Annotated in this window: 93 protein-coding genes and 1 riboswitch (2 of these 94 cut by a window edge); of the genes, 40 read left to right on the top strand and 53 right to left on the bottom strand. The window is 70.8% G+C overall.

Annotation, left to right across the window (positions count from 1 at the left end; genetic code table 11):
- The 4 genes from PPSIR1_RS00660 to PPSIR1_RS00650 form a co-directional block, all read right to left on the bottom strand.
- Window positions 1-1,138: the 5' end (the start) of an Hsp70 family protein gene (locus PPSIR1_RS00660; protein ID WP_006969029.1), read on the bottom strand. Its footprint begins 2,033 nt before the window's first position; 1,138 of the gene's 3,171 nt are visible here — the first part of the coding sequence; it begins with the start codon at window positions 1,136-1,138; its stop codon lies beyond the left edge, outside the window.
- A gap of 267 nt (window positions 1,139-1,405) precedes the next feature.
- Complete coding sequence (locus tag PPSIR1_RS50675; RefSeq protein WP_269744675.1) at window positions 1,406-1,537, bottom strand: hypothetical protein; 132 nt, start codon at window positions 1,535-1,537, stop codon at window positions 1,406-1,408.
- A gap of 340 nt (window positions 1,538-1,877) precedes the next feature.
- Window positions 1,878-3,359, bottom strand: coding sequence for a ComEA family DNA-binding protein (locus tag PPSIR1_RS49015; RefSeq protein WP_198154425.1), 1,482 nt, complete (start codon window positions 3,357-3,359; stop codon window positions 1,878-1,880).
- Window positions 3,360-3,803: 444 nt separating this feature from the next.
- Window positions 3,804-4,772: a hypothetical protein gene (locus PPSIR1_RS00650; protein ID WP_045115121.1), complete on the bottom strand. Its 969-nt coding sequence runs from the start codon at window positions 4,770-4,772 to the stop codon at window positions 3,804-3,806.
- Window positions 4,773-4,889: 117 nt separating this feature from the next.
- Between PPSIR1_RS00650 and PPSIR1_RS00645 the strand changes: the two genes are divergently transcribed.
- Window positions 4,890-5,852, top strand: coding sequence for a hypothetical protein (locus PPSIR1_RS00645; RefSeq protein ID WP_006969025.1), 963 nt, complete (start codon window positions 4,890-4,892; stop codon window positions 5,850-5,852).
- Window positions 5,853-6,134: 282 nt separating this feature from the next.
- Here the strand turns inward: PPSIR1_RS00645 and PPSIR1_RS00640 are convergent, their stop codons facing one another.
- Window positions 6,135-7,121, bottom strand: coding sequence for an ABC transporter permease subunit (locus PPSIR1_RS00640; protein WP_006969024.1), 987 nt, complete (start codon window positions 7,119-7,121; stop codon window positions 6,135-6,137).
- On the bottom strand, window positions 7,121-8,044 hold the full coding sequence (locus PPSIR1_RS00635) for an ABC transporter ATP-binding protein (protein WP_157595072.1): 924 nt from the start codon (window positions 8,042-8,044) through the stop codon (window positions 7,121-7,123). Before PPSIR1_RS00635 ends, PPSIR1_RS00640 begins: the two co-directional genes overlap by 1 nt.
- A gap of 211 nt (window positions 8,045-8,255) precedes the next feature.
- Here PPSIR1_RS00635 and PPSIR1_RS00630 point away from each other — a divergent pair, with 211 nt between their 5' ends.
- On the top strand, window positions 8,256-8,609 hold the full coding sequence (locus PPSIR1_RS00630) for a DUF971 domain-containing protein (protein WP_006969022.1): 354 nt from the start codon (window positions 8,256-8,258) through the stop codon (window positions 8,607-8,609).
- 70 nt (window positions 8,610-8,679) lie between these two features.
- Window positions 8,680-9,324, top strand: coding sequence for a DsbA family oxidoreductase (locus PPSIR1_RS00625; protein ID WP_157595071.1), 645 nt, complete (start codon window positions 8,680-8,682; stop codon window positions 9,322-9,324).
- A 142-nt stretch (window positions 9,325-9,466) separates the two neighbouring features.
- Here PPSIR1_RS00625 and PPSIR1_RS00620 read toward each other — a convergent pair whose 3' ends face one another.
- The 7 genes from PPSIR1_RS00620 to PPSIR1_RS49010 form a co-directional block, all read right to left on the bottom strand.
- Entirely contained in the window at window positions 9,467-10,234 is a 768-nt protein-coding gene (locus tag PPSIR1_RS00620; protein WP_006969020.1) for a hypothetical protein, read from the bottom strand.
- Complete coding sequence (locus PPSIR1_RS00615; protein WP_006969019.1) at window positions 10,231-10,932, bottom strand: STAS domain-containing protein; 702 nt, start codon at window positions 10,930-10,932, stop codon at window positions 10,231-10,233. The genes PPSIR1_RS00620 and PPSIR1_RS00615 overlap by 4 nt, the downstream gene beginning before the upstream one ends.
- An 80-nt stretch (window positions 10,933-11,012) precedes the next feature.
- Window positions 11,013-12,212 (bottom strand): NAD(P)/FAD-dependent oxidoreductase, encoded by a 1,200-nt coding sequence (locus PPSIR1_RS00610; protein ID WP_006969018.1) that lies wholly within the window; start codon window positions 12,210-12,212, stop codon window positions 11,013-11,015.
- Between the two features lie 20 nt (window positions 12,213-12,232).
- A complete protein-coding gene (locus PPSIR1_RS00605; RefSeq protein WP_157595070.1) occupies window positions 12,233-12,952 on the bottom strand; it encodes a helical membrane plugin domain-containing protein in 720 nt (239 codons plus the stop codon).
- 175 nt (window positions 12,953-13,127) lie between these two features.
- On the bottom strand, window positions 13,128-13,853 hold the full coding sequence (locus tag PPSIR1_RS41470; protein ID WP_006969015.1) for a 2OG-Fe(II) oxygenase: 726 nt from the start codon (window positions 13,851-13,853) through the stop codon (window positions 13,128-13,130).
- A gap of 37 nt (window positions 13,854-13,890) precedes the next feature.
- The gene (locus PPSIR1_RS47225; RefSeq protein WP_157595069.1) at window positions 13,891-14,037 is read right to left on the bottom strand and encodes a hypothetical protein; all 147 of its coding nucleotides are present in this window, start codon (window positions 14,035-14,037) and stop codon (window positions 13,891-13,893) included.
- A gap of 97 nt (window positions 14,038-14,134) precedes the next feature.
- Window positions 14,135-15,916: a PhzF family phenazine biosynthesis isomerase gene (locus tag PPSIR1_RS49010; protein WP_006969013.1), complete on the bottom strand. Its 1,782-nt coding sequence runs from the start codon at window positions 15,914-15,916 to the stop codon at window positions 14,135-14,137.
- Between the two features lie 91 nt (window positions 15,917-16,007).
- Here PPSIR1_RS49010 and PPSIR1_RS00590 point away from each other — a divergent pair, with 91 nt between their 5' ends.
- On the top strand, window positions 16,008-17,129 hold the full coding sequence (locus tag PPSIR1_RS00590; protein WP_086000887.1) for a carbon-nitrogen hydrolase family protein: 1,122 nt from the start codon (window positions 16,008-16,010) through the stop codon (window positions 17,127-17,129).
- Window position 17,130: 1 nt separating this feature from the next.
- Complete coding sequence (locus PPSIR1_RS00585; protein ID WP_006969011.1) at window positions 17,131-18,738, top strand: class I adenylate-forming enzyme family protein; 1,608 nt, start codon at window positions 17,131-17,133, stop codon at window positions 18,736-18,738.
- Window positions 18,739-18,761: 23 nt separating this feature from the next.
- Here PPSIR1_RS00585 and PPSIR1_RS00580 read toward each other — a convergent pair whose 3' ends face one another.
- Together PPSIR1_RS00580 and PPSIR1_RS41465 are read right to left on the bottom strand one after the other, a co-directional pair.
- Window positions 18,762-19,445 carry a rhomboid family intramembrane serine protease gene (locus PPSIR1_RS00580; RefSeq protein ID WP_006969010.1) on the bottom strand — a complete coding sequence of 228 codons (684 nt, stop codon included), beginning with the start codon at window positions 19,443-19,445 and terminating at the stop codon, window positions 18,762-18,764.
- A 24-nt stretch (window positions 19,446-19,469) separates the two neighbouring features.
- Window positions 19,470-20,030 carry a TetR/AcrR family transcriptional regulator gene (locus PPSIR1_RS41465; RefSeq protein ID WP_006969009.1) on the bottom strand — a complete coding sequence of 187 codons (561 nt, stop codon included), beginning with the start codon at window positions 20,028-20,030 and terminating at the stop codon, window positions 19,470-19,472.
- Window positions 20,031-20,187: 157 nt separating this feature from the next.
- Between PPSIR1_RS41465 and PPSIR1_RS00570 the strand changes: the two genes are divergently transcribed.
- Window positions 20,188-20,928 (top strand): hypothetical protein, encoded by a 741-nt coding sequence (locus PPSIR1_RS00570; protein WP_006969008.1) that lies wholly within the window; start codon window positions 20,188-20,190, stop codon window positions 20,926-20,928.
- A 1-nt stretch (window position 20,929) separates the two neighbouring features.
- Here the strand turns inward: PPSIR1_RS00570 and PPSIR1_RS00565 are convergent, their stop codons facing one another.
- A complete protein-coding gene (locus PPSIR1_RS00565) occupies window positions 20,930-21,640 on the bottom strand; it encodes a TetR/AcrR family transcriptional regulator (RefSeq protein ID WP_006969007.1) in 711 nt (236 codons plus the stop codon).
- Window positions 21,640-22,278, bottom strand: a complete 639-nt coding sequence (locus PPSIR1_RS00560) for an RNA polymerase sigma factor (protein ID WP_006969006.1) — start codon at window positions 22,276-22,278, stop codon at window positions 21,640-21,642. The genes PPSIR1_RS00565 and PPSIR1_RS00560 overlap by 1 nt, the downstream gene beginning before the upstream one ends.
- 34 nt (window positions 22,279-22,312) lie before the next feature.
- Between PPSIR1_RS00560 and PPSIR1_RS00555 the strand changes: the two genes are divergently transcribed.
- The gene (locus PPSIR1_RS00555; RefSeq protein WP_006969005.1) at window positions 22,313-25,282 is read left to right on the top strand and encodes a protein kinase domain-containing protein; all 2,970 of its coding nucleotides are present in this window, start codon (window positions 22,313-22,315) and stop codon (window positions 25,280-25,282) included.
- A gap of 9 nt (window positions 25,283-25,291) precedes the next feature.
- On the opposite strand, the gene PPSIR1_RS41460 is transcribed toward PPSIR1_RS00555, so the two are convergent.
- Window positions 25,292-26,296 carry a hypothetical protein gene (locus PPSIR1_RS41460; protein ID WP_157595068.1) on the bottom strand — a complete coding sequence of 335 codons (1,005 nt, stop codon included), beginning with the start codon at window positions 26,294-26,296 and terminating at the stop codon, window positions 25,292-25,294.
- A 139-nt stretch (window positions 26,297-26,435) separates the two neighbouring features.
- On the opposite strand from PPSIR1_RS41460, the gene PPSIR1_RS45440 reads away from it, so the two are divergent.
- Together PPSIR1_RS45440 and PPSIR1_RS00545 are read left to right on the top strand one after the other, a co-directional pair.
- Window positions 26,436-26,612: a zinc ribbon domain-containing protein gene (locus PPSIR1_RS45440; RefSeq protein WP_006969003.1), complete on the top strand. Its 177-nt coding sequence runs from the start codon at window positions 26,436-26,438 to the stop codon at window positions 26,610-26,612.
- Window positions 26,613-26,719: 107 nt separating this feature from the next.
- On the top strand, window positions 26,720-27,613 hold the full coding sequence (locus PPSIR1_RS00545) for a hypothetical protein (protein ID WP_006969002.1): 894 nt from the start codon (window positions 26,720-26,722) through the stop codon (window positions 27,611-27,613).
- Between the two features lie 178 nt (window positions 27,614-27,791).
- Here PPSIR1_RS00545 and PPSIR1_RS00540 read toward each other — a convergent pair whose 3' ends face one another.
- The 4 genes from PPSIR1_RS00540 to PPSIR1_RS00525 form a co-directional block, all read right to left on the bottom strand.
- On the bottom strand, window positions 27,792-28,271 hold the full coding sequence (locus PPSIR1_RS00540) for a hypothetical protein (RefSeq protein ID WP_157595067.1): 480 nt from the start codon (window positions 28,269-28,271) through the stop codon (window positions 27,792-27,794).
- A gap of 109 nt (window positions 28,272-28,380) precedes the next feature.
- On the bottom strand, window positions 28,381-29,643 hold the full coding sequence (locus tag PPSIR1_RS00535) for an aminotransferase class III-fold pyridoxal phosphate-dependent enzyme (protein WP_006969000.1): 1,263 nt from the start codon (window positions 29,641-29,643) through the stop codon (window positions 28,381-28,383).
- Between the two features lie 5 nt (window positions 29,644-29,648).
- A complete protein-coding gene (locus tag PPSIR1_RS00530) occupies window positions 29,649-30,365 on the bottom strand; it encodes a hypothetical protein (RefSeq protein ID WP_006968999.1) in 717 nt (238 codons plus the stop codon).
- Window positions 30,362-33,403 (bottom strand): aminotransferase class III-fold pyridoxal phosphate-dependent enzyme, encoded by a 3,042-nt coding sequence (locus PPSIR1_RS00525; protein ID WP_006968998.1) that lies wholly within the window; start codon window positions 33,401-33,403, stop codon window positions 30,362-30,364. Before PPSIR1_RS00525 ends, PPSIR1_RS00530 begins: the two co-directional genes overlap by 4 nt.
- A gap of 157 nt (window positions 33,404-33,560) precedes the next feature.
- Here PPSIR1_RS00525 and PPSIR1_RS00520 point away from each other — a divergent pair, with 157 nt between their 5' ends.
- The 9 genes from PPSIR1_RS00520 to PPSIR1_RS00480 all read left to right on the top strand — a co-directional run bounded on the left by PPSIR1_RS00520 (window position 33,561) and on the right by PPSIR1_RS00480 (window position 44,460).
- Window positions 33,561-34,517, top strand: a complete 957-nt coding sequence (locus PPSIR1_RS00520; protein ID WP_006968997.1) for an AraC family transcriptional regulator — start codon at window positions 33,561-33,563, stop codon at window positions 34,515-34,517.
- A 28-nt stretch (window positions 34,518-34,545) separates the two neighbouring features.
- Window positions 34,546-37,035 carry a 5'-methylthioadenosine/S-adenosylhomocysteine nucleosidase family protein gene (locus tag PPSIR1_RS45435; protein WP_157595066.1) on the top strand — a complete coding sequence of 830 codons (2,490 nt, stop codon included), beginning with the start codon at window positions 34,546-34,548 and terminating at the stop codon, window positions 37,033-37,035.
- A 90-nt stretch (window positions 37,036-37,125) separates the two neighbouring features.
- Complete coding sequence (locus PPSIR1_RS00510; RefSeq protein ID WP_006968994.1) at window positions 37,126-38,355, top strand: FHA domain-containing serine/threonine-protein kinase; 1,230 nt, start codon at window positions 37,126-37,128, stop codon at window positions 38,353-38,355.
- Window positions 38,356-38,534: 179 nt separating this feature from the next.
- Complete coding sequence (locus PPSIR1_RS00505) at window positions 38,535-39,794, top strand: FHA domain-containing serine/threonine-protein kinase (RefSeq protein WP_006968993.1); 1,260 nt, start codon at window positions 38,535-38,537, stop codon at window positions 39,792-39,794.
- Window positions 39,795-39,842: 48 nt separating this feature from the next.
- Window positions 39,843-40,097 (top strand): hypothetical protein, encoded by a 255-nt coding sequence (locus PPSIR1_RS00500; RefSeq protein WP_006968992.1) that lies wholly within the window; start codon window positions 39,843-39,845, stop codon window positions 40,095-40,097.
- Window positions 40,094-41,011, top strand: a complete 918-nt coding sequence (locus tag PPSIR1_RS00495) for a sulfotransferase family protein (RefSeq protein ID WP_006968991.1) — start codon at window positions 40,094-40,096, stop codon at window positions 41,009-41,011. Before PPSIR1_RS00500 ends, PPSIR1_RS00495 begins: the two co-directional genes overlap by 4 nt.
- Before the next feature lie 227 nt (window positions 41,012-41,238).
- Complete coding sequence (locus tag PPSIR1_RS00490; protein WP_157595065.1) at window positions 41,239-42,297, top strand: hypothetical protein; 1,059 nt, start codon at window positions 41,239-41,241, stop codon at window positions 42,295-42,297.
- Window positions 42,298-42,351: 54 nt separating this feature from the next.
- Window positions 42,352-43,266 (top strand): LysR family transcriptional regulator, encoded by a 915-nt coding sequence (locus PPSIR1_RS00485; protein WP_006968989.1) that lies wholly within the window; start codon window positions 42,352-42,354, stop codon window positions 43,264-43,266.
- A 384-nt stretch (window positions 43,267-43,650) separates the two neighbouring features.
- Complete coding sequence (locus PPSIR1_RS00480; RefSeq protein WP_157595064.1) at window positions 43,651-44,460, top strand: DedA family protein; 810 nt, start codon at window positions 43,651-43,653, stop codon at window positions 44,458-44,460.
- A gap of 241 nt (window positions 44,461-44,701) precedes the next feature.
- Here PPSIR1_RS00480 and PPSIR1_RS00475 read toward each other — a convergent pair whose 3' ends face one another.
- The gene (locus PPSIR1_RS00475; protein ID WP_006968986.1) at window positions 44,702-45,748 is read right to left on the bottom strand and encodes a cyanophycin synthetase; all 1,047 of its coding nucleotides are present in this window, start codon (window positions 45,746-45,748) and stop codon (window positions 44,702-44,704) included.
- A 50-nt stretch (window positions 45,749-45,798) separates the two neighbouring features.
- On the opposite strand from PPSIR1_RS00475, the gene PPSIR1_RS00470 reads away from it, so the two are divergent.
- Window positions 45,799-47,025 carry an HD domain-containing protein gene (locus tag PPSIR1_RS00470; protein WP_006968985.1) on the top strand — a complete coding sequence of 409 codons (1,227 nt, stop codon included), beginning with the start codon at window positions 45,799-45,801 and terminating at the stop codon, window positions 47,023-47,025.
- Entirely contained in the window at window positions 47,025-48,074 is a 1,050-nt protein-coding gene (locus tag PPSIR1_RS00465; RefSeq protein WP_006968984.1) for a DUF294 nucleotidyltransferase-like domain-containing protein, read from the top strand. The genes PPSIR1_RS00470 and PPSIR1_RS00465 overlap by 1 nt, the downstream gene beginning before the upstream one ends.
- 3 nt (window positions 48,075-48,077) lie before the next feature.
- Here the strand turns inward: PPSIR1_RS00465 and PPSIR1_RS00460 are convergent, their stop codons facing one another.
- From PPSIR1_RS00460 to PPSIR1_RS00445, 4 genes are all read right to left on the bottom strand, one after another.
- Window positions 48,078-49,013: a hypothetical protein gene (locus PPSIR1_RS00460; RefSeq protein ID WP_006968983.1), complete on the bottom strand. Its 936-nt coding sequence runs from the start codon at window positions 49,011-49,013 to the stop codon at window positions 48,078-48,080.
- Between the two features lie 198 nt (window positions 49,014-49,211).
- Window positions 49,212-50,003, bottom strand: a complete 792-nt coding sequence (locus PPSIR1_RS00455) for a DUF1295 domain-containing protein (protein ID WP_157595063.1) — start codon at window positions 50,001-50,003, stop codon at window positions 49,212-49,214.
- 42 nt (window positions 50,004-50,045) lie between these two features.
- Window positions 50,046-51,785 carry an IgGFc-binding protein gene (locus tag PPSIR1_RS00450; RefSeq protein WP_157595062.1) on the bottom strand — a complete coding sequence of 580 codons (1,740 nt, stop codon included), beginning with the start codon at window positions 51,783-51,785 and terminating at the stop codon, window positions 50,046-50,048.
- Between the two features lie 5 nt (window positions 51,786-51,790).
- Complete coding sequence (locus tag PPSIR1_RS00445) at window positions 51,791-53,065, bottom strand: hypothetical protein (RefSeq protein WP_006968980.1); 1,275 nt, start codon at window positions 53,063-53,065, stop codon at window positions 51,791-51,793.
- Between the two features lie 345 nt (window positions 53,066-53,410).
- Here PPSIR1_RS00445 and PPSIR1_RS00440 point away from each other — a divergent pair, with 345 nt between their 5' ends.
- From PPSIR1_RS00440 to PPSIR1_RS00400, 9 genes are all read left to right on the top strand, one after another.
- Window positions 53,411-53,920, top strand: a complete 510-nt coding sequence (locus PPSIR1_RS00440) for a hypothetical protein (RefSeq protein ID WP_006968979.1) — start codon at window positions 53,411-53,413, stop codon at window positions 53,918-53,920.
- A 47-nt stretch (window positions 53,921-53,967) separates the two neighbouring features.
- On the top strand, window positions 53,968-55,479 hold the full coding sequence (locus PPSIR1_RS41455) for an OmpA family protein (protein WP_157595061.1): 1,512 nt from the start codon (window positions 53,968-53,970) through the stop codon (window positions 55,477-55,479).
- Window positions 55,480-55,617: 138 nt separating this feature from the next.
- A complete protein-coding gene (locus PPSIR1_RS00430; RefSeq protein ID WP_157595060.1) occupies window positions 55,618-56,511 on the top strand; it encodes a peptidase associated/transthyretin-like domain-containing protein in 894 nt (297 codons plus the stop codon).
- Window positions 56,512-56,686: 175 nt separating this feature from the next.
- Window positions 56,687-59,044: a PhoX family protein gene (locus tag PPSIR1_RS00425; RefSeq protein ID WP_006968976.1), complete on the top strand. Its 2,358-nt coding sequence runs from the start codon at window positions 56,687-56,689 to the stop codon at window positions 59,042-59,044.
- A gap of 18 nt (window positions 59,045-59,062) precedes the next feature.
- Window positions 59,063-60,829 carry a hypothetical protein gene (locus tag PPSIR1_RS00420; protein WP_006968975.1) on the top strand — a complete coding sequence of 589 codons (1,767 nt, stop codon included), beginning with the start codon at window positions 59,063-59,065 and terminating at the stop codon, window positions 60,827-60,829.
- Window positions 60,830-60,866: 37 nt separating this feature from the next.
- Window positions 60,867-62,474 carry a patatin-like phospholipase family protein gene (locus PPSIR1_RS00415; RefSeq protein WP_006968974.1) on the top strand — a complete coding sequence of 536 codons (1,608 nt, stop codon included), beginning with the start codon at window positions 60,867-60,869 and terminating at the stop codon, window positions 62,472-62,474.
- Window positions 62,475-62,624: 150 nt separating this feature from the next.
- Window positions 62,625-62,835, top strand: a riboswitch (cobalamin riboswitch).
- A gap of 148 nt (window positions 62,836-62,983) precedes the next feature.
- The gene (locus PPSIR1_RS00410) at window positions 62,984-65,362 is read left to right on the top strand and encodes a ribonucleoside-diphosphate reductase subunit alpha (RefSeq protein ID WP_006968973.1); all 2,379 of its coding nucleotides are present in this window, start codon (window positions 62,984-62,986) and stop codon (window positions 65,360-65,362) included.
- Entirely contained in the window at window positions 65,359-66,429 is a 1,071-nt protein-coding gene (locus PPSIR1_RS00405; RefSeq protein WP_006968972.1) for a ribonucleotide-diphosphate reductase subunit beta, read from the top strand. Before PPSIR1_RS00410 ends, PPSIR1_RS00405 begins: the two co-directional genes overlap by 4 nt.
- A gap of 80 nt (window positions 66,430-66,509) precedes the next feature.
- Window positions 66,510-66,866, top strand: coding sequence for an acyl-CoA thioesterase (locus tag PPSIR1_RS00400; protein WP_045115145.1), 357 nt, complete (start codon window positions 66,510-66,512; stop codon window positions 66,864-66,866).
- A gap of 75 nt (window positions 66,867-66,941) precedes the next feature.
- On the opposite strand, the gene PPSIR1_RS00395 is transcribed toward PPSIR1_RS00400, so the two are convergent.
- The 5 genes from PPSIR1_RS00395 to PPSIR1_RS00375 all read right to left on the bottom strand — a co-directional run bounded on the left by PPSIR1_RS00395 (window position 66,942) and on the right by PPSIR1_RS00375 (window position 72,814).
- Complete coding sequence (locus tag PPSIR1_RS00395; RefSeq protein WP_006968970.1) at window positions 66,942-68,513, bottom strand: hypothetical protein; 1,572 nt, start codon at window positions 68,511-68,513, stop codon at window positions 66,942-66,944.
- 84 nt (window positions 68,514-68,597) lie between these two features.
- On the bottom strand, window positions 68,598-69,152 hold the full coding sequence (locus PPSIR1_RS00390) for an Mpo1-like protein (protein ID WP_006968969.1): 555 nt from the start codon (window positions 69,150-69,152) through the stop codon (window positions 68,598-68,600).
- A gap of 7 nt (window positions 69,153-69,159) precedes the next feature.
- Window positions 69,160-69,825, bottom strand: coding sequence for an HAD family hydrolase (locus PPSIR1_RS00385; protein WP_006968968.1), 666 nt, complete (start codon window positions 69,823-69,825; stop codon window positions 69,160-69,162).
- On the bottom strand, window positions 69,825-71,153 hold the full coding sequence (locus PPSIR1_RS00380; RefSeq protein ID WP_006968967.1) for a metallopeptidase TldD-related protein: 1,329 nt from the start codon (window positions 71,151-71,153) through the stop codon (window positions 69,825-69,827). Before PPSIR1_RS00380 ends, PPSIR1_RS00385 begins: the two co-directional genes overlap by 1 nt.
- On the bottom strand, window positions 71,153-72,814 hold the full coding sequence (locus tag PPSIR1_RS00375; protein ID WP_006968966.1) for a TldD/PmbA family protein: 1,662 nt from the start codon (window positions 72,812-72,814) through the stop codon (window positions 71,153-71,155). Before PPSIR1_RS00375 ends, PPSIR1_RS00380 begins: the two co-directional genes overlap by 1 nt.
- 148 nt (window positions 72,815-72,962) lie before the next feature.
- On the opposite strand from PPSIR1_RS00375, the gene PPSIR1_RS00370 reads away from it, so the two are divergent.
- Window positions 72,963-73,706, top strand: a complete 744-nt coding sequence (locus PPSIR1_RS00370; protein ID WP_006968965.1) for a hypothetical protein — start codon at window positions 72,963-72,965, stop codon at window positions 73,704-73,706.
- On the opposite strand, the gene PPSIR1_RS00365 is transcribed toward PPSIR1_RS00370, so the two are convergent.
- The 4 genes from PPSIR1_RS00365 to PPSIR1_RS00350 form a co-directional block, all read right to left on the bottom strand.
- A complete protein-coding gene (locus PPSIR1_RS00365) occupies window positions 73,703-74,512 on the bottom strand; it encodes a class I SAM-dependent methyltransferase (RefSeq protein WP_006968964.1) in 810 nt (269 codons plus the stop codon). The genes PPSIR1_RS00370 and PPSIR1_RS00365 overlap by 4 nt on opposite strands.
- Window positions 74,496-74,798 (bottom strand): hypothetical protein, encoded by a 303-nt coding sequence (locus PPSIR1_RS00360; RefSeq protein WP_157595059.1) that lies wholly within the window; start codon window positions 74,796-74,798, stop codon window positions 74,496-74,498. Before PPSIR1_RS00360 ends, PPSIR1_RS00365 begins: the two co-directional genes overlap by 17 nt.
- A gap of 159 nt (window positions 74,799-74,957) precedes the next feature.
- A complete protein-coding gene (locus PPSIR1_RS00355; protein WP_045115116.1) occupies window positions 74,958-75,383 on the bottom strand; it encodes a hypothetical protein in 426 nt (141 codons plus the stop codon).
- A gap of 173 nt (window positions 75,384-75,556) precedes the next feature.
- The gene (locus PPSIR1_RS00350; RefSeq protein WP_006968961.1) at window positions 75,557-75,979 is read right to left on the bottom strand and encodes a hypothetical protein; all 423 of its coding nucleotides are present in this window, start codon (window positions 75,977-75,979) and stop codon (window positions 75,557-75,559) included.
- Window positions 75,980-76,389: 410 nt separating this feature from the next.
- On the opposite strand from PPSIR1_RS00350, the gene PPSIR1_RS00345 reads away from it, so the two are divergent.
- Window positions 76,390-77,178: a hypothetical protein gene (locus tag PPSIR1_RS00345; protein ID WP_006968960.1), complete on the top strand. Its 789-nt coding sequence runs from the start codon at window positions 76,390-76,392 to the stop codon at window positions 77,176-77,178.
- Between the two features lie 11 nt (window positions 77,179-77,189).
- On the opposite strand, the gene PPSIR1_RS00340 is transcribed toward PPSIR1_RS00345, so the two are convergent.
- From PPSIR1_RS00340 to PPSIR1_RS00330, 3 genes are all read right to left on the bottom strand, one after another.
- A complete protein-coding gene (locus PPSIR1_RS00340; protein WP_006968959.1) occupies window positions 77,190-77,588 on the bottom strand; it encodes a hypothetical protein in 399 nt (132 codons plus the stop codon).
- Between the two features lie 78 nt (window positions 77,589-77,666).
- Entirely contained in the window at window positions 77,667-79,112 is a 1,446-nt protein-coding gene (locus tag PPSIR1_RS00335; RefSeq protein ID WP_006968958.1) for an MATE family efflux transporter, read from the bottom strand.
- A 106-nt stretch (window positions 79,113-79,218) separates the two neighbouring features.
- On the bottom strand, window positions 79,219-81,093 hold the full coding sequence (locus tag PPSIR1_RS00330) for a MutS-related protein (protein WP_006968957.1): 1,875 nt from the start codon (window positions 81,091-81,093) through the stop codon (window positions 79,219-79,221).
- A 237-nt stretch (window positions 81,094-81,330) separates the two neighbouring features.
- Here PPSIR1_RS00330 and PPSIR1_RS41450 point away from each other — a divergent pair, with 237 nt between their 5' ends.
- Both PPSIR1_RS41450 and PPSIR1_RS00320 read left to right on the top strand, forming a co-directional pair.
- Window positions 81,331-81,684 carry a hypothetical protein gene (locus tag PPSIR1_RS41450; protein ID WP_157595058.1) on the top strand — a complete coding sequence of 118 codons (354 nt, stop codon included), beginning with the start codon at window positions 81,331-81,333 and terminating at the stop codon, window positions 81,682-81,684.
- Entirely contained in the window at window positions 81,681-82,661 is a 981-nt protein-coding gene (locus PPSIR1_RS00320; RefSeq protein WP_006968955.1) for a cupin-like domain-containing protein, read from the top strand. The genes PPSIR1_RS41450 and PPSIR1_RS00320 overlap by 4 nt, the downstream gene beginning before the upstream one ends.
- Before the next feature lie 101 nt (window positions 82,662-82,762).
- Here the strand turns inward: PPSIR1_RS00320 and PPSIR1_RS00315 are convergent, their stop codons facing one another.
- The 5 genes from PPSIR1_RS00315 to PPSIR1_RS00290 form a co-directional block, all read right to left on the bottom strand.
- Window positions 82,763-83,611, bottom strand: coding sequence for an HvfC/BufC N-terminal domain-containing protein (locus PPSIR1_RS00315; RefSeq protein WP_157595057.1), 849 nt, complete (start codon window positions 83,609-83,611; stop codon window positions 82,763-82,765).
- The gene (gene bufB, locus PPSIR1_RS00310; RefSeq protein ID WP_006968953.1) at window positions 83,608-84,567 is read right to left on the bottom strand and encodes an MNIO family bufferin maturase; all 960 of its coding nucleotides are present in this window, start codon (window positions 84,565-84,567) and stop codon (window positions 83,608-83,610) included. The genes PPSIR1_RS00315 and bufB overlap by 4 nt, the downstream gene beginning before the upstream one ends.
- A gap of 17 nt (window positions 84,568-84,584) precedes the next feature.
- Window positions 84,585-86,660: a ferritin-like domain-containing protein gene (locus tag PPSIR1_RS00300; RefSeq protein WP_006968952.1), complete on the bottom strand. Its 2,076-nt coding sequence runs from the start codon at window positions 86,658-86,660 to the stop codon at window positions 84,585-84,587.
- 140 nt (window positions 86,661-86,800) lie between these two features.
- Window positions 86,801-87,304: an acyl-CoA thioesterase gene (locus PPSIR1_RS00295; RefSeq protein ID WP_053335290.1), complete on the bottom strand. Its 504-nt coding sequence runs from the start codon at window positions 87,302-87,304 to the stop codon at window positions 86,801-86,803.
- Between the two features lie 5 nt (window positions 87,305-87,309).
- Window positions 87,310-88,191: a hypothetical protein gene (locus PPSIR1_RS00290; protein WP_006968950.1), complete on the bottom strand. Its 882-nt coding sequence runs from the start codon at window positions 88,189-88,191 to the stop codon at window positions 87,310-87,312.
- A gap of 198 nt (window positions 88,192-88,389) precedes the next feature.
- Between PPSIR1_RS00290 and PPSIR1_RS00285 the strand changes: the two genes are divergently transcribed.
- From PPSIR1_RS00285 to PPSIR1_RS00275, 3 genes are all read left to right on the top strand, one after another.
- On the top strand, window positions 88,390-89,175 hold the full coding sequence (locus tag PPSIR1_RS00285; RefSeq protein WP_006968949.1) for a class I SAM-dependent methyltransferase: 786 nt from the start codon (window positions 88,390-88,392) through the stop codon (window positions 89,173-89,175).
- Window positions 89,172-91,487: a prenyltransferase/squalene oxidase repeat-containing protein gene (locus PPSIR1_RS00280; protein ID WP_006968948.1), complete on the top strand. Its 2,316-nt coding sequence runs from the start codon at window positions 89,172-89,174 to the stop codon at window positions 91,485-91,487. The genes PPSIR1_RS00285 and PPSIR1_RS00280 overlap by 4 nt, the downstream gene beginning before the upstream one ends.
- 280 nt (window positions 91,488-91,767) lie before the next feature.
- Window positions 91,768-92,184, top strand: coding sequence for a hypothetical protein (locus PPSIR1_RS00275; protein ID WP_157595056.1), 417 nt, complete (start codon window positions 91,768-91,770; stop codon window positions 92,182-92,184).
- A 35-nt stretch (window positions 92,185-92,219) separates the two neighbouring features.
- Here the strand turns inward: PPSIR1_RS00275 and PPSIR1_RS00270 are convergent, their stop codons facing one another.
- Window positions 92,220-92,531 carry a hypothetical protein gene (locus PPSIR1_RS00270; protein ID WP_006968946.1) on the bottom strand — a complete coding sequence of 104 codons (312 nt, stop codon included), beginning with the start codon at window positions 92,529-92,531 and terminating at the stop codon, window positions 92,220-92,222.
- A gap of 356 nt (window positions 92,532-92,887) precedes the next feature.
- Between PPSIR1_RS00270 and PPSIR1_RS00265 the strand changes: the two genes are divergently transcribed.
- A complete protein-coding gene (locus tag PPSIR1_RS00265; RefSeq protein ID WP_006968945.1) occupies window positions 92,888-93,295 on the top strand; it encodes a hypothetical protein in 408 nt (135 codons plus the stop codon).
- A gap of 7 nt (window positions 93,296-93,302) precedes the next feature.
- On the opposite strand, the gene PPSIR1_RS00260 is transcribed toward PPSIR1_RS00265, so the two are convergent.
- The 3 genes from PPSIR1_RS00260 to PPSIR1_RS00250 form a co-directional block, all read right to left on the bottom strand.
- Window positions 93,303-94,658, bottom strand: coding sequence for an AI-2E family transporter (locus PPSIR1_RS00260; protein WP_006968944.1), 1,356 nt, complete (start codon window positions 94,656-94,658; stop codon window positions 93,303-93,305).
- Between the two features lie 40 nt (window positions 94,659-94,698).
- A complete protein-coding gene (locus PPSIR1_RS00255) occupies window positions 94,699-97,905 on the bottom strand; it encodes a hypothetical protein (RefSeq protein WP_006968943.1) in 3,207 nt (1,068 codons plus the stop codon).
- Window positions 97,906-98,159: 254 nt separating this feature from the next.
- Window positions 98,160-100,178 carry an ATP-binding protein gene (locus tag PPSIR1_RS00250; protein WP_198154424.1) on the bottom strand — a complete coding sequence of 673 codons (2,019 nt, stop codon included), beginning with the start codon at window positions 100,176-100,178 and terminating at the stop codon, window positions 98,160-98,162.
- Window positions 100,179-100,290: 112 nt separating this feature from the next.
- Here PPSIR1_RS00250 and PPSIR1_RS00245 point away from each other — a divergent pair, with 112 nt between their 5' ends.
- The 3 genes from PPSIR1_RS00245 to PPSIR1_RS00235 are packed head-to-tail and all read left to right on the top strand — an operon-like array spanning window position 100,291 to window position 104,718.
- A complete protein-coding gene (locus PPSIR1_RS00245) occupies window positions 100,291-102,756 on the top strand; it encodes a molybdopterin-dependent oxidoreductase (RefSeq protein ID WP_006968941.1) in 2,466 nt (821 codons plus the stop codon).
- A 19-nt stretch (window positions 102,757-102,775) separates the two neighbouring features.
- A complete protein-coding gene (locus PPSIR1_RS00240) occupies window positions 102,776-103,855 on the top strand; it encodes a hypothetical protein (RefSeq protein ID WP_157595053.1) in 1,080 nt (359 codons plus the stop codon).
- Window positions 103,852-104,718, top strand: coding sequence for a formylglycine-generating enzyme family protein (locus tag PPSIR1_RS00235; protein WP_006968939.1), 867 nt, complete (start codon window positions 103,852-103,854; stop codon window positions 104,716-104,718). The genes PPSIR1_RS00240 and PPSIR1_RS00235 overlap by 4 nt, the downstream gene beginning before the upstream one ends.
- Window positions 104,719-104,757: 39 nt before the next feature.
- Here the strand turns inward: PPSIR1_RS00235 and metH are convergent, their stop codons facing one another.
- The 5 genes from metH to PPSIR1_RS00210 all read right to left on the bottom strand — a co-directional run.
- Complete coding sequence (gene metH / locus PPSIR1_RS00230) at window positions 104,758-108,513, bottom strand: methionine synthase (protein ID WP_006968938.1); 3,756 nt, start codon at window positions 108,511-108,513, stop codon at window positions 104,758-104,760.
- The gene (locus PPSIR1_RS00225; protein WP_198154423.1) at window positions 108,510-109,454 is read right to left on the bottom strand and encodes an ArsR/SmtB family transcription factor; all 945 of its coding nucleotides are present in this window, start codon (window positions 109,452-109,454) and stop codon (window positions 108,510-108,512) included. The genes metH and PPSIR1_RS00225 overlap by 4 nt, the downstream gene beginning before the upstream one ends.
- 463 nt (window positions 109,455-109,917) lie before the next feature.
- Window positions 109,918-111,270 (bottom strand): ATP-binding cassette domain-containing protein, encoded by a 1,353-nt coding sequence (locus PPSIR1_RS00220; RefSeq protein ID WP_006968935.1) that lies wholly within the window; start codon window positions 111,268-111,270, stop codon window positions 109,918-109,920.
- The gene (gene hflX / locus PPSIR1_RS00215) at window positions 111,267-112,664 is read right to left on the bottom strand and encodes a GTPase HflX (RefSeq protein ID WP_006968934.1); all 1,398 of its coding nucleotides are present in this window, start codon (window positions 112,662-112,664) and stop codon (window positions 111,267-111,269) included. The genes PPSIR1_RS00220 and hflX overlap by 4 nt, the downstream gene beginning before the upstream one ends.
- Before the next feature lie 243 nt (window positions 112,665-112,907).
- Window positions 112,908-115,343 carry the 3' portion of a hypothetical protein gene (locus PPSIR1_RS00210; protein ID WP_006968933.1) on the bottom strand. Its footprint extends 1,314 nt past the window's final position, so only the last 2,436 of its 3,750 coding nucleotides appear in the window; the start codon falls outside the window, past its right edge; its stop codon occupies window positions 112,908-112,910.

Below are 115,343 nucleotides of genomic sequence, written 5' to 3'. Positions count from 1 at the left end.
AGGTGTCCCGCTCGAGGGTCACGGCGAGGTGCTTGGGGCCGCTCGCGTCGGCGAACAGGTAGGGCAGGTTGATGTCGTAGGCGTCCTCGTCGGTCAGGGCGATCTTGGCCTTCTCGGCCACGTCGCGCATGCGCGCCCGGACCGTCGGGTCCCCGGACAGGTCAATCTCGTTGGCGTCCTCGAACACGCCCAGGAGCCACTCGACGACGCGCTCGTCGAGCTCCTCTCCGCCGACCTCGAGCTCGCTGCGCGACGCGAGGATCTCGACGCCTTCGGGGCTCAGGCGGGCGAGGGCGGCGTCGAAGCTGCCCGCGCCGAGGTCGAGGATGGCCACGAGCTGCTCCGTCGGCGCGGGCTCGTCCTCCTCGGGGGCCTCGGCCTCGGCGTCCTCCCCCCCGGACTCGACCTCGCCATCCTCCGAAGCCTCCTCGGACTCGGACTCTCCAGATTCTTCGCCTTCCGACTCCTTCGCGTCCGCCTCGTCCGGAGCTTCCGCCTCCGGGAGCATGCTCGCCAGGGTCTCGGCCAGGTCCGCCATACCCAGCGCGCCCTGCCCCTCGCGCTCGAGGGTCCACCACCCAAGGGCCGCCGCGCTGGTCCCGTGGACGAGCTCGACCCCGGGCAACCCGGCGATCTCCAGGGCGTGGGTGATGGCCCGGCGCCGCGCGTCGCTGGACCCAGGCGGCACCGAGACCAAAGTGCGCTCGACGCTCAGCCCGCGCTCGTGGCTGACCTTGGCGAGCATGGTCGCGAGCAAGACCGCGAGCAGGCGCGGGATCGGCCAACGCTCCCCGGACAATACGTAATGCAGATCGCCGCCCGGTCCGCGGACCACCGGAACACCCCGGTGCAAGTCGTCGCTGACCTCGGCGAGCTCGCAGCGCGTCCCGGCCATGCGCGGCGCGGCGAACACCTGCGCGCGCGGCTCGGTGATCGCCAGGCGGCGCGCCGCGTCGCCGAACACCAGGCGCTCGCCGTCGAGGCCGATCACCGTCGGGAGCGTGCCGCCGAAGTCCGCCCAGTCGAGCACCTCGGGCCGGCCGTCGATGACCAGGGCGGCCCGACAGCGCGAGCTCCCCAGATCGACGACGAGGACGGGTTCGGGGACGGAGGGCTTGGGTGTCTTGCGCGCGGCCATGACGAGAGGCCCCGCAGACTACGAAGGGGGCGATCCCTGTCAAGGACTCGGGCCCGACGTACCCGCCAAAATCGCCGCGTTGGCGGCTGTTTTGTGGTTCTGTACCCCGGACCGCCCTCCCTGGCGACCCGGGATCTCGCGAGGCTTCGGCCTCCCTCAAAGACCCCGCAGGGCGTCCGAGCCCGGGCCGTCCGTGACCCGGCGAAGCGTGGGCGACCGGCACGGGTGCCGGGGGGCTGGCTTCGGACAACCCCGAGTTCGAACGGCTCAGCCAAAGCGCTGGGTCGGCTGACGGTTGCCGCGCCAGACGAAGCTCAAGGCTTGGGGCACGCGGACCGAGTAGCCCTCTTCGTTGATCACGACGCAGGCACCAAGGAACATGAACATGGAGCTGGACACGGCTGCGATGGTCGAGATGACATCCATGCCCGTCTAGGAAGCGAAGCTCGAGCCAGCTCGGCGCACCAGAGGGAATCGTCAATGATTTCAATGGCTGCGAGAATCACCGGGGCAGGCTGGGACGGATCTGCAAAAACCGCCGAAAGCGGCCTCAGAGGCCCCCTAGACGCCGTTATCTCCCCCTCGAAGCGCTCGCCCGATCCGCGCCCTTGGGGACCTCGAAAGACGCCCTGATTTTGCCTGTCGCACTTGGCAACACATGCGTGCATCTGGCGACGGTGTGGGAGTCGATGGGCAAACACGAGTAGCCGGCCCACGTCGCTGCCAGCGACGCGGGCGGCTACTCGTGTCGTCCGCAGACGAGCTCCCAGTCGAACATTGGCGCCAGCAAGCCGTAGCGAACCGGCCCCACCCCAGGGACCTCGAGCAGGTCCTTGGGCACCCAAAAGGGCGCCGCGGCGGCGACGGCCTCGGCGACGGCTCGAGGCACGGGCAGCACCCGCGGATCGACGGTCCGCGGATCGAGCAGCGACTTGGGGCGCTGCACCTGGCAGTGCCGACGCAGGGCCTCGACGGTCTGCGCCGAGATGCCCTCGACCTCCGCGAGGCCGTCGACGGACAGAAACGGCGACTCCTGCCGACGGCTGAGGATGCGGTTGGCGATCACCCAGCCCACGCCGGGCAGGGCGGACAGCTCCGAGTGGCAAGCCGCGTTGAGGTCGAGGACCTTCTGGTCGTAGCCGCCGGCCTGGGCCGCCTCGATCAACACCTCGATCACCGGCCCCCACTCCGTCCGTCCGGCGAGGGCGAGGGGCAAGGGCAGGCTCGTCCGCAACCACTGCGGGCGGCCGTAGCTGCCCACGCCGTGCACGAGCACCGAGCTGTCCACGTAGCCGCGCAGGGCCTCGGCGATGGCTGGCACGCTGCCGTCGTAGACGGCCGAGGCCAGGAAGTCCGCCGCCGCCCGCCGAGCCTCCGGGCCCGGGGTGAGCGCGGCCGCCCGGGGCAGGGCGACGAGCGGCAACAAGCCCGCGGCCTGGGGACCGACCTGCGCCGCGAGCCGAGCCGAGCGCCGGTGGATCCGCCACGAGGGGTCGAACAGGCCACGCGCGAGCGCGGTCAACACGGCCGGGCTCACCTGGCCGCCCGAGCGCGCGCGGAGCATGGCCGCCCGGGCCTGCTGCTCGAGGAAGGCCTGACGCTCCTTGCGGGTGCCCGAGTGGTAGGGCAGCGCCAGGGCTTCGTGGCCCCAAAAGCACGCCCACAGCCCGTCCTCGGGCTCCGGCCAGGGGCAGCGATCGACGCCGTGGGCGGTGCGGTGGTGGACCGCGTTGTCGCAGGGCGCCGGGCCGAGGATCAGCACCTTGGGCCGCGCGACGACGTCGGCCTCGCGCAGCGCCGCGCCGATCTGGCGCAGCCGACTGGCCCCCGCGCCCAGGGGCGGCTGGATGTGAAGCAAGCGCATGTGCGCCGCGCAGCGGCTCGTCAGCGCCCGGCGGATCAAGTCCTCGATCTTCACGTAGCGGCTCTCCGCGTCGTAGCGCAGCGCGACCAGCAAGGGGCCGCACCACACCGCGCTCAGGCTCGGGCGCCCGCCCCGACGACTCGCCGCGCCCTCGATCCACGCCGCGAGCGGGCCGGCCTCCGTGCCCGCCCGCGCCTGGGCCTCGGCCTCGGTCAACGCTGGCGCCCGCGGGTCCCCGGCGAGCCGAGCTCGCAGCGCCGTCAGCCCCAGCGCCAGGGCCTCGCCAAAGCCATCACCCTGGGCCTGCAGCTGGTCCGCCCACACCGTGAGCGCATCGAACCGTGCCGGACTCCACATGTCTCCACCTCCAAACCAGGCAATCGAGACACCAAGAGAGCACACCTCGATCGAGGATGCACGCCCGCCCCTCGAACAACCCCGATCACGTCGCAACGACGCGAGCGGGTTTGAAATCGAAATCGAGCTCGCCCCCCCTGCCGGGGCCCCCTCCCTGCCCCACGTCCGCGACTCAGGGACTGTGAACTTTTCACAGTCCCTGTCTATTTTAGCCGTCGTGGACGACGCCACGCCCTCCCTGCCCCACGTCCGCGACTCAGACGTCGTCGATGAGCTGCGCGCGCTGGGCCGGGATCAGAGACTGCCAACGAATCTACGCCCCCGCTTGCGGGGGCGACCACATGCCCTCTCAATGGCACGAACTCGATTGCCCACCAACCCCAGCGGAGGAGCGGAGCGACCAAGCGCCCCCGGTCCCAAGCGCCTGTGGGGGCAAAACAGCGCTCAAATTCGCCCGACCCAGTAGTCCTTGCCCTTGTCGATCTCTTCCTCGTGCACCTTGACCCGGCGCAGCGTCACCGGCCAGGGCCCGTTGAACACGATCGCCTCCCGATTGGCCGCGTCCCAGCGCAGCATGATCATCGCGTGCTCGGCATCTCCGTCGGCGCCGCGGCGCTCGAGGAAGTCGCCGGCCTTGGGGATGTACTCGGCCTCCGTGCGCTTGTGGATCCACGCCTTGCGCCCGTTGTGCCAGCGATAGGCGCGGTCGGCCGCCACGAAGGCGTCGTGCATCTTCTGGGTCCCGACGATGTCGCGGAAGTCCTCGCCGCCGATCTCGATGTCCTCCTGGTAGTAGTACCAGGACGCGAATTCACTGCACAGCAGCTTGACCGCGCCGCCGTACTTGCAGTTCTTGCCGAAGGCGTCACCGGGCCCGTCGCTGCCGCACTTGCCCAGATCCCGGGCGACCCGCCGGACCAGCGAGCTGTGCGAGCTGTCGACCCCCGCCCAGGCGTAGCGCGAGCGCCGGGCGAGGCCGTTGAGCGCGACCTTGTGGTTGCCGGCGCGCAGGGTGCTGGTGATGGCCCCGTCGAGGATCGGGATCTTCGAGTGGTCCATGTCCCGCGGAGAATTCCCGGCCGGGTCTTCGTAGTGCAGCTCGACGAGCAGGTGCGCCAGGGGTAGCTCCGTCCGGCCGCCGCGGTTCTCGAGGTACATCGAGTCCCAATAGCTGCGCCCCCCGGGCTCGATCATGCTATTGAGGACCTCGAAGCCGTCGGGAAATTCAGCGCTGTAGAGCCGGTCCGACTTGCGCGAGAAGTCCAGCTTCCAGCGCTTGTACTCGCCGTCGTGGTTCTTGAAGCTCAGGTGGCGCGTCCAGTTGTTGTGCTCGGGCTGCGTCCGCGTGCGCAGCTCGACCCGCGCCCCGACCACAAACTTGCGCTCCCCACGTTTCTTTTCCTTGTCTGACACGGACCGATCGTGCGAACCGCGCAGGCCTGCGTCAACCTGATGCTTCTTCCCCTCCTCCTCGCCAGGCCCAGCCCTGCGCGACCTGGAGAACAACGAGCGCCCTCGGTATCCTTTGCCGTGTTTCGCTGGACCACCCTGTCGCTGCAGCTGGCCCTCCCCCTCGCCTGCACGCTGAGCCTGGGCTGCAAACCGGACTGCGGCGGGCTCGAGAAGCGCTCGAGCCCGCCGGCGGGCTTCGAGGCCGTCGAGCCCCTGTCCGGCGGGGTCATCTGCACCCGGGGCTACGAGGACCCTGACCTGTTCTTCATCCACAACGAGGGCGACGGCGTGCCGGCCCTCGTCGCCCGCTACGAACAAGAGTCCGGGCTCGAGGTCGTCGACATCGAGGACACGATGGTCAGCGGCTTGATGCCGCCGACCGAGGACGTGCTGCTCTTGCTCGGCTCGAAAGAGCAGCTGTTCTCCCTCCACTTCTCGCAGGACCCGGGGCTGGGCGACATCCGGATCGCGGTCGATGATCGCAGCCAGGAGCGCTTGAGCGAGGAGCTGCGGGCCGTGAAGGACTCCGCCCAGGCGATGGCCCAGTCGCTGCTCGATGGGTCCAAGGACGCCATGGTGCCCTCGACCTGCGCCTTCGGAGGCCCCGCCGAGGTCCTGCTGATCAGCGACCAGCAGCTCGGCGTCCTGACCGCGGGCCTCGGCCGGTCTTCGCTGTCGATCTACATGCCCGTGATGCAGGCCATGGTCGACAGCCCGGTCATCGGGGTCGACCACACCGCCAGCGCTGCGGGCCCCAGCCTCAGCGGCGCGGACTTCGTGGGCGGCGCGGCCCGGGGCCACGTGACCTTCTTCGACGCCGACCGCAAGCCGCTGTGTCGACGCTCCTGGACCGCGAGCAGCTCCGACAGCGTCGCGGTCCAGGGCTACGCGGGCAACACCCCGGGCGAGATGCAGGGCCACGCCCAGGCCGCCATCGCCGGCGACTTCAGCATGGCCCAGCGGCAGCAAAAGCTGGCCCTGTTTCGGCCCGGCGAGCTCGCCAAGCTGACCTTCGCCCAGGACCTCGAGCGCCACGACTGAGCGGGCTCAAGGCCGCGAGGCTCGTTGTCGCCGAAGCTCGAGCTATGCCCGATACATCTTCGCTTCGGCTCCTCGATCTCGCCGCCAGGCCCGGCGCGAGGCGACGCGCCTTGTTCTGGCCGACCCGCTCACAGACCGTGAACCCATCCACGCCCCCGCGAGCGGGGGCGACCCCGTGCCCTCTCCAAGGCACGAGCCCCATTGCCCACCAAGCCAAAGCGGAGGAGCGGACAGCGACGAAGCGCCCCCGGTCTCCAGGCGGCTGTGGGGGCAAAGCAGCGCTCAATAGTCCGTCGAGCGGAACCGCCAGTAGCCCACCGCCGTGCTCAGCACGATCCACACCGCCGCCACGCCGACCTGCTCCCAGGGCACGGCCGGGGCGTTGATCGGCGAGATCTGTGCCGCGGTCTTGAGCATGCCGAAGTTCGGGATGCCGTAGCGGATGATCTTCTGCACGGTCTCCAGCCACTCCACCTCGAAGGGGATGATGGCCAGGATCTGGAGCACGGAGTCGACGACCAGGTAGTAGACGAAGCCGAGGATCATGCACAGGTTGGTGCTGCGCGTGATCACGCCGATGAGCGCCAGCAGGGCGAACAAGGTCGCGGCCGCGAGCAGCTGCAGGGGCATGACCAGGAACACGTCCATGGCCCACACCCCCGTGCGGATGCCCAGGCCGAGGAACATCAGCGTGTAGCAGGCGAACAGGGCCGAGGCGAACAGGGCCAGGCCGCCGAGGTACTTGCCCAGGTAGACCTTCCAGCGCTCGACGGGCTTGGCCAGCACGATGTCGATGGCGCCCGCGTCGAGCATCGAGGGGAAGTAGCCCGACGCGGCGGCGATGAACAGCAGCATGCTGATCGTGAACACCATGCCCGAGACGGCCGAGATCAACGCCTCGACGGCGCGCTGCTTGTGCGGCGTGTCCTCGACCAGCTCCTCGATCCGCTCCATCTCCTCTTGCAGGGCCTGGCCCTCGGGGCTGAAGGGGTCGAGGGGCTCGCCCTCGTCGTCCTCGTCGCGGTTGAGCATGATGCTCTGGGCGTAGGTCATGGCCCACATGCCCTCGAGCAGGACCTCGCTCTCTTCGAAGTTGAGCAGGCGGACGTGCTCGACCTGCTCGCCGTTCTCGTCCGGCAAGGTCACCGGGTTGGCGATGACCGTCGGGACGATCGAGAGCACGAGCAGGATGACCAGCAGCAGCATGAACACGACCTGATGCCGCGACTGCCGCCAGGTGTCGGCGACGATGGCGATCAAGGGACCCATCAGGCCACCTCCCGCTTCTCGACCTGGAGTCCCCGGTCGGCGCCGATGAGGTCGATGAAGGCGTCCTCGAGGTTCATGCGCTGGGGCTCCACGGCGTAGATCATCACCGCGGCCGCGCGCAGCTCGTCGATGAGCCCAGAGATCTCGGCGTCCTCTTGGATCTCGATGACGAAGCGCGAGTCGGGCTTGCGCTCGGCCCCGCGCTCTTCGAGCGTCGACCACAGCTCCTCGGGCAGCTCGTCGGTGTGGAACTTGACCAGGTTCTTGGAGCCCTGGACCCCGGCGACGATCTCCGAGACCGTGCCCTGACGCAGGATCTCGCCCTTGTCGACGATCGCCACCTGGTCGCACAGCAGCTCGATCTCGCTGAGCAGGTGGGAGTTGATGAACACCACCGCGCCCTTTTCCGTGACCTTGCGGATCACGAAGCGCAGGCCCTGGCGCGCGACCGGGTCGACGCCGTCGGTCGGCTCGTCGAGGAAGATGATGCCCGGATCGCCGACCAGCGCCTGGGCCACGCCGACGCGCTGGGCCATGCCCTTGGACAGCCCCTTGAGCTTGGTGTCCTTCCAGTCGCCGAGGCCGACGAGCTCGAGCTTCTCGTGCACCTGGCGGTCGAGCTCCTTGCCGGTGATGCCCGCGAGCGCGCCGAAGTAGCGGCACACGCCCTCGGCGGTCAGGTAGGGCGGGAACTTGTGACCCTCGGGCAGGTAGCCCACGCCGCGGCGCGCCTCGGCCTTGCCGATGTCGATGCCGCGCAGCGTCGCCGAGCCGGAGGTCGGCCGGACGATCGACAGCAGGATCTTGACGAGGGTCGACTTGCCGGCGCCGTTGGGCCCGAGCAGGCCGAAGCAGCACCCGCCGGGGACCTGCAGGTCCATACCGCGCAGGGCCTGGACGCCCCCCTTGTAGGTCTTGGTCAACGCTTTGGTCTCGATGAGATACACGCTCGCTCCTGAGTGCTGGGCAGTGCGGGGCCGAGCACAGCACGCCGAGTGCGCGTCGGCAAGCGCTGCCTGCGAGCTCGGCCTCCAAGCTCCGTGTCGCCAGCGCGCGGCTTGTCTCAGGCGAACCGAAAAAACCCGCGCCCCGTGAAACACCACCGCCACGTGGGCGCGCTGCTACCATCGCGCCATGGCGCGCCCCGTCGACATTGCCCATAGCCCAAGCCAGAACCGCCTGGCGATCACCTGGGAGGACGGGATCACCAGCGTGCTCGAGGTGCCCTATCTTCGGGCCTGGTGCCCCTGCGCGGGCTGTCAGGGCCACTCGACCACCATCGCCTACCGGCCCGCGCCGGCCAAAGCGGCCCCGGCACGGATCGCCGACATCTGGGAAGTTGGGGCCTACGCCATCGGCATCCGCTTCGCCGACGGGCACGACGACGGCATCTACTCCTGGTCGTGGCTGGCGAAGATCCGCTACGAGGCGCCGCCCGAGGGCCCCAAGACGGGCCGCTTCGTCAACGGCGTCTACTCCCCCGAATAGCAGGCTGCGAGACCTCCCCGAGCGGGCAGACCAAACTCACACGAGCGCGCCCAGGGCTATCATGGTCGCCATGCCCGACGAGCCCGTCATCATGTTCAGCGACTACGCCTGCCCGTGGTGCTACCTGGGTCGGGCTCGGCTGTCCCGGGCCATCGCCGAGGGCGGCAGCGAGGCGGCGCGTGGGCGAACGACGAAGCTCCTCCCCTTCCCCCTCAGCCCGGACACGCCGACGACCCCGGGCGGCCGGGACATCGTCGCGCACCTGCGCGCCCGCGGCCTCGACGTCGAGGCCGCCATGGCACGCCTCGCCCCGATGATGGCGGCCGAGGGCCTCGAGTACCCCGCCGCGCTCGAGGGTCGCCGCCAGTTCAACACCAGCCGCGCCCAGGAGCTCGCGCTGTGGGCCGAGGCCACGGGCACTCCCGAGCAGCTCGACGCCCTCCACGACCGCCTGTTCCGCGCCTACCAGGTCGAGAACCTCGACGTCCACGACCTCGGGGTGCTCGCCCAGATCGCCGCCGAGGCCGGCCTCGACGCCGACGCGGCCCGGGCCGCCCTCGAAGCCGGCGAGTTCATCACCGCCCGGGAGCAGGCCTGGCGCGTCGCCATGCAAGCGGGCGTCCGCAGCGTGCCGACCTACGTCAGCGAGGGTCGGGGCGTGGTCGGGGCCCAGCCCGTCGAGGTCCTGCGCGAGCTGCTCGAGGGCCAGCCCTAACGAGGAAGCTCGTCAGAGCGATGCGGTCCCGTCGCAGCCACAGCTGCGCCGCCTCGCCCCCAGGGGCGAGGACCCGTTGGAGGACCCTGTTGGCCGCGCTCGCGTCGGTGCTCCGCGCTCCGGGCCTGCGAGGGCCTGCGCTTCAGGGCTCCGTCGAGAACAGCCGCCCCGCCTGGACCTGCGCGGTGGTCTCGGCCTTGAAGCGATCGACGTGGGTGCGGCAGGCCTCGGCCAGCTCGGCGCCCGCGACCTCGCGGCAAAACCAGATCAAGGTCAGGTAGACCGGCGTGCCCACGTAGCCGCCCCCGACCCCGAACACGCTGCGGATGCCGTAGCGCGCCACGAAGTCCTGGGCGCCGATGACCTTGCGGCCCTCGTCGTCGACGGTCGTGGCCGCGTCGCCGACGTGAAACACCCCGCTGTGCACGCCGAAGGTCTGGCCGACGATGATGTCCCCGGGCCGGTCGAAGCCCTCGAGCTCGATGCCGAGCTCCGTCAGCATCGCGGCGATCATCGGGATGCGGCCCAGGAAGGCGCTCGACAGCAGCGGGATGCCCAGGTGCCCCTCGGAGGTCCGCGGGCTGCCCCACGCCGGCTCCATGCCAGCGCTGCCCATGAGCGTGAGGATCAGGGTGTCCTCGCGCAGGAGCGCGCGCTGATCCTGCTTGGCGCACAGCCCGGCCACGAAGGCGCGGTGCGCCTGGGGCAGCGCGCCGTACTCGACCGTCGCAAAGGCCCGGACCAGCGCGACGGCGTCGCCGAGCTCGGCGCGCACGGCCTCGACGTAGCGCTGCGCGGCCTGCTCGAGGCTCGCCGCCCCCTGCATCGCTCGCTGGACCCGGCGCTCGAGGGCCATGCGAGCCCGGCGCGTCCCCAGGGCCTCGAGACCCAACGCCCCTTCCTCGCTCACGCCCGCGCCTCCGGCTCGCCCAGGCGCAGCCGCAGCAGCGCCCGCTCGAGGTTGCGCTCGACGTGCACGGCGTCCAGGGACACGCCGAGGCTGACCAGGGTCTGCGCCACGCTCGGGCGCAGCCCGGTCAACATGCACGAGGTCCCGAGCAGCGCCGCCGAGCGGACCACCCGGACCAGGTGATCGGCGGTCTGGGTGTCGACCACGTCGACCCCGGTGACGTCGATGATCACCCACCGGGTCTTGCGCGCGGCGATGGTCCCGAGCAGCGCCTCGGTGATCTGCACCGCCCGCTCCTCGTGGATGCTCCCGATGATCGGCAGCACCAGCACGTCGCGCCACAGCTCGAGGATCGGCGTCGACAGCTCGCGGATCGCCGAGGCCTGCGCCTCGATGGTCGCGGCCCGCTTGGCGAGCTCGCGCTCTTGCGCCTCGATGCGCCGGCGCTGCTCATCGAGGACGGCTCTACGCTCGACGAGCTGTTCGTGCTGGAGCACCAGCGCCGCCTCCTTCTCGCGCTGCGCCAAGGCGGCGGTCTTGGCATCGAGGACCAGGTCCCGGACGGTCTCCTCGATGCGCCCGAGCGGGTCCTCGGGCGGCGCCGTGACGTCACCCAGGTCCTCGAACTCCCCGTCGAGCATGCGCGCGAGGGTATCGGTCAGCCGCTCGAGGCGACGGTCGAAGTCGGCGATTTCCATGCGCTGCCTACCATGGTCCCGCCGGGACGGGGCGAACGCAAGTACGGCGCCTCCGTCCCGCCACCGTCTCAGCGGCGAGACTACATGCGCCCGCGCAGCATACCGTTCCAGTAGATCTGGGGCAGCGCGTAGGCCTTGAGCGCGTACATGCTGTAGCGCTCTCGCGCCTGGTCGAAATCGAAGGTCTCGACCGGCGTCCCGTCGTAGTCGAACTCGGCCAGGATGCAGCTGCCGTAGCCGGTGATCAGCGGGCACGAGGCGTAGCCGTCGTAGCGCGCCGTGGCCTCCCGGCCGCCGCGCACCGCGAGCAGGTTCTCGGCCGTCACCGGCGCCTGCTTGCGGATCGCGGCCCCCGTCTTCGAGGTCGGCAAGCTCGAACAGTCCCCCAGGGAGAACACGTTCGGAAAGCGCAGGTGCTGGGTCGTGTACTTGTCGACCTCGACCCAGCCCTTGGCGCTGGCCAGCTCGCTGGTGGCGATGAAGTCCGGCGCGCTCTGGGGCGGGGTCACGTGGATCATGTCGTAGTCGAGGACCTGCTCCTCGCCCGAGTCCATGTGCCGGAACACCGCCTGCTTTTGCTCGGCCCGGATCGCTACCAGGTCGTGGCGCCACTTGGTCTGGATGTCGCGCGCCTCGATGATGGCCTCGAGCGCCTTGCGGTACTTGGGCACCCCAAAGATCCGCGGCCCGGCGCAGCAGTAGACGACCTCGCTGCGCCGGCGCACGCCCTGGCGGCGGAAGGCGTGCTCGGCCAGGTACATGATCTTTTGCGGGGCCCCGGCGCACTTGATGGGCGTGCTCGGGAAGGTGAACAGGGCCTTGCCGCCGCTAAAATTGCGGATCGCGTCCCAGGTGCTGTCGACGCTGTCGTAGGCGTAGTTGCTGACCACGCCGCCCGTGCCCAGGGCCTGCGTGAGGCCCTCGATGGCGCCCCAGTTGATCTGGATGCCGGCCGCGACCACGAGGTAGTCGTAGCTCACCGTCGCGCCCGCGCGCGTGCGCAGCTTGGAGTTGCCCGGGTCGAAGCTGGCGACGGCGTCGCGGATCCAGGTCGCGCCCTCGGGGATGTAGTCGGCCTCGTCGCGCTCGGTCACCTCCTTGTCGAACACGCCGGCGCCGACGAGGGTCCACAGCGGCTGGTAGTAGTGCTTGTCCGAGGGTTCGATGATGGCCACGTCGGCCACGCCCGCGGCGCGCAGCCGGGCCGCGACGCTCAGGCCGGCCGTGCCGCCGCCGACGATCAGGACTTCGTGATGGGTGGTGTCTTGGGTGTTCGTCATGGTCGTGTCTCCGGGCGGGGTCAGGGGTTGAGGGCGGGGGCGGTCGACAGCTCGGCGCCGAAGCGGCGGGCGAAGTCGATGGTCAGGGCCAGGGTTCGCTGGACGCTGGGCTCGCGGGTCGCGGACCACAGCGCCATCAGCCCGGCGCGGGCGTTGGCGTCGCGCTGGCCGTGGCTCGCGGCCATCGCCCGCGCCGCGGAGCCGAGGGCGGCCACGGCCGCGGGATCGAGCAGGTCGGACTCGAGCAGGTCGGCGAGCTGCCCGTCGGCGACGCGGCGCAGCGCCCCCTCGAGCACGCGGCCGAGCTGGGGCACCACGGCGTTCAGGTCGAGGCCGCGCTCGGCCGCCGCGCGGCTGAGCTCGTCGAAGCCGTCGCCGACCACGGCGACCAGGCCCGGCGCAGACTCGAGCAAGTCCAGGCCGGCGTGGAGCTGGGCCAGGGTCTGAGGCCGAGTCGCGCGCTCGAGCAGGGCCACGAGGGCGCGGCCGCGCGCGTCCATGTCCCCGAGCCCGCGCGCGAGCTCGTCGAAGCCGTCGCCCAACATCGCCAGGGCACCGGGGGCCGCGTCGAGCAGCGGGTCGAGCTGCGCCAGGCGAGCCTCGATGCGTTCGAGGCGGGCATCGATGGAGCGCAGCAGCGCGGCGGTGTCCTGGGCCCCCGCGCGGCCAGGTGGCGGGGAGCCAAACACGGCGGGCGCCGGGGGCTTGGATGAGAGACTCGAGCGTGAGGGCTTGGACATCGGCCCCCACCAGAGCAAGGACCGAGCCAGCTTCGAGCCCCGCGCAGCTCGTGTTTACGCCATCTGGAGGACGCCGCCGTCCCCCCGCGTTGCAACGGCTGGAACGCGCAGCATGGACCGTACCAGCTCGCCCATCTTCACCCGCGAGCGACCCCGCTGGCTTTGCGCGGACCGCCTAGGCCTGGTCCGCAGCGCTTGCGTCCGGGCGCAAGAAGAAGCCCGAGACGCTCGCCCGGACCTGCTGCCCCGCGGCCGCGCGCACGGGCGCGACCATGTGCGGCGCGCCCCCGAGCAGCACCAGGCGGTTGGGCTTGGGCATGATGAAGCGCCCGCAGCCGCGCTCGAGCAGCGCCGCCGAGTAGGCCTCGGTGGCGAAGCGGTAGGCCATGATCGGGAGCTCGTCGAGGGCCTCGTCCGCGGGCAGCTCGGCCAGCAGCAGCTCGCCGCCCCAGTGCACGTCCCAGCGCGGATGGGCGTAGTAGATGAAGGCGCCGGCGTAGAGCTCGTGGTCGTCGACGTGCCAGGACAGCCCGGTCCCCCGGGGGTAGACGTAGGGCCGCCCGCTGACCCGGTCCCAGCCCTCGTCGATGAGCCCCTCGACCAGCTCGGGGGCCGCGTGCAGCTGCGCGAGCACGGCCTCGAGCAGCGCGTCGAGGGCCGGCGCGTCGGGGTCGAACTCCCCCTCGGCGAGGGCCGGGCCAGCCGCCCCCGCGCCGCGCCCGATCACCGCCGCCTCCCCGCCCAGGGGCACGCCGTCGTCGAGCTTCCAGGCCCCCGAGGTCCGGGTCACGGGGTGGAGATCCATGAACTGGAAGTCGCTCCACAGCGCCGTCCAGGTGCCCTCGTCGAGGAAGTCGTCGAGGACGCGGACGGCCGAAGAGCGCGGGGTCGAGGAGGCCATGGCGCGCAGCTTTCCACCCGCGCGACGCCAGGGCAAGTCAGCCGTCGAGCAGGATGCTGACCTCGGGCCAGCGCGCGAAGGGCAGCGCGTAGCAATCTCCCTCGCTAACCACTCCGACCTCGTCCGCCGCCTCGTCTCCATTGACGCCCCGTTGCGCGCAGGCCAGCGCCATGGAGCCGATCACCAGGCACACGAGTCCGCGCGGTCCACCGATGCGCTCACCACCTCCTCGGGATCGCGTGGGCCCCTCGGCTGCCGACGCGCGATTTCGTTTTGCGACCTCAGGAAGTCAGCTCGCCACGCAGGGTCACGCGGCAATGGCCAGTGAGCTCGACCCGCGAAGCTTGCCCCTCATCAGGCCCACGCAGAACCTTGCAATCGACCAGGCCACCGCGTGCCGAGAGCTGGCGCGCTCGGAGCTGATCCTTACCCAGCTGCGCGGCCCAGTAGGGCGCGAGGATGCAGTGGGCCGAGCCTGTCACCGGGTCCTCGTCGATGCCGACTCCCGGTCCAAAGAAGCGCGACACGAAGTCGACCCCGTCGCCTCCCGCGGCCTCTGGCCCTGGCGCGCTGACGATCACCTCGCCCGGAGCGATGGCCAAGACCGCGGCGAAGTCCGGGCGCAGCGCGGCCACGGCCTGCGCCGAGTCGACGATCACCAGCCAGTAGCTCGCCCGCGCCACGCTGACGAGCGCGCCCGCGGGCAGACCGAGCGCTGCCACCAGCGCGTCGATGCGCCCGGCGTCGGTCTCGGGCTCGGCGAGTTCAGCGGGAAAGTCCAGGACCTGCGCGCCCTCGCCCCCACGCCGGACGACGAGCTCGCCGCTGCGCGAGTCGAGGCGCAGCTCGGCGTGCGGCGCCGCCTCGAACAGCACGTGCGCGCTGGCCAAGGTCGCGTGCCCGCACAGGTCGACCTCCGTCGTCGGCGTGAACCAGCGGATGCGCCAGCGCTCGCCCGTCGCCGAAGTCGGCCACACGAAGGCCGTCTCCGACAGGTTGTTGTCCGCGGCGATGGCCTGCATGCGCGCGTCGATGGCCGCCCCCTCGCCGAGATCCTCGGGGCGCTCGAGCACGCACACCCCCGCCGGGTTCCCGCCCAGCTCCCCCCTCGCTCCGACGAAGGCGTCGACGCGGGCGAGGGGCAGGCCAGGCTTGCGCGCGCGCAGGCCGTAGGTGAGCGGAATCGTCGGCTGGCCCGGGGGGAAGACCCAGCGGCGATCGTTGTCCGGGTCGAGGACCAGGTCGTCGAAGCAGCGCCAGCCGTTGCAGTGCGGGTGCTCTTCGAAGGCCTCGACGCGCAGGCCCGCGTCGCGCAGCGCCCCGAACAGATCGGCGAGGGACCACGCGAACTCGTGGCAGGGGTTGGGGTTGGTGAAGGCCTCCCCCTCGGGCAGGGGCACGAAGCCCGTGGGGGCCAGGGCCGCCCCCGACTCGCCCACGTAGTCGCTGACGCCCTCGTCGACGCTCAGCACCTCCCCTCGTGCGGCCCCGAGGTAGGGGAAGACCCGGGCCCCGGTCTCGTCGAAGCACTGCATGAAGGGGTGGAATTCGACGAGCACGAAGGTCCCGCCCGGGCGCAGCACGCCCGCGATGCCCTCGGCCCAGGCCCGCAGATCGGGCAGCCAGCAGATCACCCCGTAGGAGCTGTAGACCTTGTCGAAGCGCCGGCCGGCCGCGCGCGCGGTCGGGAGCCAGTCGTAGATGTCGGCGCGCTCGAAGCTCGGCGTGCGCGGGCCGAGGGCCTGCTCGAGCTCCGAGGCCAGGCCGCGCGCGAAGGCGATCGCCTCGTCGCTGATGTCGACCCCCGTCACGCTCGCGCCCGCGCGCGCCAGACAGACCGTGTCCTGGCCGCTGTTGCACTGCAGGTGCAGCAGCTTCGCGCCCTCGAGGGGGCCGAGCAGGGCGTAGTCCTCGGGGAAGAGCAGCTCTCCGCCCGCGCGCAGCCACGCGGCCTGGTCGCGCTTGTGGCGATTGTGCGCCGCGGTGGCCACATTCCACGAGGCCCGGTTCGCCTCTCGAAGCGCGCGGGGGTCGCGGGGGCTCGCCTTTGTCTCGTCGCTCACGCCCCAACCTAGCAAAGCTGGGCGCGTCGAGAACGACAGGCGCTCTCCCCCCTTTTCCTCCCCTCCCCCAGTTGGCTATGCTCGACGCCGCATGGTCCGGTCTGGCGCGAGTTCACCCACCTCCGCTGGAGGCCGGACGCTGCGAGTCGCCGCGGTCCAGGACGCCCCCGTGTTCCTCGACGCCGACGCGACCTGCGATCGCATCCTCGCCCGCCTCGACGAGGCCGCGGATCAGGGGGTCGAGCTCGCGGCCTTCGGCGAGACCTTCCTGCCCGGCTACCCCTTTTGGCTGACCCACACCGACGGGGCTCGCTTCGACGACCCCAACCAGCGGGCAGCCTACGCCGCCTACGTCCGCGCCGCCGTCCGCCTCGACGGCCCGCAGCTGCGCGCCATCGCCGAGCGATCGAGACGGCGCGGCGTCGCGGTCGTGCTGGGCGTCGTCGAGGCCAGCCCCGAGCGCCACAGCTCGGTCTACTGCACCGCGGTGACCATCGACCCGGCGCGCGGCATCGTGGGCGCCCACCGCAAGCTCGTGCCGACCTGGGAAGAGCGCCTGGCGTGGACCCCCGGCGACGGCAACGGCCTGCGCGTGCACCCCCTCGAGCTCTCGGTCCCGGTCCGGCTGTCCTCGCTCAACTGCTGGGAGAACTGGATGCCCCAGGCCCGGTTCGCGCTGTGGACCCAGGCGCCCGAGGTCCACGTCGCGCTGTGGCCCGGCAGCCCCCGCCTGACCGGCGACATCACCCGCTTCGCGGCCATGGAGGCGCGCTGCTACGTCGTCTCGGCCAGCGCCCTGCTCCGCCCCGAGGACATCGGCCCGGACTTCCCCCTGCGCGAGCAGCTCGAGCGGCTCGACGCGTCGCGCAGGGCGGAGACCGGCTCGAGCACGGCCTACTACAGCGGCGGCTCGGCCATCGCCGGACCGCGCGGGGAGTGGCTGGTCGAGCCCGTGGCCGAGCGCGCGGGGCTGATCGTCGCCGACCTCGACCTCGACGCGGTCGCCCGCGAGCGCCACAACCTCGACGTCGCCGGGCACTACCACCGCCCGGAGCTGCTGCAGCTCCACGTCGACCGCCGCCGCCACGACACCGCGCGCTTCGTCGACGGGCCGTCCGCGCCCGCCGGAGGAGCACCTCCGCCCCCTGGGCCCCCGCCGCCCCCAGGGCCTCCGCCTCCGCCTCCTCCACCCCCTCACCCGGGAGACCGCTGACGTGTCGCGCCAAGCCACCGCTCACCTCTTCGCCGCCCTCGAGGCCGGCAGCGACGGCCTCGCCTACGTCTTCGAGGACCAGCGCCTGACCTGGGCCGAGCTCGACGAGCGCGCCCGCTGCTACGCCAACGCCCTCGCCCACGCTGGCGTGTCCAAGGGCGATCGCGTCGCCGTCTACGCCCAGACCTGCCTCGAGCAGGTCATCGCGCTGTTCGGCAACTATTACCGCGGGGCCGTGCACGTGCCCATCAATACGCGCTACCGCGCGGCCGAGGTCGCCCACATCCTCGCCGACAGCCAGCCCGCCGCGATCCTCGGCGACGCCGCGGGGGCCGAGGTCCTCGACCAGGCCCTGAGCCACGCCAAGCTCCACCGCACCCCCGTGCGCGTCGGCCTCGACGCGGGCGCCCCCGGCTTCGCCTTCACCGAGCTGCTCGCGGGCGCCCCCGGCGAGTACCTGCGCCCCCGGGACAGCGACCTGGCCCTGATGATCTACACCTCGGGGACGACCGGCCCGAGCAAGGGCGTGATGCTCCCCCACGGCGCCGTAGTCGCGAACATGCGCGCGCTGACGGGGCTGTGGACCTGGTCCAAGCGCGACCGCCTGGTCCTCGCCCTGCCCCTGTTCCACGTCCACGGCCTGTGCATCGGGGTCCACGGCGCGGCCATCCACGCCATGCCCGTGCTGCTCGAGCGCCGCTTCGACCCCGCCAAGGTCGTCGCCCGCTTCGGCGACGGCCCCGACCAGCGCGGGACCATCTTCATGGGCGTGCCGACCATGTACAAGGCCCTCGTCGACCACATGTGGTCGAACTCCTCGGCCGCCGCGACCCTGGCCCGGGGCCGGCTGTTCACCTCCGGCAGCGCCGCGCTCTCGCCCAGCCTCTACGAGGACTTCGTCTCGCTCACGGATCACCGCATCCTCGAGCGCTACGGCATGAGCGAGACGCTCATCACCCTGTCCAACCCCTACGTCGGCGTGCGCATGCCCGGGGCCGTGGGCCAGCCCGTGCCCGGCTGCGACGCGGCCGTGGTCGACGAGCAGGGCGACGAGCTCGCCCACGGCCAGACCGGCGAGCTCATCGTCTACAGCTCCGGGATCATGGCCGGCTACTGGAACCTGCCCGAGCGCAGCGCCGAGTCCTTCATCACCGACCGCGAGGGCCGGCCGTGGTTCAAGACCGGCGACGTCGCCTTCGTCGACGAGCGCGGCTACTTCCACCTCGTCGGGCGGGCCTCCGTCGACGTCATCAAGTCCGGCGGCTTCAAGATCTCCGCCCGCGAGATCGAGGAGGCCCTCGCCAGCCACCCGACGGTCCGCGAGATCGCCGTCATCGGCGTCCCCGACGAGACCTGGGGCGAGCAGATCGTCGCCTGCGTCGTGCCCGAGGCCGGGCCCTTCGCCGCCCTCAACGACGACCCCAGCGAGCTCTTCGCCGCCCTCGTCGCCCACCACCGCGACCACCTCGCCGACTTCAAGAAGCCCCGCGGGCTGCTCGTGTGCGAGGAGCTCCCGCGCAACGCCCTGGGCAAGCTACAAAAGCACAAGCTGATCGCGCGCGTGGCCGCCGAGGGGCTCAGCGTCAGCCGCGTGCCCGGGAAAGACTAGTACCGCGTGTCCGAAGCCCGGCACTAGCGACCCCAAAGGCGCCACCACGGGCGCTTGGACGCGGCCTCGCCGGGCTTGGGGCGCGCGCGCAGGGACTCGAGCGAGGCCGCCTCGGGCTCGGGGCGCGCGAGCAGCTTGGCCATCAGCACGCCGGACAAAAAGCCGAACAGGTGGCACTCCCAGGACACGCCGACCTGCCCGGGGAGCACGCCGTAGATCATGCCGCCGTAGGCGAGCAGCACGAACACCGAGAGCACGATGGTGCCGAAGCGGCGCTCGAACCATCCCGCCGAGAGCAGGTAACCAAACAGCGCGAACACGACCCCGCTCGCGCCGATGTGGACCGATCCGCCGCGGCCCACCAGCCACACGCCCAGGCCGCCGAGCAGGGTGCCGACCAACCACACCAGGATGTAGTCCCGTCGACCCCGGGCGATGACCAGGGGCGCGAGCAGGGCGAAGCCGACGGTGTTGCTGACGAGGTGGCCCAAGCCGCCGTGGAGGAAGGGGTGGGCGAGGACGCCGATGAGGCCGGCGACCTCTCGCGGGCGCACGCCGAAGCCATCGAGGGCGCCCGAGAACACGAGCAGGTCGACGAGCTCGGCGACCCACAGCACGCCCAGCGTGACGGCCAGGAAGCGCCAGATGGCCCGCCACTCTCGCCGCAGTTCGGTCCATGGATCTGCGGTCTCGGAGGACTTGGCCATCGCCCCGATGCTAGCAGCGCCTGGTCATCGCGCCACGAGCGCTCGCATCGCCAGCCGGCCTTGCGCGCGGATCTGCTCGACCGACTCGCCCAGCGCCATGGACACCAGGGCCATCGTGAACTGCTTGTCGAGGTAGGCCGCCGCGAGCTCGGGGGCGACCGAAGCATCGGCCTCGCCCCGCTCGAGGGCGCGCCGGTACCAGGCCTCAAAGGCGGCGATCCGCTCGGCCTCGATGCCCTCGAGGCGCCCGAGGGTCTGCGGGCCCAGGCGCCCCTTGGACAGGCGCATCTTCGTGAACAGGCAGCCCGGCGGCGTGCCGTGGTCGCTGGTCATCACCGCGACGGCGCGCTCGAGCACGACGGCGAAGGGCTCGTCGCTGGCGATGATGGCCAGCAAGGGCACGACGGCGAGCCCGCGGTAGTGCTCGAGGGCGGCGAGCATCAGGCCGTCCTCGCCCCCGAATTCGCGGTACAGCGCAGGCTTGGAGGTGCCGACGCGGCGGCACAGCTCGTTGAGGGACAGGGCGTGGAGGCCCTCGCGCCAGTAGTTGGCCGTCGCCTGCGCGATCACCTGCTGGCGCTCCATGGCCTTTGGGCGTCCTCGGCGCCGCTTTGGGGCTTGTTCGTTCACGCGTGAGTACCGGTCGGTACGATATTACTTGACGCCCCTCCAAAGGTCCATCAAGGTTTTTCCAACCAGTCGGTACGAATTATCTCGACCGCCCGAAAGCGCAGGAAACGCCATGCTCGCAGGACACTTCACGACCGCCCTCGTCGCCAAGCAGGAGGCCCCCAAAGGCCACATCGCCTACTACCTCGTCGCCGCCCAGCTCCCCGACCTGCTGTGGCTGCCCTTCCACTACCTGGGCCTCGAGGTCACCCACCCGCACAACATCATGGCGACCAGCCTCGACAACCTGCAGGTCGACATGACCTACAGCCACGACCTGTTGCCGCTCCTCGGTTGGATCGCCCTGGTGATCGGCGTCGGCCGGGCGCTGTTCGGCGGCTGGCGCCCAGGCCTCATCGGCGGCCTGCTGCTCGTCGTCCACGCCGCGACCGACTACCTCGGCGGCTTCCCCCACAACCTGTTCGGGCCCGAGACCGCCTCGGTCGGCACCGGCCTCTACCACAGCTCCCCCTACCTCGCCGTGGCCCTCGAGGGCGTGTTCATCGTCGCGACGCTCGCCTGGGTCCCGCGCAACGACGCGAAGGCGGGGATCCAGCGCAGCCGCAGCACCTACCTGACCTGGGCCGCGGTGTTCGGCGGCAACATGGCCTTCTTGTTGTTCTCGGCCGACCTGTCCATGGCCGAGATGTTCGGCCTGACCCCGAGCCCTGCCATGGACGGCACGACCGTGCCGATGATGGCGGCGACCTACCTGTCGATGCTCGCCGCGCTGGTCTGGGCCGAGGGCAAGCCGACCAAGGCCAGGGCCGAGCGGGAGTCTTCGAGCTCGGTCCCCGCCGCCCAGGGAGCCTGACTCAAGGGACTGGCTCAGGGACTGGCTCAGGGTCTGGCTCAGGGTCTGGGCGCTCCGCCCCCACGCCGCGCAGGAACACCTCGATCATCGCCTCGAGCTCGGCTTCGTCGTCCCAGTCGAGCTCCGGCAAGATCACGTGGCGGGTCACGATGTAGCCGACGATCATGCTGACGAAGATCCGCAGCACCCGCTCGGGGGGCTGCTCGCGCAGGTGGCCCGAGGCCATGGCGTCGGCGATGAGCCCCCGGGTCCCCGGCAAGATGTTGTCGCGCCAGTAGGCCTTGAAGGGCTCGCGGAAGCTCGGGTCGAGGAGCAGCTCCTGCAGCCCGACCTTGACCAGCTCGGGGTTGGCCGCGGCGAAGGCGAGGCGGTTGCGCGCGATGGCCCGCAGCCGCTCCCTCGCCGAGCGCAGCCCGCTGAGCGAGGGCCCGAGGCTGCGCATCGCCCCGTCGCCCATGAACTCCTGCAGCCCCGCGCCCACGGCCTCCCCAAAGAGCACGCTCTTCGAGCCGAAGTGGGCGAACAGGGTCTTCTCGGCGACCCCGGCTCGGGCCGCGATGTCTCGAGTCCGCGCGCCGACGTAGCCGTGCTCGGCGAAGGCTCCGACGGCCGCCTCGAGCAAGCGCGCCCGCGCGTTCCCGACTCGACCCCGCCTCCCCTTGCCGGCCTTGCCCCCGCGAGTCCCCTTCTCGGCGTCGCCCGAGCTGGCCACTAGCTCTCGCCCGCTCCGCCGGGCGGGGCGGCCCCCATGGCCGCGCGCAGCTCTCGGGCCCAACCATCGATGTCCCCCTGGGTCCGCTCGAGCTCGGCCGCGGACTCGGCCAGGGCCTTCAGGTGCTCGCGCAGCGCCTCCTTGGCCCGGCGCAGCCGGCTCTTCACCGTGCCCAGCGGGATCTCGAGGATCGCCGCGATGGCCTTGCCGTCGAGGCCCTCCCAGTAGTGCAGCTCCAGCGCGACCTGCAGCTCCACGGGCAGGCGCTGGAGCGCGAGCAGCAGCAGCTTGTGCTCGCGGTGGCGCTCGAGGATGCGGCTGGGCGAGCTGCCCATGTCGTGGACGTCGTGGGTCGCCGGGTCGAACATCGCCCGGTCGCGCCGCAGCCCTCGGAAGTGCGCGTAGAGCTCGTTCCTGGCGATGGTGAACAAATAGGTGCGGAAGCTCGAGCGGCCCTCGAAGCGGTCCCGGCTGCGCACGGCGGCGAGCATGGTCCTCTGAATCAGGTCCTCGGCGCCGTGGTCGACCTTGTTGGCGAAGAAGCGATACAGACTGTCAAAGTGCCGCCGCAACAGGGTCGCCCCCGCGGCCTTGTCCCCGCCCCGCCACGCGTCGAGGAGCTGCAGATCTTCGCTCACGGGGCGATGCTACCATCGCCCCGGAGCCCGCGCCTTGGCAGACGACTTCGCCCACGAGCCGACGCGACCCGCCCCGGCCGCGGACACCGGGCCCTCGCACGTTGCGGAGGGTGACACGGGCGATCCCGCCGACGCGATCGAGCGGGACATGGCGCAGGTGCTCGCGGCCGTCGAGACCGCGCTGTTCGGCGGCCTGAGCGAGGAGTTCACCATCGGCCGCTTCCGCGTCGAGCGACAGCTCGGGCGCGGCGGCATGGGGGTGGTCTACGCCGCCTACGACCCCCACCTCGATCGCACCATCGCCATCAAGCTGATCCGCTCCGACCCCAGCGGCGAGGGCGAGCAGGCCAAGGCCCGGCTGCTGCGCGAGGCCCAGGCCATGGCCCGGCTCAACCACCCCAACGTGATCCACGTCTACGACATCGGCGAGCTCGATGGCGACGTCTACGTGGCGATGGAGCTGGTCGTCGGCAAGTCGCTGACGGACTGGCTGCGCGCCGAGCTCCGGCCCCTCGAGCAGACCCTCCAGGTGCTCAGCGACGCGGGCCGGGGGCTCGCGGCTGCCCACGCCGCGGGCATCGTCCACCGCGACTTCAAGCCCGACAACGTCCTCGTGGGCGACGACGGCCGGGTCCGCGTGCTCGACTTTGGCCTGGCCGCGCCGGTGTCCACGAGCGAGTTCGACGGAGGCCACGAAGACGACGAAGGCCTCGACGACAGCCTGCTCGGCGAGGGCGTGGTCCAGGCGGTCGTCCGCAACCCGACGCGCCCCGCCACCGGCGCCCACCCGAGCTTGGGCCTCGCCGACGGCAGCAGCGCGAGCGCCCCGCGGCCGCGCACCCCCTCGGGCTCCTTCGAGGCCCTGGCGCTCACCCGCACCGGCGCGCTCATGGGCACGCCGACCTTCATGGCGCCCGAGCAGTTTCGTGGCGAGCGCAGCGACGCGCGCACGGATCAGTTCGCGTTTGGGGTGACGCTGTATCGGGCCGTGTACCGCAAGCGACCGTTCCGGGGCGACACCCTCGCGGCGCTGAGCGAGTCCGTGTGCGCCGGTCGGCTCGTCACCCCGCCCGCGGATCGGCCCGTGCCCGAGGGCCTCGCCCGGCTCATCGAGCGCTGCCTGGCGACGGCCGCGGAAGATCGCTACGCGGACATGGACACGGCGCTCGAGGTGCTCGAGCGCTACCTGCCGAGCGCCGAGCGGGAGCGACGGGGAAGACGGCGACTGATCGCGGCCGTGGCCACCGTGGCCGTGGTTGGGCTGAGCGCGGTCGGTGTCGCGCGCACCGTGTGGCCTTCGCAGCCCAGCGGCATCCCCGCGGCGGGGCGCTGCGCCCTGACCCAGGCCATGCTCGACGCGCGCTGGACCCCCGAGCTGCGCGGGCGCCTCGAGCTGCGCTTCGCAGACGCCGGCGCGTCCAAGGACTGGGCCAAGATCGGCGGGCGCCTCGACGACTACGCGGCAGCTTGGCACGAAGCCCAGCGATCGCTGTGCGCGGGCGAGCTGCCCAGCGAGCTCGACCCCCTCGCCGACGCCTGCCTCGAGACCCGCGCCTCCGAGCTCCAAGCCGTCACCGACGTGCTGCTCGAGACCACGGACGACCACCTCGCCCTCGTGGGCCACGCGCTCACCTCGGAGCTCGGCAAGCCCCAAGACTGCCGCGATGATCGGTGGCTCCGAGCCATGCCCTCGCCCCCCAAGGACGCGGGCGTGGCCGCCTCCGTTCAGGCGCTCCGCCTCGAGCTCACCCGCGCCAAAGCCCTGCTCCGCGCTGGTCGCTACAACGACGCGGAGCGCATCGGGAAAGCGTGCGAGACCCAGGCCCTGGCGCTGGGCTACGACCCCCTCAGCGCCGAGGCCTATCTATTCTTGAGCGCGCTCTACGTCCGCTTGGGCAAGACCCAGGCCGCCAGGGATACGCTCGTGAAGACCGCGCGCTTCACCGAAGCCAGCGATCACGACTGGGTCCGCCTCGAGACCAGGGTACTCGACGCGAAGCTGCTCGGATTTGACATGGTGGACTCGACCGAGCTGCTCGAGAGCCAGATCCAGGGCCTGACCGAGAGCTTGCCCGGGACGGACCGCCTGGCGGCCAAAGCCGACGTCTACCTCGCGCTCAAGGAAATCGCCCACGGCGAGCTCGAGAAGGCCCGCGACAAGGCGCTGGCGGGGCTGCAGGTGCTGCGCTCGGAAGACGCCGACACGACCTACGCCACCGCGGTTGCGACCCTCGCCCTGACCCTGCTCGGACGCTACGCGGAGGCCCACGAGATCATCAACGAGACCCTCCAGACCACGGACAACAGACACCCTGACGCCATGTTCGCGTTCGGCATCGGCGGCATGCTCCACATGTTCGAGGGCGACGACGAGCGCGCCGTCGAGCTGTTCACGCGCGCGCAGGCCATCGACGACGCCCTCGGCGGGCAGCAGACCTTCCAGCGCGGCACCGCCCTCGCCTATCAGGCCACCTCCCTCGATCGCCTCGGCCGCTTCGATGACGCCATCGCATCCTACGAAGATGGCATCACGCTCATCCTCGAGACCCACGGCAAGGACCACCCGCTGCTCGCCCGCGTCAACCTCCAGCTCGGTACGACTCACCTGCGCGCCGGGAACTACGAGCAGGCCGAGGCCGCCTTCGAGGAGAGCCAGCGCATCTGGTCGGGCAGCCACGCCCCGCACAGCCGCGCGCTGTCTCAGCCGCTCACCGGCATCGCGCGCGTCCGCCTCGAGCAGGGCGAGAACGAGGAGGCCCTCGACCTCCTCGAGCAAGCCTTGCCCAAGCTCGAAGAGGTCAGCGGCCACCCCTGGGAGGCCGCGCTGACCAAGTTCTACACCGCCGTCGCCCTGGCCAAGACCCGCGGCGACCTCGACCGCGCCCGCACGCTCGCGCGCGAAGCCGCCGAGCTGCTCGACGGCGGCGACGGCCAGACCGTCGGCCCCGGCTTCGATCCGCTGCGCGAGGAAATCGCCGCGTGGCGCGAGCGCCATGGCGAGTAGGCGTTCCGCTCAGACCGCTTTTTCGGGCACCCCAAGCTCTGCTCGCAGCGTCCTCAGCGGCTCCTCGAAGGCCGGCCAGTAGTCCCACGCGCCGTCGGTCAGGTCCCGCGTCATCGCCCCACCTCGGCGGATCGCGTCGAGCGCCTTGCGCGGATCGAAATGGCCGAGCTCCCCAGGAGCCGCCGGTGTCATGCGCACGCCCAGGTGGAACTGGCACAGCACGAAGATCAGGAAGGTAAAGGGATCCCGCCGCCGGTAGCCGGCCTGAAAGCACGCCGCCTGCACCTCGCTCTCCGGGTCGGTCCCGTAGCCCGCGAGCACGTGGCTCAGGTCGTGGTAGATGATCGTCTCTGGCAAGCTCCCGGGCTCCCCGTGGAACTGAAAGCCGTTGTCGCGCACGAAGCGGGCGTAGGCCCGACCGAAGCTCCCCTCGGGCAGGGCCTCGAGGGCCCGGTAGCGGCGGGCGAGCGCGGGGCGGTAGTTGAGCCGGGTCAGCGTCAACAACACGGCCCCGAGCACCGCCGGCGCGCCGCCGTGAAAGCGCCGCAGCATGTCGACGGCCCAAAAGCGGCGCAGCAGGTGGACGCGCGCGCGGACCCACCGACGACGGACGAGGTTGTCGAGGTCGACGAGCGCGGGCGTGTCGACCTCGAGGGCTCGCGCCAGGGCTCGCACGCGCTCGTTGGCTTCCGCTGTCGGGAGCGCGTCGACGAGCGCGACCACGATGGCCGCGCGGACCAGCTGCACGCGCAAGCGCGGTCCGGGGACGGCGCGCGCGAGCTCGGCCCAGCTCGGCCGCGGTAGCGCGGCCAGATCGATCTCGAAGCGCGGACCGCCGACGCGCACCGCAAACTCCACGCAGGCCTCGAGCAAGCGCCGAACACCCGGGGGCAACTCCTGGATCGTCTCGAGCTCGGGCGCGGCGACCTGCCGCAGCGCGCCCAAGGCCACGCGCAGGGCGTCTGGATCGAAGTCTTCAAAGCCGGCAGTCAGCGGCAGCGTGGTCTCGTTCATGGTGTCCTCCTCCAATCGGTCTCCGCCAATAGTAGTAAGCACTTACTTACTTTCAATGGATCCGTTTAAAATCGCCGAATAACGCTGATTTGAGGTGTTTTGACGCGCCCTCACCCCGGGCCTGGGCTATGCTCGCCGCGTGGACGACGAAGTTCAGGTCCAGTGCCCCTACTGCTTCCAGTGGCAGCTGCTCGTCGTCGACCCGCAGACCCGCGGGGTCATGATTCAAGACTGTGACGTCTGCTGTCGCCCGTGGCGGGTCTACGTCGAGCGCGACGCCGATGGCCGCCCGCGGGTCAGCGTCGAGCGCAGCTGAGCACCGAGTGTCTCCGCCGGGGCGACACACGTTCGCTACCCGAAGGTCACCACAACACATCCTCCGCACGCTTTCCCGGTAGCGCTCGCCCCCTACCATCCCCCGCCATGGCTACCCATGCACTCTGGCGGACCCGCGCTTCCTGGACCCTCGGCCTCGCCCTCGGCTCGCTCTCGAGCCTGGTCGTGGGTTGCTTCAACGCCTCCAGCGGCGAGGAGTGCCTCGTGGGCGCCGAGGGCTGCCCCTGCACCTCGGCGGGCGCCTGCGACCCGGGCCTGAGTTGCCTGTCCGAGACCTGCGTGTCCGACAACGCTGACGGAACCGACATGGGCGACGAGGCCGACGAAGCCGGCGACACGAGCTCTTCCTCCTCTGGGAGCGAGGACGACACCACCACCGGCACGGAGGACACCACCACCACCGGCGTGGAGGAGGACACCACCACCACCGGCATGGAAGACGACACCACCACCACCGCCGGTATGGAGGACGACACCACCACCGGCGGGAGCGAGTGTGGCAACGGCACCATCGAAGCCCCCGAGGAGTGCGACGCGCTCGACCTCGGCGGGGCGAGCTGCGCCAGCCTGGGCTTCGCTAGCGGGCAGCTCGCGTGCACCGCCGACTGCATGCTCGACACCTCGGACTGCTCCGACATGCAGGCCACCACCACGGTCACCCTCGACGGCTACGGCTACGACAGCGACGCCTTCGGCATCGCGGCGAGCTGTGAGGTCCCCGGAGGAGACAGCTGCGCCGTGGACGGGCCGTGGCCTGCGGTCGAGAACGGCTGCAGCGTCGAGTGCCCGATCGGCGCCGACGTGAAGGTCGAGTGCGACTGCGACGGCAGCGAGCAGTTCGACGAGTACGTCTATCAGATCGAGGTCGTGGGCGGCCCGAGCTACACCTGCCCCGGCTTCCTGGCCCAGACCTGCTCGCAGACCTTCACGGTCACCGAGAACATGGCGATCCGCTGCGAGTTCGACTGGGAGAACCTCTGAGCTTCTGCTTTGCCCCCGCAGACGTCTGGGACCGGGGGCGCTCCGTCGCTACCGCTCCTCCTCTTTGGCTTGTCCTCAATGGGGTTCGTGCCTTCTAGGAGGGCATGCGGTTGCCCCCCAAGGGGAGCGATTGCCTCTCGGCCTCTCGGGGCTCTCGACCTCGAACGGCGCGCGGCGGCTACTGACAGCCGTCCGCGCGCAGCTTGGTCGCCTCGGCCTCGGCGGAGGCGCGGGACTCGGCGTACTTGTCCTCGACCGCGTACTTCACGTAGTGGTCGTAGTAGACGATGGCCTTGGAGCAGTCCCCGGTCTCCTCGGCGGCCTTGGCCACCTTGAGGGCGAAGCCGTGCTTGCCGGGGACGAGCTGGTAGGCCTCCTCGTAGAGCGAGAGCGCCGCCGTCCACTGGCCCTCGGACGCGAGGCCCTCGGCGGCGACGTAGGTCTGCTTGGCCTTCTCGAGGGCCTCCTCCTCGCTCATCGCCGGGGCCTGCGTCTCGGGCGCGACCGTCGCCACCGGCGTCGCCTCGGGTTCGAGGCTCTCGTCTGGCATCCAGTCCTCTTGCTCCGGTTCGGTGGTCTCTTCGACCGCGGCGCTCTTGCACGCGCTGAGACCCAGCAGCGCGGTGGCGAGCACGAGGGCAATCCGTTCGCTACGCATAGTTTTAACATCGCACGAGTCAAAAAAAAGACCTGTGGCGATTTCATTCGCCACCCTCCATTGCCGGTCGATCCCCCGTCGACGGCAATGGAGGGCCGTGATCACGCGCTCAGATCGATTTAGCGGCTACCAGAGCATCCACGAGCAAATCGCACACTGCGTGGGCTTCGTCGGATTGCATACATAACGGAGGGCACAAAAACGCCAAGTCCCCCTTCCACGGCAAGAAGGCGCCGCGCGCCCAGGCCTGCTCGGCGAGGGGCCCGGCGCCGCCCTCGATCTCGAGGGCGCGCATGAGCCCGAGCCCGCGCTGGCCGACGACCGCGGGCAGTTTGGGGTCCTCGACCATCGCGGCGAAGCGTGCGGCGAACACCTCGCCCACCGCCTGCGCGTTGGCGATCAGCCCGTCCTCGGCGAGGGCCTCGATGCTACCGACCGCCGCCGCGCAGCTCACCGGGTGGGCGTAGTGGGTCAGCCCGCACCACAGCACCTCCTCGTCAAAGCGCGCCGCGAGCTCGCCGCGCACGAGCACCCCGGACAGCGGGGCGTAGCCCGAGGTCAGGCCCTTGCCCATGGTCATCAGGTCCACGGGCGCGCCCCAGCGCTCGTGGGCGAACCACCGGCCGGTGCGACCGAAGCCCGAGAAGATCTCGTCGTCGATGAGCAGGATGCCGTGGGCGTCGCACAGCGAACGCACCCCGGGCCAAAAGTCCGCCGGGGGGTGCTGCATGCCGTTGGTGCCCGTGAAGCCCTCGAGCAAGATCGCGGCGATGGTCTCGCCGCCCTCGCGCTCGACGAGGGCGTACAGGCTCTCGAGCCAGTCCGAGGGGCGCTCGCCCGCGGGCGCCCGCGCCGGGTAGGGGTCCTCGATGTGCAGGCCCTCGGCCATGGTCGCCGCGAAGGGCTGCTTGCGCGCGTCGCCGGCGATCTCGAGCACGGCCAGGGTCGCCCCGTGGTAGCTCGACCGCCGGGTCACGACCTTGGTCCGCCCGGTCAGCAGGCGGGCGAATTTGATGGCGTTCTCCACCGCCTCGGAGCCGCCCGTGGCCAGGAAGGCCTTGGCGTCCGCGCCCAGCCCCCCGCGCTCGACGAGCAGCTCGCCCAGGCGCGCGCGCACGGGCAGGACCGCGTTGGGGGCACAGGCCGGGAGCGCGTCGAGCTGCTCGACCATCCGCTGGCGCACGTGGGGGTGCTTGTGGCCGACGTTGACGTTGTAGACCTGGCTCTCGAGGTCCCACACCCAGCCCTTGTCGGCGACGTGAAAGCGCGCCCCCTTGGCGTCGGTGATCTCGAGGGTCCTCGCCCGGGTCTGGGCCGACCAGGTGAAGAACAGGTGCGCGCGCTGGCGACGAAGGAGCTCGGACTCGGTCATTACGGCTACGGTTGCGGTGAGGCTCGAAGGATGGACACCGGGCGGTCGGCCCGGCTGCGCCACAGGATTCGGCGGCTGTGGATCTCGACGGCGAACAGCGCCCCCGCCCGGCCCTCGCCGCTTGGAAAGGACGCGACCTCGACGGCGTCGAAGAACTCGGCCACGCCGCCGACGGTGTCGGGCTGGCGCTGCACGTAGAGGGTCGAGGCCAGCTCGAGGCGGCGGTAGCTCGTCGGCGGCCTCGGCTCGCGCTCGCGCTGGCGCAGCGAGGGGTCAAAGCAAAAATTGGCGTGGACGTGGCTGGTCTTCGCGCCCACCCGGGTCAGGATGCGCTCGGCCCCGAGCTGCTCGAAGCCGAGGAAGGCCTCGCCGTCGCTGAGCATCCAGCAGCGCCCGTCGGTCAGCGCGGTGGTCTCGATGGACGCGCGCATGCTCGCCAGGTCGGGGAGGGCCAGCAGCGCGCGCAGGGCCTCGCAGCCCGGGACCGCTCCAGGCACCGGCTCGAGGGCGGGGAACAGGCGCAGGCCGACGACCACCACCCCGCTCGGGCTCAACCCGGCGACGGGCGCCTCGGGGCTCGGGCCGAACAGCCAGCCGCCTTCGCCCCCGTCGAGAGGATGAAGGCCGAGCTCGCAGCCCTCCTCGAAGGCCCACGCCCCGCCCAGGGCGGGGCCGCGGGGCCCGTTGACGTAGAGCGCGAGGCCGCCGAGGGCTTCGCTCACGCGTCGCCCGATTCTGCCGGCGCCGCCAGGGCGCCCAGCAAGGCCGCGCGCATGGGCCCGCGGATGGCCGAGGGCCGCACGTCGAGGGCCGGCGCGAACACCAGCGTGTCCGGCAGCCCCCGACCCACGCGCAGGCCAGCCTCGCGGCAGCGCTCGACCACGGCGCGCGCCCGCTCGGCGTCCCCGCCGAGGCTCAGCGTCCGGTACAGGCCCACGCCGCCCATGCGCGCCCCCTCCCCCGCGGCCGCCGCGGCCTCGACCGCGAGGTCGTCGAGGGCCACGATCGCCGGCTCGAGGTCCAGGCGATGGGCCGCGCGCAGGTGCTCGTGGGTGCGGATCATCGACAGCTCGTCGCCGTCCCAGGTCGAGATCAGGCGCAGCGGCGTGCCCACCCACCACGTCGAGTCGATGAAGATCTGCCCCAGCTGCCCGCCCGGGTACCACAGCACCACGTTGGGCGTGAAGGCCTTGGGAAGAGCGTCGAGGCCCCACGCCCCCGCCCCGCTGCGGTAGCCCCCGGTCGCCGTCTCGACCACGACGAGCGGGATGCCGTGCTTGCGGCACGCGCCCTGGAGCGCCAGCGCGGCCTCGCCCGAGAGCACCCGGCCCGAGCGCTGCCCGACGAGCTCCACGAACACGCCGATGATCGCCCCCGCGCCCAGGCGCTCGACCTGGGCCTCGAGCGCGGCGACGGTCGCCTCGACGCCGGCCGCCTCGGGGTGGGGCAGGCGCGGCCAGTCGTAGACGCCCAGACCCGCGGCGAAGCCCTCGGGGTCCGAGAGCGAGCGCGCCGCCGCCGTGTTGTGCCCGACGAAGCCGCCCTCAAAGCCCACGCACACCGTCGCCGGCTGCTCGGGGGTGTCGCGGCTCATCTTGAGGCAGCGCAGGGTCTTGTCGACGAGCTCGTCTTGCGAGGTCGTCGTGTACAGGTGCCCCGTCCCCCGCGGCAAGATCGCGCGCAGGTGCTCGAGGTAGTGGACCATGTCGAGCGTCGCCCAGTTACTCAGGTTCAGGCGCGAGGCCGTCGGCCCGACCAGCTCGCGGCTCGCCATGAACTCCGGGCGCGGCCCGAAGGGCGCCTGGATGCCCGAGGCCAGGTCGTAGACGCGGCGGTGCTTCTTGGGCGGGCACGGAGGCGCCAGCGGAATCCGGTAGTACTCCGCCTGCCCGCCGTCGTACTGCCCGTCGTAGACGGTCACCGTGTAGGCCCCCACGGAGCGGTTCAGCGCCGCCATCTCGTCCGTGGCTCCGACGCGGTTGCGGCCGGTGATGAACGCGAAGTCGTGGGCCCGCGCCCACTCGATCTGCGCGACCTTGAGGGCCCGACCCATGCCCCGCCCGCGCGCCGCCTCGGCCACGCAGATGTCCGCGGAGTAGAGCACGCGCCCGGTCCCGCGCCAGGGGTCGTCCTTGGGCCCGTCGAGGTGGCCGTAGTGCTCCAGGGAGGCCGCGAACGCGAAGCCGAGCAGCGCGTCGGTGCGCCCGTCCCGGGCGACCAGGCCCACGCCGTGGTGCGCCGTCTTGCGCAGGTAGGCCTCCGAGTCCGCCCGCGCGGGCTCGTAGGTCTGCTGCTCGAGGGCCATGATCTCGGCCCAGTCGCCCTCTCGGACCTCGCGGATGACGTGGGGCAGCCGCGGCCGACGGCGCGAGCGCTCGGTGCGGAACTCCCGAGCGCTCGGATCTTCGAGGCGGTTGAGCGCCGTGCTGACCCGGGCGAACAGGTCGTCGAGGTTGCCCTCGGTCCAGCAAGAGGCCAGGCGGAAGCGGATGGTCTTCTCGCCCGCGTGGTAGGTCATGAAGCCCCGGGCGAAGCGCTGGCCGATGAACGCGTCCCGGGCCGCGACCGAGGGCAGGTCGAAGGCGAAGGCCGTGCCCGCCACGCGCGGGTTGGACACGAGCTCCGGGTGCGTCGCCGCGAGGGTCTGGAGGCGCTCGCTGATCGGGCCCTCGAGGGCGCCCTGGTCCTCGGCGGACTCGGCCTGGATCATCGCGCGCAGGGCCGAGGCGACGTTGACCGCCGTCGGCTCCGGGTCCGGCCAGCGCGACAAGATCACGCTCAGCCCCGCCTTCTTGGCGCAGGTCAGCAGCGCGGGCGAGGTCTCCGGCGTGTCGCCCAGGCCCAGGCGCGTCCACCAAAAGAAGGTCCCGCCGGTGCCGAAGCCGGTCTGGACCTCGTCGACGATGAGCGGGATGCCGCGGGCGCGGGTCTTGTCGAGCACGCCCAGGAGGAACTCGCGGGTCAGGTGCACGTCGCCGCCCTCGGCCATCATCGGCTCGATGATCGCCGCGTAGAGCTCGTCGCCGTGCTCGTCGAGGATGCCGTCGAGGGCGTCGAGGTCCCGGGGGCAAAACACCGCCTCGAAGCCCGGCATGGTCACGCCGAGGCGCTTGGCCGGGTTGTAGGTCGCGCTCAGCGACACGAAGGTCCGGCCGTGGAAGCTCCCTTCAAAAGCCAACACCCGCGTGCGCGCCTTCCCGTCCTTGCCGGGCCCGGCCTGCATCCGCGCGATGCGAAAGGCCTTCTCGTTGGCCTCGGCCCCGCCCGCGCCGCCAAAGGCGACGTGCTCGAGGCCCTTGGGCGCCTTGGAGGTCAACAGCTCGGCGAAGGCCTCGAGGGTCGGCGAGGGCTCGACGGTCACGTCCGGGTTGGCCCACAGGCACTCGTCGAAGCGGCCCTCGTGCAAGCCCTGGAGCATGCCCGAGTGGGCGAAGCCCTCAGTCAGCGTGGCGATCTGGCTGCACGCGTCGAGCAGCACCATGGCCGGATCGTCCATGGACACCAGGTAGGGCCCCCAGCTGCGCCGCGTATCGACGACCTGCGGCTTCTTCTCCCGAGGCACGAGCTCGCCGTGGTAGAGGCGCTCGAGCAGGGCCTCGGAGCGCGGGAGCTTGCCGCCCTCGGGGATCCGCACCCGCGAGGTCTCACGACGCACGGGCGCATCGGGCGCTGGTGCCTCCTCGCGCTGGCGCCGTTCGAGGAGCGCGAGCTCGGGAGAGAAGGACGTCTTTGCGCCTGCCTTGGGCTGATCCGCGGTCACCGGCGCAGTGTAGCCACCGCCTCGCGCCGGGGGGAATGCCGCGATTGCTTCAGTCGATCTCGCGCCCCGAGACTCGACCGCAATCCCCGACAGATCGCGCCCGTCTGACGGGGGGTACGGGGTCGACCCCCCTCGACCCGCGCGCTACAGTGCCGCCATGCCGCGCCTCGACCTGCGCGCCGCGTTTTACGGCGGTCCGGGCTTCACGCTCTACCACGCGTGGGGCCCCAACTCGGCCCTGCCCCTGAGCCCCCACTTCCACGACGAGTACCTGATCTGCGCGCAGATCCGCGGCGAGGAGGAGTGCCAGGTCAGCGGCAAGACCCAGCGCTTCTCCGCTGGCGACATCGTGCTGATCAATCCGCAGCAGGTGCACACCGGCAATCAAGAGGGCAACGAGGAGCTCGAGTACCTCAGCCTCTACGTCGACCGCTCCCTCGTCGAGCGCCTCGCCCACGAAGTCGGCGCGCCGACCCGCAGCCCCGAGTTCACCGTGGTCAAGTCCGGCGACCACGGCGAGCTGCTCGCGCGGCTCATCGGCCTGCTCGAGCGCGTCCGCGAGCACGAGCGCAGCCGCCTCTACCCCCACGCCAAGGCCCCGGCCGATCCCGAGATCGAGCTGTCCCCCGCCAGCGAGCACGCGCACCCCGAGTCCACCGACGACGAGCCCGGCGAAGCGGGCGATCTGAGCGTCGAGTCCGCCCTCAGCGACGTCGTCCTCCACGCCTTTGAGGAATTTTCGAACCTGCGCCAGCCCATGCTGCGCAGCACCAACCGCGTGGGCCACCGCAAGATCGCCCGCAGCGTCGAGTACATCCGCAACCTCGAGGTCGAAGGGCCGAGCAACGTGACCCTGGACGATCTCGCGCAGGTGGCTGGGCTGAGCAAGTACCACTTCCTGCGCCAGTTCTCGCAGGTGGTCGGGATGACGCCCGGGGCGTATTTGCGGACGCTGCGGCTGTGCCACGCGGCGCGGAAGCTGCGGACGACGGACCTGCCGATCTTGGAGGTCGCGCTGAGCGTGGGGTTTGCGGATCATCCGAGCTTCTCGCGCGCGTTCGCGCGGCACATGGGGATGACGCCGAGCGAGTATCAAAAGCTCGGGCCGCTGTGATAATTTCATGGGCGGTAAGTCACTGCCCATGACCTCCTTCACTCGCTCGAGCACAATCAAAGGTAGCGTTCACTTTGGCATCGTCACGGCGAGACCAGACGAGTTTCAAGCCGTTCGCAACGCCTTCCCAGATGCACCCCAGTCTATGTGCCGTGGGGAGCGGCCAGAAGAGCCCATCTATCACATCATCGAGCACACCATCGCTGAGGGACGTCGCTATCGGATGGCCCTCATCGTGAGTGGTCAGGGCAATAGCGCAGCCAATCTCACGTCGAGATATCTGCTCGAAGACCTCTCTCCAAAGTGGCTCGTGATGGTCGGCATCGCCGCATCTGCCTGGGACTTGGTCCGTTGCGACGTCGCACTCGCAACAGAAGTCCAGGATTTTCGAATCCAGCAGATTGACCAGACGGGCATCACGAGACCGGCAACACGAAGCTATCAAGCGCGTCCCATCGTTCAAAACCTCATCAACGCATCGTACTCCTTCGCGCAAGAACTCGGCGCTCTCGCCCAGCAGGCCGCCATCGGTGCGCTAACCGGCGATAGGAGCCCAGATGACCGCGGCGTGACAATCAATCCCAACGAACTCGAGCCTAGCGTCCACGGAGTCGTCTTTGCTTCGAGCGACACCCTCGTCGACAACCGAGAACTCACGCTGCGCTGGGTTCAACACCACCGCTACATTTCGACGATCGACATGGAGTCGGCCGGAGCGGCGGAAGCGTGTCACAACAATCCAGAAGCAACACCCTTCCTCTTCGTGCGCGGGATCAGTGATCGCGTACTCGAAAAAGACGATCGGCGAGGCTTTCGAGCACCTGCGGCTGCAGCCGCTGCTGCGACTTTCCGAGGCCTTCTCGATCTCTTGAACCCATTGCACTCCGAATTACTGCCTCCGACAACAGCACAACCCAAGTCTCTCCGGTCGGGACCCGCCGTGCTACCGGCGCCTGCGCTTCCAACTGGTACAGCACTCGCAACACCACTTGCTGTGCCATCAACGACTCCACTGACGAAGCCCCCAGACTTCGACTTTGATGCCTACTACTCGTACGCAGCCGTCAAAGCACGCTGCGAGGCAGACACAGCCGGCGAGTCGTTGGGAGACCAACTCCGCCTCAAGTCCTTCGAGTGGTTGCGCCAACAGGGCTACGATCTCACCGACGAGACCCTCCGCCCGCTGGTCATCGAGAGTCGGCATGTACACGACCGAAAAGCACTACCCGGCTGGGACCTCGCGGCCTTGTTGGTGTTCGACCCGATCACGCTCGGCACCGACAAGAATACGGGCCGCCCCACCCTCGCCGTCGATATCCGAGGAGAGCAAGAGGCGATCTACGACAATCGTGGCAAGCGCTTCATGAACGACCTCTACTACGGAGGTCCCAACCCGCCCTACGAAGCCCTCGCCCGCTTCAGTAAGGACATCCACGCGCTGCAGATGCAGCCAGGCAAACGAAGGCTGCGCTGGCCCCTCCCCAAGCTCGATCTGCCGCTGCGTTGGTCTTCAGGCGGCTTCCTGCCCATCGTCTACCGTGAAGACGCTCATGGGAAGCGCCGAGCCTACTTCGCGTTGTTCTTCCGCGACATCCCCCCCGTGGGCTGGAACATCGCCAACGGCGCGTCCGAGACACCCGAAGAGCGCTTCGCTCTCCGCCTCCTCTCAGCGCGCGAAGCCGCCGAGGAGCTCGTCGTCCTGGAGCACGAGCCCGAGCGCGACGCCGATGGGCGTCTCATCGCAGGACAAGTCATCCAGACCCGGCCGCTCGCCCCCCGAGAAGACAAGCAAATCGTCCTGAAGGTCATCCAGAAGCTTACCCGGGTCCACAACGAGGAGCGCAGGCTGCTCGACGCCATCCACCTCGAACCCAACCCAGAGAACTACGTCCTCGTCGACGAGGTCCAGGGACCTGCTGACGTGAGCGTCAAACATGACGGAGACAAGGGGCAGCCAGCCGTGACGAGGCACGTCTACATCACGGTCAACCCCCTCGAGTTTGGTATCGAAGTCACCCAGGTCGGGCGCTTCCCCCTTGGCAAAGAAGAGTACCTGCTCGACGGTGAGACCTACATGAACCGCGCGCCGGAGAAACACCTCCTCGTCCGCCGTCCGGTCGCGCTCTTCGACCTCGACTGGTTCGAGCAGGCCTTGCGACAGGACGACGGGAGCTACGACTTTCCCGAACCCGACGAGGCGAAGGCCCTCGCCGAGGTCAAGCGCCACGCAGGCTGCCGACGCATGCCTGTCCCCCCGTCGGAGCACTTCGAGCTGTTCGACTACGATGTCCGTCAACGCCGGCAACTCGTCGATGCGTGGCTACGCTCGGGTAAGAGTACAGGCGATTTTAAGGTTGAGTACGACTGGCTGGAGCGCGACGGCTGGGAAGACGTGTTCAATCAAGCCCGGCGCTACGCGGATGGAGAACCCGGCTCCAGCTTCCCCGAGGAGCTCCGCTACATCTGCTCAGCAGCGTGGAAGGCGATGTGCCTGTACTTCCAGCACCGCCACATCTGAAAGACTCGCAGCGAGCCCCACGCCCCCAACTTCGCCACAAATCCCCGGCTCCGCTCGATCCATGGTACCGATCAGTGATCCCGCCCCGCGATGACCGCTGAGCCCTCTCTCGAAGTCGACCTCTCCCCTGGCGACCGCTACGGAGAGTTCGACATCCTCGAGACCCTCGGAAAGGGGGCCTTCGCGCGCGTGTTTCGGGCGCGCTCGCCCGACTACCCCGAGGAGGTCGCGCTCAAGCTCTCGCGGGCGCCGATCACCTCGGAGGCCATGGCCATCCGCGCGCTCCGGGAGATCCGCATCCTCCAGAACCTGCGCAACCCCTACGTGGTCCACATCCTCGGCAACGGGATGGGGGAGGACGAGCGCTGGTACATGGTCATGGAGCTGCTCCGGGGCTCGACGCTGCTCGACGCCCACGACTTCGATCGGCCCATGGATCCCAAGCGGGCGACCAGGCTGATCTACGAGGCCCTCGTGGGGCTCGACGAGGCCCACGAGATGGGCATCGTGCACCGCGACATCAAGCCCGAGAACATGTGGATCGGCCGGGGCGCGGGGCGCTGCAAGGTCATCGACTTTGGCCTGGCGCGGGCCTGGGACCCGGGCTCGACCATCGGCACGGACGCGACCGTGGGCCACATGCTGATCGGCACGCCCCACTACGCGCAGCCCGAGCAGGTCCACTCCGGCGAGCTGGTCCCGGCCAGCGACGTCTACAGCCTGGGCGTCGTGTTCTACGAGCTGCTGACCTCGCGCATGCCGCTGTTCGCCGACGAGCCGCTCAACCGGGTGCGCGAGCGGCTGTTCACCAAGCCGCTGGCCTGGCTCGGCGCGCACGTGAAGAAGGAGCTCGTGCCCGTCGAGCGCTATCCCGAAGGTCGGGGTCTGCCGGAGACGCTGCGAAATACGATCCACTGGATGCTGCAAAAAGATCCCGCCCAGCGACCCGCGCGGGGGCGCGTGGCGGCGGAGCAGCTCGCCTGGGTCCTGCACGCGCACTACGGGGTGCAGGTCACGGCGATGTTGCGGACCGCACGCCCCGACGGGACGAACCCGAGCCTGCTGCTCGTTCCAGGGCTCCACGAGATCGGCACCGCGGCCACCTGCGCCATCGACGTCCCCGCTGGCGGCCCGCCGCGCAGCCACGCCCGCCTGATGTGGCAGGGGCCCGGTGAAGATGCCGTGCTGAGCCCCATCGAACCCGTCGGAACCGTGTGGGTCAACGGCCACCTGCTCGAGGCGCCGGTCCGCCTGGTCCCCGGCACCTACTTCGACATCGCGGGCACCCGCATGGTCTTGGACTATCCTCCGCCGGAATGAACGGGACCCTGGCTCGTACCCAAGGGTGAGCTCGCCCGATCCACACGCGGGCCCGAAGGCGCTGGTTCGCTTCCGCACCTGGCCCAAGGATCAAACTTCCACCGTGGGCAGAGCCATCCGACCAGTCATGGTAATCCAAGCAAGCCAGCGCACACTTCATGCGCTAGACTCTCACCGTCGTGGCTGCCTTCGCGTCGACTGATCGCATCTTCGAGCCCGCCATGGAGTCAGTCTTCGGCCCAGGAGATCGCTACGACGAGTTCGTGATTCTGCGCGAGCTCGGGACCGGGAGCTTCGCCCGGGTCTACGCCGCGATGTCCCCGGACTACGAGGACCCCATCGCCCTCAAGCTCTCGCGCTCGGTCCTCGGCGACGAGGCGACGGCCCTGCGCGCGCTGCGAGAGGTCCGCATCCTCGAGACCCTGACCAACCCCCACGTGGTCCACATCCACGACCACGGCATGGGCCGCGACGACCGCTGGTACATGGTCATGGAGCTCCTGCGCGGCGCCGACATGCTCGCCGTCCACGACTTCCACGAGCCCATGGATCCGGTCCGGGCGGTGCGCTGGGCCTACGAGGCCTGCGTGGGCCTGGACGAGGGCCACCGCCTGGGCATCGTGCACCGCGACATCAAGCCCGAGAACCTGTGGATCCAGCCCTCGGACCACCTCAAGGTCATCGACTTTGGGCTGGCGCGGGGCTGGGACGCGAGCTCGACCATGGGCATCTCGGCGACCATGGGCCACATGCTCGTGGGCACGCCCCACTACTCCCAGCCCGAGCAGGTCAAGGGCACGCCGCTGACCCCGGCGAGCGACGTCTACAGCATCGGCATCGTGCTCTACGAGCTGCTCTCGGCGCGCATGCCCCTGTTCCCCAAGGAGCCGTGCAACGCGGTCCGCGAGCGCCTGCTCGACGAGCCCCTCGAGTGGCTCTCGGCCCACGTCAAAAAGCCCCTGGTGCCCCTCGACAAGTACCGGGACTGCCGCAAGCGCCTGCCCTACCGGCTGATCCAGATCGTCCACTGGATGCTGCAAAAAGATCCGGCCAAGCGGCCCCAGACCGGGGGCGCCGCGGCGCGCTCGCTGGCCTCGGTGCTGCACGGGGAGCTCGACGCCCCCGTCGCCGGCCTCGTCCAGGTCCAGGACCGCGACGGGGCGCGCAGCAGCTCGTTGATGATCCCCGGTCAGCACACCATCGGCACCCACGACCGCTGCCTGATTCAGGTCGGCAGCGACGGCAGCAACCGCGATCTCGCCAAGATCAACTGGCTCGGCTACACCCACGAGGCCATCATCGAGCCCGTCGGCGCGCCCCACCCCACGCTGCGCGTGGAGCTCAACGGCCACCCCCTCGAGGGCCCGGTGCGCCTGGTGCCGGGCACGGTGATCTCCGTCGGCAGCACGCGCATGGTGCTCGAGTATCCGCCCCGCTGAGCCCGCGGGTTTGGCCCGCTGGCGCAGCTGCGTTAGCCTGCCTGCGCCGTGGAGCTCCAGCGCCAAGACATCCTCGCGTACCTGCAGCAGGCCACCCGCCACGATCTGAGCAAGCTGGGCGACGACGCCGAGCTGTTCTCCTCGGGGCTGCTCGACTCCTACACCCTCGTCGACATGTGGACCTGGCTCGACGGGCAGGGCTTTCAGATCCAGCCCCAGGACATGACCGTCGACAACCTGGACACGGTCACGAGCATCCTGAGCCTGGTCAACTCGACCAAGAAGCGGCGTCGGCGTAGGTGAGCGCAGCTCCCAAGGGCATCGTCGTCCTCGGCAGCCCGCGCTCGGGCACGACCTTGGTCCGGCGCATCCTCGACGCCCACCCCAACATCGCCTGCCCGCCCGAGACCTACCTGTTCAGCGCGGCCGCTCGCTTTTTGCACACGGACCGCTTCGCCCTGGGCCTGGGCATCGGCGTCCTCGACGGCCTGTCCTTCGCGGGCTTTGGCGAGGACCAGACCCTCGCCCGCCTGCGCGAGATGTGCTTCGGCTTCCTCGACGACTACGCCAAGCAGGCCGGCAAGGCGCGCTGGGCCGAGAAGACGGCCTTCCACGCCTTCTACGTCCCGACCATCCAGCGCCTGTGCGAGGGCCACGTGCAGTTCATCTGCCTGCACCGCCACGGCATGGACGTCGCGCCCTCGTTCAAGGACCTGGTCGACAAGACCGGCGGCTACGTCGACGAGCTGCGCCCCTACATCCAGCGCTGCCCCGAGCCCCACGTCGCCCTGGCCCACGCCTGGGTCGACGCGGCCAACGCGATCGCGGACCTGGCCGAGGCCCTGCCCGCAGACCAGGCCATCTCCGTGCGCTACGAGGATCTGACCGACGATCCCGAGGCCGAGCTCGCCCGCCTGTTCACCTTCCTGGGCGAGGACTGGCAGCCCGAGCTCCTCGGCGAGGCCCTCGGCGACACCGGCACCCTCGGCTTTGGCGACTGGAAGACCTACAAGCGCACCGCCGTCGATCGCTCCAGCGTCGAGCGTTGGCGCGAGCTCCCGCGCCCCGTACAGGTCAAGCTCGCCGCGATCTGCAACCCCACCCTCGAGCGCCTGGGTTACGCGCCCGTGGAGCTCATGGATCGGCCCATCGACGCCGCCATGGCGCGCAAGCGCTACGAGTTTGGGCTGCGCATGCAGGTCCCCAAGAAGGGCTGAGCTCTGTTTTGACCCGCAGGCGGCCCGCGGCTTTGAGCGGCCTGTAGACCGCCGAGGGGTTTGCTGCGACGAGGTCCTCGTCGAGCATCATTGGGGAGCAGGGCGGCGAACTCGGCGTGATGGTTCCGCCGACGGAACCGTCGGTTCCCCGAACGCTCGTTATTCCTCCGCGGACGCGGGGCTAGGGTGTGGGCATGAACCTTTCGCTACGCGTTCCCCTCCCTCGCGTGACGCCACTCGCTGGCTCGCTCGTGCTCCTCGCGGGAGCCCTCGGCTGCGATCGAGAGGCCGCCAACAGCTGCGGGTCCGATGGCCAGGACCTGGCCGGACCTCCGGTCGAGCTGCCGATCCTCATTCAGCCTACCCGGCACTGTCGCGCCCCTCACGAGGACGAGCCGGCCGGGGACGGCCCGGAGGGGCAAGTGTGTACGTGGCAGGCGGTGGCAGGCGCGACCGAGCCCGGGCGCGTGTTCGCGGACTACGCTGACTGCGGCGTGGTGCGAACGCAGCGACCCTACTACCCGATGCCGTCGGCCGACGTCTATCCCCAGGGAGATCCTCGGCTCGAGGAGGTCGAGTACGCCTCGGAGCTTCAGTGGGTGCAGGCACAGATTCGAGCCACCGGCTGCGCGTGCTGCCACTCCGACGTCGCGCCGGCCGGCCCGGTTCGCTGGACCGTCGACGCGCCCGGAAACTGGATGGGGACCTTCAGCGATCGCGACGTCGCGGCCCTCGCGGGCCTCATCGATACCTCGATGTTCGGGCGATTTCCGCCCGAGGACAACAACGGCTTTCATCGCGTGGACAGCGTCCCGTCGACCGATCCCGATCGCATGCGGAGCTTCTTCGCCGACGAGCTGCACCATCGAGGGCGGCTCCCCGAAGAATTCGACGATGCTCCGCCCACCGGCGCGATCCTGCTCGAGCAGCAGGCCTACGAGGTCGAGCCCTGCGCGTGTGGTGAAGGCGTGGGGCACGATGGGACGATCGAGTGGTCAGGGGGCGAGGCTCGATACCTCTACGTGATGGAGGCGGGCGCGGCCAACCCGACGATTCCCCCCAACCTGGATCTACCCGAGGGCACGATCTGGCGCGTCGACGTGCCGCACGACGGCACCCCGCTCGAGTCTGGAGCGGTGGAGTTCGGCGTGGTCCCCGAGGGCGCGGCCCAGGACTGGCCACACGCGGGCGCGCCAGCGTCCCTCGAGCCGGGGCAAGAGTACACGCTCTACGTGACCCGCGACGTCGCGCAGCCGATCACGCGGTGCACCTTCATCGCGCAGTAGGATAGGGTCGGGGCGCGAGTCGGGGGTCGACTCTCCGACGGAGCGGAGGCTCGGATGGATGCCGACATGAAGGATCTTCAGATCTTCGTTGCCGTGGTCGAGCATGGAGGCGTCGCGGGCGCGGCGGGTGCCCTCCGCGTGGCCAAGTCCTCGGTCAGCCGAGCCATGGCCCGCCTCCAGGCCGCGCTCGACGCGGCGCTCTTCGACCGGGTAGGGCGCAACCTCGAGCTCAACGCCACCGGGCGCCGGCTCTACGCGCGCGTCGAGGCGCCGCTGGCCGCGATCGCCGAGGCGACCCGAGAGGCGACCAATCAAGACGTCCCGCGCGGCCACGTGCGGCTGTCTGCGCCCATCGGCGTGGGCTCCGAGCTCCTCCCGCGGCTCGTGGCCGCGTTCGTCAGGCGCAACCCCGAGGTCACCGTCGCCGTCAAGCTCGACTCGGATCCGGCGGCAGCGATGCGAGACGGGTTCGACATGGCGATCGTCGGGGGCCGCCTCGAGGACTCGTCCTATCGGTGTCGGCGGCTCGTGGTCTCGCCCTTCCGGGCGTACGCATCACCGTCGTACGAGGCGCGCCGCGGCCTCCCCCGCGCGCCCGAACAGCTCGAGCAGCACGAGGTCATCATCTTCGGGGGCCCCCACACCCACGCGACGTGGGAGCTCACCGGCCCCGAGGGCCCCCGCCCGGTCCGCGTCTCGGGCCGGGTGGTCGCCAACAGCCTGGCGTTCGTGCGCCAAGCCGCGACCGCGGGCCTGGGCATCGCGCTCCTGCCCGAGACTCCAGGGCGCCTCGCGGTCGACCGGGGGCTGCTCATGCCCGTCCTTCCCGAGTTCGCCCTCTATGGTGACCCGCTGAGCATCCTCTATCGGCCTGGTCCTCACCTTCCCTCCCGCGTCACCCGACTGCTCGAGTTTCTCATCGAGCAATTTCAGGGCCCCGTGACGCTGGAGCCTCACGATCTGGGCTGAGTCGTGGACGTGGGGCAGGGAGGGCGTGGCGTCGTCCACGACGGTTAAAATGGACAGAGGGTCGGCCAAACTCGTTTTGGCCGACCCGCTGAGTCGTGGACGTGGGGCAGGGAGGGCGTGGCGTCGTCCACGACGGTTAGAGTTGACGGACACCGTCCGCAGCTCCGCGAACCACGCAGACCGTCCACCGCGCCCCTCACACCAGGAACCAAGTTTCACGCGCGGTAGGCTCACGCGTGCAGCCCAGGTGGGTTGGGGGTGCCCGGGACGACAATCATGGCGCTTCGGTCTACTCTTCGATGGCATGCCCCTTTGTGCCCCAGCCGCATCGCGCGCGCCTTCGCTCCACCCCGGAGCAACCCGGCGCCACGAGGAGGCCAGGCTTTGAACGCGGCTGCGACGACGGGTAACCATCCGGTGCTGTCTCCGAGCGGAAGGCACGAGGCCATCGATCCCATCTCCAAGGACTCCGTCTCGCCCGCGGCTTCGGCCAGCGCCTCGGGCTCGCGCCTGGCCAAGGCCGCCGCGGCGCGCTCGGGCAGCTGGGACAAGACCCGCGAGCTGGCCAAGTCGTCGCGGTGGATCATCGCGCTCATCGCCATCGTCATCGTTCGCAGCGTGGCCCTGGCCTTCTTCCCGGTGCTGCTGCTGGAAGCCCCGGCCACGCTCTTGGCCTTCAGCCCTGCGGCCGCCGACCTGATCCTGGTCGCGCCCCTGGTCAACCCCGCGCTCTTCTTCAGCCTGAGCATCACCGCCGCGGTGCTGCAGTGCGCGGTGTTCTACGAGTTCGGCCGCGCCCTGGGGGACCGCGCCCTGCAGTGGCTCGAGGACCGCCGCGTCGTCCGGCCCAAGCAGACCCGGCGGATCCGCGAGTGGCTCGGCAAGGCGGCCGGGCTGGTCGTGTTCGCCGGCCCGAGCCTGGTCGTGGCCGTGCTCGCGGGCGCGTCCAACACCCGCGCCCGCGTGTTCTACCCGGCCGTCCTCGCCGGCAACATCGTGTGGACCGTCGGCTGCTACTTCTTCGGCGCGGCCCTGACCGAGCAGCTCGAGCGCCTCTACGGCTTCATCGGCGACCACGTGCTCGCGCTGAGCGTCATCGCGGCGGCTCTGTTCGCGGGCAAGATGCTGTGGAACCGCCTGCGCCCCGCCGAGGACGACGAGCTCCCCGAGCTCCCCGACCTCGAAGAAGGCTGACTCCGCCCCCTCACTCGGGCCTCACTCGGGGTGTCAGGGCCCGTCCAGCTCCGCGTTGGACGGGCGCTTCGCGAGTGGCGAAGCGACCTCTCACCACACCCCGAATCGAGGAACGACGACCATGGAGACCAAGACCAACACCAAGGCTGGCCACGGCGGCGACGTCAAGTGGGGCACCACCAAGTAGCCCCTCGTTCGCGCGCCCTTCCTCCCGAGGAAGCGGCGCGCGAGCGCTTCTGTGTCAGCGCGCTAGCTCGAGGATCGCGTCGGTGAGGCGGCCCTCGCAGGACTCGACCAGCGATGCGGCGCCCATGCGGTAGACCTGGATCATCACCGGCGAAGCGTTGACCTCGAGGATCACCGCCTCGCTCGGGTCCGGGTCGTCGTGGACCGGGTCGTCCCCGTCGGGGATGCGCAGGTCTATGCCCCAGTGGCGCATGCCCATGGCCGCGCCCACGCGCCGAGCCAGCTCGATCCACGGCTCGGGGAGCTCGCCGTAGACCGTCGCCGTGCAGCAGCGGTTGAGGTTGAGGATGGTCGCCGGGAAGGCGAGGGTCTGACCCGGCGCGGGCACGCCGTTGTCGTCGAGGCCCTGGGCGGCCAGGGTCGCCGCCCACAGCGGGTCGCCGGTGGTGCGCGCGATGAACTCGGCGTCCTTGGCCCGCGCGTCGGCCCGACCGAGGAGCTCGAGCACGGTCGAGCGGCCGTCGCCGACCAGGCGCAGCGGCCGACGCAGATAGGCCAGGAGCAGCTCGCCGTCGAGCATGTCGATGCGCAGGTCGACCCCCGGCACGGCGCGCTGGACCAGGGCCAGGTTGTCCATGGCCCAGACCGCCTCGACCGCCGCGCGCAGCTGGTCGGCGTCCTCGACCACGGTCACGGCCCGGCCCCGCGAGCCGCGGTTGGGCTTGACGACCACCGGGTAGCCCGAGACCTCGGCGAAGCGCAGCCCGGGCCCCAGGCCGCGCTGATCGGCGTAGGGATCGCCGGCCTCGCCGCCCGCCGGCCCCAGGTGCACGCCGGCCTTCAAGCAGCGCGCGCCCTCGATGGCCGGCAAGCCGGCGCTGCGCAGGATCGTCGCCGTGTGGTCCTTGTCCGAGGCCAGGCGCGCGCCGGTGGCGGTGTTGAGCGGCGACTGCGATCCAAACAGCACGATCTGTCGCTCGCCTCGACTCAAACGCCACAGCCAGTTGGTCTCCGGGTCGAGGCAGGTCGCCGTCCAGCCCCGGGCCTTCGCGGCGGCGAGGCGGAGCTCGAGGGTCGTGGGCACGGCAGGCGTCGCGGGCATCGGCCGCGAGTCTGCCCAAAATTTTCCGAGCCTGCTAAGTTGTCTCGACGATGCCGCCGACCCGCAGCCGCGCCGCCTCCCGCGAGCGCTCGCCCGCCAAGGCGGCAGCCCGCGCAGGCCGCAAGAGCGCGGGCAGCAAGGCCGAGCGCCTCCGCGAGCTCGTCGGCGACGCCCTGATCGACAACGCGTGGATGGCCCGCCTGGGGCGCATCAGCTTCCTGGGCACCCTCGACCGCCACCCCCTGAGCCGCCGGGCCTCGAACCGCCGCGAGCACTCCCTGGGCGTGGCCAAGCTCGCCCTCGACGCGGCCGCGTCCCTCGAGCTCCCCCGCGACCGGGCCAAGACCTTCGTCGCGGCCTGCCTGCTCCACGACATCGGCCACTACCCCCTCTCGCACGCGGCCGAGGCCGCGTTCGCGCGGACCCTGGGCGCGAACCACCACGAGGTCGGCCGCTGGGTCATCCTCGGCGACGGCCCCATCAGCCGCGACCGCTCGCTCCGCCCCAGCCTCGAGGTCCAGGACATCGATCCCGCCGAGGTCTGGGCGCTCATCGACCGCAGCCCGAGCCTCTCCCCTGCCCTCGCGCCCCTGGCCGAGCTGCTGCGCGCGCCCATCAACCTCGACACCCTCGAGGGCATCACGCGCACGGCCCGGGACTTTCGGGTCCGCAAGCGCAACCTGCCCGAGCGCCTGTTCACCTGGGTCGACGCGGCTGGTTCAGGGGGAGGATCGGAGCTGGGCATCCAGCGCGAGGCCCTGGCCGCCGCCGATCAATTCTGGCTGCTCAAGCACCGGGTCTACGACCGGGTCATCAACCTGCCCTCCAACATCCTCGCCGAGGCCCGGCTGTGCGAGCTGGTCGCCGCGCGCGTGGACATGGGCGTGTTCGACGAGCTCGAGCGCTTCGACGACGCGGCCCTGCGCCGGCTGCTCGGCGACGCGGACTTCGACGACGCCAGCTTGGTCGACCGCGACGACCGCGACTACGAGCTGTGGGTCAGCGAGGACTACGGGGCCGTGGTCGCCGGGGACACCCAGAGCCTCGACCGCGAGCCGCTCATGGTCCGCACGCGCAAGCGCTACTACGTCGATCGCAGCGTCGAGCCCCGCGGGGGCCAGCGCGGCCTGGGCCTGAGCCAGTGGGAGACCCGCTACCGCCACGAGAAGACCCGCGCCTGGGTGGTCTCGCGCCGCCAGGATCAGCTGCGCCTGCCCCTGCCCCAGTCCGCCTTCGAGGGCGCCCGCGCGCCGACCTCGGAGGAGCCCGAGGTCTGATGGCCGCGCCCTCGGCCCTGGCTCAGCTCCTGCCCCGCGTCGGCCTGGAGGATCCGAGCCAGGCCGCCGCGCTGCTCGAGGCCGAGCGCTACTCCCAGGCCCGCCTGCGCGAGGCTCGGGCCAGCCTCCGCGCCCTCGACCTGCGCCTCGCAAACGCGCGCGACGACCACCGCGGCTTCGCCGAGCGGGGCCTCGCCGTGTTCGCCCTCGGCTCCCTCGGCCGCCACGAGGCCTCGCCCACCTCGGACCTCGACCTGGCCGTGCTCTACGACGGCCAGGCCCTCGACCCCGCCGAGGCCCAGCGCCTGCGCGAGGCCGTCGTCGACGTCCTCAGCCCCGACTTCGACATCCTCCACAAGACCTTCGACCGCGCCGTCGACCGCCACAGCCTCGTCGCCAACATCGGCGGCCGCGAGGACAGCAACCTCAGCTTGACCTACCGCGCCCTGCTGCTGACCGAGGGCGCGTGGCTCGTGGGCGCCGGCCGGGCCACCAAGCGCGGCATCTTCCGGGCCTACGCCGACGGCCAGATCTCCCGCGGGCGCTTCCTCGCCTCCCTCGGCAACGACCTGCAGCGCTACTACCGGACGCTGTGCATGGACTACCGCCACAAGGTCGAGGTGCTCGACAAGAGCTGGGCGCTCCGCGTGCTCAAGCTCCGCCACAGCCGCAAGCTGTGGCACCTGGCCAACATCGCCCTGCAGTGCTTTTGCGTCGACGCCATCGAAGACGACGCCGCCCGCGACGTCACCCTGGCCGCGCGCATCGGCTGGCCCTCGCTGCTGCGCCTGGCCACCGCCCTCGACCACTTCGGCGCCCCCGAGCTCGCCCGCGAGCCCGTGCTGTGCATGGACCACTTCCTGGCCGCCCTCGCCGACCCGGCCGTCCGCGACGAGCTCGGCCAGCTGCCCTACGAAGCGCGCCACGACTCGGCGGTGTTCGAGGACCTCTACGCCAACGCCGATCGCCTGGACGCCGCGACGGCGGACATCGTCGAGCTCCTGCTCGCCCGCTGCCGCCGCTACATGGTCCGCTTTTGCGTGCTGTGACCCTCAAGGAATGGGCACGAAGCCCTCGCAGGCCGTCTCGACCACGGCGATCGCCTCGTCGAAGAAGGGCCCGTAGCTCGGCGCGCACACGTCCCCCAGAAAGCCGTGGGTGAACATCTCGGTGAAGGCCCGCAGCCGCGGCGCGTCCTCGGCCCCGTCGACGCCCGAGGGCTCGGGGCAGACGTTGCCCGGCTGGCCGCCGATGATGCTCAAGATCGCGGCGTTGCTCTCCATGCCCTTGGCCGCGGCCACGGCCGCGAACCAGTCGGGCGGATCCCCCGGAGAGCCCTCGAGGGTGTTGTAGAGCATGAAGTGGTCGTCCTCCTCGTCGGTGATCAGCACGACCACGAGCAAGGCATCGTTGCGCAAAAAGCCCTCGTTGCACCCGCCCGCTCCCGCGTGCGCCGAGCCCAGGGCGATCTCCAGCGACTCCATCGGGCGCTCGTCCGTGGGGCCGTCGATGCCCACCTGCGCCGCGCAGGCGAAGGTCGCCTGGAGGTCGTCGGCGTCGCTCATGTAGCGGCCGGCCGCGAAGGGTCCGCAGACCTGGCCCGAAGCGCTCGCGCCTCCGGTCTGGGTGACCAGCGCGCCCATCTGCTGGCAGCCCCCCGCGTTGTAGGCGTAGGCGTTCGTCGTCACCACCCCGACGTGGTAGCTGTCCGCGTTGGCCAGCGTGTCCTGGATGCCCGCGATGAACTCGGGGAAGCTGGCGATCAGGTTCGCCTGCTCCCCAGCCATGGAGATCGAGTCGTCGATCACGAACAGCAGGTCGACCTTGGTGCAGCCCGGCTCGTCGCCGGCCTCCATCATCCCCTCGCCCTGACCCCCCTCGGACATGTCCAGCGCCGGCCCGGCCTCGCCGGTGTCCTCGGCCTCGTCGCCCTCGCCCTCGGGGCCCTCTCCGGCCTCGTCGTCCGCACCGACGCCCGTGGAGAACACCGAGCCCGAATCATCCCCTTCGTCGGCGCACGCGACACCAAAAAGAACAACTGTCGCAATCAATGAGGCTCGCTGAAGGCTCATAACTGGCGTTATCCTACGTTGTCCCGAAGTTGCGATCCGTGCGTCACGACACGCTCAAAGCGTTCATTCCTACCGGTTTCCTCCCGAGAAATGGGCAGGCCAGCGACGCAGGCGTCAGCGCTTCAAGCTGTAGATCGGCAGCGGCCACAAGATGGGCACGCGGCTCACGTACTCGCGGTAGTCCTCGCGCTCGCCGTAGCGCTCGGACTGGGTCTGCTCGAGGCGCCAGGCCGAGTGGATCATGATGGCCTGGATCGAGACGAAGCCGAGGCCGCTGGCCAGCCAGTGCGACCAGTGCGTGTAGTAGGCCAGGCCCGTCACGAACTGGCCGACCCAAAATACGGACTCGCCGAGGTAGTTGGGGCAGCGGACAAAGCGGTACAGGCCGACGTCGCAAAAGCGCTCGGGGTTCGCGGCCTTGTAGCGGCTCTTTTGCCGGTCGGCCCAGGCCTCGAGGCCGAGCCCCGCGGCCATGACCACGACGCCCACGATGGCGCTCGCGTGGGCGGGCTGGCCGTCCGCGAGGGCGTCGAGGACCACGAGGGCCGGATAGCTCATCAGCACGTAGAGCACGGCCACGCTCAGCCAGATCGAGACCGCGACCGGGAAGGTGACGCCCTCGGTGCTGCGCTCGATCACCTCGCGCTCTTTTTGGTAGCTCGCCCGGCGCTCGCGTCGAATCAAGAACACCCCGAGGCGCAGGCCGTAGGCGACGAGCAGCGCGAGCTGGGCGAGGCCGAAGGGCTCGAGGCTCCCGCGGTGCAGCCAGGCCGCCGCGAGCGCGATCCCAGCGATCGAGAAGCCGTAGCCCGTGCCGATGAAGTGCACGACCCGGTAAAAGCCCGGCGACGCGATCACCAGGGCGCACGCGAGCGCGACGAACGAACCGGTAGGCAGAGCGTCCATGGTGCTGCCTACCAGCATGCCTCAGAGCGCGCCCCGCCGGGCCTAGGGAATGAACAGCGGCTCGACCTTCATGCCGCCCGGGTAGCCGTAGGCCGCCGGGAACTCGGACGCGTTGTTGTCGGGCCCGTTCGGGTACACGCCCTGGACGTAGCCGACCTGGATGATCCCGAAGGGGTCCTCGCTGCGGATGTCGTGGGCGCCAGCCTCGATCTGCACCGTGGCGACCTCGAAGTCACCGACGGCCTCGTAGCCGCTGACGACCGTGTCGTCGAGGAGCACGTCGGCCGAGCCGGCCTCGCGGGTGACCTGGACGTAGTCGTAGTCGTAGCCGTCGGCGGTCACGAACAGGTAGCGCGAGAGGAACTGATCCACGGGGATCATCTGGTACATGGCCGCGTCGCCGATCTCGTTGGCGAGCAGGTGGCGGGCCGTGTACTGCACGGGCATGAACGGGCCGTCGCCCTCGAGCATGAAGTTGGTCCCGTTGGGCACGCTGAACTCGACCCAGTCGCCGCGGCTGGCGAAGGTGAAGGGCGAGCCGGGCACGGGCGGATCGGCGGTCACGGTCACGTTGGCGTCGCCGGAGAACACCCGCCAGTAGTGCTCCTCGTCCCCGCGCACGGGCGAGTGGGCGGCGACGTAGCGCTCGCCCCAGTAGTCGAGGGGGATGACCTGCTCCTGGACGTGGTCGGCCGTGCCCCAGCAGGTCTGCGGGTCGCTGCCCGAGCCCATCAGGCAGTAGGGCACCTTGATGCCGACGACGCCCGCCATGATCAGCACGGGCTTGTCGGAGGTGACCACCGTGCCCGAGAGATCCTGCTCGTACTCCGGCGCGCCGAGGTTGGCCGAGGCCGCGATGCGCATGACGTCGTGGCGGTTGATGGTGTACTCGCCGGTCTCGCCGACGTTGACGAAGGGCAGCGGCAGGTTGTTGCCGGCGGTCTCGATGGTCGGCGTCCACGTGACCTTGGTCTGGTTCTCCAGGGCGATCACGTTGAAGTAGCTGGGCTCGCCGAAGGGGTCGTAGGCGAAGATCACGAAGTCCTGGCGGGCCGAGTCCTCGGGCAGCAGCAGGGAGGACTCGTTGGTCGCCGTCTCCTGGTAGGGCGAGTGCTGGTAGGCGATCACCGGCAGGTCGCTGACGAAGTGGTAGAGCCCGCCCGACTGGTACTTGGAGGTGCCCGCGCCGTTGTTCTTGTTCTCCGTCAGGTCGGCGTCGAACAAGAACACGTGGGTCTCGCCGGGGCCGATCGAGACCGGCTCCTCGCCCTGCTCTTGGTTCGAGCCGATGGGGATCAAAAAGCGCTGGACCGTGGCGGTCGCGTCCTCGCTGGGGTTGCCGATCACGACGGCGTCGGCGACCCCGTCGGCCGCCGTGTTGATCAGCATGCCCGAGGCGTAGAAGGAGCAGCCGGCCGAGCTGGGCAGCTCGTCGGTGATCTCGCACGGCCCGACGCACTTGGCCCCGGTGCAGTCCGGGTCCTCGTCGGAGCACTCCATGCAGGTCTCGTTGGCCCCGCACAGGCTGGTCTCCCACTCGAGGCCCGTGGCCGCGCAGGTCTCGAGGTTGCCGTCGCCGTCGCACTGGGTCTCGCCCGGCACGCAGATCACCTGCGGGCTGTCGTCCGTGGACTCGTCCTGGCCGACCTCGTCGTCGTTGCTGGCGTTGTCGCCGTTGCCGTCGGAGTCCTCGTCAGCGCCCGGGTCGCTGGGGCAGCCCCCGACGGTCAGGGGCAGGGCGAGGATGAAAGAAAAGGAAAGCGCGAGGGGGGTCGAACGCATGGTGATCACGGGTTCTCGACGACGAAGAAGGTGAACCAGGTCTCGAGGTGGTCCTCGTGGACGTCCCGAGCCTCGGTGTTGAACACGATCGAGCTGCCCTCGATGGCCAGCGCGTCGTAGTTGATGGTGGTCCCGAGGTTGGAGACGAGGCCGTCGCGGAAGGTGTCGATGACCTGCTGGTTGTCCTCGACGAGCTGGTCCTCCTCGGCCGCCACGGCGCCCGCTCCCTGGCCGCCGATCACCGAGACGTCGCCAGCGCTGAGCACCACGGCGCCGGTCTCCTCTTCGAGGTCGACGGCGAGGTCCATGATCGCGGTGGCGTAGCCGCAGTAGCCCTCGGCGATGCGCCAGACCCGGAACTGGGACTCGAGGATCTGTCCGTTGGGGCGCCCGGTCAGGCCGTCGAAGGTCAGGCCGTACTCGCCCTCGGGATCGGGCTCGCCCTTGTCGTCGTAGACCCGCGGGATCTCGCCCTCGGTCAGCAGGCGCTCGACCATGGACCCGAGCAGGGACACGTCGAAGTCGAGGACCATGGAGATGCCCATGGGCATCTCGCCGGTGATCTCGAGGCCGCCGCCCTGGGGCAGGGGCAGGTTGCTCTGCATCGCCAGGACCATGGTGTCGTCCTCGGGGAACACGAACAGCTTGCGCGCCAGGAGCTTGATGTCGCCGTTGCCGAGCTCCCAGGAGTCGAGCTGGAGCAGCTCGGTCTCGCCGTACTCCTCTTGGATCTTCTCCTCCATGAACAGGGCCAGGGCGCCGACGAGGGCCTCGTGGTCCTCGGTCTTGAGCCCGAAGGCGTCGAGCCACAGGTCCTGCACGCGCAGGCGCGTGTAGTCGGCGACGAGCTTGGTCGAGCTCTCGCCGTTCTCTTGCAGCTCGATGGGGATGCGGAACTTGACCCTGCCGATGCCCGCGCCCTCGGGCTGGTCGTCCACGCCGATGAGCACGGTGTTGAAGTCGAAGGAGTACTGCACGCAGGTCGGGCAGCCCTCAAGGGACTCGAGCTCGATGACCGGGTCGGTCGTCGCCTCGAACTGCAAGGTGCCCGGGCCCGAGAACCACACGAAGGGCAGCTCACCGGTGAACGGGACGTCCGAGCCGACCACGCCCTCGAGCAAGGTGTTGAGCCCCTCCTCGGAGAACTTGATGGCCACGGGGTAGGGGTCGCCCTTGGGCACGGACGCGAGCAGCTGCCCCTCCCGGGCCGCCGCCGCCTCGAAGTTCTTGGACTGCTCGTCGCAGTCGAAGTAGAGGTCCTCCCCCCGGCAGCCGCCCACGAGGGCCGCCGCTGCGAGTCCGAGGCTGGAGCCGAGCGTCGCGGCGCGAGCGAGTCGTCCTCGCCCGCGCGCTGCTGTTGCCCCATCGAAGCCAAGCCAGTGCGCCATGCAGTCATTTTGCGCGGCGACCCAGGCGAGCACAAGGATTCACCTCCCGCGCGGGGCTCCCTCGGCGCCTGCGCTCCAGGTTCACGCCAGGTGATCGACCTTCGCAGGGACCGGCGGACGGATCTGAACGCGTGGCGAGGCCCACACTGCGACATGAATGTCAGACCTCGTGGACCAAAGTCCCGCGCAGCCGCCCATTCCTTCCGCAGGCCCACGAAATGCTGATACGGTCGCCGGGTGGACACCGCGCCGAAATTCCTGGGTCGCACCGCGCTGGCGCTGAGCCTCGGTCTCAGCCTCGGTCTGGGCCTGTCCGGTTGCATCTTCGACTCCGACGAGCTCGCCGGGGCCGAGGGCGAGACCGAGACCACGGGCGGCGACACCATGGCGATGTACAGCGACGAGACCGACGACGGCGGCGACGACAACTGGACCGCCGAGGAGACCGGACCCGCGGAGACCACCTGCCGCGACGCGATCGAGTGCCTGATCACCTGCCAGAGCCTCGCCATCGTCGACCCCGATCCGGAGCCCGACCTGTCCTGCTTCCTTCAGTGCGACATGGGCCTGACCGTCGAGGAGGCCTACAAGCTGATCAAGCTGGCCGAGTGCATCGGCAACGTCTGCTCCGAGAACGGCTCGTGCGGGCCGGAGTCCTCGGACACCGACTGCCTCACCTGCATCGCCGCCATGGCCAACGATCCCCAGCCCCCCGGATGCCTCGAAGAGGCCGCAGCCTGCCAGTGAAGCCCCGCTCGTTCGCCCCCCACCTCCCCGACTCCGAGCGCCCTCCGATGATCCCCTCTCCCGCGCGTCCGCTCGCCCTCTCCCTCCTCGTCCCCGCCGGGCTGGTCTGCTCGGCCCTCGCCCCGGCCCTCGCCCTCGCTGGCGAACCCGCGCCCGCTGGCGACCCCGCAGCCGAACCAGCGCCCGCCCCTGCCCCCGCCGAGGACGCGAGCGCGGGCGGCTCAGCCGAGCTGTCCCTCGACGGCGGCCGCGGTGACGCCAAGGCCAGCGCCACCAAGACCAACGCCGCGCTCGAGTCCACGGACAAAAAGCGCCTCGACGTGCCCTGGCTAGAGCGCTGGGCGCCCGAGCGCAACATGGCCGAGATCGGGGTCTACGGCGGGCTGTTCTTCCCCTCCGACGACCACGACTTCTACCACCCGGACACGGCCCCCCAAAAGCCGCTGTGGCAGCTCAACGGCGCCGTGGGCCTGCGCGCGTCCTTCCAGCCCCTGACCTTCCTGGGCGTCGAGGCCGAGGGCGGCGTGCTGCCCTCGAAGATCCGCAGCAGCACCAACGACACCGTGATCCTGTGGAAGGTCCGGGGCCACCTCATCGCCCAGCTGCCCTACTGGTCCGTGAGCCCCTTCGTGCTCATCGGCGGCGGGGCCATGGGCGTCAACTCGCCCAACATCCTGCTCGGCGACGACATCGACCCGGCCATGCACTGGGGCGGCGGCCTCAAGGTCTACGTCAACCGCTGGATCGCCCTGCGCGTCGAGGGCCGGCACATCCTCTCGGCCAAGTCCGCCAACCAGCGCGACTTCACCAGCCACGCCGAGCTGCTCGCCGGCCTGTCCTTCACCCTCGGCCGGCAAAAGCCCAAGCCGATCGTCCCCGAGGATCCCGACCGCGACAAGGACGGGTTCGAGAACGCCGTCGACAGCTGCCCGGACACGCCCGGGGTCAGCCCCGACGGCTGCCCGCCCCGGGACACCGACGAGGACGGCTGGATCGACACCGAGGACGAGTGCCCCTACGAGGCCGGGGTCGAGCCCGACGGCTGCCCGATCCGCGACACCGACGGCGACGGCATCCTCGACGACACCGACGCGTGCATCGACGAGCCCGAGAAGGTCAACGGCTACAAGGACGAGGACGGCTGCCCGGACGAGGTCCCCATCGCCGTGCGCGAGTTCACCGGCGTCATCGAGGGCATCGAGTTCGAGTACAACTCGGCGACGATCCGCGAGGGCAAGTCCAAGGAGGTCCTCGACGCCGCGATCAAGGTGCTCGAGGAGTACCCGGAGATCCGCATCAAGGTCGTCGGCCACACCGACAACCAGGGCACGCCGGAGTACAACAAGAAGCTGTCCACGGATCGCGCCGACGCCGTGAAGCAGTACCTCGCCGAGGGCGGCATCGCCGAAGATCGCATCGAGACCTTCGGCGCGGGCCAGAGCGATCCGCTCACGACCAACGAGACCGAGGAAGGTCGCGCGAAGAACCGGCGCACCGAGTTCGAGATCATCAAGAAGGCGAAGCCCGAGCGGGCCAAGCCCACGACCGAAGGGGAGTGAAGTCGCCACCAGGCGGGGGACTCTTCGCTGGACTTTTACCCAGCGCCTCCCCTCCCCGCCCCCTGCGACCTGGCGCCAAGGCTCCCAGCGTCGCTCAGTCCTTGGGTCACCAGGGCGCAGCTCTGGTAGGGTGGAGCCATGATGGCTCTTAAATTGCTCCCCCCCAAGCCGTGCAATTCGTCGCTGGCCCTCGCCCTCGGCCTCGTCCTGGCAGCCGGCGCGACCGCTTGCGCCGACGACACGGTGACCGACGCTGGCGGTGACGAGGTCTCCGACGAGACCGAGACCGAGACCGACGCCGACACGGAGACCGAGACCGAGTCGGGCGACAGCAGCGGCGAGACCGAGACCACCGAGGACACCACCGAGGAGACCGACACCGGCGTGACCGAGGTCGACGTCAGCGGCGAGGTCACGGACTTCGTGACCCTCCAGGGCATCCCCAACGCCAACATCGCGGTCCTCGACATGCCCGGCTTCGAGGCGATGAGCGACGAGGACGGCAACTACGCCATCGACGCGATGCCGCCGGACACCGAGGTCTTCTTCCTCATCGACGGCAACGAGCCCGACTACTGGGGCGGCGTGCGCCCGGCCTGGATCCCCGCCGAGGAGACCGCCGACATCCAGCTCGGGCAGATCAGCGACGCGCTCATCGACATCCAGCTGAACCTGGCCCAGATGCAAAACCCCGACGTGATGAAGGACGAGACCAAGGCCATCGTCATCGTGCGCATCATCCAGCCCGTCGCGCTGATGGAGGGGCCGGCCACGGTCACCTTCGACCCGCCCCTGCCCGACGACCAGTACTTCGGGGTCAACGCCGACGACAACCCCGTGCTCGGCAGCACCGACACCGAGTCCTCGCTGCTCCCCCTCTGGGTCGCCTTCAACCTCGACCCGGCCGACTTCGACACCTACACCGTCGACGTCACCCACCCCACGCGCGAGTGCACCGTGCTGCACCCGAGCTTCCCGACCTTCGAGCGCTTCGTGACGGTCGTCGACATCGACTGTCCGCCCGCGCCCTGAGCGAACAGTAGCGCGCTGCGCACGTCGATTGACCACGGCCCGGCGTCCAGCGATGGACCCGGGCCGTCTCGCGTCCGCACTGTCCGCGCTGCGCAAAACGCAGGGGAACCCGCCGCCAGGCGTAACCATCGCGTTGGTCATTGTTCGCGCCACGGGCACAGCACCGACACGCGCCATGACGAGCATTCGCGCGCTCTCCCTCCGCGAGCTCATCATGACCCGCCATCCGCTGATCCGACTCACCCTTCCCTCGCTGACCGCTCTCGCCCTGCTGGCCAGCGGTTGCAACGACGACACCACCGAAGCCGACGACGAGGTCGGCGCGACCGAGACGGCCGGCTCCGAGACCGAGTCCGAGTCCGAGACCGAGACCGGCACGACCGGCACGACCGAGACCGAGACCGACACCTCGACCGACACCGACACCTCGACCGACACCGAGTCCTCGACCGACACCGACACCACCGACACCGAGGAAAGCGGGGAAACCGGCGAGCCGGTCGAGCCGGTCGACCCCGCGACCCTCCGCCCGGTCTCGGGCATGGTCGCCGTCACCCTCGAGCCCGAGGTCGAGGGGCCGAACATCCCCGACTACGTCAAGGGCCTCGTCGAGCTGATCAACGACGACAGCCTCCCCGACGACGTCGTGTTCCCCCTGCCCGCCGAGAGCACGGACACCGTCCGCGTCGCCCAGGGCCTCCGCCACTCGCTGGTCACCAAGTGGTTCGACCCGCTGACCAACGACAACTCCTTCGACGCCCCGCGCTACGGCGCCAACAACGACTACATCGCCTACTTCGGCGACGGCTGGGCCGGCGCCCCGCAGTTCTCCGGCAACGGCAACTCCGGGTGGATCTGGACCAACCACGAGTACATCTCTGGCGACCAGCCCACGGCCATGACCGGCCCGACCAGCCAGTACTCGCTGCTGACCACCTACCTGCACTGGTACGGCCGCATCGACAACCCCGCGGCCGAGACCTGGACCGACGACGAGCTCGCCGAGGTCATCACCGAGCACAAGCGCCAGCTCGGCGGCTCGTGGTTCCGCGTCCTCCAGGACCCGCGCACCGGCGAGTGGGTCGTCAACAAGAACGCCAACAACCTCCGCTACGACTCGACCAGCGCCACCCAGGTCCGGGTCACCGGCCTCGAGCTCTCGGCCACGGCCCACGACGACCAGGGCACGGAGCTGCCCGCGGGCGTGGTGCCCGGCATCATGGGCGACTGCTCCGGCGCCCAGACGCCCTGGGGCACGGTCATCACCGCCGAGGAGAACGTGCAGTCCTACTACGGCGACGTCGAGCCGTGCTGGACCAGCCAGCAGCAGCTCGTGGTCGGCTCGGGCTGCGACGCCGGGGCGGACATCATGCTCAGCGTCGAGCCCAACGACGACGGCCGGTTCAGCGCGCACCCCGACGAGAACCACCGCCACAACCGCGACTTCTACGGCTTCCTGACCGAGATCGACCCGGGCATGGCGCCCGACGAGTACTACGGCAAGACCACCCCCGGCGACGGCCACCAAAAGCTCGGCGCCTTCGGCCGCGCCCGCTGGGAGAACGCGACCTTCGCCGTCGGCCCCGACTGGCAGCTCGTCGACGGCCAGCCCATCGTCATCTACGCCGCCAACGATCGCCGCGGCGGTCGCATCTACAAGTTCGTGACCAGCCAGCTGTGGACCGCGGGCATGACCAAGGCGCAGACCCGCGATCTACTCGCCGAGGGCACGGTCTACGTCGCCCACTTCGCCGACCTCGACAACGACACCGGCCAGACCGTCAACGGCGAGTACCCCGGGCCCTTCACCCAGGCCAACGGCTGGTGGATCGAGCTGAGCACGACCAGCACCGACGTGGCCCCCAACGCCGCCGCGCTCGGGGACGGCACCACCGTCGGTGAGGCCCTCGTCGATCAGAGCTGGAACAACCTCGCCGGCTTCCCCGACGACAACACGGTCCGCCGCGCGCTGTGGACCGCGGCCAACAAGGTCGGCGTCATGGAGCTCAACCGCCCCGAGGACATCGAGTTCAACCCGACCTTCGGCTTCCTCTACGTCGCCTTCACCAAGCACGGCCGCCGCGTCGCGCTCGACGAGGACGGCGTGCTCTACGACCCCGAGACCCAGGAGATGGACTCGCCCGTGCGCGAGGACTCGACCGGCTCGGTGGTCGTGATGGACGAGGACGGCGACCCGGCCACGGCCATGCAGTTCACCTTCTGGACCGCCTGGGCGGGCACCGAGGGCGCCGACGTCTACGACGCGGCCAACCCCGACAACCTGTTCATCGACGCCGACGGCGGGGTGTGGTTCGGGACCGACGGCAACTACGGCACCAACGGCCACGCCGACGCCCTCTACTACCTCGACCTCGACATCAACCACGAGAACACCTTCGGCCTGCCCTTCCGGGTCGCCGCCGGGCCCAGCGACTCCGAGGCCACCGGCCCCGCGCTGAGCAGCGACTCGCGCACCTTGTTCTTCAACGTGCAGCACCCCGGCGAGGGCGAAGCCTCGACCTGGCCGAACTGAGCGACGAGGACGACGACCATGACCATGCGACGAGATCTCGCGCTCTCCCTGAGCCTGATCACCTTCACGCTCTCGGGCGCGCTCGGCCTCGCCGCGTGTCGACAACCCGACGACGCGTCGCCTTCGACCGAGGGCGGCGCGTCCGCGCCTGCGGACACGGGCGCGTCCGCGAGCACCCCCTACGACCCCCTGGCCCTGGCTCGGGACAACCGCGACCTCGACTCGGTCGTCAACCGCGAGGCCTCCGTGCCGCCGCAGTGCTACACGAAGTCCGAGGGCCGCCACAACCCATGCTGGGTCTGCCACGTGCCCAGCCGCTACCCCAACGTGATGGCCGACTGGGACCTGCAGGGCTCCTACCAGTTCTCCAAGGTCGGCGAGACCAACCACTGGTCGAACCTGTTCGTGGACCGCCGCGAGGCCATGGCCGCGATCCCCGACGAGGCGGTCCTCGCCTACGTGCGCGAGGACAACTACCCCGCCCTGCGCGAGCACCTGAGCGCCCTGAGCGAGGACGAGTACCCCGGCTACCGCCCCGACCTCGACTTCGCCGCGGGCTTCGACGACGAGGGCTTCGCCCGCGACGGCAGCCACTGGCGGGCCTTCACCTACAAGCCCTTCCCCGGGGCCTTTTGGCCGACCAACGGCAGCACCGACGACGTGCTCATCCGCTTGCCCGAGCGCTTTCGCCAGGGCCCCGACGGGAACGAGTCGCGGGCCATCTACAAGCTCAACCTGGCCATCCTCGAGGCCACCATCGCGACGGACCTGAAGGTGGACGACGCCGCGCTGCGCTGGACCGTCGAGCCCGTCGACGAGACCCTCGCGGGCGTCGACCTCGACGGCGACGGCGCCCTCGAAGCCAGCGTGACCGAGATCGTCGGCCTGCCCGAGCGCTACGTCGGCGGCGCGGCCAAGCACCCCGTCCGCCGGGGCCTCTACCCCGAGGGCGTCGAGTTCCTGCACTCGGTCCGCTACGTCGACCCGGGAGACGACCCTCGTGATGGGGACGCCGAGCCCGGCATGAGCGCGCGCATGAAGGAGCTGCGCTACAGCGTCAAGGCCAAGGAGCTCGACAAGTGGGCGATCCTCGCGGCCTACGAGGCCGAGGCCGAGGACAAGGACGAGGGCATGCTGCCCGTCTACGCCGGCTCGCCCCTGGTCGGGCTGCGCAACGACTTTGGCTGGCAGCTGCAGGGCTTCATCGAGGACGAGCAGGGCCGGCTGCGGGCCCAGACCCTCGAGGAGCACTACCACTGCATGGGCTGCCACTCGAACGTCGGCGTGACCGCGGACCAGACCTTCGCCTTCGCCCGCAAGCGCCCCGGCGCCGCGGGCTGGCGCTACCAGAGCCTCGCCGGCATGCCCGACGTGCCCCAGGCCGGCCACGCGCAAGGCGAGGTCGCCGAGTACCTCGAGCGCGTGGGCGCGGGCGACGAGTTCCGGGCCAACACCGAGATGCGGGCGCGCTTTTTCACCGAGGACGGGCGCGTCGACGAGGCCGCGGTCGCGGCCGCGAGCGAGGACCTGTCCGACATGCTCATGCCCTCGCGCGAGCGCGCCCTGGCCCTGGCCAAGGCCTACTGGCTCATCGTCCGCGAGCAGAGCTTCGCCGCCGGCCGGGACCCCGTGCTCGCCCCCGTGGCCACGGTCCACGAGCGCATCACCGACGCGTCCACGGGGCTGTCGGAGACGGGCAAGCTCTACGCCGACGGGACCCTGCGCCTGGACTGGAGCGCCGAGCCCAACGACGAGAACGACGACGCGCCCGCGACCGCCCCCTAGCCCCAATCCGGAGCCCGCTCCCTGGTAGAGTAACTCCGTGCCCCGCTCCTATACGGTCAAGGCCCGCGTCGTCCCCACCGAGCCGGGCCTGTCCGTCGCCCGCTTCACCGGCCTCGCGCCGCGCCGGGGCAACGTCGGCCTCGCCCTGTCCGGCGGCGGGTCCCGGTCCGCGAGCGCGTGCATGGGCGTGTGCCGGGCGCTGTCGGCCATGGGCCACCTCGGCTCGCTGCGCGCCATCTCCTCGGTGTCCGGCGGCAGCTGGTTCGCCGTCGCCTACACCTACCTGCCCGAGCGCTTCGCCCTCGACACCTTCCTGGGCGGCCTCGTCGACGATCCCAGCGCGCTGCGCCTGTGCTCCGGGCCGGGGCCCGAGCAGCTCCTCGACCTCGACGCCGGCAACTTCGGCGCGCCCCTGACCAAGGCCGCCATGGACCTGGCCCACATCCTCGGCGACGCCGTCAGCGACCGCCTGTCCGGCGTGCCCCCGCACCGCCTGTGGACCCGGCAAGTCGGCGAAGACCTGCTCGCCCACTTCGACCTCGCCAGCTTCACCGACGAGCACCTGCCCGCCGAGTTCTTCGCCGCCGACGCGGCCATGGGCGAGCGCATCGCCGCCGAGAACCCCAAGCTCCCCCAGCGCTTCCACGCCGTCCGCCGCGACCCCGAGACCCGCCGCGCCTTCCTGATCGTCAACGGGGCGATGTGCGTCGACGACGAACGCGGCGACAAGTCCCTCGCCCCGGTCCAGTTCACCCCGCTGTTCTCGGGCGTCATGGGCCGCGGCGCCGGCAGCCTCTCGGGCCGCCCCGTGGGCGGCGGCGGCATCTCCAGCCACGCCTTCGGCGGGGAGTGGGTCCTGGGCGAGGGCGAGACCATCGAGGTCCTCCAGGTCAACCCCCTGGGCCTCAGCGACATCGCCGGCATCAGCTCGGCCGCCCACGCCGACTCGCTGATGGAGCGCTCCATCGAGGCCCTGTCCCCCCAGCTGATCTATTTTTCGCCCAGCTGGAAGCGCCCCGCCGGCACCGCCGCGCGCTTCGTCGACGCCGGCTCCCTCGAGAACACCGGCGTCGCCAACCTGTTCGCGTACGAAGACATCGACAAGGTCATCGCCGTGGTCAACGGGCCCATCGGCGTGACCGTGCGCGACGACGGCGGCGTGGTCCTCGATCGCCAGGTCGCGGCCTTGTTCGGGCGCCAGACCTTCGAGGCCGGCCGCGGCTACCCGCCCTTCTTCGACAGCCGAGGCGAGCGCGTCCCGGGCGAGGGCGTCCACGACTACGCCGACAACCAGGTCTTCTCCGACGCCAAGGGCGAGTTCCACCAGCTGCTGCGCGCCATGTCCAAGCGGGTCAAGGACGGCGCGCCCACGGCCGTGCACCAGCGCCTCGAGCTCGTCGACAACCAGCGCTTCGCCGTCCGCGGCGGGCGGCAGGTCGAGGTCCTGTGGATCATCCAGAGCGAGACGCCGCAGTGGGAGGCCAAGCTGCAGCCGGCCGTGCGCGCGGCCCTGCCTCCGAAATTTCCCAACATCACCACGGCGCGCACCGGCCTGCCGGCGCGGGACGTTTCGCTGCTCGCCCACCACAGCTCGTGGGTGACCATGCGCCAGCGTGCGGTGCTCGACGCGATGTTCGAGGACTGAAGTCGTGGACGTGGGGGCAGGGAGGGCGTGGCGTCGTCCACGACGGCTAGAATAGGCGTCGGTCTGCGTCGACATTAGATGCCGGTGCCTCGGTGGCACTCGAGCGCCGCCGACACACAACATGTAGTTGACAGCCTCGCCGCGACCACCATATGTTGTGCCCGCGAAGGTGCTCGACCCCGGTCGGGCCCGAGAGGGAATCCGGTGAGAATCCGGAGCTGCCCCGCAGCGGTAAGCGAGAACGACCGCCACATCAGAGGCACTGGGACGCCCGTCCTGGGAAGCCGTGGCCAGTAGGTTGGACCGACGTCGAGGTCCAGCGCTCGCAAGTCCGAATACCTGCCTTCGCCCGGCGCCGGGAGACAACCGGCGGTGGATCTACCGGAGACCTCGGGGGAGGTCGAGGGTGTCGGCCTCGTCTAGACGACGGTCCGTGTCGCAGGCGCGTCGCGGCTGGTGACGGATCCGCGCTGCTCCTCCCTCGCAGCCGCAGCCCCCGTCCGCGCACCATGACCGTGACCGCCACCATCCCCCTCACCCCCGCCTCGAGCTCCCCCGAACCCTCCCCGCTGTGGGCCGAGGTCCAAGCCGACGCCCGCGCCGAAGGCTGGACCGCGGGCCTCGACGGCGTCGAGCTCGAGCGCCTGTTCGCCCAGACCCGCGAGCGCGCCCCCGCAGACGCCGACCGGGAGACCCTCGACGAGCTGCTCGCGCGCACGGCCGTGGGCTGGATCGTCGAGGAGCCCGACTACAGCAAGCTGGCCGCGCGGATCCTCGCCGGCGCCATCGCCCGCGAGGCCGCCAGCCAGGGCGTGACCTCCTTCCTCAACAGCGTCGAGACCCTGCACCGCCTGGGCCTGGGCAACGCCCGCGCGCTGAACTTCGCCCGAGCCCACGCGGCCACGCTCGAGGCCGCGCTCGACCGCGAGGGCGACCGCCGCTTCGAGTACTTCGGGCTGCGCACGGTCTTCGACCGCTACCTCATGCGCCACCCCAAGACCCGGCGCGTGCTCGAGACCCCGCAGCACTTCTTCATGCGCGTCGCCGCGGCCCTGGCCGTCGACCCCGACGAGGCCGTGGCCCTCTACGGCCTGTTCTCGCGCCTGGACTACCTGCCCAGCTCCCCGACCCTGTTCAACGCCGGCACCCACCGCGAGCAGCTGTCGAGCTGCTTTTTGCTCGACTCGCCCGCGGACCACCTCGTCGACATCTACGAGCGCTACACCGACGTCGCCAAGCTGTCCAAGTTCTCCGGCGGCATCGGCCTGGCCTACCACCGGGTCCGCTCCCGGGGCTCGCTGATCGGCGACACCAACGGCCACTCCAACGGCATCGTGCCCTGGCTCAAGACCCTCGACGCCTCGGTCGCGGCGGTCAACCAGGGCGGGCGGCGCAAGGGGGCCTGCTGCGTCTACCTCGAGACCTGGCACGCGGACCTGCCCGAGTTCCTCGAGCTGCGCGACAACACCGGCAACGAGTACGCGCGCGCCCACAACCTCAACCTCGCCAACTGGATCCCCGACGAGTTCATGCGCCGCGTCGCCGCCGACGAGGGCTGGAGCCTGTTCGACCCCAAGACCGTGCGCCACTTCCCCGACCTCTACGGCGAGGCCTTCACCCGGGCCTACGTCGAGGCCGAGCGCGCGGGCCTGGCCGTCGCCACCCTGCCCGCGCGCGAGCTCTACGCCCGGATGATGCGGACCCTGGCCCAGACCGGCAACGGCTGGATGTGCTTCAAGGACCGCTGCAACTCGACCTGCAACCAGACCGCGCGGCCCGGGCGGACGGTGCACCTGTCGAACCTGTGCACGGAGATCGTCGAGGTCACCAGCCCGGAGGAGACCGCGGTGTGCAACCTCGGCTCGATCAACCTCGGCCACCACCTGCGCCCCATCGACGGCGGCGGGACCCAAGCCGACTGGGAGGTCGACTGGGCCAAGCTCGGGCGCAGCGTGACCCTGGCCGTGCGCGCCCTCGACCGGGTCATCGACCTCAACTTCTACCCGCTCGAGACGGCCGCCAAGTCCAACGCCCGCTGGCGCCCCGTGGGCCTGGGCACCATGGGCCTGCACGATCTGCTGCTGCGCCTGGGCCTCGACTTCGACAGCCCGGCCGCCCGCGAGCTCGCCCGCCGCGTGGCCGAGCACGTCTACTTCCACGCCCTGCGGACCTCCTGCGATCTCGCGCGCCAGCACGGCCCGCACCCCGCCTTCCCCGAGACCCGCGCCGCGGACGGCCAGCTGCAGTTTGATCTGTGGGGCGTCGAGCCCGGCGAGGACCTGCCCTGGGACACGCTACGCCGCGACGTCGCCAGCCACGGCCTGCGCAACTCCCTGCTCGTCGCGGTCGCGCCCACGGCCACCATCGCGTCCATCGCCGGGTGCTACGAGTGCATCGAGCCCGCGGTCAGCAACCTGGTCAAGCGCGAGACCCTGTCCGGCGAGTTCATCCAGGTCAACCGCTACCTCATCGACGAGCTGCGCCGCCTGGGGCTGTGGGACGAGGCGATGCGCGCGGCCCTCAAGCGCGACAACGGCTCGGTCCAGGGCATCGCGCGCGTCCCCGAGGCCCTGCGTCGACGCTTCCGCACTGCCTGGGAGCTGCCCATGCGCGCGCTCATCGACATGGCCGCCGCGCGCGGGCCCTTCATCGACCAGAGCCAGTCCCTCAACCTCTTCGTCGAGAGCCCCGACCTCACGCGGCTGTCGGCGATGTACTTCTACGCGTGGAAGGCCGGGCTCAAGACCACCTACTACCTGCGCTCGCGGCCGGCCTCGGGCATCGCCAAGGCGACCGTCGACCCCGCCAACGCCAAACCCAAGCAGCGCAGCGCCGAGGCCCTGGCCTGCTCCCTCGAGAACCCCGAAGCCTGCGAGGCCTGCCAATGACCGCCGCTCCCGCTCCCGCCCCCGCCCCTCCCCTGCCCTCGACCGCCGACGTCATCGCCCGGCCGCCGCGGCTGCTGGACCCGGGCACCTGCCTGACCTTGCGGCCCATGGCCTACCCGGACTTCTACGCCCAGTACCGCCAGGCCATCCGCAACACCTGGACCGTCGAGGAGGTCGACTTCTCCACGGACCTGCGCGACCTGGCCGAGCGCATGGGGCCCGCCGAGCGCCACCTGATCCAGCGCCTCGTCGCCTTCTTTGCGACCGGCGACTCGATCGTCGCCAACAACCTCGTGCTCTCGCTCTACCGCCACCTCAACGCCCCCGAGGCGCGCATGTACCTGTCGCGGCAGCTCTACGAGGAGGCCCTGCACGTCCAGTTCTACCTGACCTTGCTCGACACCTACGTGCCCGACCCCGACCAGCGCCACGCGGCCTTCGCCGCCGTCGAGACCATCCCCTCGATCCGCCGCAAGGCCGAGTTTTGCCTGCGGTGGCAGGACACCGTGGCCGCGATCCCGCGCCTCGACGGGCCGGCCCATCGCCGCCAGTTCCTGCTCAACCTGATCTGCTTCGCGGCCTGCACCGAGGGCCTGTTCTTCTACGGCGCCTTCGCCTACGTCTACTTCCTGCGCTCGCGCGGGCTGCTGCACGGCCTGGCCGCGGGGACCAACTGGGTGTTCCGGGACGAGAGCGCGCACATGGCCTTCGCCTTCTCGGTCATCGACGTCGTCCGCGATCAAGAGCCCGAGCTGTTCGACGCCGAGCTCGAGGCCGCCGTGGTCGAGATGATCGAAGAGGCCGTCGCCTGCGAGGTCGCCTTCGCCGAGGACCTGCTCGGCCTCGGCGTCGCCGGGCTGACCGTGGCCGACCTGCGCGCCTACCTCGAGTACTGCGCCGACCAGCGCCTCCAGCGCCTGGGCATGGCGACGCGCTACGGCTCGACCAACCCGCTGAGCTTCATGGAGCTCCAGGACATCCCCGAGCTCGCCAACTTCTTCGAGCGCCGGGTCTCGGCCTACCAGCACGGCGTCAGCGGCACCATCGATCTCGACGCAGACTTTTGAGGCCCATGACCACCGCGCCGACCAAGCCCACCACCCAGCACGTCCCCGCCGGCGTCTGCACCCACGTCTCGCTGATCGAGATGGTGTTCCCCGAGCAGACCAACCACTACGGCACCCTGTTCGGCGGCCAGGCCCTCGCGCTCATGGACAAGGCCGCCTTCGTGGTCGCCTCGCGCTACTGCCGGCGGACCGTCGTCACGGCCTCGAGCGAGAAGACCGACTTTTGGGCGCCCGTGTCCCAGGGCCAGCTCGTCGAGCTCGACGCGACCGTGGTCGAGGTCGGGCGCAGCTCCATCCGCGTGCGCGTGGAGCTGTGGGCCGAGGACCTGCTCAGCGGCGATCGCCACCTGGCGACCCGCGGGGACTTCGTGCTCGTGGCCCTCGACGCCCACGGCAAGCCGACGCGCGTGCCGGCCCTCGCCGAGGGCAACGTGTAGGACTGATCGAGCTTCTGACCTCGGCTCGCATGTTCGCGTCTCGGCCGGCGCTCGAGCGGCCATGGCCAGCGCGCTTCAGTCGATCTTCGAGGTATCGAAGACCAGCAAGCGCACGCTGAGGCTCGAGTTGAAGGGCGTGGGCTCGGCGTCGCGCTGGGCGATGGGGACGAGCACCGCGACGCGATCGCCGTAGGCCGTCGCCGCCATGTGCCGGCTCTTGCCATTGCGCAGCTCGAGGCCAGGCAGGGGCAGGGTCAACGCTGGAAGCGTCGAGCCGTCGACCTCGAGGCGGCGAAGCTCGAGGGAGCCGACGGCCTCGGCGTTGGTGATGGTCCCGGTGCAGCTCTCCCCGTCGAGCGTATACTCGGCCTCGATGCTCCCCACGATCTCGACCCAGGTGGCCCACAGCTGCCCTCCCGGGGTGCGCACGAGGTCGTAGGCCCACCGCTCGATCCCCGCTGGGGTGACCTGGCAAGGCGGGCACTGCTCGCCTCGACTGGGCTTCATCGTCGCGCAGTAGCGGTGGGCGGCCTCGGTATTGGAGATGGTGAAGGCCCCAGCCACGGGCAGCTCCACCCAGTCCTCCACCTCGCTCATCGAGAGCACGGTGAGCTGCTCTTGCCCTCGGCGAAGGCCCACGATCGGTGGGCTCGCGCCGTCGGAGGGCCTGGCGGGGTCGGCGACGCGCCCACGCGACAGGCCAGCGGTGTCACCGATGTTCCCGTGAAAGCCCGTGAGGAACTTCAGGTAGATGGCCGCGGAGATGTCCGGGTCGTCTCCACCACCGATGATGGTGTAGAGCCGGTCCCACCCGTCGACGCCGATGTAGTGCATGCTCGAGTCTCCACCGAGCGTGGCCGCGCTCTCGACCGACCATGAATCCGGGCCTCGCCGAGACGCAAATTTGACCTCGATTCGATCCCCCCAGAACTCGCCGAAGTGGCCGTGGAGCCCGCCGGCCGAGTCCACGATGGGGTGAAAGCCGTACTCGGGCGCGAAGGACTCCGTGAAGGTCGGGACCTCGAACTCGTCCCACCCCTCCGCGGTCTCACGCAGGTAGGCGTTGTCCGGGAGCCCCCGCACGATCGTGCCGTCGGGGGCCTGGCTCGACATCGCCATGACCGCGGGGAAGGCGGGCACGAACTCGGCTTGCCCATCGGCGACCCGAATGGAGCGCCGCTTGAATGGATTGACGCGCATGTCGAGGTGTATGGCGTGCTTGCCCAGGCCGAGGACCGCGCTGGAGAGGTAGTGATCGTCTTCGCAACTCACGATCAGGTCGAGGGTGATCGGGCAGTCCGCGCCGGCGCAGGTGTCTTCGTGACTGCCGGGCTCGATGACGCATCCTTGGCCAGGGTTCGGCTCGGGATCGGGGACCTCGAAGGGCTCGCCCGCTTCGTCTTCCCACCCCGTCGTGCCCTCGGACTCTGACTCCGACTCTGACTCTGTCTCCGACTCCGACTCCGACTCCGACTCCGTCTCCGTCTCCGTCCCCGTCTCCGTCTCCGACTCCTCGCTCGAAGAGCTCTCATTGTCCCCGTCCGTGGAAGACTCGCCGACCTCGTCCGAGCCCACCTCCGCCCCGGGGACGGGGTCTATCGAGTCCGGCGTGCAGCCCAGGCCGAAGGCGGCGAACACGGCGCCCACGACGACAGGATTCCCGAGCGCGCGGCGTACTGGTTCTTCGCTCATACCCAGTCCATGTCCGCCGAACCCGAAATTGTCACGGCTTCAGGCCTCGCGCAGCCGGGCCTCGGCCGCGCGCAGCTGCGCGGCCAGCCGAGCCTCGAAGCCCAGGGCGAACAACACCTGCATCGGCCAGTACAGCGACCCCGTCGCCGCGCTCTCCCACAGGCTCTCGAGCCGCGACAACCCGGCGTGGGTGACCAGGTAGCTCGGAGCCCGACGCTCGACGAGCTGGTGGCCGACGAGCTGCTGGAGCGCAAAAAAACACAGCCCCACGCCCAGGCACACCCGCAGCCCGCCCGCGCTCGCGGCCAGGCTCGCAAAGGCCCAGCTCGCCGCCCCGATCCACGCGCAGGTCAGCGCGCCGCCCAACACGTGCAAGCGCGACACGTGGACGGCCAGGCCCAGGTAGGCCAGCGTCCCGACCCCCAGCCCGAGCACGCGCACCGGCAGCAGATCGAGCACGGCGAAGCTCAACCCCACGGTCAGCGGATCGACGAGCAGGTGGATGGCCCGGTTCAGCGGGTGCCCGTGGTGGCTGCCGTAGCGCGCGAGCTGGGCGAGCAAGCTGCGGTCTGGCTGCGCGTCCGAGTCGGCCATGATGGGTTTAGCGAAGGTCCTCGACGACCCGGTGGCCGCGCGCCCGCGCGACCTCGCGCCCCTCGGGCCAGTCGCTCACGCCCGCGACGAAGATGAAGCTGAGCCCGAAGGCCTCGGCCAGCTCCATGTCCAGGCGCGCGTCTCCAAGGTACACGCCGCCGGGCAGCAGGTCGCCGTCCGCACGCAGGCGCTCGAGGTGCTCGCGCTTGGGCGTGGGGCTGCCGTGGATCCCGGCGAAGCGCTCCGCCAGGCCGTGGTGCTCGAGGGCCTCGCGGACCTCGTCCTGGTCGCCGCCGCTGACGACGTGCAGCGGCACCCGGCGCGCGACCAGGGCGGCGATCAGCTCCCGCGCCCCGGCCACGGGCTGGCACGCGCGCAGGCCCTCGCGGCAAGCGGCAGAGAAGCGGCGCAGGGCGGACTCGATGGCCAGCTCGGGCTCGGCGACCGTCGCCAGCTCGGTGTAGAAGCGGCGCAGCTTGGCGTAGCGCGAGACCCCGCCGGTGCGTCGGTGCTCGTCGATGAAGGCCGCGACCAGGTCGGGGTCCTCGTCGACGAGGGTCCGCTCGAAGGCCTCGACCTTGACGGCGTTGGAGTCGAGCAGGACCCCGTCGCAGTCGAAGATCGCGCAGCTGAAGGACTCGAGGAAGGGGAAGGAAAGCGAGGGCGCGGCCATCACACGGCGTCGGACAGACTCGAGAAGTTGAAGTCGCGCACCACCATGGGCGGGACGACCATGACCATCCCGCGGCTCATCACCCGCTGGGGTCGGCCGAGGGCGAGGACGTTGCTCAACATCGTCACGGGGCTGTCGTTGTAGCGGAAGTTCTTGACCGCCGTGGTGATCTTGCCCTGCTCGACCAAGAAGGTTCCGTCCCGTGTCAGGCCCGTGACCAGGATCGAGCGGGGCTCGAGCATGCGGTTGTACCAAAAGCGCGTGACCAGCACGGCCCGGTCGACGGCGCGGACCAGGTCGAGGAGCTCGACGTCGGCCCCGTCCATGAACAGCGAACCCGGCGCGCTCACGGGCTGGGCCTTTTGCTGCTGCGCCCAGTAGCGCGAGCGGGTCAGCTCGCGCAGCACGCCGTCGCTCACCCACTGCGTCACCTTGTGGGCCTGCCCGTCGCTGGCGAAGGGCCGCGAGGGGTGGTCGGGGTCGGCGGGGTTCGAGCGCAGGTTGACGCTGGTGTGGAACAGCTCCTCGCCGATGCGGTTGCCCCCGTCCTTGCGGGCGAAGAAGCTCCGGCCCTCGTCGGCCGCGCGCGCGTCCAACGAGCCGACGAAGAAGCTGAGCAGATCGGCGACGGCCTGGGCCTCGAGGATGACCAGCTGCCGGCCGGTGTCGATGGCCTTGGGGCTCTGGGACAGGTCGGCCTTCTCCGCGGCGACGGCCGCGATCGGCCCGCCCTCGACGGCCTTGGCGAGGTGCGAGACCCCCGAGCCGCGCCCGCTGCCCGAGCCGTCCTCGGTCCGGCAGGTGACCGAGAGCGAGGCCTCGGTGCCCTGCCAAAACTGGAAGCCCCCCGCGCTCGTGGCCACGGCGTAGCTCTCCTCGTGGTGCTGGAAAAAGCCCGCCGCCTCGACCCCGGCGTCCTTGGCCACCTTGACGGCGTCGGCGACCCGGGTCAGGCGCTGCTTGGCGCCGAGCTTGGCCGTGGCCTTGTCGTGGCCGTCGACGCTCAGGGTCCGGGCCTCGCCCACGGGGGGCACGTGCTCGGGGTTCTCCGGGCTGAGCACCGCGAGCTCCTCGGCCTCGGCCATCAGCGCCGTCAGCGAGTCTTTGTCGTCGCGGTTGCTCGTGACCGTGGCCGAGCGCCCCTGGATGGACGCGGTGACCGAGATCTCGAGGCGCTCGACGTCGCCCTGAGTGGTCGGCTGGCCGTTGGCGAAGCGGGTGTTGCCCTCGACGCGGTCGCGCACGCGGACCACCACCTCGGGGGCCATGGCCGCCCCGAGCAGGGTGTCGGCGATGGCCTTGGCGCGTTTTTTGGTCAGGGTCGCCATTACGAGTTCTCTCCGGTGTTGACCACGTTGACGCGGAAGCGGGCCGGCGGGCAGCCATGGCTGACCGCGTTGCGCTGCCCGGGCTCGCCCTTGCCGTCGCCAAAGCTCCCGCCCAGGCGGAAGCTGCCCTCGCCGCCGAGCATGTCGCAGGACTTCCAAAAGTCGACGGTGTTGGCCTGGTAGGCGACGTCGCGCAGGGGCCTGGCCAGGCGGCCCTTCTCGATCTTCCAAAACTGCTGCCCGGAGAACTGGAAGTTGTAGCGCTGGTGGTCGATGGACCAGCTGCCCCGACCGCTGATCAGGATGCCGTCCTCGGTGGCGTTGATCAGGTCCTCGGTGGTGTAGCCCTCCTTGCCCGGCATCAGCGAGATGTTGGGCATGCGCTGGAAGGCCACGCTGGCGTAGGAGTCGCCGTAGCTGCAGGCGTGGCCGTCCTTGTCGCCGGTTTTGTCGCGGATCCAGTGGGCCTGGTCCCGGGTCGTCTGCCAGTCGACGAGCTTGCCATCCTTGACCAGGTCCCAGCGCTCCGTGGCCGCGCCGTCGTCGTCCCAGGCGCAGGTCGCCAGGCCGCCGGGCTGCGTGCGATCGGCGATGAAGTCGATGGGCTCGCCGCCGAGCTCGAGGCTGCCGGTCTTGGCCGGATCCATGAAGCTCGTCCCGGCGTAGTTGGCCTCGAGGCCCAGGGCCCGATCGAGCTCCGTGGGGTGGCCGATGCTCTCGTGGATCGTCAGCCACAGGTTGCTGGGCGCGAGGATGACGGTCTGCTCCCCGGGCTCGACGGCCTCGGCGTGGAGCTTGCGGACCGCGTCCTCGCCGATCTGCGGGGCGTCGAGGTCGAGCTTGGCGTCGGTGACGTGCTCCCAGCCCGCGAGCATCGGCGCGATCTCGTGGTTGCGGCTGGCGAAGCGCCCGAGGCGACGGCTGACGGCCATCGCCGACAGGCTCGGCAAGATCCGGAACATCAGCTGATGGATGCGCGCGCCCTCGGAGCTGAGGAACAACTTTTCCTCGCGCTGAGCCTGGACTCCCGCGGTCGCGTGCAGCACCCCGGGCACGGCCAGCGCCGCCTTGGTCGCGGCGATCAGCACGTCGGCCTTGTCCTTGGGCGAGACGGTGAAGGGGTCGACGCCGTGGGGCGCCACCCACTGGCCGACCAGGGGCGACATCGGAGCGAGCTCCACCGGCTGCGCGCGCAGGGCCGCGTTGATCTTCGCCGCGCCCACGGCCTGCTTGGCCAGGGCCTGCATGGTCTCGACCGCCGTCTTCGAGGCCGGGGCGACACGGTGAGTCGCCGCAAAACCCCAGGCCCCGTCGGCGATGACCCGCAGCCCGAGGCCGAACTCGCTGGTCCGCCGGACGTTGCGGATGTGCTCGTCGCGGACGCTCAGGCTCTCCCGCCGCCACGAGACCAGGCGCGCGTCGGCGTAGCTGGCGCCCGCCTTCAGGGCCGCGTCGATCGCCGCCGTCGCCAGGGCCTCGGCGTCGAGGAGAGGGCTGCCCGCGAGCAGGCCGACGTCCCCGCTGGGCGGCGGCTTGACCGGCGCGGGCTCGCGGCTGCCCGCCGGGTCGGCCCAGGCCTGGCGCGGGCTGGAGGCAGACAGGGCGCCCGCCCCTGCCGCCACGCTCGCGGCGCGCAGAAAGTTGCGACGAGAGGTCGACATCGCCGGGATGATACCCGTTCAGCGAAGTCCACACCTCCCCCCGTACGCGCGCCAAAAACCCGGGCCGAGCCTTGAAACCCGCGGTCGAGGAGTCGCGTATCATCGGGGCGTTCTCCGCGAACGACCCGCTATATTGCCTCCGGCTCCCATGTCCTCCCCGACCACCGATCGCCGCCGCTCGACCCTGCTGATCGCCGCCATGCTCCTCGGGCCCCTGGCCTGCGACGAGGGCGAGGCGCCGATGTCGAGCGCCGCGGCCGCATCCGAGCAGGCCGAAGGCGAGGCCAAGCTCGGCCCCGAGCCCGCGGACACCGGCGCGAAGGTGGCCGCGAAGGCGGGCGACGGACACAGCCACGCCGGCCCCGCGGCGGCCGAGCCCGAGGCCCGCAGCGTCGCCAGCGGCCTCGACGTCGGCCAGCGCCTCCTGCCCTTCGACATCATCAACGCCAGCTCCGGCAAGCGCTACTGCCAGATCTGCGAGTACGGCCCCTTCCCCGTGATCATGGCCGTCGGGACCGTCGACGACCCCGAGTTCCGCAAGGACATCGTCGCCCTCGAGGCCGTCGTCGACAAGTTCGGCTCGGACAAGATCCGGGCCTTCGCCGTGCTCGCCGAGTCGGCCGAGGGCGAGGGGCTGATCACCCCCCACGCCGACCGCGAGGCGCTCATGGCTCAGGCCAAGGCCATGCGCGAGGAGCTCGGCGTGCGCATGCCCGTCGTCGTCCCCGCGCCCAACGACGGCAAGGTCCGCGGCACCTTCGAGGACCACTACCGCGTGTCGCAGAGCCGGACGATCATGTTCGCGGACCGGCGCAAGCAGGTGAAGTTCAGCGCCATCGCGCCCCTCGATCTCTCCGCCCTCGAGGCGGCGATCTCGGACGCGCTCAGCTAGTTGGAGGCGGGGCGCCGGCCCCAGGCTTGGACCATCCGCGACTGGCCGTAGACGACCTGCGAGTCGTTGGCCGCGGTGGTCAACGCCGAGCAGATCGCCCGGGCTCGCTCCGCCTCGCTCGGATCCGAGATCAGCCGGAGCGTCTCGGAGAAGCTCAGGCTCTCGATGTGCTTGCTCTCCCCCGTGGACGCCGTGGGCTGGTGCGCGCCCGCCTGCACCTCGGCGAAGCCGACCGCCGGGAGGAGCTCGTGCAGCCGCCGGCCCACGTCGAAGTCGCAGCCCCGCGCCGCCGCCATCGCGCTCGCCATGCGGTGCAGATCGCCCTGAGCCTCCTGCGCTGGATAACAAAAGGAGCTCGAGACCACGAGCTCCTCGCACAACAGCACGCCTCCTGGCCGCAGCAGCTCGAAGCAGTGCTCGAGGGCGCGCTCGGGCTCGGGCAGGTGCATGAGCAACAAGCGGACAAAGGCCACGTCGAAGCTCCCCTGGGCCAGGCCCGTGTCCCGCGCGTCGGCGGCGACGAGGTCGACCCAGGGGCGCTCTGCGCAGCGCCGCCGCGCGTGCTCGAGCTGCTCGCGGCTGATGTCGACCGCGACGACCCGACCCGACGCTCCGACCTGGTCGGCCAACCAGCAGGTCATGTGCCCCGCGCCGCAGCCGAGCTCGACCACGCGCTGGCCCTCGTCGAGGCCGATGCGGCGCAAGACTCGTCGGCTCGCCCCGCCGTAGGCCCGATCGACCAGCCGCAGGCGACGCTCCCCGACCGCGTCGCGGAGCATCATGTAGTTGTCAGGCGGCTTCCTCATAGCTGGTGATGAAATTGCGCAGCGCGACCCGCTCCATCGGATCGAGGTAGGGCATCAAAAAGCGCTCCGCGAGCTCGGGGTCGTCGAACACCGCGCGGTGCTCCCCGCCGCCGTCGCGGAACAGGCGGCGGATCTGCAGACCCATGAGCGCCGACTCGTCGATGAGGACCACCTGGGCCTCCACCCCTTCGTCGCTGCGCATGATCTGAAGCAGGAACTCGGTCGTCTCTCGATCGAGCAGCCGCATCCCTCGCCAGTCCGTAGCGAGCACCATCCGGCCGTTCACGCGCCCCGCGATGGTTTGAAACTCAGGAAAACTCGACTGCAGCTCCGCGACGGTGACTTTGCCCGTCTGCCGAATTCCGACCAGCCGACCCACATGATGTTCAACGGTGACCACCATGCGAGGATAGATTAAAGCGGCACTTCCCTGAAGCGCAAAGCGCTACATTTGCTCATGCGCGCTTTCATGGACGTAGGCCCACATCATGCCATACCGCTGGCCAGGCACGGATCGGAGAATCGCGGTATCGAACTTTTTTTGTGACACTCCAGGTTTAATCAGATCAAATGTCGCCAGCACGTCGCGGCGAGACAGCGGGCGCAGCACCAAATTCACAACCTCGGACTTTGGGCTCCCCGCGCGGTCACCATAAAGGCCCGACAGCCGGGTCCAGTATTCGTCCCTGTCCAGCATGCGTCCGTCTGTCAGCACCACCCTGAAGTCGGGGGTCAGCGCCTCCCAAATTTGTCTGATGACCCTGTCATCGGGCTCTACGAGGCCTCGCGACCACCCGTAAAACACGTCGTACCACCTCGAGATCTCGCGGCGCGCGTGGGCGCACGCGTCAAACTGCACGGCTGCTTCCACTTACAGGCTCTCCTCTTCAACCGACCAAACCAGCCTAACGCGACAACCCCGCGGGGCAACAAATTAACGCGGCCTCAATCGCCCCTTTCGAACGGACGTGATTCAAATGCGCATTTACATTCCTGGCAATCAAAATCCGGCCAGCCGCACAATCGACAACTCCGCCCTCTCGACTAATTCAGGTCCACAGGTATCGTATCGAACCGGCCGACGTCGTACCCCACATTCAACTTCGAGGTGCACCACGCGAGCGCGTCCACGTGGGTCGACGCAAAGGTATAGGGCGCGAGATCCACCGGGAGCAGCCGAGACAAGACCTCGATGCGGCCCCTGTCCCCGTGTGTACCGAGCACGAAGGCCACCCCCTTGAGGAAGGCCTGGAAGTACAGGAGCTGGCGCGGGGTCCACAGCTTTCGGTACTCCACGCCCGGATCCCCGCTCACGAGGGTCGAGCCATCGATGACCACCGCGAAGGGCTCCATGGCACGGAAGCGCTCGTCAATGACGCGCAAGAGCTCTGCATGTTGGCGGCGCCCAAAGTGCTCGGGGAGCTGCATGAGCGATATGGACCTACACGGGAGGAGGGCCTCGACCATGGTTCAAATGTACCCATTGGCCCAAAGATGTACAGTTAAATATCCACCCACCTTGACCGAACGTTCGCAAACAATGCGCTATGTTGGGTTCGAGTCGCGCGAGGAACTGACCATCCCACCTCGCCCCTGTTTACCGCGTAGTTGCCCCAACACGCCCGTCAGACGAGCCCCGACTCGGGGTCTGTCCCGGGCGCTCGTAGGATATCGACCAAGGGCCCCAACGCCGCTCGGTGGCACCTGTGCTCACGCGTCGCCGGGCCTGCAGCCGGTGAATCTACCGGGTCGCCGACACTCCTTCTCGAACGCAGCGCGTCGCTTTGCGCCCCCAGCGCAACCGTCAACCTGGCAGCCATGACGGTCGGTGAGCTGGCCCCCACCCGAGGCCGAGCCGGCCCGGTAGCCTCGCCACCATGATCGTGTGGTCCAAGCGCCCGGCTCGGGCCGCCTTTGAACGCTTCGCGCTCGTTTACAGCCCGATCTGGATCGCGGCCATGGCCACGGTGATGCTGACCGGCGTCTACCGAAGCTGGTCGGACCCGGTCTACATGATCTTCGGCGTGGCCCTGGCGGCGCCGCTGGTGCTGTGGCCCGCGCTGGGCATGGCCGCGAGCGCCGACGAGGCGCAGGAGCCGTGGTGGCGGCGCAGCTGGGTGCGGCACAACCTGTGGATCGCGATCTTCGTGTTCGTGGGCAGCTACGTGTGCACCCACTACTTCTTCGACGTCGCCGGCATGCGCTACGGCTTCCCGACGCGCTGGCACCTCGAGGCCGAGCTCGTCGGCGAGCGCGGCGAGCCGGTCCCGCTGTTCCTCTACTTCGTGACCCAGGCCTACTTCATGACCTATCACGTCGGCGCCGTCGTGGCCCTGCGCACCCTGAGCGAGCGCCTGAGCCTGGGCCCGCTCGGGCGCGCCGTGGTCGTCGTGATCCTGGCCTACGCCGTGGCCTTCGCCGAGACCTTCTGCATGGCCGTGCCGATCCTCGCCGACGTGTTCGAGTACGCCGACCGCGGCCGCATGCTCGCCGTCGGCTCGATCTTCTACGGCAGCTTCTTCGTGGTCAGCGTGCCCGTGTTCGCGCGCTTCGACGAGGACCGGGCGTGGAGCCTGGGCGAGACCGCGGCCTCGAGCCTCGCCGTGTCCATGGTCGTGGTCCTGGTCCTCGACCTGTGGGCGAAGCTCATCGGCGGGCTGAGCTGAGCCCGCCGTGCTCATTCGCGGTTGGGCAGGCCGAGGATCTGTTTGCGATCGAGGACCTCGACCTCGAACCACTGCCCGAGCAAGGGCGAGTAGCGCATGGCCAGGGTGGTCTCGAAGGTGCCGAGGGCCTCGCCGTGCTCGTCGCCGCGACGCTCGCGGACGCGGACCTTGGCCCGACACTGCTCGACGCCCACGGCCACGCACTCGTGGGGCAAGGCGCCGCCTCGCTTGCAGCGCTCGTCGAGCTCGACGAGCAGGGCGCTGTCGCGGGAGCCGACCTGATCTTGGTCTTCGTCGAGGGTCGCGCAGCTGCGCGAGTCGATGGACCACAGCACGGCGGCCACGATGGTCAGGCCGGCGACGGCCCACACGATCTCGCGCAGCCCCCTGAAGCGCTTGGCATCGCCCACTCGATAGATCTAGCAGCTGCGGGACCGACGCGCGAGCGGGCGGACCCCACCGACTGGGAGTGGGCCGTCAGCGGGCCGTCAATGGACTGGGGGACCGTCACCGGTCATCTCGATGCTTCGCCACGCGCCCCCGCGAAAGCGCCAGCCTAGCGCCAGCGCCAGCAGGGCGATGTAGAGCACGATGCTCAGCACCGCGGCCACGCCCCCGCCATCGAGCCAGACCACGCCCGCGTAGCCAACCGGCAAGAACACGAACCACGCGATGCTCAGGCGCGCCCACATCGGCCAGGCCGTGTCTCCAGCGGCGCGCAGGGTCTCGGCGAAGCTCATGGCGACGGCGTCGAAGAGCTGCCAGGCCGCGCTCAGGGCCAGCAAGAGCGCGCCGACCTCGACGATCTCGGGTGTGGAGGTCGAGGCCCCCTCCCCGTCCCGGGCCGCGAACGCGGCCATGATCGTCGCCGGCGCGAGCACGTAGATGACCCCCACGCTGACCTGCCACACCGCCGTCGCGGTCATGGTTCGGCGCAAGACGCCCGGGACCGCGTCGCGCTGGTCCGCGCCGATCGCCTGGCCGGTCAAGATGGCCCCGGCCGAGGCCAGCCCAAACGCGGGCATGAAGGACACGGAGTTGACCTGGATGACGACCATCAGCGCCGCGACGGTGACCGTGTCGATGTCGGCGACGATGAAGTCGACGAAGATCATGAACGCGGCGAACTCGAGCAGGTAGTTGATGCCGTTGGGCAGGCCAAAGCGGACCATCCGGCCGAACTCCTGCCAGCTGAGGCCGCCGAGGCCCTCGCCCGGCTCGCCCCGTCCGCCGGTGGCTGCGTCGGGGGTCCACAGCCCAAACGAGAACGAGCCGACCATCACCGCGCAGCCCAGCGAGGTCGCGACGACGCTGGCGATGGCGGCCCCGCGCACGCCCAGGGCCGGGGCGCCGAGGTGGCCCTCGATGAGCAGGTAGTTGAGGGCCACGTTGACGACCATCATCAACAGGCTCCCGACCATCTGCACCCGGGTATTGCCCACCCCGCCGTACCAGGCGCCGATCGCCTCGTAGCCGATGACCGTGGCGACCGCGATCAGGCGCAGCTCGATGTACTCGCCCATCAACGCGCTCACGCTGGGCTCGTAGGCCATCAGCCCGAGCACGGGCTCGACCAGGGGGATCGCGGCCCAACCGAGCACACCCGCCAAGCCAGCGAGGATCAGCCCGTACCAGCCGTAGCGCCGGGCGCCCGCGCCGTCGCCCTGGCCGTGGAGCTGCGAGGCGAAGCTCTGCACGATGAGCGCCACGCCCATGGGCAGCAGCATCACCGTCAAGGTGTTCATCGCGCCGATCGTCGCGGCCGCGAGGGCGTCCTCACCCAGCGGCGCGGTCATCAAGGCGTCGCACAGGCCGATGACCGAGAGCGCCGCCCGCGAGAGCACCACGGGCCAGGCGAGGGTCAGCAGCGCGCGAAGGCTGACGTCGATCGTGGACCTTCTCGACTCCGAATCACCCTGGTCGCCGTCGCTCATTGGAGGCGGAATCTAGCAGCGTGGGCCAAACTTGCACGCTCCCCGAGCTTGCCCTTTGCTGTCGCCTCCAGGCCCCACACCGGGGTCTGGAAGCCGCGCATCCCGCTCACGCTTCGGGCGTCGACGCCGGCAACAAGCCGAGCGAGCGCATCAGCGCCAGCGCGTTCGACTTTTGAACCACGCCCGGGCGCATGCGGTAGTCGAACACCAGCTCACCGTCGACCAGGGTGTCCTCGAAGTGCACGTTGGCCGTGCGCGGCGCGAGGGCCTCGGCGGCCTGGGCCAGCGCCAGATCGTGGGTGGTCAGCAAGCCGATGGCCCCGCGCTCGAGCAGGTCGGCGAGCAGGGCCTCGGCGCCGATGCGGCGGTCGTGGGAGTTGGTCCCGTGCAGGATCTCGTCGAGCAAGAACAGGGTCGGGCCGGCGTCGGCGAGCTGGCTGACCGCCTCGAGGCGCTTGAGCTCAGCCCAAAAGCGCGACGCCCCGTCCTGGAGGCTGTCCTGGACCCGCAAGGTCGCGCCGACGCGCACCGGGCTGAGGGCCATCGAGCTCGCGCGCACGGGCGCGCCGGCCAGGCCCAGGACCACGTTGACGCCGACCGTGCGCAAGAAGGTGCTCTTGCCCGACATGTTCGAGCCGCTGACGACGTAGGCCCGCAGCGGCGCGCGCAGGCCGATGTCGTTGGTCACGCAGCGCGCCCGGGGTAGCAAGGGGTGACCCAGGGCCTCGCCCTCGAGCACCGGGCCGTCCTCCGCCTCGCTCGCGCGCAGCTCGGGGAAGGGATCGTCGGGGTTCTCGAAGGCGTGGCTGGCCAGGGAGCTCAGCGCCTCGAGCTCACCGAGGGCGGCGATCCACTCGGCGATGCGCGGGCCCTCGTCTCGACGCCACCGCTCGATGGCCAGGGCGAAGCTCGGCCCCCAGCACAGGAGCAGAGCGATGGGAAAGAACAGCCCGCTGTTTTGGGCGCCGTACCAGCCCAGCAGGCGGCGCAAGCGGGCGATGGACGCGGACGCGGGCCGCCCCGACTCGGAGCCGAGGCGAGCCTGGAGCGCGCGCAGGCCCGGCTCCTCGAAGGCGGCCTGTTCGAAGGTGGCGAGGACCTGGGCGAGGATCTCGAGCTCGGCCCCGCGGCGCTCGACGGGCCCCGAGAGCCACACCAGCGTGTCCTTGAGCCAGCGGTGCAGCGCGCCCTCGGCCGCGACGGTGGCGATCAGCAGCCACGGACCCCAGGCCGTCCACAGCGCGACGCCAGCGGCCGCCAGGATCGGCAGGACCACGCCCAGCACCAGCACCACCACGCGCTGCCTCGGCCCAAAGCGCGCCGGGCTTCGGCCCCAGTGGATCAAGCGCGCCGGCTCGACCCCCGCGCGCACGTCCTCGCCGAGCACCGCCAGGGACTCGCGCAGGTCGAGGGTGCCGCGGAGGGCCTCGACCATGGCCTGGCGCCCGCGCAACACCTCGACGCTGGGCAGCGGTCGGACCTCGCCGGCGCCAAAGCCTGGGCTGAGCCAGCGCGCCAGGGTCTCCTCTCCCGCCCGGGTCCGCGCCCGACACAGGAGCTCGAACAGCGAGGCCTCGCCAAAGAGATCGAGGTCGTCGGCGAAGGTGTGCTCGCCCTGGAGCTCGGCGAAGTCCCGGGACTGCGGGCCGTTGCCGGCCTCGCCGATCCAGGCGTCGTCCATGCGCGCGAGCCCGGCCTCGTAGTGCGCCACGGCTCGGCGGCCCCGGGCCAGGGCCGTCAGCGCGCGGTCGTGAAAGACCATCAGCGCCACGAAGGCCAGCGCCGGCGCGGCCAGCCACGCCCAGCCGCCGACCCCTTGCAAGCGCCCCTGGACGCCCAGCACGACCACGACGATCGCCGCGACGAACACCCCGACCCGCGCTCTGGAAAAATTGAGGTCGCGGGCCTCGAGGGCCGGCAAGCGAGCGCGCCGATCGGCGAGGCGCGCCTCGTACTCAGCCCGGGGAGTCGCCTTGGTCATGAGCGGCGGAGACTAGCAGCCAGGCTCCGAGGCGCCGCTCCAGTCCGCTACAATCAAAGCGCCATGGCCAAAAAACCCACTTCCCTCCCGGATTGTCCTCCGCTCGTCTCGACGGTGGTCGCCGCGGCTGCCTTGGCCTTGGCGAGCGCCTGCGCGACCCCCAACACGCTCCCCCAACCGCCCCCGCAGCCTCCGCAACCTCCGCAGCCCTACCCGGACCCGGAGACGATGCCTCAGGTGCCACCGCAGCCCGAGCCAGAGGAACACCTGCCGCCTCAGCCCGGGCCGGATCCCGAGGTCGAGGCGGAGCCCAAGGAGGAGCCTCCCCAGGCCCCGAAGCCGAGCCTGGACGGCGCGACCTCGGCCCTCCAGGACGCCACGCTGCGCATCGAGGGGACCGACGAGGCGCTGCTGCGCGCCTGTGACGGCACCCTCCGCGGCCCCGGTCAGCTCGCCCACGGTCGCTACGATCTGCTGATCCGCTGGCCCGACGGCGAGGAGCACCTCGAGGCCCTCGAGCTCTCGCCTGGAGCTCGGGTGACCGTCCACGTCGACGAGCGAGACCGCAGCTGCGTGGTGCGGACCGCGTGAGCGAGGCCCAGCTCGCGCCGCAGTGGCAAGACTGGATCGTCGACAACGCGCTCGCAGGCGTTGACGCCCCGGAGCTGATCGAGACGCTCGTCGAGGGCGGCGTGCCCGAAGCCCTCGCCCGCTCGGAGGTCTCCGCCATCCTCGCGTCCCCGGGCCTGCGAGCGGCCCGGAAGCTCAACCGTAGGGTCGACCGGCGCGACGCCTTGCTCGGCCTGCTGCAGACCCTCGAGCGCGGCCACGGCCGCGGCATCGAGCGCGTCGAGGGGCTCTCGGGCGACGAGTTCTACGCCCGCTACGTCCGCCACGCGCAGCCCGTCGTGCTGACCGACGTCGCCCGGGACTGGCCCGCCGTGAGCAAGTGGACCCCCGAGTATCTGGGGCAGGTGCTCGGCGCGACGAAGCTGCAGATCTGCGAGGGCCGCGACCAGCTCGAGCACCCCGACCGCGACTACTCGCGCTGCGTGTCCACGACCACCATGGCCGAGTACGCCGCCAAGGTCCGCGCTGCGGGCGTGACCAACGACCTCTACATGATCGCCAACAACCGCGTCGCGGAGCAGCCCGAGTTCGCGCCGCTGTTCGACGACGTCGGCCTCGACGAGCGCTACCTGACCCCAAAGCGCGCGTGCAGCTTCTGGTTCGGCCCCGCCGGCACCCGGACCCCGCTGCACCACGACTCTTGCAACATCTTGTTTTGCCAGCTGCGCGGGCAAAAGCGCTTTCGCATGCTCGCGCCGTGGTCGGCCCGGCTCGCCGACGCTGCGGTGGGCTACTACGCGGGCGAGACCCTCGAGCAGGCGATCGCGGCGGGGGAGCGCGGCTACGAGGTCGTGCTCGAGCCCGGCGAAGCCCTCTACCTGCCCGGGTGGTGGTGGCACGAGGTCCTCGCCCTCGACCTCAGCGTCAGCCTGTCTTTTCTCAACTTTCGAGAGCCGACGACCATCGAGCTGCGTGGCGCAGACGCGACCGAAGACTGATCAAAACCGAAGCTGGCGAGAAGGGTTTCATGGCACCGGTAGCCATCGACGAGGCCAGCCGTCTCGACCTCGACGGCGGCGCGTCGACCTGGTCCGCGAGTCTACCGTCGCGTTCGAGGACGGGCCCGGGTAAAGAAGCCGGCCTCGATCCACGGCCGCCGCACGCCCTCGCGCTGAGCCGCCCACGCAGCCTCGATCTCCGCCAGGGGTCGGCCGAGGACTTCGGCGAGCCCCACCAGCCCCGCGTTCACGCTGCCGCGCTCGCGCACGCAGGTCAAAAAGCGCAGGTGCAGCGCCGTAACCGGGAAGGTCGAGGTCGCGTAGTCCCGGCGCAGCAGCACCGACGCGCTCGGCTCTCGCCGCGGGACGCTCGGCCGACGGCCCGCGCGGACCTCGTGGTAGTACCAGGCCACGGGGAAGCGGTGCTCGGCCAGGACCAGGTGGGGTTGAAGGGCGAGCTCGGCGTCCGGGCAATCGGCCGTGGGCTCGCGCTCTCGCTCGCGCTCCGGGCCCGGTCCGTCGAAGAGCTCGAACAGCCGCCACTCGTAGTCGGCCAGGTCGACCATGAAGTCGATCCACGCCTCTCGCTGTGCTGCGGCCGCGTCGCGGTCGGGTCGCTGGGCCTCGAGCCAGGCCGGGAAGCGCCGACCCAGGGCGTAGAGGCTGTGGCTCGTCGAGGGGTGGGCGCGCAGGTACTCCCGGGCGAAGTCGTCGAACAGCTCCGGCCCCAGGGCGTGGCACAGCGCGGGAAACTGGCCGGCGAGGCACTTGCCCAGGCGCGCGATGTAGCTGCGCTGGTAGGTGCCCAGGCGGACCCGCGCGGGCGGGTGGACGCGGACGTCCAGCTCGGGGCCGCTGGCGCCTTCGGGCCGGACCAGGGCGCCGAGCATCCAGTCCTGAAAGTCCCGCAGCGACGCGGGCGGTGAAGGCTGCCCCTTTGACTCGCTCACAGCGCCTCCGCGGCCAGCTCGCTGCGCCCCATGACCGAAGGCACCAGGAAGTCGACCGGGGTCGAGAGCCCCTCCGCGGCCGCGCTCGGGCCCCGACGCAGCGCCGCGTCCAGGCGCCCGTGGTCGAGCTCCCCGGCCATGAACTCCCGGGCGCGCAGGAGCTCGGCGTGGACCCGCTCGAAGGCCGGCACCTCGCCGTCCCACTCGAGCAGCGTCGAGGCCCCGCCGGTGCGCTGCCAGGCCAGACGAAACAGCTCCCAGACCCCCTCGGACACGGGCTGGTCGTGGGTGTCGACGATGTGCTCGGGGCCGCGCTGGTGCCCCGCGAGGTGCAGCTGGACCACGGCCTCGAAGGGGAAGGCGTCGAGGTAGCTGCGGGGGTCCTCGCCCGCGTTGAAGCAGCTGACGAACACGTTGTTGACGTCGAGGAGCAGGCGGCAGCCGGTCTCGGCCACGAGCGCGGCGAGGAACTCGGGCTCGCGCAGGGTCGAGGCGCGCAGGCGCAGGTAGGTGCTGGGGTTCTCGAGCACCAGCGGCCGGCCGAGGATGTCCTGGACCACGCGGACGCGCTCGGCGACGTAGGCGAGCACCTCCTCGGTCAAGGGCAGCGGGAGCAGGTCGTGGCTGTTGACCCCGCCGACGCCGGTCCAGCACACGTGGTCGCTGACCCAGCGCGCGCCCACGCCCTCGGCGAGGGCCCGCAAGCGCCGGAGGTAGTCGCGGTCCAGGGGGTCGCAGCTGCCGATCGACATGGACACGCCGTGGAGCACCACCGGGTAGCGCTCGGCGATCTGCGCGAGCACGTAGCCGGGCCGCCCCCCGGAGTCCATGAAGTTCTCGGAGATGGCCTCGAACCAGTCCACGGCCGGCCACTCCCGCAGGATGTGGTCGAAGTGGACGTTGCGCAGGCCAACTCCGAGACCCAGATGGTGGCCGAGGCTCGGTGCGTCTTGCATGGCGCTCCCCGTTCAGCTCAGGCGCAGCTGCCCGCTCCGCTGAGCCCGCTCGAGCCGCAGGCCGTCATGCCGGCGTCGCTGTAGTCCTGGATCCACTCGATGGTCGGCCCGTAGGCGAACAGGTCCGGGTTCGCGGCGCTGCCCGGGACCGGCGGCGGCGCCTCGGGGAGGTCGGGGTTTTGCTCGCGCAGCCCGGGCCAGACCTTGTCCGTGAACACCTCCCGAGCCCGCCGCCACACGCTCTTGCCGCGCATCGCCCCGTCGCTGGCGAAGCGCTCGGCGTTGATCGGCGTGGCGCACGAGCCCAGGTTCTGGCAGCCGTTGTGCCCGGGCTCGAGCTGCTCGGCGGCGGTGCCGTAGAGCCCGCAGCCGCCCTGGTTGGCGCAGTCGTTTTGTACGTGGCAGGTGTGGTCCGAGACCGAGGGCGAGCTCGGGTCCTTGGCGTTGTAGGCCAGCGCCGTCGAGCAGTAGCCCTGGCCCGCGCACGCGTTGTCGCGGGTCCGGCCCTGGCCGCGGCAGCTGTTGAGGCCCATGCACGCGTGCCGGACCTCGCCCGAGGCCACCGTCGCCGGCGGGCTCGAGGGGAAGGTCGGCACGCCCGCGTACTGGCTGACGTCGCAGCCCGTGCTCGCGGGCTTGGGCTCGAAGAACTCGCTGACGTCGGGGAGCTCGGGGATGGCCTTGTCGATGTAGTAGTCGAGGCCGGCCTGCTTGTACCAGGGCGCGTCGGCGTAGCGGGCGTGGGCCCGGGCGCACATGCTCTCGAGCGTGGCGAAGGCCTGGTGCCGCGCGCCGAGGTTGATGTTGTCGAAGGGCGGCGCGAGCCGGGCGCACTGCCCCGGGCTGGCCCCCGTGGGCTCGAGGTAGACCGTGCGCATGGACTGGATGAACTTGTCGAGCACCCAGATCATCGACATGTGCAGGGTCCGGTTGAAGTAGAGCTTTTGGTTCTCCGGCGTCTGCAGGAAGATGGCCTCGCACATGATCAGCATGTACTGGTAGAGGCCGCTGGCGATGTCCGCGATGTCCCGGCGCCCCTCGGGGAAGGCCGCGGCCACGGGGTTGTCGGGGAACTCGAACACCACCGCGCGCAGCTCGTCGGGGGTGAACTGGCGCGGGGCCGGGGGGATCTTCAGGGGGATGCGGTGCGGGTCGGCCCCGGGGTAGCCCGCGAGCTCGGACTGGACCGAGAGGAACTTCGCGTAGTGCGACTGCTCGCGGTCGGTGGGGTCGTCGAAGCGGGTGTGGTCGAAGCCCTCGCCCTGAAAGCAGATGGTGGTGATCGCCTGGACGGCCTGCTCGCAGCTGGTGATCGGCATCAGCGCGCTCGGCCCGACGTGGCTGTCCTCGCGGCTGGCGAACTGCGACACCTCCGAGGCCGAGCCCTCGGTGGTCGCGGGCGTGGGGCAGTTGATGTCGAAGCTCGCCTCCGGGTAGCCGGTGTCGATGTTGTTGGGCGAGTAGTTGGTCGACTGGATCTGGCGGGACTCGGCGCCCTTTTGAAAGTCGCAGTCCTGGATGCGATCGGACTCGATGATGCAGCGGATGTACGAGTAGATCTGGCCGATGGTCTGCCAGTTCGCGTCCTCCGGCGGGGCGTCGCGCTCTTCGGGGTACTCGATCTCGAGGAAGTGCCACAGGTGATCGACGGACAGCTTGGCCAGGGGAACCTCGAAGGGCTCGCCGTCGGGGCCGAGGAAGGCGTGGCCCGGGAGGCTGCTCGGGTAGGGCGCGGGCGAGCGCAGGTAGAGCGCCGGGGGCTTGCCCGTGAGCGAAAAATAGATGTTCGAGGACAGCGACATGTGCAGCATCTCCTCGACGGCCACGCTCATGATCAGCGCGCCGGCCTTGTCGGCGAAGCGGGCCAGGTCCGTGGACGGGAAGCCCCCGGGCTCGCCCTTGGCCACGGTGCGATCGATCGAGTAGTAGGTGTAGAGGTAGATGGGGATGGTCGCTAGCTCGACCTCCACGGCCGTCTGGAGCAGCGAGACCAGCTCCGAGCGCGCGCGCTCGGGGGTCCAGGTGGCGTTGATCTCACGGACGAGCCGCTCCTCGTTGGGGGTCAGCGGCGGGACGGCGTAGGGCGTGGTCATCGCAGCCATGGTAGGCAACTCTCCCGAGCCGAGGACGGTGAGCTGTCGAAGCCAACGGCCCGCTGCGCCGTGTTTCCACCGGGTTATCGCCACAGCTCGCCCGCGCGGGACGACGCGAGCGTTCGCTTCGCCCGCGGCGTTCAGGCCGTCGGCGTCGAGCGGCCGCGCTCGACGAGGCCCTCGCCGTCGAGGGCACGGATCGCCGCGCGGATCGGCTCGGGGACGCGCACCGAGCTCTCGGCCGCGTAGTCGACGAGCACGATCACGGCGTCGCCCTCGGCCGCGACGGCGCCGTGGGCCTCGGACCACACCTGGCTGCGCAGGCGCATGCTCGAGCCGCCGAGCTCGACGCAGCGCAGGCTCGTCCACACCTTGTCCGGGAAGCCCACGGGCAAGCGGTAGTCGCACTCGACGCGGGCCAGGATCGGACCCACGGCCCCGCCGCTCTCGCGCATCCACGCCGACACGCCCACGCGCTCGAACCACTCGAAGCGGGCGTTCTCCAGCCAACGCAGGTAGATGATGTTGTTGACGTGGCCGAGGGAGTCCATCTCGCCCCAGGCCACGGCCTGGCGCACGCACACGGGGGTGCCGAGGCCCTCGGGGTCGCTGAAGCCAGGGGGGATGTCCAAGGGCTCGACCACGGCGCTCAAATCTCGGGGATGTAGTACTCGTCGGGGTCTTCTTCGACCTCGACGAAGGGCAGGCGCTCGAGCTCGAGCAGGCCCCGGCCGATACACGCCGAGGTGAACAGCAGCGCCGGCAACAAGGCGACGAGCAGGCCGCGGAACAGCGAGGTCCCGTGGGTCCGCGAGAGCGCGAAGGCCAGGCGCCACAGCGACGAGACCACCGCGACGGCCAGGATCACCGCCCAGACCTCGGGCTCCACGCCCACGCCGATCAGCAGGACGTCGAGCACGCCGACCAACAACAACGCGGGCGCGAGGGCCAGGCCAAAGGCGCGCATGCTCGCGCCGATCGAGCGCCGCGCCCCGCCGGTCAGCGCCAGGCCCAGGTGGCCGAGGATGCCCCCGAAGAAGTAGAGCATCGGCAGGCCCAGGGGGACCATCATCAGCAGCCACAGGCGGAGGGTGTCGGCGAACTGCGCGCCCGCGAGCACCCCGACCACCGTCGGTCGGTCGAGGCCCTGGGGCCCGTCGTCGAGGGCCCAGCCCTGCCCGCCCCAGGCCATCGCGACCAGCCACAGGCTCAGGCGCAGCAGGGCGAGGAAGGCGAGCACGCGGCCGTGGTCGACGGGCTCCTCGACGGCGCGGAAGCTCCGCGAGGGCGAGATGATCAGCTGCCCGAGGGTCCGGACGCAGCGACCCAGCCAGCCGCGCTCGAGATCGGTCTCGAGGGGCAAGGCGCGCGCGCGCGGATCGAGGTGGCAGCTCCGGCACAGATCCGGGGCGCGGACCTGGGTGCGACGATCGTCGAGGCCCTCGAAGGCCTCGCCGCAGCGGGCGCAGCGATCTTGCTTCGCCGTGCGAGCGCGCGCGGGACGAGGTTCGGCGGTCTGGGTCGCGGCCAAGGTCGACGCAGTGTATCGGGTCCACGGCGCAGCGCGAGGCCGGGGCCTCAACGACGCGCAGAGCGACCCAGCCTGGCCCCAGGCTGGCGAACCCCCGCCCGTGAGCCCCCGCGCCGCCGACGGGGCGGAGCGTGACCTCGCTCGCAGTGCCGACCTGGAGCCTTTGCCTGGGCGAAGCGCGCTGTCTATGGTCTGGGGGTGCGCGCGCGACTCACGACGGCCCTGACGGGAGCCCTGGGGCTCCTGCTCCTGCTGTCGGCGTGCCCGAGCAACGACAAGACCCAGCCCCCCGCGGCGCACTACGGCGACAAGCAGGCCGCCCTCGCCTCCTTCGAGGAGCCCGAGCGCGACGCCTGGGCCCGGCCCGCGCAGGTCGTCGAGGCCCTGAAGCTCGAGCCGGGGGCCGACGTCGCCGACATCGGCGCGGGCTCGGGCTACTTCACCCGCCGCCTCGCCCAGGCAGCCTCCGGGGGCACGACCTACGCCGTCGACGTCGACGCGGACTTCAAGCGCCACATCGACGGCCAGCGCGCGCGCTGGGGCACGCCCAACATCGTCACCCGCCTGGCCGTCTACGAGCACCCCCTGCTCCCGGCCAACAGCGTCGACGTGGTGTTCATCTCCAACACCTACTCCTTTCTCCAAGACCGCGCCGCCTACTTCCGCGCGGTCCACTCGGCCCTACGCCCGGGCGGACGCCTCGCGCTCATCGACTGGCGCGCCGAGGTCCAGTGCCCGCGCCACGTCGGCTGCCCCAAGCCCAACCAGCGCATCCCCAAGGCCATGGCCAAGCGCGAGCTGGCCGGGGTCGGCTTCGCCGTCGCGGAGGAGCACGACTTCCTCCCCTATCAGTACTTCCTGATCTTGACCCGTGAGCAAGACGCCGGGCGTCGCAAGCCGGCGGTCCGCCCCCCCTCGCGGACCACCCCGAGCCGGCCGACGCAGCCCTCCGCCACCCCGCGCGACGTGAAGTCCCCCCGATGACCGCCAGCTCCCCCTCCCCCGCCAGCCCGCTCGACACCCGCCCCACGCCGACCCCCGAGGCCCTCCGCGCCGGCTACGAGCGCGCCCTCGGGGCCCTCGAGCGCGCCCAGCAAGCGCGCGGGGCCTGGGCCGGCGAGGTCGTCTGGAACCCCATGCTGATCTGCCAGTACGTGATCGCCATGCACGTGCTGGGGCGCGAGATCCCGGCGGAGCGCAGGCGCAACATTCGACGCCAGCTCGAGGTCACGCGCAAGCGCGACGGCGGCTGGGGCATGCACCCCGACCCGCCCGAGCGCGAGCCCAAACCAGAGCCAGCGTTCGAGCCTGGGCCCGCGCCGGTCTCTGAACACGACAGTCCAGACGCCGAGGCCCCCGCCGAGACCATGGCCGGGAAGTTCGACTCGTGGATGTTCCACACCGTGCTCGGCTACGTGGCCCTGCGCCTGCTCGGCGACGCCCACGAGCCCGGCGAGGATCCCCAGCGCACCGCCGCCATGCTCGAGGAGTCCCTGGCGTGGATCCACGCCCACGGCGGGCCCGAGCGCGCGCCGACCTGGGGGCGCATCTGGCTGGCCCTCCTCGGCCTCTACCCCTGGGACCTCGTCCAGCCCCTGCTGCCCGAGCTGTGGCTGCTGCCCGACGACGCGCCCATGCACCCGCGCCGGCTCTACTGCCACATGCGGCTGATCTACCTGGGCCTGTCCTACCTGTGGGGCGCGCGGGTCCAGGCCCCGAGCGGCCCCGTGCTCGACGCCCTCGCGGCCGAGCTCTACCCCGGCGGTCCGAGCCGGGCGCGCTTCGAGGCCGCCCGCGACGACATCGCGCCGACGGACCTGTTCGAGCCCGTGGGCGCCGTGCTGCAGTGGGCCTTCGCGGCCGGCCGGACCCTCGATCGCGCGACGGACCTGCCCCTGCTGCGCCCGCCCCTGGCCGCCCTGCGTCGCCGCGCCCTCGACCGCGCCTGGGCGCACATCGAGTTCGAGTTCCACAGCACCGACTGGGTGTGCCTGAGCCCCGTCAACGGCATGCTCTTTTGCCTGGCCATGGCCAAGCGCGACCCCGATCACCCGGACCTCGACCGCGCCCTCGCGGGCCTCGAGTACTGGGTCTGGGAGGACGCCGAGGAGGGCGCCCGGATCTGCGGCGCGCGCTCGGACATCTGGGACACGAGCTTCGCCCTCCAGGCCCTGGCCGAAGGCCCCGAGCTCGAGCTCGGGCGCGCCCTCGCCCAGCGCGCGGCCGCGTGGCTACCCAAGGCCCAGGTCATGCGCGAGCTGTCGACGACGGCCCCGGGCGCCCTGCCCAACTACCGCTCACCCACCCGCGGCGGCTGGGGCTTCGCCGACGAGCGCCACCCCTGGCCCGTCAGCGACTGCACCGCGGAGGCCCTCGAGGCCCTGCTCCACGTCGAGGCCCGGGGCTGGATCGGCGAGGGCCAGGCCACGCCCGCGCTGTCCCCCGCCCGCAAGCTCGCCGCCGCCGAGTTCATCCTGCTCCGCCAAAACGACGACGGGGGCTTCGGCTCCTACGAGGAGCGGCGCGGGTCCATGGCGCTGATCCACTTCAACCCCGCCGAGATGTACGGCAACTGCATGCTCGAGTACTCCTACGCCGAGTGCTCCGCGAGCTGCGTCCGCGCCCTGGCCGTGCTCCGCGAGCGCGAGCCCGCCCTGCTCGCCAGCGCCGGGGACCTGCGCGCGCGCGTCGACGCGGCCGTGGACGCCGGCGTCCGCTTCCTGCTCGAGGCCGTCGACCCCAAGGCCGGGGCCTGGCGCGGCTTTTGGGGCGTCAACTACACCTACGGCACCTACTTCGCGGTCTCGGCCCTGCTCGCCGCCGGCGTCGAGCGTGAGCACCTGGTCGTCCGCCGGGCGGTCCGCTTCCTCCTCGATCGACAGCGCGCCGACGGGGGCTGGGCCGAGGACTACCGCGGCCTGCTCGAGCGCGACTCCGGCACGCTCTTGTCCCGGACCCTCGGGGCCAAGCGCGAGCCTCGGCGTGGCGCGCCGTCGTGGGACCTCGCCGACGACGAAGCCAGCCGCGTGACCCAGACCGCCTGGGCCGTCGCGACCTTGGCGCTCGCGGCTCCCCAGCGCGCCCGCCAGAGCGTCGACGCCGGCCTCGCCTACCTGCTCGAGCGCCAGCAGGCCGACGGCACCTGGGAGCACGATGCGAGCGTCGGCGTGTTCTTCAACACCGCCGTGCTCGACTACCGACTCTACCGTCAGGTGTTCCCGACCTGGGCGCTGGCTCGCTGCCTCGAAGACCACCATCTCAAAGGCGACGAAGATTGCACTTTGTCCAAGCCGTGAGCTGGACCGCCAACTCGCTAAAGGTCGAAATTCGCAAGCACAAGGGCGCCCCGGGGCACGTTGCCTCATGGGAGCGATCGGCTCCACCCGGGCCGGGCGGCGCGGCTCCAGGGATCGCGCGATCGCTCCCACGGCGACCCCTCCCCCACTTTTGCTGAGATGCGGCTAGTCCGCGTCTCGCTGGCGATTGGGCTCAAAACGGTCCACCGGCGCCGACGGAGCTCCCCCTCGCAGTTCCCGAGCTCACCCGGTCGGCACGAAAGTTGCTCACTCAATGGGCATGGTCCGTGCCCTCTCGAACCGTCGTCCGCAGCGCTCCCCCGTTGGACTGGCGTGGGCGGGCACCCATGAGACCACGGTCGCCTACTTTGGCGAGCACGCTTCGTCCGGCGTGGCCTGGCATCTCTTCCTCGATCGCCTCCGACGCAGCGAACGCCCCCTCGTCATCCAACTCGACGAGCGGACGGCCCTCGACGAGACGCAGCGCCGCGAGCTCGCCGAGGCCGTGGGGCCAACTAGCCGCGTCGCCGTCATCGCCGCCAGCGCCCGAGCGCGCGCCCTCTCGACGGGTCTGCGCTGGCTCGGCGTCGAGGCCGAGTTCTTCCGCATCAACCATGTCCTCGACGTCGCGCGCTACCTCGGCATCGATCGCCGCAAGCTGGCAGCTGCGCTCAACGGCCTCGACGCCGCCGCCTGAAGCTCACCGAGCAGGGTCGCTCTTGATCCTTCGATCTACTCGTCCCCGTCGACGAGGATGTCTGTGGTCTCGAGGGAAGCCCGCAGCGCGGCCTCGTCCAACCCCATGGACTCGCCGAGCACCTCGAACATCGCGCTCACCGAGTTGAGCACCTTGATGTCCATGCGGCGACCGAGCAACAGCCCCAGACCCGCGATGATGCTGCGGAACAGGGACTGACGCAGAGAGTGGCCCAGGAGCACCATCCACGAGTCGGTGAGTAGCTCCTCGAAGGCTTCGTAGGACGCCGCGAGGGCCTTGCGGGTGTTGTTGTCGGGGATGCTCGCCTCCGCCCCAATGATGGCCACAAGGTAGACCCGGCCTTGCTGACGATGCGTGTCCTGGACCAACTTCGCCAGCAGTCTGCTGCCCTCCTCGCTCGGCTCGAGCCATCGAACCACGACCAGGGGACCCTGTACGTAAGATCGGAAAGCAGGATTCACGGCCCAAAACTAGCAGCTTCCTGCCATGATTGTGACGGGATGTTCGTCCCACATTGACCCACTGCTACAATCTGCTCGAGTACGCGAAAACGCTCAAAAGTGCATACAATGCTGGGAACAGGGCTTGGCTCCCGTGCAAAAGTACACCAACAGTCAATCCGATCACTGGTACGCTATTTGCTCTGCATGCCAGCGTGGGACGCTGGATTCACTGCGGTTCGATGGACGCGACACACACTGCACCCGACGAAGACCTGGCCTGGGTCGGAGACTTCTCGACCACGGTGATCGTCCTGCGTGGCGATCACGCTCGGGAGGGCAACTGGCAGGCCCTACTGAACAGATTGCGCCGCAACCCACGGCCCACGGTGCTGCGCATCCTCGGGGACGCCCACCTCGGCGTGCGCCGACGGGGCGAGCTCGCCGAGGCCCTCGGCTCCAAGGTCCGCGTCGCGGCCCTGGTCGATAGCGAGCGCGGCCGCGGGCTGGCGACCGCGCTGCGCTGGCTCGGCGCCGAGGTCGACATCTTCGATCACGGCGACGTCCAGGCTGCCGGCCGACACCTCGGCCTCGCGTCGACCAAGATCCGCAACATGACCTCGCCGCTGATCCACGCCGGGCTCGTCTAGCCCTCGTCTAGACGTCCGGCGGAGCCTCTGCCGAGGCGTCCGGCGATGGCTCGGGCGGGTCGGGAGGCTCGGGCAGATCGGGCAGCTCCTCCACGCTCATCGCGTCGGGGGGGATCGGCGTGTCCTCCTTCTCGACCTCCGCGCGCATGCTCGCCGCCGCGGCCTCGCGCTCTTGCATCTCCGCCCCCGAGCCCATGAGCACGGCGATCCACTTCAGGTCGTCGCTGTTCTCGAGCAGGATCTTCACCACCATGGTCAACGGCACCGACAGGAACATGCCCAGCGAGCCCCAGATCCAGCCCCAGACCACCAGGGACAGCCACACCACCAGGGTCGACAGGCCCAGGCGCTTGCCCATGATCCGCGGCTCGAGGATGCTGCCGACCACGAGGTTGATGGCCACGTAGCCGACCACCAAGATCAGCGAGCGCTCCCAGCCAAACTGGACCAGGGCCAGGAGGGTCGGCGGGACCGCGGCGATGATCGAGCCGAGGGTCGGGATGTAGTTGAGGAAGAAGGCGACCAGGCCCCACAGCACGGGGTAGTCGACGCCCACGGCCAGGCACAGGCCCCAGGCCAGCAGGCCCGTGAACCCCGAGATCCAGGTCTTGATCGACAGGTACTCCTGGATGTCGTCGATGACCCGAGAGAAGCGCTCGACGTCTTCCGTGGTCGAGCCCAGGGCGAGCTGGAGCTTGCGCGGCAAGCCGGCGGCCTCGGCCATGATGAAGGCCGTCGTGAACAGCACGAAGATCGTGTTCGACAGGGCGTTGCCGATGCTCGAGACCACGCTGCCGGCGAGGTTGGCGATCATCCTCGGGTCGATGAGGTCGATGAGCGCGCCCGTGCCGGGGTGCATGATCGACTCGTCGCCGCCCTCGGCGGCCCCGCCCCCCTCGGCCCCCGTGACGGCCTCGGCCGCGGCTCCCTCGGCCCCCTCACCGACCCCCGGGCTCAGATCCGGCACCTCGAGCTCGCCCCCGGTGCTGGTCGGCAGCTTTGTCCCCTCGATGAAGGACAAGCCGTACTCGTCGAGCAAGCTCAGCCAATTCGAGATGATCGCCTCGAGCTGATCCCCGTAGCTGTCGACGTTCTGGGAGAAGTCCGCGAGCGAGTTGCCGACGAGCAGGGTGATGAGCGTGGCGCCCGCGAGCACGCCGCTGACGATGATCGTGACCGCGAGCCAGTCCGGGAAGCCGCGGCGCTGGAGGGCCTGCACCGGCGGGATGGCGAGGATGGTCAGGAAGGCCGCGAACAGCACCGGGATGACGATCGGCCCGGCCGCGCGCAGGCCCGCGACGACCACCACCAAGGAGGCGCCGGTGATCAAGACCCGCAGGCCGATGGCTCGCTTCTCGCTCATGGCCGCGAGTATAGCGACTCGCGCTTGGCTGACGAGCGAGTCAGTGCCGGCCGACCAGCGAGCCCTCGAGGCTGCCCAGGTCGACGAAGGCCTTGTGCTTCATGACCACGAAGGGGCGCTCGTCGAAGGCGATGTGGCCGGCCCCGTCGTGCTCGAAGATCTGCACCTTGCCCAGGCCGACGTCCCCCGCCCCGTGGTTGTAGTACTGGACCTCGAGGCTGTAGGGGTAGCCCGAGGGCTTGCCCAGGATGGTGAACACCTCGGGGCCGTAGCCGTTGCGCACGTCGAAGTCGAGGGCCCCGCCCGAGCGCAGGGCCCTGCGCTCGTGGAAGGCGTGCGAGCCGAGGCCGTCGCGGATGTGCAGATCGACGTCGCTGCCCCCCTTCTCCCAGGTCAGGGCGAAGCGCAGCGAGGGCTCGGTAGCGACCGCGGCCTCGAGCTGCTCGGTCCGCCGCGTGATGTCCTGACGCAGGTGCGGCTCGGCGGCGATCCACACCGCCGCGATGACCCCCAGGTCCTCGCGCAGCACGGTCTCGATGCCCTCGAAGTCGCCGCTCCAGTCCCGGCGCAGGGCGTCGGCGAGCACGGTGAAGGCGTCCTTGGGTCGACCCGCGCGGAGCTGGGCGAAGGCCAGCAGGCGGTGGCTCGAGGGGTGGTCGGGGCGCTGGCGTCGGGCCTGGGCGTAGCTGTCGATGGCCAGGCGCGCCCCGGCGCTACCCAGGCGCTCGAGCCGGGCGCTGGCGAAGCGGCGCATGTCGGCGCGGTCGGGGTACATGTCGATGATCGAGCCGTAGGCCCGGGCCGCGTCGTCGAGGGCGTGGTTGGCCTCGAGCGCCTCGCCCAGGGCGACGACGGCCATGAGCGACCTGGGCTCGGCCTCTCGCCAGCGCCACGCGACCTGCTCGGCCTCCGCGGCGTGACCCCAGGCGATGAGGTTCATGACCGCGAGCATGTTGCCGCGGTAGCTGCCGTCGAGGGGGCGCGCCGGCGGCAGCGCCCGGGCCTTGCCGCTGCGCCGGCGGTTGCTGACGGGCCGAGCTCGGCGCGGATCGTCGCGGCGCTCGGCCGGCGGCGCCGCGGCTTCGGCCGTCCCCGCGTCCTCGCTCGCCTCGCCGCCTTCGTCGGCGCTGGCCTCCTCGGCCATGGTCGGCAGCTCCACGGGCAAGCTGCCGCCCTCGCCCACGCCGACCAGCGGCGCCGCGGCGATCATCGCCGCGTCCGCGTCGCGGCCCGGGTTGGGGATCTGCGTGATCGCGTAGAGGCGCAGCTGCTCCGCGCCGAGGCGCTCGCGGGCGAAGCGAGGCAGGCGGGTCCTGGCCAGCGGCACCTCGTCATCGGCGATCGCGTTGGGCACCCCCCGGCGGCGCCGCTCGACCCCCGAGGGCCCGACCACGAGCACGTCCGGGAGCCCCGCGACGTCCATCTTGACCGCGCCGTAGTCGTCCTCGTCGGCGAGCATGACCAGGCGCGTGTAGTCGTTGACCACCCGGTTGCGCCGGGAATTGGTCACGATCTTCTGCCACAGCTGCTTGGCCACGTAGGGCTGGACCGCGGCCTTGGACGTGTCGGCCTCGCGCTCGAGGGCCTCGACCTGAAAGTCGATGCGCGCGTTCTCGAGGGCCCAGCCGACCAGGGGCTCCTCGACGTCGAGGATGGGCACGTCGAGGGTCTCCTTGCCGTGGGCGTCGACGGTCACGCGCAAGGTCGCGCCCACGGTCTCGACGTCGGCGAACACCAGGATCTCGTCGTCGGACTGGACCCCGTGCACGACCTCCGGATGGAACCAGCGCGCGCCGGGGACCGCCACCCGGACCTCGTCGTGGACCTCGCGCCGGAGCCGACGCACGAGCACCCGCGAGGCCTCTCGGCGATCGAGGACCAGGCCGGAGTCGGGCAGCTGGGTGACCAGGCCCTCGAGGCGCGGGTGGCCCAGATCGCCGACGTCGGCCAGCACGTCGACCCGCACGACCCCCGCGTCGGCGAGCTCGCGCACGCTCTTGAACAGCGCCCGGCGCCCCTCGACGCCCGCGGTGGCGAGGCCGTCGGAGACCAGGATGACGCGATCGACGGCGCGATCGCGGCGCGCGGCGGTGTGCCGGAGCACGCCCACGATGTCCGAGGCCCCGAGCGCTCGGCGGTCGCGGAGCTCGGTGAACACCGAGCGATCGATCTCGCCGAGGGGGCCCTCGTAGAGGGTCTCGTAGCGCTGGTCGAAGGCGACCAGGCGCAGGGGGATGTCGTTGCCGGTCCACGGCTGCAGCGCGACGATGAGGTCGGCGAGGGCCTCGACGCGCTCGGGGTAGTCGACGGCCTGGGACGCGCTGGTGTCGAACAGCACCGTCAGCCCGTTGAACGCGGCCTGGTGATCGTGGCTCAGGGGGTTGACGCGCACGGCCACCTTGCGGCCGCTGCGGACCCCGACCCGGCGCTTGCCCGAGTTGGGCACGACCAGGTCCCCCGTCGGCGTCCAGTCGAGGTGGGTCCGGCTCAGGTGGCGGTGGCCGGACTCGTCGTAGCCGAGCACCTCGGGCACGCGGCTGCCCGCGAACACGTCGACCAAGGGGTTGGGCTGGCCGTGGACGACGGCCTTGACCGAGGCCCGGCGCACGTCGTGGATGCCCTCGAGGTAGACGCGGTAGGTCTCGTCGACGTCCTCGAAGGTCTCGGCGTAGGTCAGGATGAGCTGCTGCACCGAGCCGCCGGGGATGCGCGGCAAGACCACGCGGAAGGCCTGGGTGCCCTCGCGCGGCGCCGGGCTGAACACGGCCTCGGGCGGGGTGAACAGCGAGGGCAGCGCGGTCCCCCGGGTGCGCTCGACGACCTCGGCCTCGCGCCACGAGCCCTCGATGAAGGCCGCGAAGCGGGTGACCCGGGCGTCCGCCGGCAAGGTCACGAGCAGCTCGGCGTCGACGGGCCCCGGCTCGCCGTTTTCGAAGTCCAGGCGCATCTCCGTGAGCGCGAGGGGATCCTCGACGATGGCCGAGAGGCTCAGTCCGACCAGCGGCAGGTCCGTGCCGTCCCGACCGACCAGGCGAATCGGCCGCTCGTCCCGGGGCGCGGGGGTCTCGTAGCCCAAGTCGCCGAGGTCGAGGGGCCGCCGCGTCTCGTCGTCGTCGTTCGTGACGCAGCCGGCGACCAGGACGATCACCAGCACGACCAGCCACGACTCGGAGTGCCGCGGCGCGCTCCTCAGCGCCCGGAGGACGCTCCGAAGCACAGAGCAGGGCATGGGCTCGACCGCGCGCATCACCCGAGATTCACCTTCGCACCGCCCCAGACCACGGCGTAAGCTCGGACCACCGACCGAGGCACTCGTTCCAGAATGCCCCATCGATCGCCCGCGCGCCATCGACTTTGGGGCGTCCCAAACCTTTCCTGTCGCGCGCAATCGACAGGAATCAGAGTTTTTGTTCCTTAGTGAGGCGCGAGGGAGCACTCGAGTGGCGACAAGAACGCCACACGCGGCGGTGCGATCTGGGTCGAGACGCTGCGAACGCGCGCTCAACCAGGGATCAGCCGGGCCAGGGTCCGCTCGAGGCTGGCCAGCTCGAGCGGTTTGCGCAACAGCGCGCCCGCGGCCTCGACCGCCCGCGGATCGGCCTCGGCGGCCAAGCCCGTCATCAGCACCGTCGGCAGCTGCGGCCATCGCCGACCGACCTCGCGCAGCAGCCCCGAGCCGTCGAGCACGGGCATGGCCAGGTCCGTCAGCAGCAGGCCGACCTCTCGGTGCGCGTCGAGGCAGGTGAGGGCCTCGCGCCCGTCGCAGGCCGAGACCACCGCGTGGCCGAGCTCGCCGAGCATCTGGCCCACGGCCCGGCGCACCGTCGGATCGTCGTCGACCACGAGGATGGTCGACGGGCGCGCCCGCGGCAGGGCCTCGACCTCGGCCTCGTCGAGCTCCCCGTCGACCCGCGGCAAGCACACCGAAAAGCGCGTCCCCTGCCCCGGCGCGCTGACCAGCGAGATCTCCCCGCGGTGCCGACGGACGATCCCGTGGCTGACCGAGAGGCCCAGGCCCATGCCGCTGGCCCCCTTGGTCGAGAAGAAGGGGTCGAAGAGGCGGCGCTGGGTCTCCTCGTCCATGCCCGAGCCCGTGTCCTCGACCTCGGCGTAGACCCGATCGCCCTCGACCCCGGTGCGCACCCACATCCGTCCGCCCTCGGGCATGGCGTCGAGGCCGTTGAGGATCAGGTTGACGAGGACCTCGCACAGCTCGGCGGCGTTGCCGTGGATCAGCAGCTTGGCGTTGGCCTCGAGCGGGCGCGCCTCGAGCTCGAAGCGCCACTTGCCCCCGCCGCCGCCGGGCTGCCAGCGCGGGCGGGTCAGCGCGACCGCGTTGGCGACCACGTCCCCGAAGTCGATGAGCTCGAGGGCCTCGGGGTCGCGGTTGCGGGCGAAGCTCTGGATCCGGCGCACGGTCACCGCCGCCTCGCGAGCGACGCGCTCGATGACCTGCAGATCCTCGCGGACGTCCTCGGCCACGGCGGGGCTGCGCACGAGGATCTGCGCGTGGGCGAGGATCGAGGTCAGGGCGTTGTTGAAGTTGTGGGCGACCCCGGCCGAGAGCTCGCCGAGGGCCCGCAGCCGCTCGGCCACGCGCTCGCGCTCTTCGAAGGCGCGCAGGGCCTCCGCCGAACGCTTGCGCTCGGTGATGTCGTGGACGGCCACGAGCACGAGGCTCTGGGAGCGGCCGAGCACGGGGTGGTAGCCCGGGGAGTCGAAGCGGGCGAAGTCGAGGTCGACCCAGCGCAGCGCGCCGTCCTCGCGGACCACGCACCAGTCGGGCATGCTGGCGTGGCCGCCCGTGTCCTCGAGCGACCCGAGGGTGCGGCGCAGCTCGGCCTCGGTCTCGGTTTCGGTCTCGGTCACGCCGTAGCCACGCAGCAGGCGGACCAGGCCCTCGCCCTCGAGGCCAAAGCGCGCCCCCGAGCTCGACGCGTCCCCCTGCGCGCCGACGAGGATGTCGACGGCCCGGGCGTTGGCGCTGCGGACCTCGAGGCTGGCGGCGTCGACGATCACCAGGCCGTCGCGGGCGACCTCGAAGGTCGCGCGGTAGCGGGCCTCCGAGGCCTCGACGGCCCGCTGCCGGGCGAAGCGCAAGCTGACGTCGCGGGCCATGGCCACGACCACGTCGCGACCGAAGAAGCGGCCCTTGTTGAGGGTCACCTCGGTCGGGAAGGCCTCGCCGTCCTTGCGCCGACACCACCACGTGAAGCGCTGCGCCTTGCCCATCCACGCCCGGCGCAGGCGCTCGCGGGTCGCGTCGAGGTCGAAGCGCTCGGGGTCGGCGAGCATCCGCCCGGGCCGCCCGACGAGCTCGTGCTTGGGGTGGCCGAACATCTCGACCAGCGCCCCGTTGGCGTCGAGGATGGTCCCCTCGCGGTCGAGGATGCCGACCCCGTCGCCCATGGCCTCGTAGAGCCCCCGCCAGGTCTCGTAGACCGAGGCCGCGTCCGGAGCCCCTCGACCACCCCGGCCCGCTGGACCCGACGCATGCCCCGTCTCCTTCACGACGACCACCTCGCTACCGTAGCGGAGCCCAACCGGGGCTCCCAGCTGCGCCTGTATCGCAGCGTGAGGGCGAACCTCGCCCGACTTGATCCGCACGCACGCGTCGGCCAGGATTCGCCCCTTGGACGACGCGAGCACCGAGCTGGACGCCGATCGGACCGACACGAGCGCGACGCGAGACTCGCCCGAGCGCGCCGAGGCCTCGGCAGCGACCGAGGAGTCGACGACCGAAGAGTCGACGCGCGAGGCGAGCGAAGCGTCGGCGACCGCCGAGTCGACGACCGAAGGGTCAGCCGCCCTCGACCCGCGCCTGCCCTCCCCCGTCGTCCCCGTGATCACGGCGCCCATGGCCGTCGATCGCCCCCCGGAGGCGGGCGGCTCCAAGGCGCTGTCCCGGGCCCTCGAGGAGAGCCTGGGCAAGGCCGGCGTGCGCCGAGGCCTCCAGCTGCTGCGCACCGCCAACGCCGAGGGACACACCCAGTGCCCGGGCTGCGCGTGGCCGGTCGGCGAGGCCGAGCGCCGCGGCGAGAGCCGGGCCCCGACCTGTGAGGCCGGCGCCCGGGTGCTCGCCGACTCCCTCAACCCCCGCCGCGCGACGGCGATGTTCTTCGCCAGCTACACCCTCGTCGAGCTCTCGGCGCGCAGCGATCACTGGCTCGGCGCCCAGGGCCGCCTGACCGAGCCGCTGCTCCACGAGGCCGGCGAGGAAGGCTACGCGCCCATCTCCTGGGACGAAGCCTTCGCGCTCGTCGGCCGCGAGCTCGCCCGCTTGCGCGACGCGGGTCATGGCGATCGCGCCGTGTTCTACGGGTCTGCGCGCAGCTCCAACGAGGCCGCCTTCGCCTACCAGCTGCTGGCCCGCGCCGCCGGCTCGCCCCACCTGCCCAGCTCCTCCAACCTGTGCCACGACGCCAGCGCCCTCGCCCTGCGCGAGGGCCTGGGTCTGGACCTGGTTCAGGGCACGGCGAGCGTCGCCGACCTCGAGGGCGCGGCGCTCATCGTGTGCATCGGCCACAACCCCGGGACCACCCACGCGCGCATGCTCCAGAGCCTGCGCCGGGCCAAGCAGCGCGGGGCGGCGATCGTCGCCGTCAACCCGATGCGCGAGTCGGGGCTGCTCCGCCACCGGGACCTGCGCGAGCGCAGCGACTGGTTTGGCCCCGCGCCGCGGCTCGCCGACGCGCACCTCCAGGTCCGCGTCGGCGGCGACCGGGCCGTGCTCGAGGCCTGCATCAAGGTCTGCTTCGAGAAGGACGCCATCGATCGCGCCTTCGTCGACGCCCGCTGCGAGGGCCTCGACGCCCTCGAGGCCGAGATCGCCGGGCGCAGCTGGTCCGAGCTCGAAGCCGCCAGCGGCGTCCCCGAGGCGCAGCTGCGCAGCCTGGGGGAGCGCTACGCCGCGGCCAAGTCGGCGGTGTTCACCTGGGGTACCGGGCTCGTGCAGCAGCCCGACGCGGGCGCGACCGTCTCGACCCTGCTCTCGCTCCTGGCGCTGCGCGGCAACCTCCCGGGAGGTCGCGAGCACGCCGGGCCCATGCCCCTGCTGGGCCACCACAACGTCGTCGGCTGCAAGCGCGCCGGCCTCGACCACGCCCCGGCGGCCGCCTTCGTCGAGGGCCTCGAGCGACGCCTGGGACTCCGCGCGCCCGATCCGAGCGCGGGCCACTCGAGCCTCGAGGCCGTCGACGCGATGCACCGCGGCGAGGTCGAGGTGCTGTTCAACCTCGGCGGCAACCTCCAGGCCGCCGCCCCCGACAGCCACCGCTGCGCCGAGGCCATCCGCCAGACCAAGCTCAGCGTGCACCTGAGCACCAGCCTCAACCGCGGGCACCTGATCACCGGCGAGCGCACCCTGATCCTCCCCTGCCTCGGCCGCTCCGAGCGCGACCCCGCCGGGCCCGTCAGCGCCGACGACCTCGACGGTCACCGCCGCCTGTCCACGGGCCTCGTCGCCCCCATCGCCTCGACGCTTCGGGCCGAGGTCGACATCCTGTGCAGCATCGGCGCGGCCATGGACGACGCCGCGTCTTCGGCCTCGGGCCTCGACTGGTCGGCGCTCGCCTCGGACTACGCCGGCCTGCGCGAGCACATCGACGCCCTCAGCCCGCGCGCCGACGCGAGCCCCAGCGCCCCCGCGCGGACCCTCTCGCTCGCGCCCCCGCCCCGCCCCGAGCCCGACGCGCCCCTGGCCGACGACGAGCTGTGGATGACCACGATCCGCAGCCATGATCAGCACAACAGCACGCTGTTCGGCAAGGGCGACCGCCTGCGTGGAATCCGGGGCTACCGCCGCCTCGTGTTCGTGAGCCTCGCCGACCTCGAGCGCCTCGAGCTCGAGCCCTACGAGCAGGTCGACCTGCGCTCGGACTACGCCGGCCGCACGCGCTTCACCCCGCGGTGGATCCTCGTGCCCTTCGACCTCCCCGCCGGCTGCTGCGCGACCTACTACCCCGAGGGCAACGTGCTCGTGCCCCTCGAGGCCCGCGACCCCAGCACGGGGGCGCCCGCGAGCAAGCGCGTCCGCGTCCGCGTCGCCCGCTCGGCCCCCCTGCCGGAGCGCAAGCCGCTCAAGCGCCTGCGCCGGTGATGCGCTACCCTGCGCCGACGTGCGACGCCTCGAGCATCCAGCAGCCCGCGGTCTCTTGTCTCGCCTCGCCCCGGCGCTGACCGTGGTGGCGCTGCTCGGCTGCGAGCCCCCGCCGGACACCAGCGGGAAGGCCGAGGGCGACGCGAAGACGGCGGAGGACTCGAAGGCGGCGGCGGATGAGGGCGCCGCCGTGGACCCCAACGTGTGCGAGCGCGGCCCCATCGAGGCCGAGCTGAAGCGCTTTTGCGACTACGACATCGGCATCCCGCCCGTGGCCGTCCCCAAGGTCCCGTGGGCTGGGCCCAGCTACCACCCGACCACGTCGACGATCATGACGTTGACCAAGCGCGGGCTCCTCGATCCTCAGGGCGCCAAGAAGTTCATCTCCATCCAGGACTGGCTCGCCGACCCGCCCCGGCGCGTGCCCGAGCCCGGCGAGCTGGCCATCGCCGTGGCCGCGGACGTGCCCGTGAGCGCCGTCGCCGAGCTCCAGCGCGGGCTCTCGGCCAAGGGCCGCAAGGAGGTCCGCTTCCTCGTCCAGGTCACCGAGGACACCCCCGTGCCGCAGCCGCGCCTGCCCGAGCTGCTCGAGACCCTCACCGCCCAGACCCCCGGCGACCCCAGCAAGCGCCTGATGCTCACGGGCCAGCTCATCAAGCAGCACGGGGCCGAGTGCCAGGAGCTCGGCGGCGCCTTCCAGACCCTCGCCATGGTCGGCCAGGACGAGCGCTGCGCCCACCTGGCCAAGGCCAGCGCCGCCGCCCTCGAGCACTGCAACTGCACCAAGCGCGACGAGATCATGACCCTGCTCTACGCCATGACCATGGGCTTCGAGCCGCCCAAGGGGCGGACCGCCGCCGTGCCCGTGGCTCTGGATCCTCAGGCCAAGTACCGGCCCAAGGAGGGCATGACCTTCGGCGAGCTCGCGGTCGAGCAGTTCACGGACACGCAGCTGCACCACCTGTGGCTCGACGTGGTCGCGCCGCCGATGGTCCCCGAGGGGGCGACGCCGCCGGCCGAGCCAGCTCCGGCTGCCCCCAGCGAAAGCGCCCCAGCGGCTGAAGCCGAGGCCGGGCCGACCCCGCCCGCGGCCCCATGAGCGTCACCCCAGCCTGGGCCCACGCCAGCGGACACGACACGCACGGTCGCTGGGCCCGCTTTCGCGTCGAGGGGATCGAGACCTGCATGCGCTGGATCCCCCCGGGCGCCTTCGTCATGGGCTCACCGGCGGACGAGCCCGGCCGCCTCGAGCGCGAAGGCCCCGCCCACCCCGTCGCGCTCAGCCGCGGCTTTTGGATGGCCCAGACGCCGTGCACCCAGGCGCTGTGGCGAGCCGTCATGGGCGACAACCCCAGCCGCTACCCGAGCCCCGAGCGCCCCGTCGAGAACGTGTCCTGGCACGACGCCCAGGCCTTCCTGAGCGCGCTCGCCCCCCGCCTCCCCGGGCTCGCGCTGCCCACCGAGGCCCAGTGGGAGTACGCCTGCCGGGCCGGGAGCACCACGGCGACCCACGCCGGGCCCGTCGAGCTGCGCGGCCTGTGCGACGCCCCCGTCCTCGACGCCATCGCCTGGTACGCGGGCAACAGCGGCGTCGGCTTTGACCTCGACGAGGGCTACGACTCCAGCGAGTGGCCGCAGATGCAGCACCCGCACACCCGGGCGGGCACGCGGGTCGTCGGCCTCAAGCGCCCCAACGCCTGGGGCCTGCACGACATGCTCGGCAACGTGTGGGAGTGGTGCGCCGACGGGCGGCGCCGCTACACCGTCGACGAGCAGCCCGTGTTCGACCCCATCGGCACCCGCGGGATCAAGCGATGCAGCCGCGGGGGCTGCTGGCACGCCGCGGCTCGCTACTGCCGGGCGGCCTTTCGTTACTGGCACCACCCGGACAACCGCAGCCACTACCTGGGCTTTCGCTTCATCGCGCCCGCCCTCGCCGCGCAGCAGCCCAAGGCGTGCTGAGACACTCGCGCGTCAGAAGATTGGGCCTGACACGCGGTACTAAGCCGCTGCGCCCGCGCTGCCGTCGTCGTAGCCGAGGTTGGGCGCGAGCCAGCGCTCGGCCTCGGACACGCTCATGCCCTTGCGCCGAGCGTAGTCCTCGATCTGGTCCCGCCCCAGGCGACCCACGGTGAAGTAGCGGCTGCTCGGGTGCCCGAGGTAGATGCCGCTGACCGCCGCGCCGGGCTGCATGGCGTAGCTCTCGGTCAGCGTGATGCCCTGGGCGGGCGCGCCGAGGAGATCGAAGAGCGCGCCCTTTTCGGTGTGGTCCGGGCAAGCCGGGTAGCCAAAGGCGGGGCGGATGCCGCGGTACTTCTCCTTGATCAGCTCGGCCTTGCTCAGGGCCTCGCCGCGGGCGTACCAGGACTGGCGCGCGCGCTCGTGCAGCAGCTCGGCGTAGGCCTCGGCCAGGCGATCGGCGAGGGCCTTGACCATGATCGCCGAGTAGTCGTCGTGGGCGGCCTCGTAGCGCGCGGCGAGCTCGTCCGCGCCCACGCCGGTGGTGCACGCGAAGGCGCCCACGTAGTCGACCAGGCCAGACTCGCCGTAGCTCGACAGCGGCGCGACGAAGTCGGCGAGGGAGCGGTAGACCGGGCGCTGCTCTCGGTTGGCCGACTTGGGCCCGCGCACCTGCTGCTGGCGGAGCATGTGAAAGCGCGCCCGCTCTCGCTCCCCCACGGCCCCAGGCTCCCACAGCACCAAATCGTCGCCGTCGGCGTGGGCCGGCCAAAAGCCCTGGACCGCGCGCACGCCCAGCTGGTCCTTGGCCACCAGCTCGTCGAGCATGCGCCGGCCCGTGTCGTAGAGCTCGCGCGCCGCCTCGCCGTACTTGGGGTGCTGGAGGATCCCGGGGAACACCCCGCGCAGGCCCCAGCTGGTGAAGAAGAAGGTCCAGTCGATGTACTCGGCGATCTCGGCCAGGGACACGTCCGAGATGACCCGCGCGCCGAGGAAGTCCGGGGTCGCGACCGTGTCGACGCCGTGGTCGAGCTTGGGGCCTTGGCGGCGCGTGCGGATCAGCGGGGTGATGGGGTTCTTGCGCTTGTGCTCGTGGAGCTCGCGGAGGCTCGCCTGCTCCTTGCGGTTGCGCGCGTCGAGGGTCTCGCGGCGCCCCGGATCCATCAGGTCCGAGACCACGTTGACGACCCGCGAGGCGTCCAGGACGTGGACCGTGGGCTCCCCGAAGTGCGGCGCGATCTTGACGGCCGTGTGCTGGCGGCTGGTCGTCGCCCCGCCGATCAGCAGGGGCGTGGCGAAGTCCAGGCGCTGCATCTCCTTGGCCACGTGGACCATCTCGTCGAGGCTCGGGGTGATCAGCCCGGACAGCCCGATGATGTCCGCCCGGTTCTCCTTCGCCGACTCGAGGATCTTGTCCGCCGGGACCATCACGCCCAGGTCGTGGACCTCGTAGTTGTTGCAGCGCAGGACCACCGCGACGATGTTCTTGCCGATGTCGTGGACGTCGCCCTTGACCGTGGCCAGGACCACCCGGCCCTGGGGCTCGAGCTCGCCCTCGCCCTGCTCGTCCTCCATGTAGGGCGTCAGGTAGGCGACGGCGCGCTTCATGACCCGGGCGCTCTTGACCACCTGGGGCAGGAACATCTTGCCCGCGCCGAACAGGTCGCCGACGACCTTCATGCCGTCCATGAGCGGGCCCTCGATGACCTCGAGGGGCCGGCCCAGGGTCTGGCGCGCCTCTTCGGTGTCGTCCTCGATGAAGTCGGTGATGCCGTGGACCAGGGCGTGGGCCATGCGCGCCCCGACGGACTGCTCGCGCCAGCTCAGGTCGATCTTGCGCTCCTTCTTCTTGCCCTTGAGGCCCTCGGCCAGCTCGATCAGCCGGTCGGTGGCGTCGGGGCGGCGGACGAAGAGCACGTCCTCGACGCGCTCGCGCAGCTCGGGCTCGATCTCCGCGTAGACCTCGAGCTGGCCGGCGTTGACGATGCCCATGTCCAGGCCCGCCGCGATCGCGTGGTAGAGGAAGGCCGAGTGGATCGCCTCGCGCACGAGGTTGTTGCCGCGGAAGCTGAACGAGAGGTTGGAGATGCCGCCGCTGATGCGCGCGCCGGGGCAGGCCTGCTTGATCCCGCGGCAGGCCTCGATGAACTCGAGGGCGAAGCGGTCGTGCTCTTCGATGCCCGTGGCCACGGCGAGCACGTTGGGGTCGAAGATGATGTCCGTGGGCTCGAAGTCGAGGCGCTCGCGCAGCAGGGTGTAGGCCCGCGAACAGATCTCGAGCTTGCGCGCCGCGCTCTCGGCCTGGCCGGTCTCGTCGAAGGCCATGACCACCAGGCCCGCGCCGTGGCGCTGGACCACCGCCGCCTTGGCCAGGAAGTCCGCCTCGCCCTCCTTGAGCGAGAGCGAGTTGACGATGGCCTTGCCCTGCACGCACTCGAGCCCGGCCTCGATCACCGACCACTTCGAGCTGTCGATCATGATCGGCACCCGGGCGACCTCGGGCTCGGAGGCGATCAGGTTCAAGAAGGTGCGCATGGCCTGCTCCGAGTCGAGCATGCCCTCGTCCATGTTGACGTCGAGGATGTTCGCGCCCGAGCGGACCTGCTGGACCGCGACGCTCAGCGCCCGGTCGTAGTCGTTGGCCTTGATCAGCTTGCAGAACTTGCGCGAGCCGGTGACGTTGGTCCGCTCGCCGACCATCACGAAGCCCGTGTTGCCGTCGATGGTCAGGGGCTCGAGGCCGGAGAAGTGCGACGCCTCGTAGTTGCGCTCGCGGGCCCCGTCGACCTCGGGGATGGCCCGGGGGGCCTTGCCCTCGACGAACTCGGCGATGGTCTCGATGTGCTGCGGGCTCGTCCCGCAGCAGCCCCCGACGATGTTGACCAGGTTGCTGCTGACGAACTCGCCCAGCTCCGCGGCGGTCTGCTCGGGCAGCTCGTCGTACTCGCCGAAGGCGTTGGGCAGGCCGGCGTTGGGGTAGCAGGACACCGCGCAGCCGGCCAGCTCGGCCAACTCGGCGACGTAGGGGCGCATCGCCGAGGCTCCGAGGGCGCAGTTGAGCCCGACGCTGAGCGGCTTGGCGTGGGCGACGGAGCGCCAAAAGGCCCCGATGGTCTGGCCCGAGAGGGTCCGCCCCGAGCGGTCGGTGACCGTCACCGAGATCATCAGCGGGATCTCGACGCCGCGGCGCTCGAAGACCTCGAACATCGCCATGATCGCCGCCTTGGCGTTGAGGGTGTCGAAGATGGTCTCGATCAGCAGCAGGTCCACGCCGCCCTCGATCAGGCCGTCGATCTGCTCGGCGTAGGCGTCGCGCAGCGTGGCGAAGTCGATGGCCCGGTAGGCCGGGTCCTCGACGTCGGGCGAGAGCGAGAGCGTCCGGTTGGTCGGCCCGATCGCCCCGGCCACGAAGCGCGGGCGCTCCGGGGTCGCGACGGCGTCGGCGGCCTCCCGGGCCAGGCGCGCCGAGGCGACGTTGAGCTCGCGGGCGAGGTGCTCGAGGTTGTAGTCGGCCTGGGCGATGGAGGTCGACGAGAAGGTGTTGGTCTCGACGATGTCCGCCCCGGACTCGAAGTAGATGCGGTGGACCTCGCGGACGATGTCCGGGCGGGTCAGGCTGAGCAGGTCGTTGTTGCCGGCCAGCGGCGAGGGGTGGTCGGCGAAGCGCTCGCCCCGGAAGTCCTCCTCGCCCAGGGAGTAGCCCTGGAGCATCGTGCCCATGGCCCCGTCGAGCATCACGATGCGCTCGCGCATGAGGGCCTGGAGGCGGTCACGGGTGGTCTGGGTCGAATCGGTCACGATGATGGCTTTCGAGCGAAGGCGGTAATGACTTGGAAGTAAGGTTTGCGGCGCTCTCGCGAGCTCAAGGCGCACTGCTCGACCTGCAGGCCAGCGCGGCGCATCATGACCTCCAGGACCTCGACCTCAAAGCCGTGGTTCACGTGGTCGTAAGCCCGCGCGATGGTGTCGTGCTCGTGCTCCGCGAGGGTCACGAGCGCGAGGGCGCCGCCGGGACGAAGCACACGCGTGGCTTCGGCGATGGCCTCCTCGGGAGCCAGCGAGTAGGTGAGCACGTGGAGCAGCAAGACCGCGTCGAAGGCGTGCTCGGCCATGGGCAGCGCGTGCATGTCGCCCATGCAAAAGCTGACGTTGGGCACGTGCTCCAGGCGTTTTTTGGCCGCCTCGAGCACCCGCTCGCTGGAGTCGAGGCAGGTCACACGGCGCGCGTGGGGGGCGAGCAGCTCGGCGTTGACGCCGTCGCCCGAGCCCACGTCGAGGACCTCCCCGAGGGCCATGAACCCCAGCAGCGCGCGGGTCGTAGCCTCCCAGGTCCGACCGGGCGAGTAGTGGCGCTCCATCTGCCCGGCGACCTCGTCGGGCCAGGGCAAGCGAGAGCTCCGCGCGGCCAGGGCCGCGGCGCGGCGGCGCTGATCCTGAGCCAGCTGCGCGTCGTCGAGGCCGTCGTGAACGAGCTTCCACATCGACCGGGCCGCGTCGTCCACCTGGGCCAGATCGAGGGAGTAGTAGCTCGACGAGCCCTCCCGCCGATCCCGAACCAGGCGCGCGTCCTTGAGCTTGCGCAGGTGGTTGGACACCCGGGACTGGGGCAGGTCCGTCGCCCGGGTCAGCTCGGCGACGCTCAGCTCCTCGTCCAGCAACGCCAGCAGGCGCACCCGAGTCGGGTCCGCGAGCACGGACAGCAGGTCCACCGTCTGGCTGAGGTCGGGCATGGCGGGCATCGATATCCGATCATCAGGATGAACGGATATCCTGATGATTGCCACGAAGAGGCTGGCGAGACAAGCTCTGTTGGCCAATTAACAGCGACGCGCAACTAACGCCGCCCTGACCCCGTGTGTTCACTCTCGCTCGAATGGGTGATCTCGCCAGGATGATCTCGCGGCGCGAGAGCGCGAGGACTGCACCTGCACGACGGACTGCCACGGCAACCTGTACTGCAACCCGGACTTCGGCCTTTGCATGCCGCCGTGAGCGGGCTGCCGGCCTAGCTCGAGGACAGCTCGATCGCCTCGTCGAAGCCGACCGCGGCCAGGAAGTCGGCGTCGTGGCTGGCGACGAGCAACCCGCCCGGCCAGGCCTGCAGCGCCTTGGTCAGCGCGGCGAGGCCGACGAAGTCGAGGCTGAGCGTCGGCTCGTCGAGGACCAGGAGCTCGACCGGTGGCCGGCGGCGGTAGAGGCAGATCAGCGCCGCCCGGACCCGCTCCCGGGGCTGAGCTCCCGCAGCGCCCGCTCGGCGAGGGCGAGGGGGAAGCGATGGGCGACGAGCAGCTGGGCCGCGCGGTCGAGGCCGTGGTCCTCGGCGAGGCGCTCGAGCAAGCTGCGCGCGTCGAGCCAGTTGCTCGCGCCCTGGGCGATCACGCCGATGGCCTCGTCGCGGCGCAATTCGACGACCCCAGAGTCGGGCGCGAGCTCGCCGAGCAAGACCCTCGAGAGCGTGGTCTTGCCGCTGCCGTTGGGGCCGGTGAGCGCGACTCGCCGACGCCCGAGCTCGACGTCGAGGCCCGCGAACAACGCTCGGCCGTCGCGGCGAAGCGACAGGCCAGACGCGGTGATCATGGGCTGCCCCGAGTCCGGCGGGAGCTCGGCGACGAGGGCGTCGAGGGGCAGCTCGACCCGCAGCGCCCGCCGCATCGCCCGGGTCCAGCCGCGCGAGCCCGCGATTCGCTGCGCGCGGATCTTGGCGACCCGGGCCTGACTCTCCTGGGCGTAGCTGCGCTTTTTGTTGAGGCGCGAGCGCGGGGTCCCGCGGCCGAGCTCGTGGATCCGACCGAGGTTCTTCTTGCGCGCGCGCCGTTGGTTGATCTGCCGGTTGCGGCGCTCGTCGTGGTCGAGCCTGGCGAGGCCCTCGACGTAGCGCTGCTCTCGGCGCAGGGCCTCGCGCTCGAGCGTCGCGGCGACCGCCTCGAAGCGCCCGGGCAAGTAGCGACAGCCCGACTCGGCGACGACGAAGAAGTGCCTGAACTCGGCGAGCAGGCGCGGGCTGTGGGACGCGACCAGCAGCGCGTGGGGCCAGCGCGCGAGGCTTCGCCCCAACCACGCGAGCCCGCGGGCGTCGAGGTCCTGGGTCGGCTCGTCGAGCAGCAAGAGCTCGGGGGCCTCGACGAAGGCGCACAGCAGCGCGAGCTTGCGCAGCTCACCGCGGCTGAGCGCGGGGCGCTCGAGCAGCTCGGGGAGCGGCGGCAGGCCGGCCCGCGCGCGGTGACCCTCGAGCGCGGCCTGCCGTCGAGGGTCGTCGGCGATGGCCTCGACCAGGGCCGTCGCCCGCTCGCGGGTATCCCGAGCGTCGAGCTGCTGACCGACGAGGCGCAGCTCGCCCCGGGTCACGACCCGACCGGCCGCGCGCTCTCGCCGACCGGCGATCAGCTCGAGCAGGCTCGACTTGCCCGCGCCGTTGCGACCGATGAGCGCGACCCGGTCGCCCCCGGCGATCATCGCGGTCAGGCCACGAATCAGCGGCCGCCCGCTCGGCGTGTCGAGGTCGAGCTCGCGCAGCTCGACGAGGACGGGCGCGGTGTGCTGGGCAATGGCGGTCATCCCTCGAGCACCTGTCCGGCCGCGACGATCGCGGCCACGTGGTGGGCGGGCCCGTCGATGTCGACGACCAGACCCTCGGCGATGGCTTCACTCGAGAGCAGCCGGCAGTGGGCGTAGACGGCCGAGATGGCCTCGCTCGCGGCGTAGGGCAGGCGCACCCGGGCCCGCCGATGGTGGGGACGCGCCGCGTCGATCAACGCCGCGCGCACGCTCGCGACCGCGTCCTCGTCGTGGGCGCTCAGGGCCCAGTGAGCGTGGCCCTGAGCGCAAGCCTCGAGCACCGCGGGCCGCGGTCGCTCGGCCGGCGCGAGCTTGTCGAGCTTGTTGAACACGTAGACCCGCGCGAGCGCCCCCGCCCCGAGGCGCTCGAGCAAGGCGTGGGTCGTGTCGAGGTGCATGTCCCACTCGGGGTCGGAGAGGTCGACGACGACGCAGACCACGGAGGCCTCGCGGATCTCGGCCAGGGTCGTCTCGAAGCTCGCCAGCAGGCGCTGCGGGAGTCGCCGAATGAAGCCGACCGTGTCGCTGATGATGACGTCCCCGCCGTGACGGGTCAGGCTCCGCGTGGTCGTGTCGAGGGTCTCGAAGGGCATGTCCCGGGCCGAGAGCTCGGCCTGGGTCAGCGCGTTCATCAGCGAGGTCTTGCCGGCGTTGGTGTAGCCGACCAACGCGACGCGCCCGCAGCTGGCTCGCCCCTCGCGCTGGCGCTGCCCCGCTCGCTCGAGCCGCGCGACCTGGCGACGCAGCTCGGCGAGGCGCCCGTCGATCCGCCGCGCCAGCAGCTCCGACGCCGTCTCGCCCGGTCCGCGCGCCGTCATCAAGCCGCCGGCCTGCTGATCCATGTCGAGGCCGATGCCGCGAATGCGCGGCCGGAGGTACTCGAGCTGGGCGATCTCGACTTGAATCCTGGCCGTGCGCGTCTTGGCGTGGCGCAGGAACACGTTGAGGATCACGGCCTCGCGGTCGCAGACCGAAAAGCCCGTCACGTCCTCGAGGTTGCGCGTTTGCGAGGGGCTGAGCTCGGCGTCGATGACGAGCATGTCGGCCCCCGCCGCCCGGGCTCGCTCGGCGATCGCCGCGGCCGTGCCCGAGCCGAGGTAGGTGCGCGGATCGGGCTTGGCCCGTCGACACAGCTCGTAGCCCACGATCGCGTCGCCCTGGGCGCCGACGAGCGCGACGAGCTCGGCCAGCTGGGCCTCGGCGCTGCGCTCCTCGTAGGCCTCCCAGTCACCGACCGCCACGACCCAGGCGTGGTTGGGTTCGCCCAGGCCGGGCTTGGCGGGGCCGGACTCGCCGGACTTCGCCGTCCAGCGGGCGATCAGCTGGTCGAGGGCGCCATCATCGGCGAGGGGTGCTTCGTTGTGCTCTTCAATGGAATCGGAGTGGAATTTCATGACGACTTCCAAGTCCCGCCTCGTGCGGTTCACGAGGCGATTGGGGGTGCGGATAAACGAGCTCGAAGGACGTCTCAGCGGCGAACAGCACCGGCTCGGGCTGCTCCCGGGACATCAGTCGGGCGTCGATTCAGACGGACCGTGCTCGAACGAGCGGACTATTGGAAGTACGTGTACATCGCTTGACGACGTGGGCCGAGCCTAGCCCCAGTCGTCCACGCGTGCAAGCGCAGCTTGCCGAGCTCAACCCGCGGGCGGGGCGTCTCGGGCCTCGGCGGTGAACCACGACGCCGAGCCCCGGGCGAGGGTCTCGAGCAGGATGCGCTCTCGCTCGACGTCGAGGCCCAAGGCCGCGCCCGAGCTGGCGACGGCGAGGACCTGCTCGAACAAGCCGTGCTCGGTCCGCCGGAGCACGGGGTGGGTCGCGTCGAAGAACAGCCCCTCCCCTTCGCCGCGGACCAGGGCCTGGCCCGAGCCTCGCCCGACGTCGACGCGCACGTTCAGGCTGCGCGCGAGCGCGGGCGCCCCCTTGGCGACGCTGCTCAGGACTCCGCGCAGGTGAGCCTCGAGGTCCTCGAACTCCGAAGGCGTGGCTGGGGACGCCGGCTCCGTCGACGCTGGGGTCTCGCCCTCGACGGCGAGCCCCTCGGTCGACGCCGGCTCGCCCTGGTCCTCGAGCTCCCCCCAGTCGAAGTCCAGCTCGTCCAGCTCGTCCAGCTCGGCCAGCTCGATCTCATCGACGTCCTCGAGGGCGACGAGCAGCGCCCCCGAGCTCGCCGCGTGGGCGTCCTCGACCGCCTCGGGCTCCTCGACCACCTCGACCTCGACCACCTCGGTCAAGCGCGCGCGCACGGCCGAGAGCGTCGGATCGACCTTCTCGAACAGCTCGCCGAAGTCCTCGAAGTCCGCGAACAAAGCGGCCAGCTCCTCGAGCTCACTGTCCTCGTCGTCGTCCTCGACGACCTCGAGCTCCACGCTCGTCTCGACCTCCAGATCCAGGAGCTCGGCGAACTCCAGCTCGGCGCTGGGGTCCAGCTCGAGGTCCAGCTCTTCGAGCAACGAAGCGAACGAACGCGGGCCCTCCCACTCGGCCTCGGCCTCGGCCTGGGAGCGCGGCGAGGGCGAGACGAACAGACCGTCGACGTGGACCAGCACCTCGCCAAAGAGCGCGCGCAGATCAGTGAGCTCGGCGACGTGGGCGTGCAACCGGCGGGTCCGCGCGGGGTTGGTCCGGCCGGGGCCGTAGAGCAGCTTGCCGTCGGCCTCGGCCCAGGCCATGAGCTCGACGAGAGACACCAACCGGTAGAGGGTGCCGTCGCCCTCGCGCCCCTCTCCGGGCCCCTGGGTGGTCCAGAACAAGGCCAGGTTCTCGATGTTCGGGGGCATGGCCGTGTCCCGCTCGACGGATCGGGCGAGGCAGTGGATCAGCGCTCGCCGCAACCAGTTGTGGTGGGGCGTTCGCGCCACGAGGGCCTGGGTCTCGGCCCGGGGACGCCGGCTCCAGTTGCGCACGCTGTGACCCAACCATTGCCGAGCCGCCTGGGTCACGGCTGCCTCGACCTCGGCCAGCGCCCGACACGGCGCGGCGACCTGCCAGCTCGCGTCGCCCATGAGCGCGGGGTGCTCGACGGCGGCCATCAGCGGGCCAAAGCCCAGGTCCACGCGGCACTGGCCCAGGGCTCGCTGGTGGCGCAAGAGCACGACGGTGACGCGGTCCGAGTCCGGCGCTTCGACCCTGCTCTCGTGGGCCGGCCACAGCAAGCCCGAGCAGTTCCGGGCGCGGATGACGATGCACCCTCCGGTCTTTCCGTGGGCCTCGGCGACGCCCGTCGGGGTCATGGCCGGGCGGGCGCGGTGGGCCGCGAAGGCCTTGCGCTCTTCGAGCTCCTCGACGTGGGACACGAGCGCGTGCTCGCCAAGCAACGCGCCGAGCACCTCGACCTCCTGGGGCGAGAGCGACAAGACCCCGCGCAGGGCCCCCTCGTCCCCGGCCAGTCGACCCTGGCGAGCGTAGACGTAGGGCAAGCGCTGCTCGTGAAGCAGCCGCGTGCGCAGCTGCTGGAGGCTCAACCAACCCCCGGAGTACGCGGCGAACATCGGGAAGGACGCGATGGCGTGCACGCTCGACCGGGGGTTGCTCAAGGTCAGGCGCTCGACCATGGCCTTGGACCACAGCGCCCCGGCGCGGGCCATGTCGGAATCGGAGAAGCCCCAGGCCTTGATCAGCTTGGTCCACCCGGCGCGGGACAGGCAGGCCAGCAGCCACTCCCGGCAGCGGCGCAGGCCGTAGCCCCGGCTGTGCTTCACGGCCGGGACGAAGAGCGGGCCCATGGCGGCGAACAGCTCGATCAGCGCGCGCAGCAGGTGCTCGTCAGCCACCACCCCCGAGTAGTTGGGCCAGGGCGTGAACTCGGACTCCGCGACGATCCACAAGTTCTGGATGCCCAGCTCGAGCTCCACCCGGCACAGGCAGCGGCCCTCGCGGTTGAGCCACACCTTGGCCGCCGCCGAGCCCACGCCCAGCTGCGGCGGCGCGAACTGGACGCCCAGCTCCCCGCGCAGGGCCATGCTCGCGCCCAGATCCACGCGCAGGCGGCTGCGCTGGATCCCCCCGCTGGCGTCCGGGAGCCGCGGCGCCATCGCCCGCTTGCGCCAACGATCGTAGCCCTCGCGGATCCG

The organism is Plesiocystis pacifica SIR-1 (assembly GCF_000170895.1).
In the GTDB taxonomy this organism is placed as follows: Bacteria; Myxococcota_A; Polyangia; order Nannocystales; family Nannocystaceae; genus Plesiocystis; species Plesiocystis pacifica.
This window is presented reverse-complemented; position numbering and strand designations above follow the sequence as displayed.

What these genes read in the sequence shown, in the direction of transcription:
- PPSIR1_RS00430 (WP_157595060.1), top strand. Translation starts at nt 55,618, where the DNA reads ATGATGGCTCTTAAATTGCTCCCCCCCAAGCCGTGCAATTCGTCGCTG.
- PPSIR1_RS00375 (WP_006968966.1), bottom strand. Translation starts at nt 72,814, where the DNA reads ATGTCGACCTCTCGTCGCAACTTTCTGCGCGCCGCGAGCGTGGCGGCA.
- hflX (WP_006968934.1), bottom strand. Translation starts at nt 112,664, where the DNA reads ATGAAATTCCACTCCGATTCCATTGAAGAGCACAACGAAGCACCCCTC.
- PPSIR1_RS00280 (WP_006968948.1), top strand. Translation starts at nt 89,172, where the DNA reads ATGACCGCCAGCTCCCCCTCCCCCGCCAGCCCGCTCGACACCCGCCCC.
- PPSIR1_RS00345 (WP_006968960.1), top strand. Translation starts at nt 76,390, where the DNA reads ATGATCGTGTGGTCCAAGCGCCCGGCTCGGGCCGCCTTTGAACGCTTC.
- PPSIR1_RS00235 (WP_006968939.1), top strand. Translation starts at nt 103,852, where the DNA reads ATGAGCGTCACCCCAGCCTGGGCCCACGCCAGCGGACACGACACGCAC.
- PPSIR1_RS00535 (WP_006969000.1), bottom strand. Translation starts at nt 29,643, where the DNA reads ATGACCGAGTCCGAGCTCCTTCGTCGCCAGCGCGCGCACCTGTTCTTC.
- PPSIR1_RS41460 (WP_157595068.1), bottom strand. Translation starts at nt 26,296, where the DNA reads ATGAACGAGACCACGCTGCCGCTGACTGCCGGCTTTGAAGACTTCGAT.
- PPSIR1_RS00410 (WP_006968973.1), top strand. Translation starts at nt 62,984, where the DNA reads ATGACCGTGACCGCCACCATCCCCCTCACCCCCGCCTCGAGCTCCCCC.
- PPSIR1_RS00470 (WP_006968985.1), top strand. Translation starts at nt 45,799, where the DNA reads ATGCCGCCGACCCGCAGCCGCGCCGCCTCCCGCGAGCGCTCGCCCGCC.
- PPSIR1_RS00420 (WP_006968975.1), top strand. Translation starts at nt 59,063, where the DNA reads ATGACCATGCGACGAGATCTCGCGCTCTCCCTGAGCCTGATCACCTTC.
- PPSIR1_RS00455 (WP_157595063.1), bottom strand. Translation starts at nt 50,003, where the DNA reads ATGGACGCTCTGCCTACCGGTTCGTTCGTCGCGCTCGCGTGCGCCCTG.
- PPSIR1_RS00350 (WP_006968961.1), bottom strand. Translation starts at nt 75,979, where the DNA reads ATGGTCGAGGCCCTCCTCCCGTGTAGGTCCATATCGCTCATGCAGCTC.
- PPSIR1_RS00220 (WP_006968935.1), bottom strand. Translation starts at nt 111,270, where the DNA reads ATGACCGCCATTGCCCAGCACACCGCGCCCGTCCTCGTCGAGCTGCGC.
- PPSIR1_RS00625 (WP_157595071.1), top strand. Translation starts at nt 8,680, where the DNA reads ATGCCCGACGAGCCCGTCATCATGTTCAGCGACTACGCCTGCCCGTGG.
- PPSIR1_RS00590 (WP_086000887.1), top strand. Translation starts at nt 16,008, where the DNA reads ATGGTCCGGTCTGGCGCGAGTTCACCCACCTCCGCTGGAGGCCGGACG.
- PPSIR1_RS00380 (WP_006968967.1), bottom strand. Translation starts at nt 71,153, where the DNA reads ATGGCGACCCTGACCAAAAAACGCGCCAAGGCCATCGCCGACACCCTG.
- PPSIR1_RS00330 (WP_006968957.1), bottom strand. Translation starts at nt 81,093, where the DNA reads ATGACCAAGGCGACTCCCCGGGCTGAGTACGAGGCGCGCCTCGCCGAT.
- PPSIR1_RS00400 (WP_045115145.1), top strand. Translation starts at nt 66,510, where the DNA reads ATGGTGTTCCCCGAGCAGACCAACCACTACGGCACCCTGTTCGGCGGC.
- PPSIR1_RS45435 (WP_157595066.1), top strand. Translation starts at nt 34,546, where the DNA reads ATGACCTCCTTCACTCGCTCGAGCACAATCAAAGGTAGCGTTCACTTT.
- PPSIR1_RS00510 (WP_006968994.1), top strand. Translation starts at nt 37,126, where the DNA reads ATGACCGCTGAGCCCTCTCTCGAAGTCGACCTCTCCCCTGGCGACCGC.
- PPSIR1_RS00580 (WP_006969010.1), bottom strand. Translation starts at nt 19,445, where the DNA reads ATGGCCAAGTCCTCCGAGACCGCAGATCCATGGACCGAACTGCGGCGA.
- PPSIR1_RS00615 (WP_006969019.1), bottom strand. Translation starts at nt 10,932, where the DNA reads ATGGAAATCGCCGACTTCGACCGTCGCCTCGAGCGGCTGACCGATACC.
- PPSIR1_RS00370 (WP_006968965.1), top strand. Translation starts at nt 72,963, where the DNA reads ATGTCCTCCCCGACCACCGATCGCCGCCGCTCGACCCTGCTGATCGCC.
- PPSIR1_RS00610 (WP_006969018.1), bottom strand. Translation starts at nt 12,212, where the DNA reads ATGACGAACACCCAAGACACCACCCATCACGAAGTCCTGATCGTCGGC.
- PPSIR1_RS41465 (WP_006969009.1), bottom strand. Translation starts at nt 20,030, where the DNA reads ATGGAGCGCCAGCAGGTGATCGCGCAGGCGACGGCCAACTACTGGCGC.
- PPSIR1_RS00390 (WP_006968969.1), bottom strand. Translation starts at nt 69,152, where the DNA reads ATGGCCGACTCGGACGCGCAGCCAGACCGCAGCTTGCTCGCCCAGCTC.
- PPSIR1_RS00520 (WP_006968997.1), top strand. Translation starts at nt 33,561, where the DNA reads ATGCCGCGCCTCGACCTGCGCGCCGCGTTTTACGGCGGTCCGGGCTTC.
- PPSIR1_RS00260 (WP_006968944.1), bottom strand. Translation starts at nt 94,658, where the DNA reads ATGAGCGAGAAGCGAGCCATCGGCCTGCGGGTCTTGATCACCGGCGCC.
- PPSIR1_RS00300 (WP_006968952.1), bottom strand. Translation starts at nt 86,660, where the DNA reads ATGACCACGCCCTACGCCGTCCCGCCGCTGACCCCCAACGAGGAGCGG.
- PPSIR1_RS00540 (WP_157595067.1), bottom strand. Translation starts at nt 28,271, where the DNA reads ATGCGTAGCGAACGGATTGCCCTCGTGCTCGCCACCGCGCTGCTGGGT.
- PPSIR1_RS41470 (WP_006969015.1), bottom strand. Translation starts at nt 13,853, where the DNA reads ATGGCCTCCTCGACCCCGCGCTCTTCGGCCGTCCGCGTCCTCGACGAC.
- PPSIR1_RS00385 (WP_006968968.1), bottom strand. Translation starts at nt 69,825, where the DNA reads ATGGCCGCGCCCTCGCTTTCCTTCCCCTTCCTCGAGTCCTTCAGCTGC.
- PPSIR1_RS00335 (WP_006968958.1), bottom strand. Translation starts at nt 79,112, where the DNA reads ATGAGCGACGGCGACCAGGGTGATTCGGAGTCGAGAAGGTCCACGATC.
- PPSIR1_RS00365 (WP_006968964.1), bottom strand. Translation starts at nt 74,512, where the DNA reads ATGAGGAAGCCGCCTGACAACTACATGATGCTCCGCGACGCGGTCGGG.
- PPSIR1_RS00425 (WP_006968976.1), top strand. Translation starts at nt 56,687, where the DNA reads ATGACGAGCATTCGCGCGCTCTCCCTCCGCGAGCTCATCATGACCCGC.
- PPSIR1_RS00265 (WP_006968945.1), top strand. Translation starts at nt 92,888, where the DNA reads ATGGACGCGACACACACTGCACCCGACGAAGACCTGGCCTGGGTCGGA.
- PPSIR1_RS00405 (WP_006968972.1), top strand. Translation starts at nt 65,359, where the DNA reads ATGACCGCCGCTCCCGCTCCCGCCCCCGCCCCTCCCCTGCCCTCGACC.
- bufB (WP_006968953.1), bottom strand. Translation starts at nt 84,567, where the DNA reads ATGCAAGACGCACCGAGCCTCGGCCACCATCTGGGTCTCGGAGTTGGC.
- PPSIR1_RS00475 (WP_006968986.1), bottom strand. Translation starts at nt 45,748, where the DNA reads ATGCCCGCGACGCCTGCCGTGCCCACGACCCTCGAGCTCCGCCTCGCC.
- PPSIR1_RS00630 (WP_006969022.1), top strand. Translation starts at nt 8,256, where the DNA reads ATGGCGCGCCCCGTCGACATTGCCCATAGCCCAAGCCAGAACCGCCTG.
- PPSIR1_RS00605 (WP_157595070.1), bottom strand. Translation starts at nt 12,952, where the DNA reads ATGTCCAAGCCCTCACGCTCGAGTCTCTCATCCAAGCCCCCGGCGCCC.
- PPSIR1_RS00545 (WP_006969002.1), top strand. Translation starts at nt 26,720, where the DNA reads ATGGCTACCCATGCACTCTGGCGGACCCGCGCTTCCTGGACCCTCGGC.
- PPSIR1_RS00275 (WP_157595056.1), top strand. Translation starts at nt 91,768, where the DNA reads ATGGTCCGTGCCCTCTCGAACCGTCGTCCGCAGCGCTCCCCCGTTGGA.
- PPSIR1_RS00465 (WP_006968984.1), top strand. Translation starts at nt 47,025, where the DNA reads ATGGCCGCGCCCTCGGCCCTGGCTCAGCTCCTGCCCCGCGTCGGCCTG.
- PPSIR1_RS49015 (WP_198154425.1), bottom strand. Translation starts at nt 3,359, where the DNA reads ATGTGGAGTCCGGCACGGTTCGATGCGCTCACGGTGTGGGCGGACCAG.
- PPSIR1_RS00450 (WP_157595062.1), bottom strand. Translation starts at nt 51,785, where the DNA reads ATGCGTTCGACCCCCCTCGCGCTTTCCTTTTCTTTCATCCTCGCCCTG.
- PPSIR1_RS00640 (WP_006969024.1), bottom strand. Translation starts at nt 7,121, where the DNA reads ATGGGTCCCTTGATCGCCATCGTCGCCGACACCTGGCGGCAGTCGCGG.
- PPSIR1_RS00570 (WP_006969008.1), top strand. Translation starts at nt 20,188, where the DNA reads ATGCTCGCAGGACACTTCACGACCGCCCTCGTCGCCAAGCAGGAGGCC.
- PPSIR1_RS00255 (WP_006968943.1), bottom strand. Translation starts at nt 97,905, where the DNA reads ATGCGCGCGGTCGAGCCCATGCCCTGCTCTGTGCTTCGGAGCGTCCTC.
- PPSIR1_RS00485 (WP_006968989.1), top strand. Translation starts at nt 42,352, where the DNA reads ATGGATGCCGACATGAAGGATCTTCAGATCTTCGTTGCCGTGGTCGAG.
- PPSIR1_RS00225 (WP_198154423.1), bottom strand. Translation starts at nt 109,454, where the DNA reads ATGCCCGCCATGCCCGACCTCAGCCAGACGGTGGACCTGCTGTCCGTG.
- PPSIR1_RS41455 (WP_157595061.1), top strand. Translation starts at nt 53,968, where the DNA reads ATGATCCCCTCTCCCGCGCGTCCGCTCGCCCTCTCCCTCCTCGTCCCC.